At 68.6% G+C, this 110,193-nt stretch carries 117 protein-coding genes and 1 tRNA gene (2 of these 118 running past the window's edge); 79 read left to right on the top strand and 39 right to left on the bottom strand.

Annotated features, from left to right (window positions below):
• Positions 1-159, bottom strand: partial view of a KpsF/GutQ family sugar-phosphate isomerase gene (locus ISN75_RS17430; RefSeq protein ID WP_343820944.1) — the 5' end (the start) only. 855 nt of this gene lie to the left of the window's left edge; the window shows 159 of its 1,014 coding nt (coding positions 1-159); it begins with the start codon at positions 157-159; its stop codon lies off the left edge, out of view.
• Positions 160-407: 248 nt separating this feature from the next.
• Here ISN75_RS17430 and ISN75_RS17425 point away from each other — a divergent pair, with 248 nt between their 5' ends.
• Both ISN75_RS17425 and murA read left to right on the top strand, forming a co-directional pair.
• Positions 408-647, top strand: a complete 240-nt coding sequence (locus ISN75_RS17425; RefSeq protein WP_026636810.1) for a BolA family protein — start codon at positions 408-410, stop codon at positions 645-647.
• 40 nt (positions 648-687) lie between these two features.
• On the top strand, positions 688-1,947 hold the full coding sequence (gene murA, locus ISN75_RS17420; RefSeq protein ID WP_167256634.1) for a UDP-N-acetylglucosamine 1-carboxyvinyltransferase: 1,260 nt from the start codon (positions 688-690) through the stop codon (positions 1,945-1,947).
• Between the two features lie 82 nt (positions 1,948-2,029).
• Here the strand turns inward: murA and ISN75_RS17415 are convergent, their stop codons facing one another.
• The 3 genes from ISN75_RS17415 to purM all read right to left on the bottom strand — a co-directional run bounded on the left by ISN75_RS17415 (position 2,030) and on the right by purM (position 4,571).
• Positions 2,030-2,743, bottom strand: coding sequence for a DUF3108 domain-containing protein (locus tag ISN75_RS17415; protein ID WP_167256635.1), 714 nt, complete (start codon positions 2,741-2,743; stop codon positions 2,030-2,032).
• 58 nt (positions 2,744-2,801) lie between these two features.
• Positions 2,802-3,467, bottom strand: a complete 666-nt coding sequence (gene purN / locus ISN75_RS17410; RefSeq protein WP_167256637.1) for a phosphoribosylglycinamide formyltransferase — start codon at positions 3,465-3,467, stop codon at positions 2,802-2,804.
• A 75-nt stretch (positions 3,468-3,542) separates the two neighbouring features.
• Positions 3,543-4,571 carry a phosphoribosylformylglycinamidine cyclo-ligase gene (purM, locus tag ISN75_RS17405; protein WP_343820951.1) on the bottom strand — a complete coding sequence of 343 codons (1,029 nt, stop codon included), beginning with the start codon at positions 4,569-4,571 and terminating at the stop codon, positions 3,543-3,545.
• Between the two features lie 94 nt (positions 4,572-4,665).
• On the opposite strand from purM, the gene ISN75_RS17400 reads away from it, so the two are divergent.
• The 4 genes from ISN75_RS17400 to hda all read left to right on the top strand — a co-directional run bounded on the left by ISN75_RS17400 (position 4,666) and on the right by hda (position 8,185).
• Positions 4,666-5,643: a DUF2066 domain-containing protein gene (locus tag ISN75_RS17400; protein WP_343820954.1), complete on the top strand. Its 978-nt coding sequence runs from the start codon at positions 4,666-4,668 to the stop codon at positions 5,641-5,643.
• Positions 5,644-5,668: 25 nt separating this feature from the next.
• Entirely contained in the window at positions 5,669-6,229 is a 561-nt protein-coding gene (locus ISN75_RS17395; protein ID WP_343820957.1) for a CDP-alcohol phosphatidyltransferase family protein, read from the top strand.
• Positions 6,230-6,317: 88 nt separating this feature from the next.
• Positions 6,318-7,493: an AI-2E family transporter gene (locus ISN75_RS17390; RefSeq protein WP_167256645.1), complete on the top strand. Its 1,176-nt coding sequence runs from the start codon at positions 6,318-6,320 to the stop codon at positions 7,491-7,493.
• On the top strand, positions 7,490-8,185 hold the full coding sequence (gene hda, locus ISN75_RS17385; protein ID WP_167256646.1) for a DnaA regulatory inactivator Hda: 696 nt from the start codon (positions 7,490-7,492) through the stop codon (positions 8,183-8,185). The genes ISN75_RS17390 and hda overlap by 4 nt, the downstream gene beginning before the upstream one ends.
• A gap of 122 nt (positions 8,186-8,307) precedes the next feature.
• Here the strand turns inward: hda and ISN75_RS17380 are convergent, their stop codons facing one another.
• Positions 8,308-9,111 (bottom strand): inositol monophosphatase family protein, encoded by an 804-nt coding sequence (locus tag ISN75_RS17380; protein WP_167256648.1) that lies wholly within the window; start codon positions 9,109-9,111, stop codon positions 8,308-8,310.
• A 248-nt stretch (positions 9,112-9,359) separates the two neighbouring features.
• Here ISN75_RS17380 and ISN75_RS17375 point away from each other — a divergent pair, with 248 nt between their 5' ends.
• Positions 9,360-10,148, top strand: coding sequence for an RNA methyltransferase (locus tag ISN75_RS17375; RefSeq protein ID WP_168647896.1), 789 nt, complete (start codon positions 9,360-9,362; stop codon positions 10,146-10,148).
• Between the two features lie 92 nt (positions 10,149-10,240).
• Here the strand turns inward: ISN75_RS17375 and ISN75_RS17370 are convergent, their stop codons facing one another.
• Positions 10,241-11,563, bottom strand: a complete 1,323-nt coding sequence (locus ISN75_RS17370) for a hemolysin family protein (protein ID WP_168647897.1) — start codon at positions 11,561-11,563, stop codon at positions 10,241-10,243.
• Between the two features lie 154 nt (positions 11,564-11,717).
• Between ISN75_RS17370 and ISN75_RS17365 the strand changes: the two genes are divergently transcribed.
• Together ISN75_RS17365 and ISN75_RS17360 are read left to right on the top strand one after the other, a co-directional pair.
• The gene (locus ISN75_RS17365) at positions 11,718-12,347 is read left to right on the top strand and encodes a DUF47 domain-containing protein (protein ID WP_167256653.1); all 630 of its coding nucleotides are present in this window, start codon (positions 11,718-11,720) and stop codon (positions 12,345-12,347) included.
• 10 nt (positions 12,348-12,357) lie between these two features.
• Positions 12,358-13,476 (top strand): inorganic phosphate transporter, encoded by a 1,119-nt coding sequence (locus ISN75_RS17360; RefSeq protein ID WP_167256654.1) that lies wholly within the window; start codon positions 12,358-12,360, stop codon positions 13,474-13,476.
• A gap of 4 nt (positions 13,477-13,480) precedes the next feature.
• Here ISN75_RS17360 and ISN75_RS17355 read toward each other — a convergent pair whose 3' ends face one another.
• Positions 13,481-13,885, bottom strand: a complete 405-nt coding sequence (locus ISN75_RS17355) for a hypothetical protein (RefSeq protein ID WP_167256655.1) — start codon at positions 13,883-13,885, stop codon at positions 13,481-13,483.
• A gap of 111 nt (positions 13,886-13,996) precedes the next feature.
• Between ISN75_RS17355 and ISN75_RS17350 the strand changes: the two genes are divergently transcribed.
• The 3 genes from ISN75_RS17350 to ybaL all read left to right on the top strand — a co-directional run bounded on the left by ISN75_RS17350 (position 13,997) and on the right by ybaL (position 18,227).
• Entirely contained in the window at positions 13,997-14,338 is a 342-nt protein-coding gene (locus ISN75_RS17350; protein ID WP_167256656.1) for an MGMT family protein, read from the top strand.
• 95 nt (positions 14,339-14,433) lie between these two features.
• Positions 14,434-16,245, top strand: coding sequence for a DNA helicase RecQ (gene recQ / locus ISN75_RS17345; RefSeq protein WP_343820965.1), 1,812 nt, complete (start codon positions 14,434-14,436; stop codon positions 16,243-16,245).
• Positions 16,246-16,568: 323 nt separating this feature from the next.
• Entirely contained in the window at positions 16,569-18,227 is a 1,659-nt protein-coding gene (gene ybaL / locus ISN75_RS17340; protein WP_343820967.1) for a YbaL family putative K(+) efflux transporter, read from the top strand.
• A gap of 165 nt (positions 18,228-18,392) precedes the next feature.
• Here the strand turns inward: ybaL and ISN75_RS17335 are convergent, their stop codons facing one another.
• From ISN75_RS17335 to ftsY, 12 genes are all read right to left on the bottom strand, one after another.
• Complete coding sequence (locus ISN75_RS17335) at positions 18,393-18,656, bottom strand: hypothetical protein (RefSeq protein ID WP_168647899.1); 264 nt, start codon at positions 18,654-18,656, stop codon at positions 18,393-18,395.
• A 173-nt stretch (positions 18,657-18,829) separates the two neighbouring features.
• Complete coding sequence (locus ISN75_RS17330; RefSeq protein ID WP_343820970.1) at positions 18,830-20,482, bottom strand: M28 family metallopeptidase; 1,653 nt, start codon at positions 20,480-20,482, stop codon at positions 18,830-18,832.
• A gap of 376 nt (positions 20,483-20,858) precedes the next feature.
• The gene (locus ISN75_RS17325) at positions 20,859-21,287 is read right to left on the bottom strand and encodes a PepSY domain-containing protein (RefSeq protein WP_167256661.1); all 429 of its coding nucleotides are present in this window, start codon (positions 21,285-21,287) and stop codon (positions 20,859-20,861) included.
• A 353-nt stretch (positions 21,288-21,640) separates the two neighbouring features.
• Positions 21,641-22,015, bottom strand: a complete 375-nt coding sequence (locus ISN75_RS17320) for a DUF4180 domain-containing protein (RefSeq protein WP_167256662.1) — start codon at positions 22,013-22,015, stop codon at positions 21,641-21,643.
• A gap of 34 nt (positions 22,016-22,049) precedes the next feature.
• On the bottom strand, positions 22,050-22,295 hold the full coding sequence (locus ISN75_RS17315; RefSeq protein ID WP_167256663.1) for a 2-hydroxyacyl-CoA dehydratase: 246 nt from the start codon (positions 22,293-22,295) through the stop codon (positions 22,050-22,052).
• Between the two features lie 55 nt (positions 22,296-22,350).
• The gene (locus ISN75_RS17310; protein ID WP_167256664.1) at positions 22,351-22,779 is read right to left on the bottom strand and encodes a type II toxin-antitoxin system HicB family antitoxin; all 429 of its coding nucleotides are present in this window, start codon (positions 22,777-22,779) and stop codon (positions 22,351-22,353) included.
• Positions 22,780-22,797: 18 nt separating this feature from the next.
• Positions 22,798-22,974, bottom strand: coding sequence for a type II toxin-antitoxin system HicA family toxin (locus ISN75_RS17305; protein ID WP_167256665.1), 177 nt, complete (start codon positions 22,972-22,974; stop codon positions 22,798-22,800).
• A gap of 281 nt (positions 22,975-23,255) precedes the next feature.
• Positions 23,256-23,331: transfer RNA gene (locus tag ISN75_RS17300), tRNA-Phe, on the bottom strand.
• 73 nt (positions 23,332-23,404) lie between these two features.
• Positions 23,405-23,683, bottom strand: a complete 279-nt coding sequence (locus ISN75_RS17295; protein ID WP_167256666.1) for an oxidative damage protection protein — start codon at positions 23,681-23,683, stop codon at positions 23,405-23,407.
• 12 nt (positions 23,684-23,695) lie between these two features.
• Positions 23,696-24,727 (bottom strand): A/G-specific adenine glycosylase, encoded by a 1,032-nt coding sequence (gene mutY, locus ISN75_RS17290; protein ID WP_343821079.1) that lies wholly within the window; start codon positions 24,725-24,727, stop codon positions 23,696-23,698.
• 11 nt (positions 24,728-24,738) lie between these two features.
• Positions 24,739-25,824, bottom strand: a complete 1,086-nt coding sequence (locus ISN75_RS17285) for an AsmA family protein (protein WP_343820976.1) — start codon at positions 25,822-25,824, stop codon at positions 24,739-24,741.
• A gap of 15 nt (positions 25,825-25,839) precedes the next feature.
• A complete protein-coding gene (gene ftsY, locus ISN75_RS17280; RefSeq protein WP_343820978.1) occupies positions 25,840-26,985 on the bottom strand; it encodes a signal recognition particle-docking protein FtsY in 1,146 nt (381 codons plus the stop codon).
• Between the two features lie 104 nt (positions 26,986-27,089).
• On the opposite strand from ftsY, the gene rsmD reads away from it, so the two are divergent.
• From rsmD to glpK, 10 genes are all read left to right on the top strand, one after another.
• A complete protein-coding gene (gene rsmD / locus ISN75_RS17275) occupies positions 27,090-27,650 on the top strand; it encodes a 16S rRNA (guanine(966)-N(2))-methyltransferase RsmD (protein ID WP_343820980.1) in 561 nt (186 codons plus the stop codon).
• Positions 27,651-27,703: 53 nt separating this feature from the next.
• Complete coding sequence (coaD, locus tag ISN75_RS17270) at positions 27,704-28,207, top strand: pantetheine-phosphate adenylyltransferase (protein ID WP_026636784.1); 504 nt, start codon at positions 27,704-27,706, stop codon at positions 28,205-28,207.
• A 331-nt stretch (positions 28,208-28,538) separates the two neighbouring features.
• Entirely contained in the window at positions 28,539-29,042 is a 504-nt protein-coding gene (locus ISN75_RS17265) for a hypothetical protein (protein ID WP_167256669.1), read from the top strand.
• Positions 29,043-29,173: 131 nt separating this feature from the next.
• A complete protein-coding gene (locus tag ISN75_RS17260; RefSeq protein WP_167256670.1) occupies positions 29,174-29,431 on the top strand; it encodes a YfhL family 4Fe-4S dicluster ferredoxin in 258 nt (85 codons plus the stop codon).
• A complete protein-coding gene (gene ggt / locus ISN75_RS17255) occupies positions 29,428-31,164 on the top strand; it encodes a gamma-glutamyltransferase (protein WP_343820983.1) in 1,737 nt (578 codons plus the stop codon). Before ISN75_RS17260 ends, ggt begins: the two co-directional genes overlap by 4 nt.
• Positions 31,165-31,236: 72 nt before the next feature.
• Positions 31,237-32,091 carry an MBL fold metallo-hydrolase gene (locus tag ISN75_RS17250; protein WP_343820985.1) on the top strand — a complete coding sequence of 285 codons (855 nt, stop codon included), beginning with the start codon at positions 31,237-31,239 and terminating at the stop codon, positions 32,089-32,091.
• Entirely contained in the window at positions 32,088-33,113 is a 1,026-nt protein-coding gene (locus ISN75_RS17245; RefSeq protein WP_167256673.1) for a TMEM43 family protein, read from the top strand. Before ISN75_RS17250 ends, ISN75_RS17245 begins: the two co-directional genes overlap by 4 nt.
• An 82-nt stretch (positions 33,114-33,195) precedes the next feature.
• Complete coding sequence (glpD, locus tag ISN75_RS17240) at positions 33,196-34,683, top strand: glycerol-3-phosphate dehydrogenase (protein WP_167256674.1); 1,488 nt, start codon at positions 33,196-33,198, stop codon at positions 34,681-34,683.
• A 58-nt stretch (positions 34,684-34,741) separates the two neighbouring features.
• A complete protein-coding gene (locus ISN75_RS17235) occupies positions 34,742-35,590 on the top strand; it encodes an MIP/aquaporin family protein (RefSeq protein ID WP_343820990.1) in 849 nt (282 codons plus the stop codon).
• Positions 35,591-35,602: 12 nt separating this feature from the next.
• Positions 35,603-37,102 (top strand): glycerol kinase GlpK, encoded by a 1,500-nt coding sequence (gene glpK / locus ISN75_RS17230; protein WP_343820992.1) that lies wholly within the window; start codon positions 35,603-35,605, stop codon positions 37,100-37,102.
• Positions 37,103-37,207: 105 nt separating this feature from the next.
• Here glpK and ISN75_RS17225 read toward each other — a convergent pair whose 3' ends face one another.
• From ISN75_RS17225 to ISN75_RS17195, 7 genes are all read right to left on the bottom strand, one after another.
• Positions 37,208-38,473, bottom strand: coding sequence for an EAL and HDOD domain-containing protein (locus ISN75_RS17225; RefSeq protein WP_243868122.1), 1,266 nt, complete (start codon positions 38,471-38,473; stop codon positions 37,208-37,210).
• A gap of 94 nt (positions 38,474-38,567) precedes the next feature.
• Entirely contained in the window at positions 38,568-39,011 is a 444-nt protein-coding gene (locus tag ISN75_RS17220; RefSeq protein ID WP_343820995.1) for a flagellar protein FlgN, read from the bottom strand.
• Complete coding sequence (gene flgM, locus ISN75_RS17215; protein ID WP_167256678.1) at positions 39,008-39,316, bottom strand: flagellar biosynthesis anti-sigma factor FlgM; 309 nt, start codon at positions 39,314-39,316, stop codon at positions 39,008-39,010. Before flgM ends, ISN75_RS17220 begins: the two co-directional genes overlap by 4 nt.
• An 85-nt stretch (positions 39,317-39,401) precedes the next feature.
• Positions 39,402-40,088, bottom strand: coding sequence for a flagellar basal body P-ring formation chaperone FlgA (gene flgA / locus ISN75_RS17210; RefSeq protein WP_167256679.1), 687 nt, complete (start codon positions 40,086-40,088; stop codon positions 39,402-39,404).
• On the bottom strand, positions 40,085-41,395 hold the full coding sequence (locus ISN75_RS17205; RefSeq protein ID WP_168647910.1) for a methyl-accepting chemotaxis protein: 1,311 nt from the start codon (positions 41,393-41,395) through the stop codon (positions 40,085-40,087). Before ISN75_RS17205 ends, flgA begins: the two co-directional genes overlap by 4 nt.
• A 208-nt stretch (positions 41,396-41,603) precedes the next feature.
• Positions 41,604-43,373, bottom strand: coding sequence for a filamentous hemagglutinin N-terminal domain-containing protein (locus ISN75_RS17200; RefSeq protein ID WP_343820999.1), 1,770 nt, complete (start codon positions 43,371-43,373; stop codon positions 41,604-41,606).
• Between the two features lie 102 nt (positions 43,374-43,475).
• On the bottom strand, positions 43,476-45,221 hold the full coding sequence (locus ISN75_RS17195; protein ID WP_343821001.1) for a ShlB/FhaC/HecB family hemolysin secretion/activation protein: 1,746 nt from the start codon (positions 45,219-45,221) through the stop codon (positions 43,476-43,478).
• A gap of 238 nt (positions 45,222-45,459) precedes the next feature.
• Between ISN75_RS17195 and flgB the strand changes: the two genes are divergently transcribed.
• From flgB to ISN75_RS17065, 26 genes are all read left to right on the top strand, one after another.
• Entirely contained in the window at positions 45,460-45,858 is a 399-nt protein-coding gene (gene flgB, locus ISN75_RS17190) for a flagellar basal body rod protein FlgB (RefSeq protein WP_167256683.1), read from the top strand.
• Entirely contained in the window at positions 45,858-46,277 is a 420-nt protein-coding gene (flgC, locus tag ISN75_RS17185) for a flagellar basal body rod protein FlgC (protein ID WP_167256684.1), read from the top strand. Before flgB ends, flgC begins: the two co-directional genes overlap by 1 nt.
• A 13-nt stretch (positions 46,278-46,290) precedes the next feature.
• Positions 46,291-46,944 carry a flagellar hook assembly protein FlgD gene (locus tag ISN75_RS17180; protein ID WP_167256685.1) on the top strand — a complete coding sequence of 218 codons (654 nt, stop codon included), beginning with the start codon at positions 46,291-46,293 and terminating at the stop codon, positions 46,942-46,944.
• 64 nt (positions 46,945-47,008) lie between these two features.
• Positions 47,009-48,229: a flagellar hook protein FlgE gene (gene flgE, locus ISN75_RS17175; RefSeq protein ID WP_167256686.1), complete on the top strand. Its 1,221-nt coding sequence runs from the start codon at positions 47,009-47,011 to the stop codon at positions 48,227-48,229.
• A gap of 113 nt (positions 48,230-48,342) precedes the next feature.
• The gene (flgF, locus tag ISN75_RS17170) at positions 48,343-49,083 is read left to right on the top strand and encodes a flagellar basal-body rod protein FlgF (RefSeq protein WP_343821005.1); all 741 of its coding nucleotides are present in this window, start codon (positions 48,343-48,345) and stop codon (positions 49,081-49,083) included.
• Positions 49,084-49,126: 43 nt separating this feature from the next.
• Entirely contained in the window at positions 49,127-49,912 is a 786-nt protein-coding gene (gene flgG, locus ISN75_RS17165) for a flagellar basal-body rod protein FlgG (protein WP_167256688.1), read from the top strand.
• A gap of 9 nt (positions 49,913-49,921) precedes the next feature.
• On the top strand, positions 49,922-50,608 hold the full coding sequence (flgH, locus tag ISN75_RS17160) for a flagellar basal body L-ring protein FlgH (protein ID WP_167256689.1): 687 nt from the start codon (positions 49,922-49,924) through the stop codon (positions 50,606-50,608).
• 206 nt (positions 50,609-50,814) lie between these two features.
• Positions 50,815-51,918, top strand: coding sequence for a flagellar basal body P-ring protein FlgI (locus tag ISN75_RS17155; RefSeq protein WP_168647915.1), 1,104 nt, complete (start codon positions 50,815-50,817; stop codon positions 51,916-51,918).
• A gap of 1 nt (position 51,919) precedes the next feature.
• The gene (flgJ, locus tag ISN75_RS17150; protein ID WP_343821008.1) at positions 51,920-52,897 is read left to right on the top strand and encodes a flagellar assembly peptidoglycan hydrolase FlgJ; all 978 of its coding nucleotides are present in this window, start codon (positions 51,920-51,922) and stop codon (positions 52,895-52,897) included.
• Positions 52,898-52,945: 48 nt separating this feature from the next.
• Entirely contained in the window at positions 52,946-54,823 is a 1,878-nt protein-coding gene (gene flgK, locus ISN75_RS17145) for a flagellar hook-associated protein FlgK (RefSeq protein WP_168647917.1), read from the top strand.
• A gap of 11 nt (positions 54,824-54,834) precedes the next feature.
• A complete protein-coding gene (gene flgL, locus ISN75_RS17140) occupies positions 54,835-56,025 on the top strand; it encodes a flagellar hook-associated protein FlgL (RefSeq protein WP_343821011.1) in 1,191 nt (396 codons plus the stop codon).
• A 247-nt stretch (positions 56,026-56,272) separates the two neighbouring features.
• Complete coding sequence (locus ISN75_RS17135; RefSeq protein ID WP_167256694.1) at positions 56,273-57,415, top strand: flagellin; 1,143 nt, start codon at positions 56,273-56,275, stop codon at positions 57,413-57,415.
• 61 nt (positions 57,416-57,476) lie between these two features.
• A complete protein-coding gene (locus ISN75_RS17130) occupies positions 57,477-57,704 on the top strand; it encodes a hypothetical protein (protein WP_343821013.1) in 228 nt (75 codons plus the stop codon).
• The gene (locus ISN75_RS17125) at positions 57,695-58,831 is read left to right on the top strand and encodes a flagellin (RefSeq protein WP_167256696.1); all 1,137 of its coding nucleotides are present in this window, start codon (positions 57,695-57,697) and stop codon (positions 58,829-58,831) included. Before ISN75_RS17130 ends, ISN75_RS17125 begins: the two co-directional genes overlap by 10 nt.
• Positions 58,832-58,894: 63 nt before the next feature.
• Positions 58,895-60,286: a flagellar filament capping protein FliD gene (gene fliD / locus ISN75_RS17120; protein ID WP_167256697.1), complete on the top strand. Its 1,392-nt coding sequence runs from the start codon at positions 58,895-58,897 to the stop codon at positions 60,284-60,286.
• A 15-nt stretch (positions 60,287-60,301) separates the two neighbouring features.
• Complete coding sequence (gene fliS / locus ISN75_RS17115) at positions 60,302-60,721, top strand: flagellar export chaperone FliS (protein WP_167256698.1); 420 nt, start codon at positions 60,302-60,304, stop codon at positions 60,719-60,721.
• Entirely contained in the window at positions 60,718-60,996 is a 279-nt protein-coding gene (locus ISN75_RS17110; protein ID WP_167256699.1) for a flagellar protein FliT, read from the top strand. Before fliS ends, ISN75_RS17110 begins: the two co-directional genes overlap by 4 nt.
• A 220-nt stretch (positions 60,997-61,216) precedes the next feature.
• The gene (locus ISN75_RS17105; protein ID WP_168647923.1) at positions 61,217-61,780 is read left to right on the top strand and encodes a PilZ domain-containing protein; all 564 of its coding nucleotides are present in this window, start codon (positions 61,217-61,219) and stop codon (positions 61,778-61,780) included.
• Positions 61,781-62,149: 369 nt separating this feature from the next.
• Positions 62,150-63,631, top strand: coding sequence for a sigma-54 dependent transcriptional regulator (locus ISN75_RS17100; protein WP_343203605.1), 1,482 nt, complete (start codon positions 62,150-62,152; stop codon positions 63,629-63,631).
• A 560-nt stretch (positions 63,632-64,191) separates the two neighbouring features.
• Positions 64,192-64,518, top strand: coding sequence for a flagellar hook-basal body complex protein FliE (gene fliE, locus ISN75_RS17095; protein WP_343821018.1), 327 nt, complete (start codon positions 64,192-64,194; stop codon positions 64,516-64,518).
• 52 nt (positions 64,519-64,570) lie between these two features.
• Positions 64,571-66,271: a flagellar basal-body MS-ring/collar protein FliF gene (gene fliF, locus ISN75_RS17090; RefSeq protein WP_167256702.1), complete on the top strand. Its 1,701-nt coding sequence runs from the start codon at positions 64,571-64,573 to the stop codon at positions 66,269-66,271.
• A 7-nt stretch (positions 66,272-66,278) separates the two neighbouring features.
• Positions 66,279-67,268: a flagellar motor switch protein FliG gene (gene fliG / locus ISN75_RS17085; RefSeq protein WP_343203607.1), complete on the top strand. Its 990-nt coding sequence runs from the start codon at positions 66,279-66,281 to the stop codon at positions 67,266-67,268.
• The gene (locus ISN75_RS17080) at positions 67,268-67,909 is read left to right on the top strand and encodes a FliH/SctL family protein (protein ID WP_343821020.1); all 642 of its coding nucleotides are present in this window, start codon (positions 67,268-67,270) and stop codon (positions 67,907-67,909) included. Before fliG ends, ISN75_RS17080 begins: the two co-directional genes overlap by 1 nt.
• Complete coding sequence (gene fliI, locus ISN75_RS17075) at positions 67,906-69,264, top strand: flagellar protein export ATPase FliI (RefSeq protein ID WP_168647927.1); 1,359 nt, start codon at positions 67,906-67,908, stop codon at positions 69,262-69,264. Before ISN75_RS17080 ends, fliI begins: the two co-directional genes overlap by 4 nt.
• The gene (gene fliJ / locus ISN75_RS17070) at positions 69,261-69,695 is read left to right on the top strand and encodes a flagellar export protein FliJ (RefSeq protein ID WP_167256706.1); all 435 of its coding nucleotides are present in this window, start codon (positions 69,261-69,263) and stop codon (positions 69,693-69,695) included. The genes fliI and fliJ overlap by 4 nt, the downstream gene beginning before the upstream one ends.
• Before the next feature lie 31 nt (positions 69,696-69,726).
• Positions 69,727-70,749: a flagellar hook-length control protein FliK gene (locus ISN75_RS17065; protein ID WP_343821022.1), complete on the top strand. Its 1,023-nt coding sequence runs from the start codon at positions 69,727-69,729 to the stop codon at positions 70,747-70,749.
• 9 nt (positions 70,750-70,758) lie between these two features.
• Here ISN75_RS17065 and ISN75_RS17060 read toward each other — a convergent pair whose 3' ends face one another.
• Both ISN75_RS17060 and ISN75_RS17055 read right to left on the bottom strand, forming a co-directional pair.
• The gene (locus ISN75_RS17060) at positions 70,759-71,100 is read right to left on the bottom strand and encodes a type II toxin-antitoxin system HicB family antitoxin (protein WP_343821024.1); all 342 of its coding nucleotides are present in this window, start codon (positions 71,098-71,100) and stop codon (positions 70,759-70,761) included.
• Complete coding sequence (locus ISN75_RS17055; RefSeq protein WP_167256709.1) at positions 71,097-71,351, bottom strand: type II toxin-antitoxin system HicA family toxin; 255 nt, start codon at positions 71,349-71,351, stop codon at positions 71,097-71,099. The genes ISN75_RS17060 and ISN75_RS17055 overlap by 4 nt, the downstream gene beginning before the upstream one ends.
• A 255-nt stretch (positions 71,352-71,606) precedes the next feature.
• On the opposite strand from ISN75_RS17055, the gene ISN75_RS17050 reads away from it, so the two are divergent.
• The 18 genes from ISN75_RS17050 (at position 71,607) to ISN75_RS16965 (ending at position 87,711) form a co-directional block, all read left to right on the top strand.
• Positions 71,607-72,122, top strand: a complete 516-nt coding sequence (locus tag ISN75_RS17050; protein WP_343821026.1) for a flagellar basal body-associated FliL family protein — start codon at positions 71,607-71,609, stop codon at positions 72,120-72,122.
• A 7-nt stretch (positions 72,123-72,129) separates the two neighbouring features.
• A complete protein-coding gene (fliM, locus tag ISN75_RS17045) occupies positions 72,130-73,146 on the top strand; it encodes a flagellar motor switch protein FliM (protein ID WP_167256711.1) in 1,017 nt (338 codons plus the stop codon).
• Positions 73,147-73,205: 59 nt separating this feature from the next.
• Positions 73,206-73,493 (top strand): flagellar motor switch protein FliN, encoded by a 288-nt coding sequence (gene fliN / locus ISN75_RS17040; protein ID WP_231504260.1) that lies wholly within the window; start codon positions 73,206-73,208, stop codon positions 73,491-73,493.
• On the top strand, positions 73,493-73,864 hold the full coding sequence (gene fliO / locus ISN75_RS17035) for a flagellar biosynthetic protein FliO (protein WP_246866694.1): 372 nt from the start codon (positions 73,493-73,495) through the stop codon (positions 73,862-73,864). The genes fliN and fliO overlap by 1 nt, the downstream gene beginning before the upstream one ends.
• Entirely contained in the window at positions 73,864-74,604 is a 741-nt protein-coding gene (fliP, locus tag ISN75_RS17030) for a flagellar type III secretion system pore protein FliP (protein ID WP_168647930.1), read from the top strand. Before fliO ends, fliP begins: the two co-directional genes overlap by 1 nt.
• A 184-nt stretch (positions 74,605-74,788) precedes the next feature.
• Positions 74,789-75,058: a flagellar biosynthesis protein FliQ gene (gene fliQ / locus ISN75_RS17025; RefSeq protein WP_167256713.1), complete on the top strand. Its 270-nt coding sequence runs from the start codon at positions 74,789-74,791 to the stop codon at positions 75,056-75,058.
• Positions 75,055-75,825 carry a flagellar biosynthetic protein FliR gene (gene fliR / locus ISN75_RS17020; RefSeq protein ID WP_343821030.1) on the top strand — a complete coding sequence of 257 codons (771 nt, stop codon included), beginning with the start codon at positions 75,055-75,057 and terminating at the stop codon, positions 75,823-75,825. The genes fliQ and fliR overlap by 4 nt, the downstream gene beginning before the upstream one ends.
• A gap of 15 nt (positions 75,826-75,840) precedes the next feature.
• Positions 75,841-76,974 carry a flagellar biosynthesis protein FlhB gene (flhB, locus tag ISN75_RS17015; protein WP_343821032.1) on the top strand — a complete coding sequence of 378 codons (1,134 nt, stop codon included), beginning with the start codon at positions 75,841-75,843 and terminating at the stop codon, positions 76,972-76,974.
• Positions 76,975-76,995: 21 nt separating this feature from the next.
• Complete coding sequence (flhA, locus tag ISN75_RS17010) at positions 76,996-79,095, top strand: flagellar biosynthesis protein FlhA (protein WP_167256716.1); 2,100 nt, start codon at positions 76,996-76,998, stop codon at positions 79,093-79,095.
• 173 nt (positions 79,096-79,268) lie between these two features.
• On the top strand, positions 79,269-80,618 hold the full coding sequence (gene flhF / locus ISN75_RS17005) for a flagellar biosynthesis protein FlhF (RefSeq protein WP_343821035.1): 1,350 nt from the start codon (positions 79,269-79,271) through the stop codon (positions 80,616-80,618).
• Positions 80,615-81,577: a MinD/ParA family protein gene (locus ISN75_RS17000; protein ID WP_243868124.1), complete on the top strand. Its 963-nt coding sequence runs from the start codon at positions 80,615-80,617 to the stop codon at positions 81,575-81,577. Before flhF ends, ISN75_RS17000 begins: the two co-directional genes overlap by 4 nt.
• On the top strand, positions 81,574-82,371 hold the full coding sequence (locus ISN75_RS16995) for an RNA polymerase sigma factor FliA (RefSeq protein WP_167256718.1): 798 nt from the start codon (positions 81,574-81,576) through the stop codon (positions 82,369-82,371). The genes ISN75_RS17000 and ISN75_RS16995 overlap by 4 nt, the downstream gene beginning before the upstream one ends.
• A gap of 48 nt (positions 82,372-82,419) precedes the next feature.
• Positions 82,420-82,827: a chemotaxis response regulator CheY gene (gene cheY / locus ISN75_RS16990; protein WP_167256719.1), complete on the top strand. Its 408-nt coding sequence runs from the start codon at positions 82,420-82,422 to the stop codon at positions 82,825-82,827.
• On the top strand, positions 82,824-83,456 hold the full coding sequence (locus tag ISN75_RS16985) for a protein phosphatase CheZ (protein ID WP_167256720.1): 633 nt from the start codon (positions 82,824-82,826) through the stop codon (positions 83,454-83,456). Before cheY ends, ISN75_RS16985 begins: the two co-directional genes overlap by 4 nt.
• A 13-nt stretch (positions 83,457-83,469) precedes the next feature.
• Positions 83,470-85,422, top strand: a complete 1,953-nt coding sequence (locus ISN75_RS16980) for a chemotaxis protein CheA (RefSeq protein WP_343821039.1) — start codon at positions 83,470-83,472, stop codon at positions 85,420-85,422.
• A 1-nt stretch (position 85,423) separates the two neighbouring features.
• The gene (locus ISN75_RS16975) at positions 85,424-86,164 is read left to right on the top strand and encodes a flagellar motor protein (protein WP_168647936.1); all 741 of its coding nucleotides are present in this window, start codon (positions 85,424-85,426) and stop codon (positions 86,162-86,164) included.
• Positions 86,161-87,201, top strand: a complete 1,041-nt coding sequence (motD, locus tag ISN75_RS16970) for a flagellar motor protein MotD (RefSeq protein WP_167256723.1) — start codon at positions 86,161-86,163, stop codon at positions 87,199-87,201. Before ISN75_RS16975 ends, motD begins: the two co-directional genes overlap by 4 nt.
• A 36-nt stretch (positions 87,202-87,237) precedes the next feature.
• The gene (locus ISN75_RS16965) at positions 87,238-87,711 is read left to right on the top strand and encodes a chemotaxis protein CheW (RefSeq protein WP_343821041.1); all 474 of its coding nucleotides are present in this window, start codon (positions 87,238-87,240) and stop codon (positions 87,709-87,711) included.
• Between the two features lie 960 nt (positions 87,712-88,671).
• Here the strand turns inward: ISN75_RS16965 and ISN75_RS16960 are convergent.
• Both ISN75_RS16960 and ISN75_RS16955 read right to left on the bottom strand, forming a co-directional pair.
• Entirely contained in the window at positions 88,672-88,932 is a 261-nt protein-coding gene (locus ISN75_RS16960; RefSeq protein WP_167256727.1) for a flagellar biosynthesis protein, read from the bottom strand.
• Positions 88,929-90,068, bottom strand: a complete 1,140-nt coding sequence (locus ISN75_RS16955; protein WP_167256728.1) for a flagellar hook-length control protein FliK — start codon at positions 90,066-90,068, stop codon at positions 88,929-88,931. Before ISN75_RS16955 ends, ISN75_RS16960 begins: the two co-directional genes overlap by 4 nt.
• Positions 90,069-90,306: 238 nt before the next feature.
• On the opposite strand from ISN75_RS16955, the gene ISN75_RS16950 reads away from it, so the two are divergent.
• From ISN75_RS16950 to ISN75_RS16905, 10 genes are all read left to right on the top strand, one after another.
• Complete coding sequence (locus tag ISN75_RS16950) at positions 90,307-90,615, top strand: STAS domain-containing protein (RefSeq protein WP_343821043.1); 309 nt, start codon at positions 90,307-90,309, stop codon at positions 90,613-90,615.
• Positions 90,616-90,626: 11 nt separating this feature from the next.
• Positions 90,627-90,989 (top strand): response regulator, encoded by a 363-nt coding sequence (locus tag ISN75_RS16945; RefSeq protein ID WP_167256730.1) that lies wholly within the window; start codon positions 90,627-90,629, stop codon positions 90,987-90,989.
• A gap of 10 nt (positions 90,990-90,999) precedes the next feature.
• Positions 91,000-92,982, top strand: coding sequence for a chemotaxis protein CheA (locus tag ISN75_RS16940; protein ID WP_343821044.1), 1,983 nt, complete (start codon positions 91,000-91,002; stop codon positions 92,980-92,982).
• 587 nt (positions 92,983-93,569) lie between these two features.
• Positions 93,570-94,082 carry a chemotaxis protein CheW gene (locus ISN75_RS16935; RefSeq protein ID WP_167256732.1) on the top strand — a complete coding sequence of 171 codons (513 nt, stop codon included), beginning with the start codon at positions 93,570-93,572 and terminating at the stop codon, positions 94,080-94,082.
• Positions 94,083-94,091: 9 nt separating this feature from the next.
• Positions 94,092-95,807, top strand: a complete 1,716-nt coding sequence (locus ISN75_RS16930) for a methyl-accepting chemotaxis protein (RefSeq protein ID WP_168647943.1) — start codon at positions 94,092-94,094, stop codon at positions 95,805-95,807.
• 267 nt (positions 95,808-96,074) lie between these two features.
• Complete coding sequence (locus tag ISN75_RS16925; protein ID WP_167256734.1) at positions 96,075-96,950, top strand: CheR family methyltransferase; 876 nt, start codon at positions 96,075-96,077, stop codon at positions 96,948-96,950.
• Positions 96,947-97,585 carry a chemoreceptor glutamine deamidase CheD gene (cheD, locus tag ISN75_RS16920; protein WP_167256735.1) on the top strand — a complete coding sequence of 213 codons (639 nt, stop codon included), beginning with the start codon at positions 96,947-96,949 and terminating at the stop codon, positions 97,583-97,585. Before ISN75_RS16925 ends, cheD begins: the two co-directional genes overlap by 4 nt.
• Positions 97,586-97,757: 172 nt before the next feature.
• The gene (locus ISN75_RS16915; protein ID WP_167256736.1) at positions 97,758-98,858 is read left to right on the top strand and encodes a protein-glutamate methylesterase/protein-glutamine glutaminase; all 1,101 of its coding nucleotides are present in this window, start codon (positions 97,758-97,760) and stop codon (positions 98,856-98,858) included.
• Between the two features lie 13 nt (positions 98,859-98,871).
• Entirely contained in the window at positions 98,872-100,053 is a 1,182-nt protein-coding gene (locus ISN75_RS16910; RefSeq protein ID WP_343821049.1) for a methyl-accepting chemotaxis protein, read from the top strand.
• 127 nt (positions 100,054-100,180) lie between these two features.
• Entirely contained in the window at positions 100,181-100,483 is a 303-nt protein-coding gene (locus tag ISN75_RS16905) for an STAS domain-containing protein (protein WP_208399793.1), read from the top strand.
• A gap of 161 nt (positions 100,484-100,644) precedes the next feature.
• On the opposite strand, the gene ISN75_RS16900 is transcribed toward ISN75_RS16905, so the two are convergent.
• The 4 genes from ISN75_RS16900 to ISN75_RS16885 all read right to left on the bottom strand — a co-directional run bounded on the left by ISN75_RS16900 (position 100,645) and on the right by ISN75_RS16885 (position 103,710).
• Entirely contained in the window at positions 100,645-101,004 is a 360-nt protein-coding gene (locus ISN75_RS16900) for a hypothetical protein (RefSeq protein ID WP_167256738.1), read from the bottom strand.
• Between the two features lie 244 nt (positions 101,005-101,248).
• On the bottom strand, positions 101,249-101,815 hold the full coding sequence (locus ISN75_RS16895) for an NUDIX hydrolase (protein ID WP_343821052.1): 567 nt from the start codon (positions 101,813-101,815) through the stop codon (positions 101,249-101,251).
• Between the two features lie 52 nt (positions 101,816-101,867).
• Entirely contained in the window at positions 101,868-102,839 is a 972-nt protein-coding gene (locus ISN75_RS16890) for a DMT family transporter (RefSeq protein WP_343821054.1), read from the bottom strand.
• Between the two features lie 46 nt (positions 102,840-102,885).
• Positions 102,886-103,710 carry an AraC family transcriptional regulator gene (locus ISN75_RS16885; protein WP_343821055.1) on the bottom strand — a complete coding sequence of 275 codons (825 nt, stop codon included), beginning with the start codon at positions 103,708-103,710 and terminating at the stop codon, positions 102,886-102,888.
• A gap of 179 nt (positions 103,711-103,889) precedes the next feature.
• Between ISN75_RS16885 and ISN75_RS16880 the strand changes: the two genes are divergently transcribed.
• Both ISN75_RS16880 and ISN75_RS16875 read left to right on the top strand, forming a co-directional pair.
• A complete protein-coding gene (locus ISN75_RS16880) occupies positions 103,890-105,398 on the top strand; it encodes a catalase (RefSeq protein ID WP_423385176.1) in 1,509 nt (502 codons plus the stop codon).
• A gap of 120 nt (positions 105,399-105,518) precedes the next feature.
• Positions 105,519-106,118: an ankyrin repeat domain-containing protein gene (locus ISN75_RS16875; protein ID WP_343821059.1), complete on the top strand. Its 600-nt coding sequence runs from the start codon at positions 105,519-105,521 to the stop codon at positions 106,116-106,118.
• An 87-nt stretch (positions 106,119-106,205) separates the two neighbouring features.
• On the opposite strand, the gene ISN75_RS16870 is transcribed toward ISN75_RS16875, so the two are convergent.
• The 3 genes from ISN75_RS16870 to cdd form a co-directional block, all read right to left on the bottom strand.
• Positions 106,206-107,093, bottom strand: coding sequence for a 5'-3' exonuclease (locus ISN75_RS16870; protein ID WP_167256744.1), 888 nt, complete (start codon positions 107,091-107,093; stop codon positions 106,206-106,208).
• Positions 107,090-107,659: a nitroreductase family protein gene (locus ISN75_RS16865; protein WP_167256745.1), complete on the bottom strand. Its 570-nt coding sequence runs from the start codon at positions 107,657-107,659 to the stop codon at positions 107,090-107,092. Before ISN75_RS16865 ends, ISN75_RS16870 begins: the two co-directional genes overlap by 4 nt.
• Positions 107,660-107,726: 67 nt before the next feature.
• On the bottom strand, positions 107,727-108,140 hold the full coding sequence (cdd, locus tag ISN75_RS16860) for a cytidine deaminase (protein WP_167256746.1): 414 nt from the start codon (positions 108,138-108,140) through the stop codon (positions 107,727-107,729).
• A 181-nt stretch (positions 108,141-108,321) separates the two neighbouring features.
• Here cdd and ISN75_RS16855 point away from each other — a divergent pair, with 181 nt between their 5' ends.
• On the top strand, positions 108,322-109,422 hold the full coding sequence (locus tag ISN75_RS16855) for an NAD(P) transhydrogenase subunit alpha (protein WP_167256747.1): 1,101 nt from the start codon (positions 108,322-108,324) through the stop codon (positions 109,420-109,422).
• A gap of 81 nt (positions 109,423-109,503) precedes the next feature.
• Here the strand turns inward: ISN75_RS16855 and ISN75_RS16850 are convergent, their stop codons facing one another.
• Positions 109,504-110,034, bottom strand: coding sequence for a DUF3106 domain-containing protein (locus ISN75_RS16850; protein WP_167256748.1), 531 nt, complete (start codon positions 110,032-110,034; stop codon positions 109,504-109,506).
• A gap of 3 nt (positions 110,035-110,037) precedes the next feature.
• Positions 110,038-110,193: the final stretch of a hypothetical protein gene (locus ISN75_RS16845; RefSeq protein WP_167256749.1), read on the bottom strand. 219 nt of this gene lie beyond the right edge of the window; only the last 156 of its 375 coding nucleotides appear in the window; its start codon lies beyond the right edge, outside the window; its stop codon occupies positions 110,038-110,040.

Here is a 110,193-nt window from a genome sequence, read left to right as displayed (position 1 = left end):
CAGGATCATGCGGCAGGCCTCCACGAAGGAGGGGCCGATGCGCGGTTCCAGCGCGCGGATCGAAGCCGCCTCGGTGGCGATCACCGTGCGGGCGCTGCGCACCAGGGTATCGGCGTCGAGCAGGGCGGGCTTGGCGGGCGGGGCGACGTGGGCGTTCATGCGTTCTCGGGTGGCGGGCCGTGCGGCGGTGGTGCCGGTGACGGCGGGCGACGGTCAGCCAAGGCTTCCCGTGTGATTCAAAGGCTTGGCTGGGACGAAACCGGGCCGAAGGGCCGCGCATCGTTTCTGTGACAGCGGATTTCCATTACCATGGCATATTCGCATTTTATCGTCACGGTCGGCGCCGATGTGGTCCTGATGAGGGATTCCGCAAGCCCAGGCGCCGGTGACCCACGACTGGATTCCCGATGGACGCTGCCACCATACAGGCAATGATCGAACAAGGCCTGCCCGGTGCGCAGGCGCAGGTTTCCGGCGACGACGGCGTGCATTTCGAGGCGGAAGTGGTGGCGGCGCAGTTTGCCGGCAAGCTCCCCCTGGCGCGCCATCGCCTGGTCTACGGCACGCTGGGCGAGCTGATGGGCGGTGCGATCCACGCCCTGGCGCTGAAGACCCTGACCCCCGAGGAAGCCGCGGCGCGCCGCTGACGGCCGTCGCCCGGTTCCAAGAACACCCCCAAGGACAAGAATGGCCAAGATCCTGATCAGCGGCGGCGTGCCGCTCAATGGCGAGGTCGGTATTTCCGGCGCCAAGAACGCGGTGCTGCCGATCCTCGCCTCCTGCCTGCTCGCCGACGAGCCGGTGACCATCAGCAACGTGCCGCACCTGCACGACGTCACCACCTTCATCGAGCTGCTCGGCCAGATGGGCGTGCAGCTGGTGCTGGACGACCGCATGAAGATGCACGTCGACCCGCGCTCCACCGATCGCCACGTGGCGCCGTACGACCTGGTGCGCACCATGCGCGCCTCGATCCTGGTGCTGGGCCCGCTGGTGGCACGCTTCGGCCAGGCCGAGGTCTCGCTGCCCGGCGGCTGCGCGATCGGTTCGCGCCCGGTGGACCAGCACATCCGCGGCCTGCAGGCGCTGGGCGCCGAGGTGAGCGTGGAAAACGGCTTCATCAAGGCCAAGGCCAGCCGCCTGAAGGGCGCCCGCATCGTGATGGACATGGTCACCGTCACCGGCACCGAGAACATCATGATGGCCGCGGCGCTCGCGCAGGGCACCAGCATCATCGAGAACGCGGCGCAGGAACCGGAAGTGGTGGACCTGGCCAACTGCCTGATCGCCATGGGCGCGCAGATCGAGGGCGCCGGCAGCTCCACCCTCACCATCCACGGCGTCGAGCGCCTGCACGGCGCGCAATACGAAGTGCTGCCGGACCGCATCGAGACCGGCACCTTCCTGGTCGGCGCGGCGATGACCGGCGGCAAGGTGCGCGCCCGCAACGCGCGCGCCAACACGCTGGACTCGGTGCTGGCCAAGCTGGAAGAAGCCGGCGCGCACATCAACACCGGCCCGGACTGGATCGAGCTGGACATGCAGGGCCGCCGCCCGAAGGCGGTGAACATCACCACCGCGCCGTACCCGGCGTTTCCCACCGACATGCAGGCGCAGTTCACCGCGCTCAACTGCGTGGCCGAGGGCGTGGGCGTCATCACCGAGACGGTGTTCGAGAACCGCTTCATGCACGCGCACGAGCTGCAGCGCCTGGGCGCGGACATCCGCCTGGAAGGCAACACCGCGATCATCAAGGGCGTGGACAAGATGAGCGGCGCGCCGATCATGGCCACCGACCTGCGCGCCTCCGCCTGCCTGGTGCTGGCCGGCCTGGTCGCGGACGGCGACACCACGGTGGACCGCGTGTACCACATCGACCGCGGCTACGAGAACATCGAGGAAAAGCTCGGCGTGCTCGGCGCGAAGATCCGCCGCCTGCCGTCCTGAGGCGACAAAAAGCCGGCATCGCTGCCGGCTTTTTTGATGAAGGGAGTGCGCTGTCCGCGCGCTCCCTTTTTTATCGCCTGCTTTATCGGCCGGCCTGGTAGCTCACCAGCTGCAGGGTGAGATTGCCGCCGTCGCTCTGGGTCAGCTTCACCGGCACCAGGTATTTCTGCGGCACGTACCAGGCGCTGAAGCTCTGGTCCTTGTCGGTGCGCTCCACGCGCTGCGCCTTGAAGCTGCCGGCCGGCACTTTCACGTCGTCGTTGCCGGCGACCTTGAACTGCTGGTTCTCGACGTTGCGCTTCACCGCCACCGGCAGGGTCACCGCCTGCTTGCCGTCGTGCAGCGCCAGGCCGATGGCGTAGGGCGCGGTGTTGCGGTCGACCATGCCCGGCGCGGCGGCATAGGTTTCCGCGCCCTTGCCGTCGTCGACGCTCACCTGCTTGCTGTTCCAGTCCACGCGCGTGGTGCGCTGCTTGCTCTTGATCGACGCGTTCATGCGGTAGTCGTAGGCCACGGTTTCCGGCGCGTTGTTGTTCCAGCGAAAGCGTGTGATCTCGCTGGAGCTGGCGCCCAGCGCCGCGGCCAGGCCGCCGGTGCCGCGCGTCTGGTTGCTGTATTCCCAGCCGAGCGCGGTGGACTTGAGGCTGATGGTGGCTTCGCCGATCACCTGGTCGCCCTGCAGCACCTGGTAGGTGGCGGTGAACGGCGTGGGCGTGGTGGCGGCGAACGCGGCGGAAGCGGAGAGGGCCAGCGCGAGACCGGCCAGGAACTTGCGGGGAGAGGTGAGGGTAGCCATGGCGGGGCAGTCTACGCGCGCCGGCTGAATGACTCGTTGGGCGTCGATGAAGACCGCGTCAGCGGACCAGCTCGTCCCCGCGCAGTTCCAGCGGCGAGGACAAGCGCTCGCCATCCAGCGCCACGCCATCCGGCGCCGCATAAGCCAGCCGCCCGGCGGCAATCATCCGCACCACCGCCGGCAGCAACCGGTGCTCATAGGCGAGCAGCCGCTGCGCCAGCAGGTCTTCGTGATCGCCGGCCTCGATGCCGATGCGCGCCTGCGCGATCACCGGCCCGCCATCCAGCTCCGCGGTCACGTAATGCACGCTGGCGCCGTGTTCCGGATCGCCGGCTTCCAGCGCGCGGCGATGCGTATGCAGGCCGCGGTACTTCGGCAGCAGCGAGGGGTGGATATTGATCATCCGCCCCACCCACGGGTGCAGCGCCTCGCCGTCGAGAATGCGCATGTAGCCGGCCAGCACCAGCAGGTCGGCGCCCGTGGCTTCGATGCGCGAGAACAAATCCAGATCGAACGCGCGGCGCGACGGATACGCCTTCGGATTCAGTACCAGCCGCGGAATGCCCGCCGCCTCGGCCAGCTCCAGCGCGCCGGCCTGCGCCTTGTCGCTGCCGACCAGCACGAACTCCACCGGCAGCTTGCCGGCGTCGCGCGCGGCGATCAGGGCCTGCAGGTTGCTGCCGCGTCCGGAAGCGAGGACGGCGATGCGGAGAGGAGAGGACATGCGCGGGGCCGGGTATTCAGGCCGCGCGATCGCAGGGGATCGCGCGGCGATGGAAGAGAAAAAGAGCGGACCGGCTCAGCCGATGTGCACGCGCTCGTCGCCCTGCGCCGGCACCACTTCGCCGATCACCGAGCTGGCCACGCCATGCTTGTGCAGCAGCGCGGCGGCGGCGGCCACGGCGTCGCGCGGCAGGATCACGGTAAAGCCCACGCCGCAGTTGAAGGTGCGCCACATTTCCTCGCGCGCCACCTTGCCTTCGCGCATCAGCCAGTCGAACACCGGCGGCAGCACGATGGCGGCGGCGTCCAGCGCCAGGCCCAGGCCGTCGGGTACCACGCGGATGATGTTTTCCTTCAGCCCGCCACCCGTGATGTGGGCCATGCCATGCACCGGCGCGGATTTGAGCAGTTCCAGCATCGGCTTGACGTAGATGGTGGTCGGCGCCATCAGCGCGTCGGCCAGCGTGACGCCGCCCAGGTCCAGCTCCAGCGGGCTGCCGGCTCGCTCGACGATCTTGCGGATCAGCGAATAGCCGTTGGAATGCGGGCCGGAGGAGGCCACGCCCAGGATCACGTCGCCGGCCACGATGGCCTCGCCGCTCAGCAGGGCGGATTTCTCCACCGCGCCGACGGTGAAGCCGGCCAGGTCGTATTCGCCCGGCGGGTACATGTCGGGCATTTCGGCGGTTTCGCCGCCGATCAGCGCGCAGCCGGCCAGTTCGCAGCCCTTGGCGATGCCGCCGACCACGGCCACCGTGGTGTCGACATCGAGCTTGCCGGTGGCGAAGTAGTCCAGGAAGAACAGCGGCTCCGCACCCTGCACCAGCACGTCGTTGACACACATGCCGACCAGGTCGATGCCGATGGTGTCGTGGCGGCCCAGCTGCTGGGCGAGCTTGAGCTTGGTGCCGACGCCGTCGGTGCCGGACACCAGCACCGGCTCCTTGTAGCGCCCGGCCAGGTCGAACAGGCCGCCGAAGCCGCCCAGGCCGCCCATCACTTCGGGGCGGAAGGTGCGCTTGACCAGGGGCTTGATGCGTTCGACCACGGCATTGCCCGCGTCGATATCGACACCGGCGGCGCGGTAGGTGAGTGCGTCGGACATGGCAGGAACCGGCGTGGAGAAACGCCCAATGATAGACGCTGGGGGCCGGATTGGGCAGACTGCGGAGCGTTTTCCCCGCCGGCCTTCCGAGCTTATGCGCCTGTCACGCCTGCTGTTCGTCGGCCTTCTGCTGGCCTTCCTGCTTCCTGCGGCATACGCCCAGGGCCAGGTCTCGCCCTATACCGTCACCGTGCCGGTCGCCGACACCAGCGAGGCCAAGCGCGACGAGGCTTTCGGCGTGGCGCTCAGCCAGGTGCTGGCGCGCACCGCCGGCGGCCAGGACCTGCGCGGCAAGCCCGGCTACGACGACACCCTGAAATCGGCCTCCGGCATCGTGCAGCAGTACCAGTACCAGCGCGCCGCCGGCGGGCTGGCGCTGCAGGTCAGCTTCGACTCCGGCGCGGTGCAGCGGGCGGTCTCGCAGATGGGCGTGGCCGGCACCACCGGCAAGCCGCCGGTGCTGCTGCTGGTGCGCGACGCCAGCGGCAACGTGATGGACAAGGACGCCCTGGCGCCGCTGTCCCAGGCCGTGGCCCAGCGCGGCTACAACGTGGTGCTGGCCGACCCCGGCAAGAGCGCGGACGCTCCCTCGGTGGCCAGCGCGGAGCCCGACCAGATCTTCGGCCTGGCCCGCCAGTACAAGACCGGCCTGGTCCTGCTCGGCCAGCTGCGCGCCGACGGCGCGGACTGGAACCTGGTTTCCGGCGGCCCGCAGCAGAAGTGGAACAGCACCGGCGCACCCACCCAGCAGACCCTGGTCGACGCCGGCAACGCGCTGTCCGACCGCCTGGGCAAGCAGCTCAACGTGATCGGCTCCGGCAATGTCGCGGGCAAGCTGTGGGTGAGCGGCGTGGCTTCCGCGCTGGACTACGCCAACCTGCTGGCGACGCTGCGCGCCGACCCGATGGTGCGCGAGGTGGTGACGCTGAGCGCGCAGAACGACGGCATCCTGTTCGCCGTGAAGACCGGCCTGCCGCTCAACGTGATGGCCGGCAGCCTGACCGCCGGCGGCCGCCTGCTCGAAGCGGACGCCCACAGCGGCGCCGACGCCAGCCTGCGCTGGGTGCACTGAGTCTTCGGCGGCAGGGAGCGCGGCGATGCCTGGCGGGCCGCTCTCACCCTGGCGCCACCTGCCCAACGCGATCACGCTGCTGCGCATCCTGCTGGTCCCGCCGATCGGCTGGGCCATCCTGGCGCGCGAGCCGCGCCTGGCCCTGGGCCTGGTCGCGCTGGCCGGCTTCACCGACGGCCTGGACGGTTTCCTGGCGCGGCGCTGCGGCTGGCAGAGCCGGCTCGGCGGCATCCTCGATGCGGCGGCGGACAAGCTGCTGCTGGTCACCTGTTTCGTACTGCTGGCGCTGACCGGCCTCGCGCCGTGGTGGCTGGCGGCCCTGGTATGCGGGCGCGACGCGGTGATCGCCACCGGCGCGCTGGCCTGGCGGCTGCTGATCGGCCCGCTGCAGCCGGAGCCCAGCCTGGTCTCCAAGGCCTGCACCCTGCTGCAGATCGTCTACCTGCTGGGCATCCTGGCCGGGAGCGCCGGCTGGCGGCTGGCGGCGATGAGCCCGCTGGCCTGGCTGGTCGCCGCGCTGTGCCTGGCCAGCGGCGCGGACTACGTCTGGCGCTGGTCGCTCCGGGCCCGCGCGGCACTGCGCTGACAGCGCCTCGCGCATCAGTCACACTTGCGCGTGAGGCCATGCCGCCTGGCAAGCCGCCCTCGCCACCTCCCACGACGAGCCGCGACGAATGACCCAAGACATTTCCCGCCGCTGGCAGATGCTGGCGATCACCGCAGTGATCCTCTACCTGCTCTGGCTGCTGGCGCCGGTGCTGATGCCGTTCGCCGTGGCCGGCATGTTCGCCTATCTCGGCGACCCGCTGGCCGACCGCCTGGAGCGGCTGGGCATGGGCCGCACGGTGGCGGTGAGCGTGGTGTTCTTCGTGCTGCTGCTGGTGACGGTGGGCGCGCTGCTGCTGCTGATTCCGCTGATCTCGCGCCAGGTCGAGAACCTGGTGCAGAGCCTGCCGCATTACGTGGACTGGGTGCGCACCACCGCGCTGCCCTGGCTGCAGGCCAAGCTGCGGCTGGACCCGAACGCCTTCGACACCGACCGCCTGATCGCCGAGCTCAAGGACCACCTGGGCTCGCTCGGCGGCGTCGTATCCACCGTGCTGGGCAAGGTCACCCGCTCGGGCCTGGGCGTGATCGCCTGGATGACCAACCTGGTGCTGATCCCGGTGGTGGCGTTCTACCTGCTCCGCGACTGGGACCGCCTGGTGGCGTGGGTCGACGACATGCTGCCGCGCTCGATCGAGCCGACCATCGCCCACCTGGCGCGCGAATCGGACCTGGTGCTGGGCGCCTTCGTGCGCGGCCAGCTGCTGGTGATGCTGGCGCTGGGCATCTTCTACGGCGCGGGCCTGTCACTGCTCGGCTTGTCGGTGGGGCCGCTGATCGGCATGGTCGCCGGCCTGCTCAGCTTCGTGCCCTACCTGGGTTTCATCGTCGGCTTCGGCTCGGCGCTGATCGCGGTGCTGGTGCAGTACGGCGACTGGACCCACGTGTCGCTGGTGGTGGTGGTGTTCGTGATCGGCCAGCTGCTGGAAGGCTATGTGCTGGTGCCGCGCCTGGTCGGCGAGAAGATCGGCCTGCATCCGGTGGCGGTGATCTTCGCGGTGCTGGCCGGCGGCTATCTGTTCGGCTTCCTCGGCATCCTGCTGGCGCTGCCGGCGGCGTCCGTGATCCTGGTGGTGCTGCGCTATCTCAGCCAGCGATACCGGCATAGCGGACTGTATACGGAGGAAGGGCGGCAGGACCCGGTGATCGCGGAGATGGAAGTGGCGGTAGAGCAGAGCGAGGACGGCATCGAGGTGGATGTGAAAGAACACACCCGGAAGGATCGGGACGACCCGCAAGCATGATCCCGCAGCTGCCTCTTGCGCTGCGCTGGCCGCGGCGCCAGCGCTTCGAGCATTTCCATGACGGTTCCAACGCAGCCACCGTTGCTGCCGTGCGCGAACTGGCGATGACGCCGCGCACACCCTGGCTCTACCTCAGCGGCTCCGCCGGCAGCGGCAAGAGCCACCTGCTGATGGCCGCCTGCCAGGCGGCGAGCGAAGCCGGCCGCACCGTGCAGTACCTGCCCTTGGCCACGATCGGCCAGCGCGCCGCGGCGATCCGCGGCGTAGCGGGCAGCGAGCTGCTGGCGCTGGACGACCTGGGTGCCATCGCCGGCGACCGCGAGGCCGAGCACGCGCTGTTCGACGTCTACAACCAGGCTCGCGCCGAAGGCCTGGCCATGCTGTTCGCCGCCGAAGCGATTCCCGCCCAGCTCGGCCTGGGCCTGCCGGACCTGCGCTCGCGCCTGGGCGCCTGCCAGCAGGCGGTGCTGAAGCCGTTGGATGACGCCGAGCGCCGCGCCGTGCTGAAAGGCCAGGCCGCCGGCCGCGGCATCGAGCTGGACGACACCGTGCTGGACTGGCTGTTCGCCCGCTACGCGCGCGACCTGGGCGCGCTGCTGGACCTGCTCGACAAGCTCGACAAGGCCTCGCTCGCCGCGCAGCGGCGCATCACCGTGCCGTTCCTGCGCGGCTTCCTCAAGGATCAGGGCTGATCCGTACCGATCGCGTAAACCCATCGGCGTAGGTTGGGGTGAGCCGCAGGCGAACCCCAACATTGCGGTGCGTTTGGACGTGACGATGTTGGGGTTCGCCTTCGGCTCACCCCAACCTACGCCTACGCTTTCAGCAGGCCAGGCGTCGACTGCGCGCCGATGATCTCGGTCATCGCCTGCACCACGTGCAGGTTGCCGGCGATGATGTTGCCGCTGGCCGGGATGCCGTCGCGGCCGGCGAAATCGCCGTAGCGGCCGCCCGCCTCGCGCACCAGCAGCACGCCGGCGGCCATGTCCCACGGCTTCAGGCCGATCTCGAAATAGCCGTCGTAGCGGCCGGCGGCCACGTAGGCCAGGTCCAGCGCGGCCGAGCCGGAGCGGCGGATGTCCTCGGCCTGGCCCAGCAGCACGCGCGTCATGTTGAGCTGCGCTTCCAGATGCTGGCGCTGGCGGTAGGGGTAGCCGGTGGCGATCATCGCGCCGCCCAGGTCCTCGCGGCGGCTGACGCGGATGCGGCGGTCGTTGAGGTAGGCGCCGTCGCCCTTGCTGGCGGTGAACAGCTCGCCGCGCAGCGGATCGAACACCACGCCGTAGACCGGCTCGCCCTTTTCCAGCAGGGCGATGGACACGGAGAAATGCGGGATGCCGCGCAGATAGTTGTGGGTGCCGTCGAGCGGGTCGATCACCCAGGTCAGCGGACCCTTGCCCATCTGGCCGCTTTCCTCGGCGAGGATGGCGTGGCTCGGGTAGGCGCGGCGCAGTTCCTTGACGATCTCGGCTTCGGCCAGGCGGTCGACTTCCGAGGCGAAGTCCATGCGTTGTTTTTCCACGATATTGAGACCGTCGATGCGGTTCATATAGCGCAGGATCACGTTTCCAGCGGCGCGAGCGGCGCGCACCGCGACGTTGACGGCGGGTCTGGGCATGGCTTCGGCTTTTCGAAAGAACGGGGAGCGGCCGCGGAGTTTAGCAGGGAGGGGGAACGGGGAATAGGCAGCAGGGAACGGGGAGCGGGGAACTTGAGAGTCTGGCAAATCGCCCTGAATGCAACGCTCTGACCGCATGCCACGAAGCAAGACACATCCATGGCTGCCGCTCTACATATTCCCCGTTCCCCGTTCCCCGTTCCCCGTTCCCGCTATCCTTGCGCCCCTTCTCCGTCCACCGCCCTCCCATGCCGCCTACCGACCTCGCCTCCCTCGTCCGCTTCGTCCTGGTGCGCACCTCGCACCCGGGGAACATCGGCAGCTCGGCGCGGGCCATGCGCACCATGGGCTTCGGCCGCATGACCCTGGTCGCCCCGCACCGCTTTCCCCATGCCGAGGCCTCGGCCCTGGCCGCCGGCGCGGACGAGGTGCTGGCCGAAGCCGGCGTGCACGAGGGCCTGGTCGATGGCCTGGCCGGCTGCAGCCTGGCCCTGGGCCTGTCGGCGCGCCGGCGCGGCGTGGACCTGGAAGAACTCTCCCCGCGCGAAGCCGCCACGCGCGTGCTGGCCGCCGCCAGCCGCGGCGAGCAGGTGGCGCTGGTGTTCGGCAACGAGCGCACCGGCCTGGAGAACGAGGAGCTGGCGCGCTGCCACGCGATGGTGCGCATTCCCAGCGTGGACGATTTCAGCTCCTTGAATCTGTCGCAGGCGGTGCAGGTGATGGCCTACGAACTGCGCGTGGCCCTGCTCGGCGGCGAGGTGCCGGCGGCGCCGGTGCGCGACGACGCCGAGCCGCCGGCCGATGCGGCGCGCATGGAGCGCTTCTACGAGCACCTCGCCGAGACGCTGGACGACATCGACTTCCACAAGGGCCGCGCGCCGACCACGATCATGCTGAGGCTGCGCAAGCTGTTCCAGCGCGCGCAGATGGACGAGCGCGAGCTGCGCATCCTGCACGGCATCTTCGCCGACGCGCAGCGGATGGCTGGGCTTGCGAAGCAAGCCGGGGAACAGGGAAAAGGGAACGGGGAGCATTGACCTCGATACAAGCCAGATCTTGCGTCACCTAGGCATTCACAAGAACAAAACGCCGCAAAGTTGCGGGACCTCGCAAGTTCCCCGCCCCTGAGCTACTGCTCGTCTTCGGCCATTTCGATCGGCCGCGCCGGCGTGATCAGCAGCTTGTCGATGCGCGCCCCGTCCAGGTCCACCACTTCGAAGCGGATGCCCTGCCAGGCGAACACTTCGCCGGTCTGCGGGATATGGCCGAGCACGGCCATCACCATGCCGGCGGCGGTGCGGTATTCGTGTTCCTGCTCGCCGGGCAGGTGGTCCACGTGCAGCAGTTCGCGCAGGTCGTCGGTGGAGATCGAGCCGTCGACCAGCCAGCTGCCGTCCTCGCGCGGCACGATCGGCGCGGTTTCCTCGCCGCCTTGGCTGCCGCGCTGGCTGGCGCCGACCACGGCCGAGAGCAGGTCGTTGAGGGTGACCAGGCCTTCGATGTCGCCGTATTCGTCCACCACCAGGGCCAGCTGGGTCTCGGCGTCGCGGAATTCTTCCAGCAGGTCCAGCGCGCGCGCCGTGGCCGGCACGAACAGCGGCTTGGCCATGCGGCCGAATAGGTCCGGCGAGCCGTGGCGGAAATTGCGCAGCAGGTGCTTCACCTCGACCACGCCGACCACGTCGCTTTCGTCGGCGCGGTAGACCGGATAGCGCGAATACGGCGTGTCGCGCAGCACTTCGTCGTTCTCTTCCGGCGTGGCGGCCACGTCCAGCCAGGCGATGCGGGTGCGCGGGGTCATCACGCTGTCCACCGTGCGGTCGCCCAGGCGCAGCACGCGGTTGACCATGTTGTGCTCGTCGGCGTCCAGCACGCCTTGCTCGGCGCTTTCGGCCACCAGCAGGCGGATTTCCTCTTCCGTCACCGCATCGCTGCCGCGCTTGGCCACGCGCAGCAGGCGCAGCAGCTGGCTGCTGGAGAAATTCAGCAGCCACACGAACGGCGCGGCGATGCGCGACAGCACCAGCATCGGCATGGCGACGAAGCCGGAGACTTTCTCCGGCGCCGACAGCGCCAGGCGCTTGGGCACCAGTTCGCCGATCACGATCTGGATGAAGGAGATCAGGGCGAAGCCCAGCACCAGGCCGATCACCTTGGCGTACGGCTCCAGCCAGGCCGCCCGGCCACCGTGGATGGCCTCGGCGATGTGGTCACCCAGGGCGTCGCCGGCGATGGCGCCGGTGACCAGGATCACCAGGGTCATGCCCACCTGCACGGTGGACAGGAAATGCTCGGGCGCCTCGGCATGGCGCAGCGCGACGCGGGCGCGCCGGCTGGTCTTGGCCATCTGCTTGAGGCGGCTCTTGCGGGAGGCGACCAGGGCCATTTCCGAGAGGGCGAAGAAGCCGTTGGCCAGCGCGAGCACGAAGACGGTCGCGATCTCGGTCAGCATCGGGGGGAAGCGGTAGCAGGTCGGGGCATGGCCGGGAGTGTAAGGCCTGCGGGGGCGGGGCCGGCAGCGGGGGCTTGCTGCCGGGGCTTAAGCCTGTCCTGTAACATATCCGTCAATTTTCCTTTCTTCCCATCGGCTTCCAGGCATTCCGCGCATGTTTTCACTGCAGACGATCTTCGGCAAAGGCGACAAGTTCTACGGCCTGCTCGAGCAAAGCGCGGAGGCGGTGCGGGAAAGCGCCCGCGCCCTGCACGAGCTGGTGACCCATAGCGACCGCGCCCCGGTGATGGCCGCCTTCGCCTCGGCCCGGGCCCGGGAGAAAGCACTGGCCGCGCAGATCAGCGAGGAACTGGTCAACACCTTCGTCACCGCGCTGGACCGCGAGGACATCGAGGCGCTGAACTCGGCGCTGTACAAGATCCCCAAGACGGTGGAGAAGTTCGCCGAGCGCTACGAGATCGTCGCCGCGCGCCTGTCCGACGTGGACTTCGCCCAGCGCGCCCAGGTGCTGGAGCAGGCCAGCGCGGTGGTGTCGGAAATGATCGGCGAGCTGCGCCGCGGCCTGCGCATCGACCCGGTGAAGAAGCTGCAGGACCGCCTGCAGACGCTGGAATCCGAAGGCGACCGCATGCTGCTGGCGCCGTACCGCACGCTGTACGTGGAAGGCAGCGACGCCATGCGCGCCATGCTGGCCAAGGACCTGTTCGAGCTGATCGAGAAAGCCATCGACAAGTGCCGCGACGTCGGCAACATCGTGTATTCCATCGTGCTCAAGAACTCCTGAGGCGCCCGCGATGAGCATGGTCTTCGCGGTGGTGCTGATCGCACTGGTCTTCACTTACATCAACGGTTTTCACGACACCGCCAACTCCATCGCCACGGTGGTGGCGACCAAGGTGCTGACGCCGGGCCAGGCGGTGATCCTGGCCGCCATCACCAACCTGATCGGCGCGCTGTGGGGCACCGCGGTGGCCAAGACGATCGCCGCGGGCCTGATCGACACCCACGTGGTGGCGGCCGGTTCCCAGCTGCTGATCTGCGCGCTGGGCGCGGCCACGGTGTGGAACCTGCTGACCTGGTGGCTGGGCCTGCCGTCCAGTTCCAGCCATGCCCTGGTCGGCGCCCTGGTGGGCGCGGCGATCGCGGCCTCGGGCGACAACTTCGCCGCCATCATCTGGTCGCAGGGCGGCGATCACTGGTGGCAGGGCAAGGGCGTGATCCCCAAGGTGGTGGTGCCGATGGTGGTGTCGCCGCTGCTGGGTTTCGTCATGGGCTTCCTGCTGATGGGCGCGCTGTATGCGCTGCTCGGCTGGTTCTCCAGCCAGAGCGGCCCGCTGCGCCGGCTCGGCCGCACGCCCTTCGTCAACAGCTTCTTCGGCAAGGCGCAGATCGTCTCAGCCAGCGCCATGGGCCTGGCCCACGGCATGAACGACGCGCAGAAGAGCATGGGCATCATCGCCCTGGCCCTGGCCGGCGCCACCGCCGCGGGCCAGTTCGACAGCCTGCCGTCGTGGCTGGGTTTCCTGCGCATCCATGGCTCGGCCGACGGCGGCTTCGACGTGCCGGCGTGGGTGGCGGTGGTGTGCGCGCTGACCATGGCCGGCGGCACCGCCGGCGGCGGCTGGCGCATCATCAAGACGCTGGGCCACAAGATGGTGAAGCTGCATCCCATCAATGGCTTCGCCGCCGAAGGCAGCTCGGCCGCGGTGATCCTCACCGCCTCGGCGCTGGGCGTGCCGGTGTCGACCACGCACAACGTGTCGGCTTCGATCATGGGCGTGGGCGCTGCCAAGCGCTGGAATGCGATCCGCTGGTCGGTGGTGGAGCGGATGGTGTGGGCGTGGATCCTCACCCTGCCGGTCACGGCGCTGCTGGCCTACGGCGCGGTGCGGCTGGCGCAGGCGCTGTCTTGAGAGCTCAGAAGTCGTCGCCGCCGTCGGCGACGACTTGTTCCAGCTCGTCGCCCAGTTCGCCCAGCTCGTGGATCACCCGCTGCAGTTCTTCGATCGAGAGCAGCTCGTAGGGGCGGTTCTCGCACAGGTGCAGGAAGGGCGAGCCGTCCAGGTCGGCCACGGCGAGGAAACCCACGCGCTGCTCCCAGTTGAAGCGCAGGCAGCGGCGCGCGTCGGCGCCGGCCAGCGGGCCGATCGGGGTGGAGACGCGCAGGAAGCGGCGGCCGGCTTCGTCTTCCAGCTCGGCCAGGTAGATGCCCTGGTGCCGCCCGCGCGGCAGCGGCAGGTCGAAGCTGATCAGGTAGGGCCCGTTGTGGCGCAGCTCGTGCTTTGCGCCGATATGGGAACGCACGGCTTCGAAGTGATGCATGAGGCGGCTCCCGGCAGCAGAACGGGTTCCGCTACTCTGCCACGACTTTATGACGGCGCGCGCTAAGACTTACCGCTATAGGCCTTCATGCCGTCTCACCCCGGACACGCCATGAACGAACAGCACGCCCGCATTTTCGCCGCCATCGCCGCCATTCCCCCGGGCCGCGTCGCCAGCTACGGCGCCATCGCCGCCCGCGCCGGCCTGCCCGGGCGCGCCCGCCTGGTCGGGCGTGTGCTGGGCGAGGTGCCCGATGGCATGGAACTGCCGTGGTTCCGCGTGTTGCGTTCCAGCGGGCAGATTGCGTTTCCGCCGGGCAGCCGCGGGTTTCGCGAGCAGTCCAGGCGCCTGCGCGCCGAGGGCGTGGAAGTGAAGAACGGCAAGGTGCCGCTGTCGCGCTTCGGGCTGGATGCGGATATTGACCGCGCGCTGTGGGGCATGCCGGGCGATTGACGCTCGCCGCGCCGACCGCGAAATCGGAGCTTGCCTACACGATGAAGCGCCGCACGCCCGGGGCGCCGCGGGCCGCATTTGCTAGCATTCGGGGAATGTCTTCCTCTCCCCTCGACATTCTTCACAGCGTCTTCGGCTACACCAGCTTCCGCGGCCAGCAGCAAGCCATCGTCGAGCAGGTGGCGGAGGGCGGCGACGCCCTGGTGCTGATGCCGACCGGCGGCGGCAAGTCGCTGTGCTACCAGATTCCCGCCCTGCTGCGGCAGGGCACGGGCATCGTGGTGTCGCCGCTGATCGCGCTGATGCAGGACCAGGTCGACGCGTTGCGCGAGGCCGGCGTCGCCGCTGCCTATCTCAACTCCAGCCTGTCCGCCGAGGACCAGCGCGAAGTGGAGCGGCAGCTGCTGGCCGGCGAGCTGAATCTGCTCTACGTGGCGCCGGAGCGCCTGCTCACGCCGCGCTTCCTCGGTCTGCTGGAACGCACCGAAGTGGCGCTGTTCGCCATCGACGAAGCGCACTGCGTATCGCAGTGGGGCCACGATTTCCGTCCCGAGTACCGCGAGCTGGCGGTGCTGCACCAGCGCTTCGCGCAGGTGCCTCGCATCGCGCTCACCGCCACCGCCGACCCGCGCACGCGCGAGGAGATCGTCGAGCGCCTGGCGCTGCAGGACGCGCGCCAGTTCCTGTCCAGCTTCGACCGCCCCAACATCCGCTACCGCGTGGCCCTGCGCCACAACGCGAAGCGCCAGCTCACGGATTTTCTCGAGGGCCATCGCGGCGAAGCCGGCATCGTGTATTGCCTCAGCCGCCGCAAGGTCGACGAAACCGCGCAGTGGTTGGCCGAGGCCGGCATTGCCGCGCTGCCTTACCACGCCGGGCTGGATGCGGCCACGCGCGCGGCGAACCAGCAGCGCTTCCTGCGCGAGGACGGCGTGGTGATGGTGGCCACGGTGGCCTTCGGCATGGGCATCGACAAGCCGGACGTGCGCTTCGTCGCGCACCTGGACCTGCCGCGCAGCATGGAAGGCTATTACCAGGAGACCGGTCGCGCGGGACGTGACAGCCTGCCGGCCGAGGCCTGGATGATCTACGGCCTGTCCGACGTGGTGACGATGAGCCAGATGATCGCCCAGTCCGAATCCGCCGACGAGCGCAAGCGCGTGGAGCGGCAGAAGCTGGAATCGCTGCTCGCCTATGCCGAAGCCACCGAATGCCGCCGCGTGCGCCTGCTCGGCGCGTTCGGCGAGACCTATGCGGGCCCCTGCGGCAACTGCGACAACTGCCTGGAGCCGCCGAAAACCTGGGACGCCACCGTACCCGCGCAGAAGGCGCTGTCGGCGGTGTACCGCAGCGGACAGCGCTTCGGCTCCGGCCACGTGATCGACATCCTGCGCGGTGTGGACAGCGAGCGCATGAGCCAGCTGCGCCACGACCATTTGAGCACCTTCGGCATCGGCGCCGACATGGACGAAAAACAGTGGCGTTCGGTGTTCCGCCAGCTGCTCGCCGCGGGACTGCTGGAAGCGGAAGGCGAGTACGGCACGCTGCGCCTCACCCGCAGCAGCCGCGAGGTGCTGACCGGCAACCGCGAAGTGCTGCTGCGCGAGGACACGCGGCCGGAACGCCGCTCGCGCCGCCGCCGCGACAGCCAGCTGGTCACCGGCAGCAGCCTGGGCATCGAAGCCTACGAGCAGCCGATGTGGGATGCGCTGCGCGCCTTGCGCGCGAAACTCGCGAAGCAGCATGGCGTGCCGGCTTACGTGATCTTCCACGACGCCACCTTGCTCGCGATGCTGCGCGAGCTGCCGGCGAACGAGGCGGAGATGGGCTCGATCAGCGGCGTGGGAAAAGCCAAGCTGGAGCGCTATGGGCAGGATTTCCTGGCGGTGATCAATGCGCAGGAGTGATGTCGACGTGCGGCTCTTGATCGTCATCCCGGCGTAGGCCGGGATCCAGTGGCGACAGCGCTCATGGAACGCGGGAAGCCAGCCGGCATCACCAGCGGAGCCTGCGGCGACCATCGAGTGATATCGCCACTGGATCCCGGCCTGCGCCGGGATGACGAGAGTGGAGGTTGAGGCAAGGCCGAAAATGCGCCTTCGCGCTTGTGCCGCACGCCCCAAGCCCTTACAACACCTAGACGCGCCACGACGAGCCCGCTTGTCCACCACGGCGCCCCCGCGCTCCCTCAGCGCCCGGGTACCCGCTCATCACCGGAAGGACCGCCGCCATGCATGACGCCCCTCTTATCGGCACCATCGTCGGCGGCATCGTGCTCGCCTTCTTCTTCGCCGCCATCGCGCACCGCCTGCGCCTGCCGCCGCTGGCCGGCTATCTGCTCGCCGGCGTGGTGTGCGGCCCGTTCACACCGGGCTTCGTGGCCGACGGCCATCTCGCGCACCAGCTGGCGGAGATCGGCGTGGTGCTGCTGATGTTCGGCGTCGGCCTGCACTTCTCGCTGAAGGATCTGCTCTCGGTCAAATCCATCGCCATCCCCGGCGCGCTCGGGCAGATGGCGGTGGCCACGGTGCTGGGCATGCTGCTGGGCTGGGCGCTGGGCTGGCCGATGGTGCAGAGCTTCGTGTTCGGCCTGGCGCTGTCGGTGGCCAGCACCGTGGTGCTGCTGCGCGCGATGGAAGAGCGCCGGCTGATGGAGACCGAGCGCGGGCGCATCGCGGTGGGCTGGCTGATCGTCGAGGACCTCGCCATGGTGCTGGCGCTGGTGCTGCTGCCGGCGATCGGCGCGTCGCTGAATGCCGGGCAGTCGATGTCCTTCGGCGAGATCGCCATGACCGTCGGCATCACCATCGGCAAGGTGGTGGCCTTCGTGGCGGTGATGCTGATCGTGGGCAAGCGGCTGATCCCCTGGCTGCTGCAGGTGATCGCGCAGACCGGTTCGCGCGAACTGTTCCGCCTGGCCGTGCTGGCGATCGCGCTGGGCGTGGCCTTCGGCGCCGCGGGGCTGTTCGGCGTGTCGTTCGAGCTGGGCGCGTTCTTCGCCGGCATGATGATGGGCGAATCGAAACTCGCGCACGACGCCGCCGAGGAAACCCTGCCGCTGCGCGATGCGTTCGCCGTGCTGTTCTTCGTTTCCATCGGCATGCTGTTCAATTACCAGGTGCTGCTGTCCGAGCCGCTGGTGGTGCTGGCCGCGCTGGCGATCATCGTGATCGGCAAGTCGGTAGCGGCGCTGGGCATCGTGCTGGCCTTCCGCAAGCCGATGACCACCGCGCTCACCATCGCCACCAGCCTGGCGCAGATCGGCGAGTTCTCCTTCATCCTGATCGGCGTGGGCGTGGCGCAGAACCTGGTGACCAAGGAAGCGCAGGACGTGCTGCTGGCCGCGGCGATCCTGTCCATCCTGATCAATCCGCTGCTGTTCAAGCTGCTCGACCGCGCCAAGGCGCGGATGGATGCGCGCGCGGCCGCCGCCGAGGCGGAGCAGGGCGGCACCGCCGCCGTGCCGCTGCAGCCGACGGAGCTGAGCGGGCACGTGGTGGTGGCCGGCTACGGCAAGCTCGGCCAGCTGCTGGGCGAAGCGGTGCATGCCACCGGCCTGCCGCTGCTGGTGCTGGAAGAGGAAAAAGACCACGTCGATACCTTGCAGCAGCAGGGCATCGAGACCCTGGTGGGCAATGCCTCCAGCGACGAAGTGCTGGGCGCCGCCAACCTGCCGGAAGCGAAGGCGCTGCTGGTGACCTTGCCGCAGGCGTTCGAGAGCGGCGAGGTGGTGCGTGCGGCGCGGCAGTTGAATCCAAGGCTGCGCATCATTGCGCGGGCGGATTCGGAGGAGTGCCGCGAGCATCTGCAGAAGCAGGGTGCGGATATGGTGGTGATGGGGGAGCGTGAGCTGGCGCGGGCGATGACCGAAGGATTGGCGCCTGTATAGAGAACTCTTCTCCCCGCCGGGGAGAAGATGCCGGCAGGCAGATGAGGGGCGGGTGCTCGCGGAAGAGGATCGACAAGGCGTGGCTCGCTTTCCGCTCCAGCTTCTACGCTCCGCTCGACCCCTCACCCCCAACCCTCTCCCCGGAGGGGAGAGGGGGCAGAAGCTTTAGCCCGTCATGCGCCAGCGCTCTCCCGGCTCATCCGGATCGCGCCCATGCGTCATCGCCGCGGCCTGGCGCAGATAACGCCACTCTTCCAGCGATGCCGGCAGCCGCGCCTGCGGCCACGCCTCGCGCAGCGCGGCCAGTGCCTGCTCGGCGCTGTCGTAGCGTCCGGTCTCTTGCATGTCGAACATGCTGCGCCAGCGGCGTCCGTGGCGGACGATGCGGAACAGCCCTGCCTTGGCGGGGAATACGTATTGGGCCAGCATGAAGCGGTTCTTGCCGTGGGGGACGGTGTCCGCATAGCGTGCGCGCGGCCTATGACCGGATCGTGATTCGGCGAAGACGGCTTTGTGGCTCTTCGTGAAATCTCCGTTCATCCGCTGATGGAAAACAAACGGCCCGCCGAAGCGGGCCGTTCGCGTGCTGCGGTGAGCGCCGCTTACTTGCGGTCGGCGGCGGTCTTGTCGCGGGCGGCGCGGAACTCGGAGTCCTTGCTCCAGTCCGGCCACTGGTTCGAATTGGCCAGCTCGCTGCCTAGCGTGTAGAGGATCTGCAGGTCGCGCGCCATGCCGGTGAACGACCAGCCGGCCTCCCACTCGTCCGAGGGCTGGTGGTAGTGCTTGTCGGTGTATTCGTCCTCGGCCTGCTTGCCCGCGGCCAGGCCGCCGTCGACCCAGTCGTTGCCCGAGCCGAACGAGATCGCCGGCACGCCGCGCTTGGCGAAGGAGAAATGATCGGAGCGGAAGAAGTGGCCCGCTTCCGGCTTCGGGTCCGGCGAGTAGCTGAGGTTCCAGCGCTTGGCGGTGGCGATCAGGTCGTCCAGCAGATCCAGCCTGGCGCTGCCGGAAATGGTGAAGTTGCGCGCCGGACCGTGCGGGTCGAGCGCGTCGAGATTGATCACGCCCACCGTCTTGCCCAGCGGGTAAAGCGGATTGGCCGCGTAGTACTCGGAGCCGAGCAGGCCTTTCTCTTCCGCGGTGACGTTGAGGAACACGATGGAGCGCTCCGGCTTGGGTGCGCTCTTGAACGCGCGCGCCAGCTCGATCAGCGCCGCCGTACCGGTGCCGTTGTCCACTGCGCCGTTGTAGATCTTGTCGCCCTTGGCATCGGGTGCGCCGACGCCCAGATGATCCCAGTGCGCGCTGTAGATCACGGTCTCGTCCGGATGCTTGGCGCCGTCGATGCGGCCCACCACGTTGTGCGAAGTGATGACCTTGCTGTCCACCTTGTAGCTGGCGGAGAAGCTCTCGCCCTTCAGCGTCACCGGCTTGAACTCGCGCGTCTGCGCCTGCTTCTTCAGCGCATCGAAGTCGAGGCCGGCGCGCTTGAACAGATCCACGGCGAAATCGCGCTGGATCCATGCTTCCACCTGCGGATGCGTCTCGGCCGGCTTGTCGCGCACGATGTCGAACATCGCATTGGTGTTGGAGTTCTTCACCGTGTTCCAGCCGTAGGACGCCGGCTCCGTCTCGTGCACGATCAGCACGCCGGCCGCGCCCTGGCGTGCGGCTTCTTCGTACTTGTAGGTCCAGCGGCCGTAGTAGGTCATGGCCTTGCCGCCGAAATCGCCCTGGCCGGTCTCGAAATCCGGATCGTTGATCAGCACCACGGCGATCTTGCCGTGCAGGTCCACGCCCTTGAAGTCGTCCCAGTGGCGTTCCGGCGCCTTCACGCCGTAGCCGACGAAGACCAGTGGCGCGTCCTTGATCGCCACCTGTTTGGAACCGTCCATCGCGGCGCGCACGGCGATCTGCTCGCCCTGGGTCAGCGCCTGCGGCTTGCCGTCGACCGATACCGACAGCGCCGGCGTGCCGGCGATCTCCGCGCGCAGCAGCGGCACGGCCTGGGTCCAGGCGCGCTTGCCGTTCTTCAGGTCGCCGCCCGGCTGCAGGCCGGCGGCCTTGTACTGGGCGATCAGGTAATCGACGGTCTTGGTCTCGCCGGCGGTGGCGGGGCCGCGGCCTTCGAACGCATCGGAAGAAAGCGTCTTCACGTCGGCCGAGAGGCGATGCGGATCGAAGCTCGGCGCTTCGGCCGCCAGCACGGCGCTGGAAATGGACAGGGCGAGTAGCGAAAGGGCGAGTCGTTTCACGGGCGTTACCTGTGGGGAAAACGGACTCAATCATAGAGCGTGGTACGCGCGCCGGTCCCGTTTCTTTTTGGATCGAGATAATGTCAAAGAGTCCTAGAGACAGTTCCTGCCGTATGGAACTGCATCACAGAACGCCTGCGCACAGGCTCCCTACCATGCGCGCCGGGGAGCTAAGTGTTCGACTTCCCGCGGCGTGTCGACAGGGGGCTAGGGATAGCAGGCTCGACGTAATCCACATGGCCGTGAACGCCGCCTATTTATTTCGCCGTCCGGCGCATCGCGCGAACGGCTTTCGGGGATGGATATCCAGATATGCAAAGCGCCGGGGCGTGAGCCACCGGCGCTTTGCATATGCGGGAGGTTGATTCGCGCGGGATCAGTCGGTACCGATCACCTTGCCCGTATGCGGATCGATCTGCAGCTTCACGTCGGCGCCGGCGGGGTTCTCCGCCTTGGCGCGCCACAGGCCATCCTTGAAATCCACGTCGTGCACGTGGGTGTAACCGGCGGTGGAGAGCGAGGCACGCACGTCTGTTTCGCTGAGGCGCGAGACTTGTTCGTCGGGATACGCCTCGCCGGTGCGCGGATCGATCTTGACGGTGACGCTGCGACCATCCGCGCTTTTTGCGCGGGCCCGCCACATGCCGTCGCGGAATTTCAGATCGTGGATCTTCTTGTAGCCCTGCTGCTCGAGCTGGTTGTGCACCTGCCGTTCGGTCAGCGCGTCCTGCGCCATCGCGAGCGGAGCGGCCAGCGCTACGGCGAGCGCCAGTGCGGTGGCCAATGAAGAAGGATGAAGCTTCATCGACGTCTCCTCTTTGCGGTGGGGAATGGAGCCCGTCGAGTCTTCCTTCGGCGGACGCAACCTCGGGTGAACGAGGACGCCGCGTACACGAAGCGAAAGATGCGCTGAATAGCGCGCTGCTTGGATAGCTAGGAAAAAATCCCGGCGGCGAGTCGCTCCGACGACCTCGCCGCCGCTGGCGTGCTCGCCAGTACCGGCCATCCCCGGCAGTAGGAAGGTGGCCCGCGGCGAGGGTCGGGCTGGCAAGGGGGCACGTGCAACTGACCTCGCCGCGGGCACGTGAGCATCGTGCCGATGAGGCTCGACGCCCGGAATCAGATAAGTCCTATTAGGCGAGCCGGGTGCCGCGCGGTTCAGGCCGGGAAGTTCTGCAGCTTGTGCTCGAACGCAGCCATATCGCCGACGAACCAGAACATCGCTCCGCGATTGGTCTCATGCGCGAAATCGCGCAGCGCCTTGCTGCGTTCCAGCCACGCATCGATGTTGCCGATCACCGCGACACGCACGCCGTAGTTGACGAACTTCTGCAGCATCGCGCCGGCCAGGCGGGTGTCGAGGCGGAAGAAGTCTTCGTGCAGACGTTCGGCGGGCAAGGCGACCCACGTGGCCTCGTGCACGCCGGCCTCGGCGATCAGATCGTTCGCGTCGCGCTCCTGCGCCAGCAGCGGACCTTGCGCGGCATAGACCAGCACACGGGTGCCGGCGAGCGTGGAGATGCCTTCGAGCATGTTCCTGATCCTTCCGTGGGGCGTGGCGCGCGGCTCAGTTCATCAGCTGCTGCAGATAAGTCACTACTTCCTCTTCCGGGAGGAAGGTGAGCACGTCGTCCACTTTCAAGCCGTACTTGCGCTTGATGTCCATGAACTCGGTCCTGGCCAGCGCCAGGCGCTGCTCCGGATTGAGGCGGGCCAGTTCGTCGCGCGACAGCGGCGCGGAAGGTTTGCGATCGACAGCTGCGAGTTCTTCCTGGAACTGACGCCAGATATCGTCAGAAATGCGAGTAGGCATTGCTGCGGGGATTCTTGTCGGGAGGAGGGGAATGTAGCAGCCGCATCGCCGGATGCTAGCGGTTGATGATGGCCTGGGCGCCGCGCACCAGGATGCCGCTGCGCGATTCGCCGGGATGTTCGGCGACATAGCGGTCGATCATCTTGAGCAGCGGCTCCGGCACGGTGATGTTCACGCGGATGGCCTTGGCGGTGAGCCTGGAGGTGTCGACGTCGATGACGTGCCAGGCCCACCGGGTGGCCGGGAAATGCCTTGGGCCGCCCCTGGGGTCCTTGCCCGAGATCAGGTCGGCGAGATTCGACGCGGCGGGAAAGTCCTTGCCTTCGCTCACCACGTCTTCGAGCGCGAACAGGATGGCTTCTTCGGCCTGGGCCAGGGCCTCGTCCAGTGTGTCGCCGGCGCTGAATACACCGGGGAAGTCGGGGACGATGACACCGAAGGCGGTTTTATCGTTGCCGGTTTCGATGACGACGGGGTAACGCATAGGCACCTCGGGCAAGGCTCAAAGGCCAGCCTGCTTGAGTATGGCGGCGACCAGTCCCTTGCCCAGGTCCTTCTTGGGATGAGGAATGATCACCGTGATCCGGGCCGCGTTGCGCAGCTTGTGGTGGCTGCCGCGGACGCCGACCAGAAAGAAGCCTTTGGATCGGAGGAGCTTGAGAAGGTCGGCGCTGTTCATGGCTTTTATACACACATAGTGTGTATCGGTCAATGGGCGGGGGGTGAACAGCGACAGGCTAGAGGCCGGCGCGGGCCGATCGGCGTAACCAGGCCTGCTTTTGGGCTTGCGCTTACGCTGCACCGGGCAGGACGCGAACTATCCGATGCGCATGCGCTTCGTTCGACGGTATGCGCGACGACGCGAGCGCGACGCACCGCTCGTCGAACGAACGATCCGATATTGAGCAAGCCTGGGATTTTTGCGGCTGCTTCAGCGCAACGCTGGAAAACCGCTTGAGATGGTGGCCGAGGACGGAATCGAACCGCCGACACGGGGATTTTCAATCCCCTGCTCTACCAACTGAGCTACTCGGCCAGAAGTGCTGACGACCAGGAAGGTCATCGGTACTGCGTGGAGCCGCGCATTAAACCGAAGTTCGCCGCGGCCGTCAAGAATCCGCGTCGGGCGCCACATAGCCTTCCGGCTGTGCGACGTCGCCGCCGAACAGGAATTTTTCCATTTCCTCGCCCAGGAACTTGCGCGCCTTCGGGTCCAGCGGGTTGAGGCGGTATTCGTTGATCAGCATGGTCTGGTGCGCCAGCCATTCCTGCCACGCGGGCTTGGAGATTTCCGCGTAGATGCGCTGGCCGAGCGGGCCGGGCCAGGGGGCGAAGTCCAGGCCTTCGGCTTCGATGCCGAGCTTGGCGCAGCGGATGGTACGGCTCATCGCGGAGTTTCCTTAGAGACTTTGCAGCAGGGTGCGCACGGGAGCGGGCAGGCCGAGCGCGGCGAGGTCGCCGGTGTCGCACCAGCGCAGCGCGGGATTATCGGCGATGGCGCGATGCGCTGTCGCGCCGTCGAACAGCAGCGGCTCCACCTGCAGGCGGTAATGGCTGAAGACGTGCACGAAGGGCGCGAGCGCCTGGGCGTCGTCGATACGCGCCAGCTGCTGCGCCTTGCGCCAGGCCTCTTCGGTGCCCTCCGCTTCCGGCAGGCTCCACAGGCCGGCCCATACGCCCTGCGGGCCGCGGCGTTCCAGCAGCACGCGGCGGCGTTCGTCGCGCAGCAGCAGCATTACGGTGGAGCGCGTGGGCACGGCCTTGCCGGGCTTGGCGCTGGGCAGTTGCGCGGTGAGCTGGTCGCGTTTCGCCACGCAGTCGGCGGCGACGGGGCAGTCCTCGCACTTCGGCTTCGAGCGCACGCAGACGGTGGCGCCCAGATCCATGATCGCCTGCGTGTAGTGGGCGACGCGCGCGGCCGGCGTGTACGCCTGCGCATGCCGCCACAGTTCTTTTTCCACCGCGCTCTGGCCGGGATGCCCGTGGATGCCGAGATGGCGTGTCAGCACGCGCTTGACGTTGCCGTCGAGGATGGCGAAGCGCAGCCCGTGCGCCTGCGCCAGGATGGCACCGGCGGTGGAGCGGCCGATGCCGGGCAGGGCAGCGAGCGCATCGAAATCGCGCGGCAGTTCGCCGCCGTGCTGTTCCACGCACAGCTGCGCGGCGCGATGCAGAAAGCGGGCGCGGCGGTAGTAGCCCAGGCCCGACCACAGCGCGAGCACCGTGTCCTCATCCGCCGCGGCCAGGTCGCGCAGCGTCGGCAGCGCGCCGACGAAGCGCTGGAAGTAGGGAATCACCGTGCCGACCTGGGTCTGCTGCAGCATCACCTCCGACAGCCATACGCGGTAGGCATCGCGCGGATGCTGCCAGGGCAGGTCGTGGCGGCCATGGCGGTCGAACCACGCCAGCAGCCGGGTGGCGAAATCGGGCATCGCGAGCTTGCTCATTTCGGTGCGCGCGGCGCGGCGGGCTTGCTGTCGGCGGGCGCGGCCGCGGAAGCCGCGGACACCGGGGCGACGCCGGTCTTGATGCTCAGGCCTTCGATGCTCACGCCGCCGCTTTCCAGCTTGGCGATCTCGGCGGTGCCGCTGCCGGGCGGCACGCTCAGGCGCGGACCCTGCGGATGGTTGAGCTGCGCCCACCAGTCGGCCAGCGCCAGTGGCGGCAGGCGCAGGTCGGCGTGGTTGCCGGGGCCGTCGAGCTTGACCGCCAGCAGCAGCGGGTCGACCTGGTTGGCGGGAGTCAGCACCAGCGAGGTGTCGTAGACGCCGGCCTCGGCGTGATCGAGCTTGCCGCGCAGGCGCAGCGAGGCATCGGCGGCGCCGTGCCAGTGTGCGTCGCCGGACAGTTGCAAGGTGAGCGTGCTGCCTTGGGAGAAGTGCACGCCCAGCGCATCCAGTTGCAGCGTGTCGCCCTTCAGGCGCGGCGTCGCCGACAGATCCAGCTGCAGCGGTTCGCCCGCTGCATCCTTGGCGGAAATCGACAGCGGAAACGGCTGGCCGGAGATCAGGCTGCCGGTATCCAGCGACACGTCGCCCAGCAGCAATTCATTGCCGCGCACCAGGCTGCCGCGCGTCACGCGCACGCCGGCGTCGATGCGCGGAATCTGCGGCGGCTCGCCGGCCGAACGCGGCGGCAGGCTGGCGGCCCAGGCTTCCAGTGCGTCCAGGTCCACGCGCGGAGAATCGATCTCCAGCCGCGAAATCACCGTCTCCTTGCCCAGCAGCGCGCGCCACGGCAGCTGCAGGCGGCCGCGCGCGGCGAGCAGGATCGGCATGCTGGCGTCTTTCGCGCTCAGCGTGAGCCCCTGCAGTTCCAGCGCGGGGCGCGGAAACAAGGTGGGGCTGGCGGGGCTGGCGAGATTGAGCACCAGGCCGGCGTTGCTGGCTTCGCGCTGCAGCAGCGCGGTGAAGCGGCTCGGCTGCAGCAGCAGGTACAGCGAGATCACCGCGGTCAGCAGCCCGACCAGCGCCAGGCCGCCGACGCTCCACAGCGCGATGCGCAGCCAGCGCGGCAGGGTCACTCGCATGGCTGGCGCATACCGTCAGGCACCGATGCTGGCCGGCAGCAGGCCGTCCACGTAATCCTGGGCGTCGAACACGCGCAGGTCCGTGGCGCTTTCGCCCAGGCCGACATAGCGGATCGGCAGCCCGAACTCGCGGGCCAGCGCGAACACCACGCCGCCCTTGGCGGTGCCGTCCAGCTTGGTCACCACCAGGCCGGTCACGCCGACGATCTGGCGGAACTGGCGCACCTGGCTCACCGCGTTCTGGCCGGTGGTGCCGTCGATCACCATCAGCACCTCGTGCGGCGCGTCGGCGTCGAGCTTCTTCAGCACGCGGGCGATCTTGCCCAGCTCGTCCATCAGGCCGCCCTGGGTATGCAGGCGGCCGGCGGTGTCGGCGATCAGCACGTCGGCGCCGCGCGAGCGCGCGGCCTGCAGCGCATCGAAGATCACGCTGGCCGAATCGGCGTCCTGGCCCTGCGCGATCACCGGCACGCTGTTGCGCGCGCCCCAGGTCTTGAGCTGTTCCACCGCGGCGGCGCGGAAGGTATCGCCGGCGGCGAGCAGCACCGCGCGGTTCTCGTCGCGGTAGCGGCGCGCCAGCTTGCCGATGGTGGTGGTCTTGCCGACGCCGTTGATGCCCACGGTGAGCACCACGAAGGGCTTGCGTCCGCTGACGTCGAGCGGCTGCTGCACCGGCGCCAGCAGGGTCACCAGTTCCTTGCGCAGCGCGGCCAGCAGGGCGGCGGCGTCGCCGAACTCACGCTTGTGCATGCGCTTGCGCAGGTCTTCCACCAGCGAGGTGCTGGCCTCGATGCCGACGTCGGCGGTGATCAGGGTGGTTTCCAGCTCGTCGAGCAAAGCGTCGTCGAGCTTGGGGTTGCGGCTGAACAGCGAACTCAGGCCGCGCGCGAAGGAGCTGCCGGACAGGCGTTCGCGCCAGCTGCGCTTGGCCGGAGCGGCTTCGGCGGCGGGGACTTCGAAGGGGTGTTCCTCGGTGTCGGGTTCGGCCGGCGGGGCGGCTTCCGACAGTGCCTCGCCGAGCGCGGGGTTATCCAGCGAGCCGGTATCCGCGTCGTGCGGAATGGCCGCGACCGGAGCGCCGGCGGCCTGCTCGTCTGCAGCCTGCTCGGCCGGCGGCGGCGTGGGCGTCTCGGCGGGTTTCTTCTTCCAGAACTTGAGCATTGCGGCGGGGATTCGAAGACAATGCCGCCCATGCTACCACCCCCGACTTTTCCTCCCCGACTCCCAGCCGGCACCCCGCGCATCGCAGCGCGGCCGCGGTTCACATGAGCGGCGCGGCCGGGCGCATCCGCATCATCGGCGGCACGCTGCGCAATTCCCGTCTGGACGTACCCGGACTGCCGGGCCTGCGCCCCACCGCCGAGCGGGTGCGCGAAACGCTGTTCAACTGGCTGGCGCCGGTGATCGCCGGTGCGGAATGCCTGGATCTGTGCGCAGGGACCGGGGCGCTGGGCATCGAGGCGCTGTCGCGCGGCGCGGCGCGCACGCAGTTCGTGGAGCGCGATCCGCGCGCGGCGCAGGCCCTGCGCGGCAACCTTGTCCGCTTGAAGGCGGCCGGCGGCGAGGTGGCGGCGGCGGATGCCGGGGCTTACCTGCAAGGCCCGGCGCGGCCGTATGGCGTGGTCTTCCTCGACCCGCCCTTCGCGCTGGAGCTGTGGGAGCCGCTGTCCAGGCGGCTGGAAAGCGGCGGCTGGCTGTCGCCTTCGGCGTGGATCTACGTCGAATCGCCGCGCGGCAAGACGCTGGGCCTGCCGCCTGCGTGGCAGCTGCATCGCGAGGGCCATGCCGGCGAGGTGCGCTACGCACTCTATCGGCGGGTTGCCTGAGCCAGCCCAGGCGCTAAGCTACCGGTCCTTTTCGCCGCAGCGTCGAAGCCCACGTGAATCCGCCGGTCAATACGCGTCTCGCCGTCTATCCGGGCACCTTCGATCCGATCACCAACGGACACGCCGACCTGGTCGCGCGCGCCGCGCCGCTGTTCGAGCGGGTGGTGGTGGCCGTGGCCGAAAGCCAGAACAAGGGCGGCAAGGGCCCGGGCTTCAGCCTCAACGAGCGCATCGCGCTGGCGCGTCTGGCCCTGGCCGACCTGCGCAACGTGGAAGTGCGCGGCTTCGACTGCCTGCTGGCGGACTTCGTGCGCGAAATCCACGCCGGCGTGATCATCCGCGGCCTGCGCGCGGTGTCGGACTTCGAATACGAATTCCAGCTGGCCAGCATGAACCGCCATCTGATTCCCGGTGTGGAAACGCTGTTCCTCACCCCGGCCGAGCAGTACAGCTTCATCTCGTCTTCGCTGGTGCGCGAGATCGGCCGCCTCGGCGGCGACATCTCCGGTTTCGTGCACCCGGCCGTGCAGCAGGCGATGCGCCAGCGCCGTATCTAGGGAACCTCTGATCTATTCCTACGTACCCGGCATGACGTCCAGAAGGCCCGCAGGCGTGGCCGCGCGGCGCCGGGAAGACTGGCCGTCTTGCCAAGTCGCGCGGCCACGCCTGCGGGCCTTCTGGACGTCACCCCATCTTTAAATCTAACTCGTTGCGGTGACGGGCACGTAGGAATAGATCAGAGGTTCCCTAAGCGTGGTTTGCATCGGGGGCGCTCGTGTATGCTCCCGGCCATCCTGCGGACAGGGGCAGCGTTCCCGTCAGCGGCACCGGAGGGTCCTGTCTTCCGGGATCCACCTCCAGACTTCCAAGAACTCCAGGGTGACCACCATGTACAAGTACGCACTCCTTGCCGCCATCGCGCTCGGCTCGCTGGCCCTCGCCGGCTGCAACAAGGGCGAGGACGAGAACGCCAGCCAGGCCACCACGCAGACCGCGCAGGTTTCCAAGCCGACCGACCCGAACGACGCCAAGGCCTGGAACGCGTACCTCGGCCAGATCGTGCAGAAGAACATGCAGGGCATGACCGCCGATCGCCCGTACCCCTACCTGGTGAACGCCGGCGACAGCGACGACGACAAGGCCAAGCGCGACCGCCAGCTGTCGAACGTGCAGGACACCGTGGCCCGCGGCGTGCTGCCGGGCAATATGCTGGTGTTCGCCGGTCCGGAATCGGCCAAGACCGCCGACCTGATCATCGAAGCCTTCAAGGATGCCAAGCCGGGTTCCTTCAAGGACGTGATCATCCTGTTCATCGGCGACCAGGCCGACGAGGCGCGCGTCACCACCGCGCTGCAGCCGACCGGCGCCAAGCTGCGCTTCGTGGCGATGTAAGCCAGGGCTGCGGCCTTCGCGGCAAGAACCCGCGGCGTGCAGACGCCGCGGGTTTTTTTATTGGGCGAAATCCCGGGCCCCGGGCCGATTGCTGCGCCGCGGCATCCGGCGCTACCGTGTACACTCGCGCGATGTCCCTGAAAATCCTCGATACCTGCGTCAACTGCGACGTATGCGAACCGGTCTGTCCGAACAAGGCTATCTCGCTGGGCGAGGAGTACTACGTGATCGACCCGGCGCTGTGCACCGAGTGCGTGGGGCATCATGACGAACCGCAATGCATCGAGGTCTGCCCGGTCGAATGCATCCTGGTCGACCCCGAGCACACCGAGACGCAGGAACAGCTTCAACTCAAGTACCGCCAGTTGATGAACGAGGGGCAGGCATGAGGTTTTCCGTGAAGTGGCCGGCGCTGCGCGCCCGCGCCGTGCTGTTGGGCCTGCTGCTGGTCAGTGGCGCCGCCTGTGCGGATGGTCCGCATAACGTTCCCGCCGCGGCGAAGACGCCAACCGCGCTGAAGGGCCCGGGCAAGGCCGCCATCGCCAGCGCCAACTTCCACGCCACCGAGGCCGGCCTCGAAGTGATCGCCAAGGGCGGCAACGCCTTCGACGCGGCGATCGCGGTGGCCTCCGCGCTGTCGGTGGTGGAACCGGAAAGCTCCGGCATCGGCGGCGGTTTCATGGCGGTGCTGCACCGCGCTGCCGACGGCAAGGACATCTTCATCGATGCGCGCGAGACCGCGCCGGCTTCGGTGAACGCCAAGGACTACCTCAGCGCCGACGGCTCGCCCAACCGCGACGCCGCGCTCAACGGCCCGCTCTCCGCCGGCATTCCCGGCGAACCGGCCGGCCTGGCCTGGCTGGCCAGGCACTACGGCAAGCTGCCGCTGAAGGAGTCGCTGGCCCCGGCGGTGCGCCTGGCCCGCGACGGTTTCGAGCCGGACAGCCGCCTGCTCAACGCCATCGAGGAACGCCAGAAGGACATCCGGCGCTGGCCCGCTTCCGCCGCCAAGTTCCTGCCGGGCGGCAAGGTGCCGGGCAAGGGCGAAACCTGGCGCGATCCCGGCCAGGCCCGCACGCTGGAACGGCTGGGAGAGCAGGGCCACGACGGTTTCTATCGCGGCGACGTGGCGCAGAAGCTGGTCGCCGCGGTGAACGCGGCCGGCGGCCACTGGAGCGCCAAGGACCTGGAGAGCTACCAGGTGAAGGAGCGCGCGCCGATCGTGGTCGACTACCGCGGCTACCGCATCGTCACCGCGCCGCCGCCTTCCTCGGGCGGCGTGGCGGTGGCCGAGATCCTCAATATTCTTTCCGGCTTCGACCTGGCCAAGCTGGACGACGCGCACCGCACGCATCTGGTGATCGAGGCGATGCGCCGCGCCTTCCGCGACCACAACGATTACCTGGGCGACCCGGACTTCGTGAAGATGCCGCTGGACATGCTGCTGTCGCCTTACTACGCGGCCGGCCTGCGCCAGACCATCCTGCCGGACAAGGCCACGCCTTCCGCGATGCTGCCGGCGAGCACCGGCGTCGATCCGGGCATGCACACCACGCATTTCTCGGTGATCGACCGCGAGGGCAATATCGCCTCGATCACGCTCACGGTTAACTACACCCTGGGTTCCACCTTCGTCGCCGACGGCACCGGCGTGCTGCTCAACGACGAGATGGACGACTTCGCCCTGGTGCCGAACATGCCTAACGTCTACGGCCTGCTCGGCAGCGCCGCCAACGCGCCGGCACCGGGCAAGCGCATGCTGTCGTCGATGACGCCGAGCATCGTGTTCGGTACCGACCGCGTCGGCGTGATCGGCTCGCCGGGCGGCTCCACCATCATCACCCAGGTGCTGGAAGGCATCATGGCGTTCATCGACGGCAAGGACGCGCTCGGCATCGCCGGGCAGAAGCGCTTCCATCACCAGTACATGCCGGACCGCGTGGACGTGGAGGAGGGCGTGTTCGACGCCGCCACCGCCGACGCGCTGACCCGCATGGGCCATACGCTGAAATCCCGCTCGCCGTGGGGCTATATGAACGTGGTCACCTGGGATCTCAAGAGCGGCAAGCTCGACGCGGCCAGCGATCCGCGCCGGCCGTCGGGCCTGGGCAAGGTGCAGTAAGAGGAACGCCGGCGCGCTGCTAAGGGGGCGCGCGCCGGTGCCATGAGACAAGTGGTAGGGCAGGGGATTTCCATGCAGTTGTGGTCGCTCACCGGTAACTCCCAGCAGCTCGACGGCGGTGCCATGTTCGGTAACGCGCCGAAGGCATTGTGGTCGCGCTGGATCGCGCCCGATGCGCAGAACCGCATCCCGCTGGCCTGCCGCTGCCTGCTCGCCAGGGGTCTGGACGGCCGCAACGTGCTGTTCGAAACCGGCATCGGCGCCTTCTTCGAGCCCGCGCTGCGCGAACGCTACGGCGTGGTGGAAGAACGCCACGTGCTGCTCGACTCGCTGGCCCAGGCCGGTTTGTCGCACCAGGACATCGACGTGGTGGTGCTGTCGCACCTGCACTTCGACCATGCCGGCGGCCTGCTCGCCGCGTGGGAAGAAGGCGAGCCGCCCAGCCTGCTGTTCCCCAAGGCCACCTACGTGGTGGGCGCCGAACACTGGCGCCGCGCGCAGCAGCCGCATCCGCGCGACCGCGCCTCGTTCATTCCCGAACTGCAGGCGCTGCTGGAAGACAGCGGGCGGCTGGAGCTGGTCGAAGGCGAGCATTCCGCGACGCTGGGCGCGTCGGTGCGCTTCAGCTATTCGGACGGCCATACGCCCGGGCTGATGCTGGCCGAAGTGGGCGGCGTGGTGTTCTGCGCCGACCTCATCCCCGGCCGCTTCTGGGTGCACCTGCCGATCACCATGGGCTACGACCGCTACCCCGAAGAGATCATCGACGAGAAGCGCGCCTTCCTCGAAGACAAGCTCGCGCGCGGCATCGAACTGTTCTTCACCCACGACCACGACTGCGCCATCGCGCGTGTGGTGCGCGACGAGCGCGGCCGCTACGGCACCGCCGACGAACGGCGCGAGCTCGCCGGGCTGGTGCGCGCATGAGCGCGCGGCAATGGCTGGCGGGGCTTGCCGGCGCGGTGCTGGTGCTGGCGGGGCTCGGGCTGGTGGCGATGACCGAGCAGGCGGCGATCGAGCATCGCGTCGCGTCCGAGCGCCACGGCGGCCAGGTGCTGGACGTGCAGGGCGATGCGCGCCCCGATGTCGGCAAGGACCGCTATATGGTCCGCGTCAGCGGCCGCCTCAACGTGGTGGATGCGCCGCTCGATCCCGAATTCAACCAGCGCGTGGCCACGCCGGTGCTGGTGCGCCACGTGGAGATGTTCCAGTGGCGCGAAGTGCGCGTCGGCAGCGACGTGCACTACGAGCAGGACTGGGTCGACCGCCCGCTCGACGCCAGCCGTTTCGAAAAGCCCGCCGGCCACGCCAACCCGGGCGCCTTTCCCATCCAGGGCAAGCAGTTCGATGCCGGCCTGGTGAAGATCGGCGGCTATGCGCTCGCTCCCGCCTTGCTGCATGCCTTGCCGGGCGGCGACCTGATCGGTCCCGATCTGAAGACGCTGCCGGCCAATCTCGCCGCGAGTTTTTCCAGCTACGGCGATTACCTGGTGACCAGCGCCAGCCCCGAGCATCCGCGGCTGGGCGACCTGCGCGTGAGCTGGGAAGCCATCCCGGTGCAGGTGCTCACCGTCTTCGCCCGTCCGCAGGGCGACCTGCTGGTGCCGGCCAGCGACGCCGCCGACGGCAAGGGCTATGACGTGCAGGTCGGCGAACGCCGCCTGGTCGACGTGCTGCCGGACGTGCCGGAGCCGCCGGTCTTCGCCGTGGCGCGGCGCGTGCTGGCGGTGCTGCTGGTCAGCCTGGGCATCTTCCTGCTGCTGCGCAGCCGGATGTCCGACCATCACGCGCCGCTGATCGCGCTGGGCGCGGGCGTGCTGCTCGCCGGCGCCGTGGCGGGGGTCATGTGGCTGGGCAAGGACCTGCAGGCCAGCGCGTACTGGTTCGTGCTCGCGGTGGCGGGGCTCGCCGTGGTGGTGTGGCGGCTGCATGCACGGGCGGCTCACTGAATGCCGCTCAATCTCGTCATTCCGGTGAAAGCCGGAATGACGGATCTTGGACGTTGACCCCACCGCACACACGGGACGAGGCATGGCGGAGCAAGTCGATGTTCTGGTGGTGGGCGGCGGCATCAACGGCGCCGGCATCGCGCGCGATGCGGTAGGCCGCGGCTTGAGCGTCTGGCTGTGCGAGCAGGACGACCTGGCCGCGCACACCTCCAGCGCCAGCACCAAGTTGATCCATGGCGGCCTGCGCTATCTGGAGCAGTTCGAATTCGCCCTGGTGGGCAAGGCGCTGGCCGAGCGCGAGGTGCTGCTGCGCGTGGCGCCGCACATCATCTGGCCGCTGCGCTTCGTGCTGCCGCACCAGTCGCATCTGCGCCCGGCGTGGATGATCCGCCTGGGCCTGTTCCTCTACGACCATCTGCAGCGCGGCCGCCGCAGCCTGCCCGGCTCGCGCCGGGTGCGCCTGTCCCGGCATGCGGTGGGCCAGCCGCTGCGCGAGGAATTCCTCACCGGCTTCGTCTACTCCGACGCCTGGGTGCAGGACGCCCGCCTGGTGGTGCTCAACGCGATGGACGCCGTGCAGCGCGGCGCGCGCGTGATGACGCACACGCGCTGCGTCAGCGCGCGGCGCAGCGGCGACCGCTGGCTGGCGCGCCTGCAGGGCGCGGACGGCAGGATCACCGAAGTGGCGGCGCGCGCGCTGGTCAATGCCACCGGTCCGTGGGCCGTCGATTTCCTCGACGACGTCGCCGCCGAAGGCCACGACCGCAGCCTGCGCCTGGTCAAGGGCAGCCATATCGTGGTGCCCCGGCTGTACGAGCATCGCTACGCGTACATCTTCCAGCAACCTGACCGGCGCATCGTGTTCGCCATTCCCTACGAGCGCGAGTTCACCCTGATCGGCACCACCGACGTCGAATACCGCGCCGACCCGGCGCATCCGCGCATCGATGCGGAGGAAATCTCGTACCTGTGCGACGCGGTCAACCGCTACTTCAAGCGCAGCATCGCGCCGGCCGACGTAGTGTGGAACTACAGCGGCGTGCGTCCGCTGCTCGACGACGAAAGCGGCAAGGCCTCGGAAGTGACGCGCGATTACCTGCTGGAGATCGAGCCGGCCAGGGGCGCGCCCCTGCTCAACGTGTTCGGCGGCAAGCTCACCACCTTCCGCAAGCTGGCCGAGGAAGCGGTGGACAAGCTCGCGCCCCTGCTCGGCAACAAGGAACCCGCCTGGACCGGCAAGGGCCACCCGCTGCCCGGCGGCGATATCCAGGACGTCGACGGCCTGGCGCAGCAGCTGCGCGCCACGCGTCCCTGGCTGGGCGAGGCGATGGCCTGGCGCCTCGCGCATACCTACGGCAGCCAGTCGGTGCGCGTGATCGGTAATGCCGCTTCGCTGGCGGAACTCGGCGAGCATTTCGGCGCCGATCTCTACGCCAGCGAAGTGGACTACCTGCGCCGCTACGAATGGGCGAGCTGCGCCGAGGACGTGCTGTGGCGGCGCACCAAGCTGGGCCTGCACGTGGGTGCGGAAGGCGCGGCGCGGCTCGACGCGTATTTCGCCAAGAACTGAGATTCCGATTCACACGCCGGGCGCGGACGGCCCGGCGCATCCTGAGGAGAGCGGTGGAATGCGGCAGACGATCGGTGAATTGATTTCGGAAGCGCTGGCGATGTTCATCATCATCGGCCTGGGCGACTCGGTGGCGTGCATGTACGTGCTGTACGACCCCAGCCCGTACCAGAATGCCTACTGGGGCGTGTGCATCGCCTGGGGCCTGGCGGTGACCATCGCCATCTACGCCACCGCGTCGGTGTCCGGCACGCATGCCAACCCGGCGGTGACCTTGGCGCTGGCGCTGTTCCGCGGCTTTCCCTGGAAGAAGGTGCTGCCGTACACGGTAGCGCAGGTGATCGGCGCGTTTCTCGGCGCGGCCATCGTCTACGTGCTGTTCGGGCCGGTGATCGATCATTACAACCAGACGCACGGGCTTACCCGCGAAGCCGGCGGAGCGGCCGGCGTGTTCTTCACCCATCCGGGGCTGGCGATCACGCCGATGCATGCGCTGCTGGACCAGGTGATCCTTACTGCCTTCCTGCTGTTCGGCATCTTCGCCATCACCGAGCGCTTCAACGAGATGGCGCCCGGCGCCAATTCCGGCGCGCTGATGATCGGCCTGCTGGTGGCGACCATCGGCGCCTCGATGGGCTATCTCGAAGCCTGGGCGATCAACCCCGCGCGCGATTTCGGCCCGCGCGTGTTCGCCTTCTTCGCCGGCTGGGGCAGTTCGGCCTTGCCCAGTCCGGACAACTACTGGTGGGTGCCGATCGCCGGTCCGCTGATCGGCGGCGTGGTCGGTGCCGGCGCGTACCAGCTGCTGGTGCATCCGTTCCTGCCGGCGCGCGTGCGCGAGCTGGAAGCGGCGCGCGCGGCCGCCGCGCAGGGCAAGCCGGTTTCCTCTTCCAGCACGTCGGCCTGAGCGAGGCGTTCCATGGACAAGACCTACATCCTGGCGATCGACCAGGGCACCACCAGCTCGCGCGCCATTCTGTTCGACCACGACGGCCACATCGTGGGCACCGCGCAGCGCGAATTCCCGCAGGTGTTCCCGCAGCCCGGCTGGGTGGAGCACAACCCGCGCGAGATCATGACCAGCGTGCTGGTGACCATGACCGAGGTGATCAACCAGGCCGGCGTGGACCCGGCGCGCATCGCCGGCATCGGCATCACCAACCAGCGCGAGACCACGGTGGTGTGGGACAAGAGCAGCGGCCAGCCGATCCACAACGCCATCGTGTGGCAGTCCCGCCAGACCGCCGCGATCTGCGAGCGGCTGAAGCAGGAAGGCTACGACGAGCTGGTGCGCGGCAAGACCGGCCTGCTGATCGACGCGTACTTCGCCGGAACCAAGGTGCGCTGGATCCTCGACCACGTCGACGGCGCGCAGGAGCGCGCGGAACGCGGCGAGCTGCTGTTCGGCACCATCGACACCTGGCTGATCTGGAACCTCACCGGCGGCAAGGTCCACGTCACCGACTACACCAATGCCTCGCGCACGCTGATCTACGACATCTACCGGCGCCAGTGGGACGATGAGCTGCTGCGGATGCTGAACATTCCGCGCGCGATGCTGCCTGAGGTGAAGTCCTCCAGCGAGATCTACGGCCAGACCTTGCCCAAGCATTTCTTCGGCCGCGAAGTGCCGATCGCCGGTATCGCCGGCGACCAGCAGGCCGCGCTGTTCGGCCAGGCCTGCTTCGAGCCGGGCCTGGCCAAGAACACCTACGGCACCGGCTGCTTCATGCTGATGAACACCGGCGAGAAAGCGGTGGCGTCGAAGAACGGCCTGCTCACCACCATCGCCTGGGGTGTCGACGGCAAGGTCGAATACGCGCTGGAAGGCAGCATCTTCGTCGCCGGCTCGGTGATCCAATGGCTGCGCGACGGCCTGCGCATGCTGGGCAAGGCCAGCGATTCGCAGGACTACGCCGAGCGCGCGCGCGACAGCGAGGGCGTGTACTTCGTGCCGGCCTTCGTCGGCCTGGGTGCGCCGTACTGGCGCAGCGACGTGCGCGGCGCGGTGTTCGGCTTGTCGCGCGGCACCACCAAAGAGCAGTTCATCCGCGCGGCGCTGGAATCGATGGCGTACCAGACCCGCGACGTGCTCGAAGCGATGCAGAGCGATTCGGGCATCGAGCTGAAGGAGCTGCGCGCGGACGGCGGCGCCATCGCCAACGATTTCATGGCGCAGTTCCAGGCGGACATTCTCGACGTCACCCTGCTGCGGCCGAAGGTGCAGGAGACCACCGCACAGGGTGCTGCGTATCTGGCCGGGCTCGCGGTGGGCTTCTGGCAGAGCCGCGAGGAGATCGCGCGGCGCTGGGCGGTGGACCGGGAGTTCAAGCCGTCGATGGCGCAGGAGAAGCGCGAGAAGCTTTATGGCGGCTGGAAGAAGGCGGTGCGGGCGACGATGGAGTTCACGCCGGACTGATCGTCACGCCCGCGTAGGTTGGGGTGAGCCGAAGGCGAACCCCAACAGGGGCGCATGCGTAGCGGAGACGTTGGGGTTCGCTGCGCTCACCCCAACCTACGCTGTTCAATGCGGCTTCTGCTCCGCAAACGAATGCACATGGTCCGCCCAGCGGATCGCTTCCAGATACGCCGCCGCCATGCGCCGGATATGCTGCGGCGAGGCTTCGCCGCCGCGCAGCTCGCCGGCTTCCCAGCGCTGCACCTGTTCCAGCAGCGGCGCGAACGGCCCCTGCTGTTCCAGCAGGGCGGCGCGGATGTCCGGGGCCAGCGGCAGATGCTGCAGCAGCAGTTCCATCGGCGCGCACATCAGGCTTTCCAGCAGCGAGAACAGGCCGGTGGTGAAGGCCATCTCGCGCTGCTCGCGCGACAGGTTCTGCGCCAGCTGCTCGCACATGTGGGCGCGGATCAGCGCGGCGCGCAGCAGTTCCGGCGGACGGTCGTCCATGCCGCTCAGCGCCATGGTGCTGATCCAGTTGCGCATGCGGGTCAGGCCGAAAAAGATCGCCGCCTGCTCCACCGACTTCAGCTGGCGCGGCAGCGCGAAATAAGCGGAGTTCACGCAGCCCAGCAGCTTGTAGCTGAGGATCACGTCGTTGCGGATGATCTGGCCCAGCTCCACCGGGCCGTTGCCGTCCTCGTCCAGCGCGCGCAGCAGGCGCAGCACGCTCAGGCGGTTGGCGGTGAGCACCGGCATGTCCACTTTCTCGGGACGCAGCAGGTACGGCCCCTGGATGCCGGCGAACGGCAGCGCCATGCAGCGGTTGCAGGTGTCGTGGTCGTTCACGTGGCCGGCCACCACGTGCAGGCCGCGCGCGTGCAGCGCTTCGCAGCGCTCGCGCAAGGTGGCTTCTTCGAGCCGGCTGGCATCCAGCCGCACGTAGCGCGACAGATCCAGCAGCACGCGCAGTTCGTCCAGGTCGCCGGCTTCGCCGTCCAGGTCCAGCAGCAGCGCGCAGCCGCGCGCCGACAGCTGGCGCAGGCGCTCCAGCAGCAGCACGTCGTGGATGGCCTGCGGCGAAACGACCAGGCCGATGCGCGGGTGGCGCAGCACCTGGTCGGCCTGTTCCAGCACCAGCTCGCGCGGCAGGCGCACGAACACGCGGTTGCCGCGGGCCCACTGGGTGACCGAGCCGTCGATGATGGTGGAGAGCAGGCGGTGGCCGAGCGCGGCCTCGTCCTCGCCGTCTTCCTGCAGCAGCAGCTCGTACGCCATCAGCTGGCGGTCGCGGTCGAGCATCGGGATGCGCACTACCGGCAGCGGCGAGCTGGCGGCGGTGCCGGCCAGGGCGGCGGCGTGGGCTTGGGCGGCTTCTACAGCGGTATCGGTCATGGAGAGGTCGGCCAGCGATGGTCCTGCGCCGGGGCAGGGCCGTGGGGGTTCGCCCGCCGCGTGCGGCAGGTCCTTCAGGTGGGGCGTTTCAAGGTCAGGCTTCCGCCAGCGAGAGCGAGCGGTGATCGATGCGCAAGGTGCCGCCGGGGCCATACACCCCCGACTCGGCGCCGCCGGTCAGCACCGCCAGGGCCTGGCGCACCTGGCGCAGGCGCTGTCCGACGATCTGGCCATTGTTCCGGTTGGCGCGCTGGCAGTCGGCGAGCGCGGCCATCACGCCGTTCCAGGCCGCGCTTTGCGCGGGCGTGGCGGCGGCGATGGCGCGCGCCAGCTGCTGGCGCTCGGCATCCAGTTGTTCCAGGCGATCCAGTTGGGCCTGCTTGTCCTGCCCGGCGAGATGCAGCGCGTCGGCGTCGGCGCGCTCCAGCGCATCGCGTTCGGCGGCCAGTGCTGCGGTCAGCCGGGATGCGCTGTGGCGCATCTCGCCGAGCACGGCGTCAAAGGCGTCGCTCATCTCGTGGTGCAGGCCGGCGCTCATGGCTTGCCGCTGAGCTGGCCTTCCATGGAGATCAGGCCGTCGGCGATCTTGCCGGCGTCGACGCGGTAGCTGCCGTCGGCGATCGCCGCGCGAATCTGCTCCACGCGCTTGGTGTCGATGGCCGGGGCCTTGTCTCCCTGCGCGGCGGTGAGCGCGCGTGCCGACTCGGTGAGCTTCACGCTGTCGTCCGCCTTGGCCGCGGGAGCGGCCTCGGTCGCCGGCGGGCTGGCCTGGGCCTGGGCATTCTGGTTGCCCTTGGCCTGGGGAAGTACCGGCAATCCATTGGAGGTGATGGTGGTGTTCATGAGACGTGTCCTTGAGGGCTTGTCGACCCTTCAAACCGGTTATCGGCGGCGGGCGGGTGAACTTTAGCGGGGTCGGAAGGCGGGGTCATGGCAGGGCTTCCACCACCCCGGGGTCGCGCACCATGGCGTCCACGGTGCGGCCGGAGCTGTCGTTGCGCACACGCAGGCGGGCGCCGGTGTCGCCGCCGCCCAGGGCCACCCCGGAGGCGCGCACCTCGATGCCGTCCAGGCGGGCGATCAGCTGCACGCGGTCGCCCGCGCGCACGGTCTGGCGGCCGCCGAACGCGGCCGGCGCCAGCACCGCGCCGGCGCCCAGCGGGCGCGACAGCAGGCGGCCGGCGACCTGGTCCAGGCCGTCGATATAGCCGTAGCCCAGGCGGGTGACGTCGCGCTCCTCGCCGCGCACGTCGGCGGCGGTGACGCCGTCGCCGCGCTGCAGCGGCTTGTTCGCCACCAGCACCGTGCGGAACAGCTGCAGCTTCACCGGCACCTGCATGCGCCAGCCGGTGCTCGGACAGCGCACTTCCACGCTCATGCGCGGCGCGGCGCGCGCGCCATCGGGCAGGGCGGCCTGCCAGGGCTGGGCGCAGGACGGCGGCTGCAGGCGCGTATCCGCCGGCTCCGCCGCGGCCACCACGCGGTTGCCCGGCTGCTCGAAATGCTGGCGCAGCCATTGCTCGGCCACCCGCCGCGGTTCGTCCGCGGCGGCATGCGCCGGGCCCGCCGCCAGCAGCGGCAGGAGCAGCAGCAAGGGCGGCGCGCGGTGCTTCATGCCTCGGCTTGCGCCAGCAGCTGGCTGAGCTGCTGATGGATGGATTCGCGCTCGCGCTCGACCTGGTCGGACAACTGCGCGGCCTGGGCGGTCTGGCCCTCGCCGAGCAGGCGCACGAAGTTGCCGGCGTGGCCGGACAGGCGCTGTCCGGCTTCGAGCAGGGTGGCGGCGGCCGGATGTTCGGCGCGCTGCGCGCCCAGGCGGGCCAGGGCGCGGTCGAAGGTGGCGGTGTCGAACCAGCGCCGGTCCAGCGCGGCCGGTTCGTGCAGGGCCAGCTCCATCGCCTGGCGCAGGCCCTGGATGGACTCGCGCAGGCTCAGGCTCAGGCTGGCCACCGACGCGGTGTCGGCGTGGTCCAGCCAGCCCAGGCACAGCCGGTGCGACAGCACGGCGGCGCGGTCCAGCGACTCGGCCTGGCGGATCGCCTCCATGCTGCGCCGCTGCAGCGCGCCCAGCGTGGCCTGGGCCGCGGCGATGCGCGCGTTCTGCGCATCGCAGCCCTGCTGCGAGCCCTGCACGCGCGCGGCGATGGCGCGCAGCGCCTCGCCCTCGCGCTCCAGGGTGCCGGCGGTATGCCCGGCGCGGTCCTGCGCGCGCTCCAGGCGCTGCACGCCCTGGCGCACGTCGCCGTCGAGCTGCTGCGAGAACGCGCCGATGGACGCGGTCACCGCTTCGATCTGGTCAGTGGCCTGGGTGGTCTTTTCCGCCAGCTGCTTCACTTCGTCGGCGACGATGGCGAAGCCGCGGCCGGCCTCGCCCGCGCGCGCCGCCTCGATGGCGGCGTTGAGCGCGACCAGGTTGGTCTGATGCGCGACCTCCTGCACGGTGGAGGTGAGCTTGCGGATCTGCGCGACCTGCTCGGCCAGCTTGCTCTGGTTGCGGTTCATTGCCGACAGCGCGCTGCGCAGCAGGCGCAGCTGGCCATCGAGTTCGGTGACGGTCTCGGCGCCCTGGCGGTTGTGCGCGGTGGCCTGCGCCAGCTCGCCGGCGGCCTGCTGCAGGGATGTCGAGATCCCGGCGCCTTGCTCCGTCAAGCGGCCGACGCTGTCGCGCGCCTCGCCGGTGGCCTGGTGCAGGGATTCCTGCGCGCGCAGCACGGTCTGCGCGGTGCCCATCACCAGGCTTTGCTGTTCCACCGCCTGCAGCGCGATGGCGGCCGGTTCGCGCGGCGCGAGGCGCGCCAGCAGCGGGGCCAGCGCCTCGGCCAGGCGCGGGTGGCGGCGCGCGAGCTGCTCGGCCTTCGAGGTGTCGCCGCTGGCGGCGGCCTGGGCAAGGTCGGCGATGGCTTTGGCCGGGATAAGGCTCATGGATAAGGTGTTCCTTGGGTCTACGCGTCTGCGTAGAGATCGTCCGGAGATGGCGGAACTTGAGGAAGCAAGGGGTGTGCCACGGGTCGAAGCGCAGCTTGCAGGATGTCCCGCGCGTAAAAAAACGGCCGGAGTCTGCACTCCGGCCGTTCTTCGTCGTTCCGGCGCCGATCCGCGCTATCCGGATCAGTTGCCGTTGCTCAGCGCTTTAACGCCAGTGCGGGCGGCCATAGCCATAGGCCATCGGGCGCCACGGCGAGAACACCGGGCGCGGACGGAAGACCTGCGGCATCCACGGCGAATAGCCGTAGGACGGCTGGCTCCACGGCGCGAAGCCGATGGCCGGGAAGGCCCACGGCGCGTACCCGTACGACGGACGGCCGTAGAGCATGTCCAGCAGCTGGCCCAGGATGATCTGTTCGATCGTGGGCTGCTGAGCCACCGGCTTGTGGGCCGGCGGCTGTTCGACTGGCGGCTGCTGAACCGGCGGCTGTTCGGCGGGCGGCTGCTGAACCGGCGGCTGCTCGGCGGGCGGCTGCTGAACCGGCGGCTGTTCGGCGGGCGGCTGCTGAACCGGCGGCTGTTCGGCGGGCGGCTGCTGAACCGGCGGCTGCTCGGCGGGCGGCTGCTGAACCGGCGGCTGCTCGGCGGGCGGCTGCTGAACCGGCGGCTGTTCGGCGGGCGGCTGCTGAACCGGCGGCTGTTCGGCGGGCGGCTGCTGAACCGGCGGCTGTTCGACGGGCGGCTGCTGAACCGGCGGCTGCTCGGCGGGCGGCTGCTGAACCGGCGGCTGCTCGACGGGCGGCTGCTGAACCGGCGGCTGCTCGGCGGGCGGCTGCTGAACCGGTGGCTGCTCGACGGGCGGCTGCTGTACCGGCGGCTGTTCGGCGGGCGGCTCCACCCACGAGTTGCGACCCGGCACATCGTCGGGCCGCACACCGTTATTGCCCTCGTTGGAGGACGAACTGAACCGCCTGTTGACATTGCGCCCCGCCGCGAACCAGGCCTTGCCGGTGGACAGGAAGCTCTGACCCTCGGCATGGATATCGCGCTTGGCGGCGATGATGCCGTCGTTGGTCAGCGAGGTAGCCACGGCCAGATGAATGTCGTGATCCGACATCACTTTGCCGCCCTCCAGGACATGCATGTTGCCGCCGCTGGTCAGGTTGACCGAGTCGATGGCTTTGACCTTGCCGGCGATATTCACGCCTACACCGGTTTCCGTGCCCTGCATGCGAATCGCATTGGCGTACATGCTGCCCATCGAGCCCACGTCCAGGGCCACGGTCGGAGCCGTTCCCGTGCCAGCGATATCAGCGGTGACGATCGAGTTGCCATTGCTGCCATAACTCACGCGGTTGTGGCCGGTGACCACGCGCAGCTGCTTGGCCTGCAATTCGGCATTCAGCGCGATGCTGCGCGCCATCAGGTCCGCCATCTCGACGCCACGGGCATCGATGCCCGTGCCGGCGACGTTGATGACGCCCTTGGCCACATCGATCGAAGCCACTTGGCCCTGAGCGTTGAGCTGCGGCGTGCCGGTGGTGAGCGTGACGCGCGAAGCGTTGATGAAGCTGGCGCCGTTGGCATTGATGCCATTGGGATTGGCGACGATCAGGGCAGCCTTCTGGCCGCCGATTTCCAGTGCACCGTTGAGCTGCGATGCGGCACTGCCGGTGACCTCGGCGATGATCACCGAGGCGGCGCCATTGGTCAGATTCGCGTTGCCGGCGATAGTGCCGGCCAGCTCGGTGTGCGCGCCATTCTGGCTGTTGTTGAGCACCTTGCCCTGGGTGCCGACATCGAACTGGGCGAACTGGTTATGCGATACGCCCGCGCTGTTCGGCGCGGCGATATCGACCACCGGGGCCTGGGTGCCGGCCGGCACCGTCGCCATTGCGCCACCCATCGGCAGCACCAGCGCGATCGCCGCGTACAGCTCGGGGCGACCCGGTTTCTTCTTGCTTGATTTGGACATTGCAATGCCTTGTGTTTGAAGAGCCCCTGTACCGGCAACCTTTCCCTGGCGCACCGGAATACCGCGCCGGCCACTGCGGCCGGCGACGAACAGATCCGGCGCTCAGAAGCGCGCGGTCATGCGCAGCGACACGTTGAAGCCGCCGTCGGGCACTGCCTTCGGTTTGCTTAGCACGCGTCCCACCGACACGTCGTAGCCGAAGCGCGCGACCTGTCCGCGCAGGCCCAGGCTCACGCTGCTGAAACGCTGGGTGCCCTGTGCGGCGAGTGAAGGTCCGCTGAGTCGCGCGGCATCGACGCCGAGATAGGGATTCCCCAGCTTGGCGCCGCTGTTCCACACCACGTTGTTGTGCGAAACCCAGCCGTTCTCGCCGGTGAACACATAGCGGCCATCGAAGCCGCGCACCGAATAGCGGCTGTTGATCGACAGGTATTCGGTCCCCGGCAGCGGGGTGAAGGCATGCTGGCCGGAGAGGTTGCCTTCGTAGGTGAAGCGTTCGCCGCCGATGGCGAACGGCGCGTTCACGTCGAGGCTGGCCGTGCCCAGGCGGTAGCTGCCATTCCAATCCTTGTGGCCGACCACGTAGCCGGGACGCGCGGACAGGCCCGGCAGGCTGCCGCGCAGGCCGATGTTGGCTTGCAGCGAAGTCTGGCCGATGAAACGCAGGTATTCGTAGCCGATGCCGTAGCCGGTGATGTCGCGCCGCTGCACCGCCACCTGTTCGCCGGCGACGCTGCTGGAATCCGTCCGGCGGCTGAGCTGCAGCTTGACCGTGCCGCGGCTGTTGGAGTTGCGGTTCACCACCCGATCCACGCCCAGCTGCATCGAATTGGTCTTGCTGGTGTAGGGGAACTTGCCGTACTCCTGGGCGTCGAGCGTCTGCTTCGAATACGAAGTATTGGCGCCGAGCGAAACGTTCCAATAGCCGACCGGCATCGACCAGCTGAGGCCGAGGCCGCGCGATTTCTGCTCGTCGTTGCGGATATTCATGTTGTTGCTGTAGGTCAGCAGCAACAGATCGTCGCGGTCCAGCGGCGCGTCCACAATTCCGATCAGGCCGAGCTGGTTCTGGCCGGTGGCGTCCTGGCCGCCATTGTCGGCGGTGAGCACGGCATGCCAGCGATCCTTGCTGCGGTTGCGGTCGACGGTGATGTCGCTGGTGCCGAGCTCGTCGCCGGGCGTCAGCGTAAGCGTCGCGCCGGCCTGGCCGGGTGTGCGGCGCAGGTTCTCCAGCGCCTGGTCGAGGTCGCGCAGGTTGAGCACATCGCCTTCGCGCATCGGGAAGGAGTTGCGTGCCTGCAGCGGCTGGCCGGTGGCCTTGTCGAGCAGCTTGCCGACGCGGCCGGGAATCACGCGGATATCGAGCCGGCCTTCGGCCAGGCCCTGCTCCGGAATCTGCACCGTGCTGGTCACGTAGCCGCGCTCGATCAGCTGGCCGGTGAGATAGCGCTGCAGGGCTTTGAGGCCTTCCGGACCCAGGCACATGCCGCGCGGTGCGACGGCGCCCGGCAGCCACGGGAACGGCAGGACGCCGCTCCAGCCCACGTCGGTCACAGCGACGCAGCCGGCTTCCTGCGGCGGCGCGAAGGGGGCGTGCTTGCGTGCCTTGCTGCCGTTGAGCGCACGGCTGTTCTGTTCGACTTCGTCCTGCGTGCGTTCCAGTTCGCGGCGCAGGCGGCGCTCGGTTTCCTGGCCGTCCTGCGCCGGTTGCGCGGTCTGCGCGAGCGCCGTGCCGGTATGCGCGAGGCCGCAGGCCAGGGCCAGCGCGAGGGGGGAATAGCGCGACAGCAGACGATGACGGCCATCCGCGTTGGGTACTGGATGATGGGAGGTTCGTGATGCCGACACGCCGTTCGATCCTGAATGAAATCAATGAGCGGCGCAGTGTGCGGAATTGCTCGCGGCCGTTCGGCAGGATTTTTCCAATAGTCGGAATGCTCCCAAGGCGGTGTCGGAATTCCGACGGGCGCTCCATCGAAGTTCGCGCCGATCCCCCGCAAACCCAGGCCCCATAAGGCTTCGCGAGCCCATGGCACGCGTCTTGCTCAAGTCCCTCCGCGGAGTTTCCGCCTGGAGTCTCAAGGCCATGAGCCAGATCAACGACAAGCTGTTCGGCATCCATACGCAGGCGCTCGGCCTGTGGCAGAAGCGTGCGGAAGTGCTGGCGGGGAACCTGGCGAACGCGGACACGCCGGACTACAAGGCACGCGACGTGGATTTCCGCCAGGCGCTGATGAGCGCGGGCGGCGACGGCAAGCTGCCGCTGGCCGCGACGGAATCCGGACACATCGATCCGGCCAGCCAGGCGAATGAGCAGCTCGCTTATCGCGTGCCGCTGCAGCCCACGATGGACGGCAACACCGTCGACACGCAGGTGGAGCAGGCGAACTTCGCCGCCAACAGCGTGCACTACCAGGCCAGCCTGTCCTTCATCACCGCGCAGATCCACATGCTGCGCACGGCCATCACCGGAGGGCAGAGCTGATGTCCCTGTTCAAGATCTTCGACGTGGCCGGCTCCGGCATGGCCGCGCAGTCGCTGCGGCTCAATACCGTGGCCAGCAATATCGCCAACGCCGACAGCGTCGCCGGTTCGCCGGAAGCGGCATACCGCGCCAAGGAACCGTTGTTCGCCACCGTGCAGCGCAATCTCGCCGCGAAGGAGCAGGAAGGCGCGCAGGGCGTGCAGGTTCTCGGCGTCACCGAAAGCCAGGCCGCGGTGGAAAGCCGCTACGAGCCGGGCAATCCACTCGCCGACGGCGACGGCTACGTCTACGCCAGCAACGTCAATCCGGTGGACGAGCTGGTCAACATGATTTCCGCCTCGCGTTCGTACCAGAACAACGTCGAGGTGATGAACAGCACGCGTCAGCTCATGCAGAAGACGCTGGACCTGGGCAAGTAAGCGGAACCCCGACATGGCCGATATCGCGATCAATACCACTACCGGCTCTTCCGCCTCGCAGGCGGTCAAGAAGAGCAATGGCAGCACCTTGAGCCAGGCCGATTTCCTCAGCCTGCTCACCCAGCAGATGCGCAACCAGGACCCGACCCAGCCGATGGACTCCTCGCAGATGGTCAGCCAGCTGGCGCAGATCGCGCAGGTGTCGGCCACGCAGTCGCTGCAGACCTCGTTCGACACGCTGAGCACCGCGCTCCAGGGCAACCAGCTGCTGCAGGCCAGCGACCTGGTGGGGCGCACCGTCACGGTGCCGTCCAACGCCGCCAAGCTCGAGGGCACGGCGGGCGTCGACGGCGCGATCAATGTCGGCGATGCGGGCCAGACCGCCTCGGTGCAGATCGTCGATGCCGCCGGCAACGTGGTGCGCACCATCGACCTGGGCAAGCCCGACGTGGGCCTGGCGGATTTCCACTGGGACGGCAAGGACGAGAACGGCCAGCCGCTGCCGAACGGCACCTACGGCATCAAGGCGCAGGTGGGCACCACCGCGGTGCAGGCCTACGTGAGCGGCAAGGTCGACAGCGTCGGCATGGCCGGCGAGCAGGGGGCGTATCTGCAGGTCGCCGGTTTCGGCGGCGTGCTGCTGGGCCAGGTCGCGCGCATCGATTGACATCGATTGACATATCGGGGGGCCGGGCGGCCCCGCACACACAGTCTCCACAGGGGAGCACAGCATGGCATTCAACATCGCACTGAGCGGCTTGAAGGCGGCCTCGTCGGATCTCGAAGTCACCGCCAACAATATCGCCAACACCTCCACCACCGGCTTCAAGGGTTCGCGCGCGGAATTCGCCGAGCTCTACAGCGTGGCCGGCAAGAACCTGAGCGCCACCCAGGTCGGCAGCGGCGTGCGCCTGACCAACGTGGCGCAGCAGTTCACCGCGGGCAACGTGGAGAACACCAACAACGCGCTGGATTTCGCCATCAGCGGCGACGGCTTCTTCACCCTGAAGGACGGCAAGGGCCTCTCTTACACGCGCGCCGGCGCGTTCCGCCAGGACGCCAACGGCTATGTGGTGAACAGCGCCGGGCAGAACCTGCAGGTGTTTCCGGCCAACAATGCCGGCGGCTTCGACACCAGCACCATGACCGACCTGCGCCTGATCACCTCGCAGAACGCGGCCAAGGCCACCGGCAGCGTGCAGCTGGCGCTGAACCTGCCGTCGGATGCCACGCCGCCGGCCAATGCCTTCGACCCGAAGGACGCCACCAGCTACAACCAGGCCACGCCGTTCACCGCCTACGATTCGCTCGGCGCCACGCATAACGGCACCGTGTACTTCGTGCGCAACGCCACCGCCAACACCTGGGATGCGCACTTGTTCATCGACGGCAAGGACACCGGCGCCACCCAGCAGCTGAGCTTCACCAGCACCGGTGCGCTGGCCACGCCGGCCGGCGGCAAGCTGACCTTCCCGGCGATCAGCGCCAGCCCGGGCTCCGACCCGATGGCGATCACCCTGGACGTGACCAAGGCCACCCAGTTCGGCAACAACTATGCGGTGACCTCGATCAGCCAGGACGGTTATCCCACCGGCACGCTGTCGAGCATCGACGTGTCCAGCGACGGCGTGGTGCAGGCCAAGTTCTCCAACGGCCAGTCGCAGTCGCTCGGCCAGTTGGCGCTGGCGAACTTCGCCAACCCGCAGGGCCTGCGCCAGATGGACAACACCAACTGGGCCGCCTCGTACGACTCCGGCACGCCGGTGATGGGCGCGGCCGGCAGCGGCAACTTCGGCAACGTGCAGTCCGGCGCGCTGGAAGCGTCCAACACCGCCGACCTCACCGCGCAGCTGGTGAACATGATCAAGGCGCAGCGCAACTACCAGGCGAATGCGCAGGTGATCTCCACCGACGACAAGCTGACCCAGACCATCATCAACATCCGCAACTGACGCGCATAGCGCGTCACCCCGGCGAAGGCCGGGGTCCAGTGAAAAGTGCCGTGTCGTTGCGGCGTCAGCCGCAACGACACGCAAAGCCCACGCATCGAATCGCGAGAACCACCATGGACCGTTCCGTCTATGTAGCCATGACCGGCGCCACGCAGATGATGCGTGCGCAGACCGAGGTGGCGCACAACCTGGCCAATGCCGACACCGTCGGTTTCAAGGCGCAGATGTCGGCGTTCAAGCCGCTGCCCGTGCAGGGCCAGGGCATGAACTCGCGCATCAACGGCGTGGCGCAGGGCATCGGCCTGGACATGCATGCCGGCGCGCAGATGGATACCGGCCGCCCGCTCGACGTGGCGGTGCAGGGCGACGGCTGGATGGCGGTGCAGGGCGCCGACGGCGGCGAAGGCTATACGCGCGCCGGCCAGCTGCAGCTCACCGCCGACGGCCTGCTCACCGACGCGCGCGGCAATCCAGTAATGGGCGACGGCGGCCCCATAACGGTGCCGGACGCCACCCAGGTCAGCATCGGCGCCGACGGCACCATCTCGGTGGTGCCGAAGGGGCAGGGGCCGGATACGTCCTCGGTGATCGGCAAGCTGAAGCTGGTCAATCCCGCGGCCGATCAATTGCAGCAGGGCGACGACGGCCTGATGCACCTGGCCAACGGCGGCACCGCGCAGGCCGACCCGGCGGTGACGGTGAAGGCCGGCGCACTGGAATCGAGCAATGTGAATCCGTCGCAGACGCTGGTGCAGATGATCCAGCTGTCGCGCCAGTACGAACTGCAGGTGCGTTCGATCCGCACCGCCGACGACAACGCGCAGTCGGCCACGCGCCTGCTGCAAGTGGGCTGATTTTTTTCCTGCAAGCGGCACGCGCCGCGCGGAGAGCGAAGCAATGTTTTCTTCCCTGTGGGTCGCCAAGACCGGTCTCGATGCGCAGCAGACGCGCATGGACGTGATCTCCAACAACCTGGCCAATGCCAATACCACCGGCTTCAAGAGCTCGCGCGCCTCGTTCCAGGACCTGATGTACCAGAACGTGCGCCAGCCCGGCGGCCAGACCACCGAGCAGACGCAGTCGCCGTCCGGCCTGATGCTGGGCACCGGCGTGCGCGTGGTCGGCAGCGAGAAGCTGTTCACCCAGGGCAATCCGCAGCAGACCGGCAACGCGCTGGACCTGGCCATCCAGGGCCGCGGCTTCCTGCAGGTGACCCAGCCCGACGGCACCGTGGCGTACACGCGCGACGGCTCGCTGCACCTGGACCAGAACGGCCAGCTGGTCACCGCGTCGGGCTACCAGCTCGATCCGGCCATCGTGGTTCCGCAGAACGCGCAGAGCGTGACCATCGGCACCGACGGCACGGTCAGCGCCACCCTGCCGGGCCAGGCCGCGCCGCAGACCATCGGTACGGTGCAGCTGGCCGACTTCATCAATCCCGCCGGCCTGCAGCCGAGCGGCGACAACCTTTACCTGGAAACCGCCTCCAGCGGCGCGCCGCAGATCGGCCAGCCCGGCCTCAATGGCCTGGGCACGGTCACGCAAGGTTCGCTGGAAAGCTCGAACGTCAACGTGGTCGAGCAGATGGTGGACATGATCGAAACGCAGCGCACCTACGAGATGAATTCCAAGGCGATCTCCGCCGCGGATTCGATGCTGCAGTTCCTCACCAACAAGACCTGAGCCAAGGCCATGTCGAACTTCCGTCGCCTGCGCCTGTGCGGCGCGCTCATCGCCCTGGCCCAGCTCGCCGGCTGCGCCATGCCCGCGCCGCGCGGCGACGATGCCGCCTGGGCCGCCACGCCGCCGCAGGAACCGGTGGCGCCGCCGGCCGCGGATGGCTCGATCTATCACGAAGCGCAGAACATGGAGCTGTTCAACGACCCGCGCGCGCACCGCGTGGGCGACATCCTCACCATCTCGCTGGTGGAGAGCACGCAGGCCAGCAAGAAGGCCTCGACCAGCACCAGCAAGAAGGACAAGAGCAACCTGGCCGCGCCCACCTTCCTGGGCCGCCCGGTCAGCATCGGCGGCAAGGACGTCAGCTTCGGCACCGACGGCGACCGCAGCTTCGACGGCAGCGGCAACAGCAGCCAGAGCAATCAGCTTACGGGCTCGATCACGGTGACCGTGGCGCAGCGGCTGTCCAATGGCAATCTGCTGGTGCGCGGTGAGAAGTGGTTGACGATCAACCAGGGGCAGGAGCTGGTGCGTATTTCCGGCATCGTGCGGCCGCAGGATATCGGGCAGGACAACAGCGTGCCGTCGACGCGCGTGGCGGATGCGCGCATTGGCTATACGGGACGCGGCACGCTGGCGGATGCGAATACGCAGGGCTGGCTGTCGCGATTCTTCAGCTCCAAGTGGATGCCGTTCTGATGAATACGACAGCGCGCTTTTCCCCCTCTCCCCTCCGGGGAGAGGGCCGGGGTGAGGGGCGGGTGCTCGCGACTGCATTGATCGGTGCCAGGCGTTCGCGTAAGGGGCTTGAGCAAGCCTTCGACGCTTCGCTCCGCCCGGCCCCTCACCCCAACCCTCTCCCCGGAGGGGAGAGGGGGCTGGTCTCTAGGCCTTGGTTGGGTCGTATGCGCTCACGCGTCATTCTTTTCCTTGTACTGCTGCTGTGCGTCGCTTCCGCGCACGCCGACAAGATCCGCGACCTCGCCCAAGTGGCCGGCGTGCGCAGCAACCAGCTGATCGGCTACGGCCTGGTCGTCGGCCTCGATGGCAGCGGCGACCAGACCACCCAGGCGCCGTTCACCACGCAGAGCCTGGAAAACATGCTGCAGCAGTTCGGCATCACGGTGCCGGCGAATGTGCGGCCGCAGCTGAAGAATGCGGCGGCGGTGACGGTGACGGCGCAGTTGCCGCCGTTCGCCAAGCCGGGGCAGGCGATCGACGTGACGGTGGCTTCGATCGGCAATGCCAAGAGCATCCGCGGCGGCGAGCTGCTGATGACGCCGCTGCGCGGCGCCGACGGCAATGTGTATGCGATGGCGCAGGGCAGCGTGGTGGTCGGCGGCATCAGCGCGCAGGGCAAGAGCGGTTCCAGTGTGCAGGTGAATATCTCGGCCAGCGGCCGCGTGCCGAACGGCGCGACGGTGGAGCGCAGCGTGGCGTCCTCGTTCGGGCAGGGCGGCGACCTGGTGCTCAATCTCAATACGCCGGACTTCACCACCGCCGCGCGCGTTGCCGAAGCGGTGAATCGCGCCTATGGCGCCGGCACCGCCCAGGCGGTGGACGGCGGCTCGGTGGCGGTGCGCGGGCCGGCCGATCCGGCGCAGCGCGTGTCCTGGCTGGGCATGATCCAGGCGCTGGAGGTGCAGCCCGGCGACGCGCCGGCGCGCGTGGTGGTCAATTCGCGCACCGGCACCGTGGTGATCGGTTCGGACGTCAAGGTCAGCGCCGCCGCGGTGGCGCACGGTTCCATCCAGGTCACCATCAGCGAGCAGCCGCAGGTCAGCCAGCCGGCGCCGTTCAGCCGCGGCGGCCAGACCGTGGTGGTGCCCAGCAGCAGCGTGCAGGTCAGCGAGGACGGCGGGCATATGTTCAAGTTCGGTCCCGGCGCCAGCCTGGACACGATCGTGCGCGCGGTGAACCAGGTGGGCGCTTCGCCGACCGACCTGATCTCGATCCTGCAGGCGCTCAAGCAGGCCGGCGCGCTGCGCGCCGAACTGGTGGTGATCTGAGATGGCCGTCGGCGACGGCGGCATCATCGGCGCGGCCAACGGCGCGCTCAATACCTGGACGGAGCTGTCGGGCTTCCAGCAGCTGCGCGCGCAGGCGGCTGGCGACGGCAAGTCGGCATTGCCGCAGGTCGCCAGGCAGTTCGAAGCGATCTTTACCCAGATGATGCTGAAGTCGATGCGCGAAGCCAGCCCCGGCGGCGGCATCGGCGACAGCGAGCAGGGCAATGCCTACCGCGATCTGTTCGATCATCAGTTGTCATTGAGCCTGTCCAACGGCGGCCATGGCCTGGGGATCGCGCAGATGCTGATGCGCCAGCTCGGCGGCAAAGATGGCGGCAAGGACAGCGGCAGCGCCGATGCCTCCGCCGATGCCGCGTCGAGCTGGCAAAGCACGCTGGACCAGCTCGCGCACGGTGCCGGCAAGGTCGCCGGCAAGGTCGCCGAGTGGATGCCGGGCACCGGCGACGCGGTGAACTTCGTGCAGGCGCTGGCGCCGCATGCGGAAGCCGCAGCGAAGAAGCTCGGCGTGTCGGTGCGCGCGCTGCTGGCCCAGGCGGCGCTGGAAACCGGCTGGGGCAAGCATCTGCCCGCGCACCACGACGGCAGCAGCAGCAACAACCTGTTCGGCATGAAGGCCGGGCGCAGCTGGGACGGCGACAAGGTCAGCGTGCCCACGCTGGAATACGAAGGCGGCGTGGCGGTGCGCAAGCGCGACCAGTTCCGCGCCTACGGCAACCCGGGCGATTCGTTCTCCGACTACGCCGAGGTGCTGGCCAACAACCCGCGCTACGCCAATGCCATCGGCAAGGGCGAGGACATCAAGGGTTTCGCCAGGGCGCTGGCGCACGGCGGCTATGCCACCGACCCGGCCTACGCGGCCAAGCTCGAGGCGATCGCCAACAGCCCGGAAATGCGCAAGGGGCTGGATGCGCTGGCCGCGCTCAAGTCGGGCGACGGTTTGCCGTCACAGTCGCCATGACGTGCTCCCCATTCCCTATGACACGTACCGCTACAAGGACCGCCCACCATGGCTGACCTGCTCTCCACCGGCGTCTCGGGCCTGCTGGCCTCGCAGATCGGCCTCAGCACCGTCAGCCACAACGTGGCCAACGTCAACACCGACGGCTACAGCCGCCAGACCGTGCAGTTCAATGCGCGGCAGGCGCAGCAGCTGGGCAATTTCTACGTCGGCACCGGCGTCAATACGGTGGCGGTGCAGCGCGCCTACAGCCAGTACCTCAATACCGCGCTGTGGACCGCCTCGTCGGACCAGAGCCGCGCGGCCACGTACCAGAGCCTGACCGGGCAGATCAACAACCAGCTGTCCGGCAGCACCAACCTGCAGACCTCGCTGGATGCGTTCTACGGCGCGCTGGGCGACGTCTCCAACGCGCCGGCCGACTCGGCCGCGCGCGGCGTGCTGCTGGCCCGCGCCAATGCGCTGGGCAGCACCTTCCAGGCGTTGTCCGGCCAGTTCAACCAGCTCAACACCCAGGTGCAGCGCCAGATCAGCGACACGGTCGACTCGATCAACAGCGACAGCGCTTCCATCGCCAAGCTCAACGAACAGATCCGCACCGCCTATGCCGGCGGCAAGGGCGAGCCGTCGGACCTGCTCGACCAGCGCGATGCGCTGATCAAGAAAGTCTCCGGCGAAGTGGGCGTCAGCGTGGTGCAGCAGGACGACCACACGGTGAGCCTGTTCGTCGGCAACGGCCAGGCGCTGGTCAACGGCTCCAATGCCTACGCGCTGGCCACCGCGCCGAATCAATACGATCCGACACGGCTGGAGATCGTCGGCAAGGACAGCGGCAGCGTGATCACCGGCCAGGTCGGCGGCGGCTCGCTCGGCGCGCTGCTGGATTTCCGCAGCCAGGTGCTGGACCCCGCGCAGAACCAGCTCGGCCGCGCCGCGGTGGCGATGGCCAGCGCCTTCAATGCCCAGCATGCGCAGGGCATGGACCTCAACGGCACTATGGGCGGCGCCTTCTTCAACGTCGGCGCGCCGCAGGTGCAGATCAGCTCGGCCAACCAGGGCACGGGCACGGTCGGCGCGAGCATCTCCGACGTCGGCGCGCTGACCACCAAGGACTACGTGCTGCGCTACGACGGCAGCGCCTGGAGCCTGCGCGACACGGCGGGCAACGCGGTGGCGATGACCGGCACCGGCACCGCCGCCGATCCGTTCAAGGCCGATGGCCTGAGCCTGGTGGTGGGCGGCGCTCCGAGCGCCGGCGACAGCTTCCAGGTGCGCCCCACCGCCGCGGCCGCGGCGGGTTTCGGCGCGGCCATCACCGACCCGAACAAGATCGCCGCCGCGGCGCCGCTGGCCGGCTCGGCCGGCGCGGCCAACACGGGCAGCGGCAGCATCGGCGGCATCGCGGTCACCGATCCGTCCAATGCGGGCCTGCTCGGCACGGCGAATATCGTGTTCACCTCGCCGACCAGCTACACCATCAATGGCGGCGCGGCGCAGACGTATACGCCCGGCCAGCCGATCAACGCCAACGGCTGGAGCCTCACCCTCAACGGCACGCCCGCGGCGAACGACACGTTCACCCTCAAGGCCAATAGCAATGCGCGCGGCGACAACGGCAACGCGCTGGCACTGGGCAAGGTGGCGAACCTGGGCGTGCTCGACAACGGCGCCACCAGCGTGGGCCGCGCCTACGGGCAGCTGACCAGCCAGGTGGGCAGCGCCGGTTCCCTGGCCAAGGACGCGCTGACCACGCAGAACGCGGTGTACCAGCAGGCGCTGCAATCGCAGCAGGGCGTGTCCGGCGTGAACATCGACGAGGAAGCCGCCAGCCTGGTGCGCTACCAGCAGGCCTACCAGGCCTCGGCGCAGGTGATCTCCACCGCCAGCCAGATCTTCGACGCGCTGCTCAGCGCCGTGCGCAACTGAAGGAGCATCCGATGAGAGTCTCCACCAGCTGGATGGCCCAGCAGTCGGTCAGCAGCATGCTCGACGGGCAGGCCAGCCTGTCCGACCTGCAGAACCGCATCAGCAGCGGCAAGCGCATCAACCAGCCTTCGGACGATCCGGTGGGCGCGGCGCGCGCGCTGGAACTGGGCCATATGGACGCGGACGTGGCGCAGTACCAGCGCAACATCACCTCGGCCAAGGCGCGCCTGGGCCTGGAAGACCAGGCGCTGTCGACCACTTCGGACGCGCTGACCCGCGTGCGCACCCTGGTCCTGCAAGGCATCAACGGCACGCAGACCGACCAGACCCGCGCCGACATCGCCGCGGAGCTGAGCCAGATCCGCACCCAGCTGATGGGCCTGGCCAACGGCAAGGATGGCAACGGCGACTATCTGTTCGCCGGCAACCGCACCGGCGGGCAGCCGTTCTCGGCCCAGGGCGGCGCGGTGGTCTACAACGGCGACGAAGGCCAGCGCATGGTCGCCGCCGGCCCCGGCATGCAGGTCGCCACCGGCGACCCCGGCTCGGCGGTGTTCATGAATGTCCCCACCGGCAACGGCACTTTTCAGGTGTCTTCCGGCGCCGCCAATACCGGCACCGCGGTGGCCGGCACCATCAGCGTGGCCGACCGCACGCAGTGGGACAACGGCAACTACACCATCGCGTTCACCTCGGCCACGGCCTACGAGGTGCGCGACGCCTCCAACAACGTGATCGGCAGCGGCACCTATGCCGACGACGGCAACGCGGTGGTGGCCTTCCGCGGCGTGCAGGTGGGCATCAGCGGCACGCCGGCGGCGGGCGACAATTTCAGCGTGGGGCCTTCGGGCAAGCAGGACATCTTCAGCACGCTGGACAACATCATCGGCGCGCTGAAGACCACCGGCGGCGGGCCGGCGATGAAGAACGCGCTCAATGCGCAGTTCTCCAACCTCGACCAGGCCATCGACACCGTCACCCAGACGCGCGCCGCCATCGGCGGACGCATGAATGCGCTGGACCAGCAGCAGTCGCTCAACGGCGACCTGTCGCTGCAGTACCAGGGGGCGCTGAGCGACGTGCAGGACCTGGACTACTACGACGCCATCAGCAAGCTCAATCTGCAGAACACCGCGCTGCAGGCCGCGCAGATGACCTACACCAAGGTGCAGTCATCCACGCTGTTCGATTATCTGAAGTGATGCGGACGCAGGGATGAGCAGCGAACGCGCACGAGCGGAAACGAAGGTTGGCGGCGCCGTGCGCCGCGCCGCCGTATCCGATCGTCCGCCGCTGGTATCCGTGCGTGGCGCTTTGCCCTCGATCCGCTGCAGCTCCATGCCGCTGCCGCCGACGCCCTCCTTGAGGCGGCGGCGTTCCTGCTGGCATTCCCATGGGAATCCGAACCGCCGTCCTCGACGGTTCCGAATCCATTGGAGTGCAAGCACCATGAGCCTGAGCGTCACCACCAACATCAGCTCGCTGAATGCCCAGAACAACCTGGCCAGGACGCAGAGCAAGCTGAGCACCGCCATCGAGCGCCTTTCTTCCGGCATGCGCATCAACAGCGCCAAGGACGATGCGGCGGGCCTGGCCATCTCCACCCGCTTCACCACCCAGATCAATGGCCTGAACCAGGCCGTGCGCAATGCCAACGACGGCATCTCGATGGCGCAGACCACCGAGTCGGCGCTGGACGAAGTGACCAACAACCTGCAGCGCATGCGCTTGCTGGCGGTGCAGTCGGCGTCGGGGTCCAATTCGTCCACCGATCGCGCCGCGCTGGACAAGGAAGTGCAGCAGCGCCTGGCCGAAGTGACCCGTATCGCGCAGCAGACCAATTTCAATGGCACCAAGGTGCTGGATGGCAGCGCCGGTACGGTGGCGTTCCAGGTCGGCGCCAATGTGGGCGAGACCATCAGCGTCAATTTCGGCGTCGGCATGAAGGCCAGTCAGATCGGCCAGATCGAAACGGCTTCCGTGACGGCGAGCGGCACGGAGCCGAAATTCCCGTTGACGCTCTCTGCGGATCAGACGGTGAAGTTCGACGGTGCGAACGTCACGCTCAAGAAAGGCACCGTGTTCAAGTTCGGCAACGAGATCGTCGCCGCGCTGAAGGCCGGCTTCGAAAGCGCGGGCGTGGATGCGCAGGTCTCGGTCGACATCAAGGGCAAGTTCACCATCGCCACGAGCAAGCTGGACGCCGTCATCGACACCTCGGCAGCCACCGAACTCGGTTTTGCGGCGGCCGACAAAGTGGTGGTCGGCAAGGACAGCAAGCACCTGTCGGACATCTCGATCGCCACCACCGAGGGGGCGAACGACGCGATCCGCCGCGTCGACGCCGCCCTGCAATCGGTGAGCGACCTGCGCTCGAACCTGGGCGCGGTGCAGAACCGCTTCCATTCCACCATCACCAACCTGCAGACGATTTCGCAGAACCTCGATTCGTCGCGCAGCCAGATCAAGGACGCGGACTTCGCGGCGGAGACCGCGAACATGTCCAGCGCGAACATCCTGCAGCAGGCCGGCGTGTCGGTGCTGGCGCAGGCCAATACCAGCCAGCAGAGCGTGCTGAAACTGCTGCAGTAAGCGATCAGCGATGGCCGCGCATGGGGCGCGGCCATCCACCACTCAAGGAAACCACACGGCCATGACGATCACGCTCTCCACCACCACCACCTTTCTGTGCGGCCTCGCCGCCGGGGCGGCGCGTGGCCGGGCGTGGCCGTCCCTAGCCCAAATCGCCAGCCTGCTCAAGTTCCATGGGAACCGGTCGAAACAGTACCTGAGGCGGACGTTCCAGCAGGAATTCCCGCTGAACCAACCGCCGGCCTCTTTCCGGCTTCGACCCCAACGGAGTGAATTCCCATGGTCATGAGCGTTACCACCAACATCAGCTCGCTGAATGCCCAGAACAACCTGGCCAAGACGCAGAGCAAGCTGAGCACCGCCATCGAGCGCCTGTCCTCGGGTATGCGCATCAACAGCGCCAAGGACGATGCGGCGGGCCTGGCCATCTCCACCCGCTTCACCACCCAGATCAATGGCCTGAACCAGGCCGTGCGCAACGCCAACGACGGTATCTCGATGGCGCAGACCACCGAGTCGGCGCTGGACGAAGTGACCAACAACCTGCAGCGCATCCGCGAGCTGGCCGTGCAGTCGGCCACCGGCTCCAACTCGACCACCGACCGCGCCGCGCTCGACAAGGAAGTGCAGCAGCGTCTGGCCGAAGTGACCCGTATCGCGCAGCAGACCAACTTCAACGGCACCAAGGTGCTGGACGGCAGCGCCGGCACGGTGGCGTTCCAGGTCGGCGCCAACGTCGGCGAGACCATCAGCGTCAACTTCAGCGTCGGCATGAAGACCAACCAGGTCGGCCAGGTCGACACCGCCGCGGTGACCGCCAGCGGCACGGCCCCGACCTATCCGCTGACCCTTGCCGCCGACCAGACGGTGAAGATCGGCACCACCAGCGTCACGCTCAAGAGCGGCACGGTGTTCAACACCGCGCAGGACGCCACCGACGCGCTGAATGCGGGCTTCAAGGACGCCGGCGTGGACGCGCAGGCTTCGGCCGACGCCACCGGCAAGATCTCGGTCGCCGCCTTCGGCGCCGACGTCGACGCTTCCGGCGCCACCGCCCTGGGCTTCGCCGCCGCCGACAAGGCCACGCACGCGCTGGACAGCAAGCACCTGTCCGACGCTTCGATCAGCACGGTGTCCGGCGCCAACGACGCCATCCGCCGCGTCGACGCCGCCCTGCAGTCGGTGAGCAACCTGCGTTCGGACCTGGGCGCCGTGCAGAACCGTTTCCAGTCCACCATCTCCAACCTGCAGACCATTTCGCAGAACCTCGACTCGTCGCGCAGCCAGATCCAGGACGCCGACTTCGCCGCGGAGACCGCGAACATGTCCAGCGCGAACATCCTGCAGCAGGCCGGCGTGTCGGTGCTGGCCCAGGCCAACTCCAGCCAGCAGAGCGTGCTGAAGCTCCTGCAGTAACTCCCGGTGGACGGCCGCGCATAAAACGCGGCCGTCCCTTTTCATAAGGAAATCCTTCCGACCATGGCTATCACCACCTCTTCCACTTCTTCCTCCACCGGCCCGCTCACCGCCGCCGGCGTGGGTTCGGGACTGGACGTGAACGGCCTGGTCAGCCAGCTGGTGGCGGCCAAGAAAAAGCCGCTGCAGGACCAGATCGATTCCCAGACCAGCACGGCGAAGACGCAGATCTCCGCGCTGGGCCAGGTCAGCTCGGCGCTCGCCGCCCTGCAGACCGCATTGAAGGGCCTGAGCGACGGCACCTCGTTCCAGACCCGCAAGGCCGCGACCAGCGACGCCAGCGTGTTCAGCGTGAGCTCCACCACCGGCGCGATGAACGGCAGCTACAACCTCAACGTGAGCCAGCTCGCCACCGCGCTGAAAGTGCAGTCGGCCGGCGTGGCCAGCAGCGATGCCAAGGTCGGCACCGGCACGCTCACCATCGGCGTCGGCAGCAAGTCGATGAGCATCGACATCGGCAGCGACGGTTCCTCGCTGTCGCAGATCCGCGACGCGATCAACAAGAGCAGCGGCAACCCCGGCGTCACCGCCACCATCGTCACCGGCTCGGACGGCGCGCACCTGGTGCTGAGCAGCACCGCCACCGGCCAGGCCAATGCCTTCACGGTGAGCAGCAGCGGCGGCGACGGCGGCCTGGCGGCGCTCAACTACGACCCGGCGTCCAGCAGCAACGGCATGTCCGTGCTGACCGCGGCGCAGGACGCGAAATTCACCATCGACGGCCTGGCCGCCACCAGCGCCAGCAATACGGTGACCGGCGCCATCGACGGCATCACCCTGAGCTTGTGGAAGCCGGGCACGGCCACGCTGTCGGTCAGCACCGACAGTTCGGCGGCGTCCACCGCGGTGGGCAACTTCGTCACCGCGTACAACAACTTCGTGGGCATGTACCAATCGCTCACCGCGTACGACCCGAGCGGCGCCAATACCGGCGCGCTGATCGGCGACGCCACGCTCAACAGCATCAAGAGCACGCTTTCCAACATCGTCAGCGGGCCGGGCGGCAACGGCGCCATGCTCAATTCGATCGGCATCACCCTGCAGATCGACGGCACGCTGAAGCTGGACAGCGGCGCCTTGTCCACCGCGCTGAGCGACGGCGGCACCAAGGTGAGCGGCCTGTTCTCCGGCACCAGCGGCATGGCCACCCAGCTCAACAGCCCGCTGACCGACTGGACCGCCAGCACCGGCGTGCTGACCACGCGCACCAACAATCTCAACAAGCAGTTGAAGGACCTGGGCACGCGCCAGGACAACCTCAACTCCGACATGGACGCGCTGACCACCCAGTACACCAAGCGCTTCACCGCGCTGGACACCCTGCTGACCAAGCTCAACAGCACCAGCAGCTACCTGACGCAGCAGTTCGACGCGCTCACCAAGAGCAGCAAGTAAGCGAGGAGCCAGACCATGGGATTCGGATACGGCGCCGGCGCCTACCAGCAGGTGCGTTCGCACGGGACGGTGGAAACCGCCGACCCGCACGGCCTCATCACCATGCTGATGGACGGCGCGATCGAACGCCTGACCAAGGCGCGCGGCCATATGCTGCACGGCGAGGTGGCCGCCAAGGGCGAGCTGATCTCGCGCTGCCTGGACATCATCAGCGAGCTGCGCGGCAGCCTGGATCCGGCGGTGGAAACGCCGCTGGTCGGCCAGCTCGGCGCGCTGTACGACTACATGGGCCGTCGGCTGCTGCACGCCAACCTGCACGACGACCCGCGCGCGCTGGACGAGGTCTCCGACCTGATGCAGAAGCTGCGCCGCGCCTGGAACGGCATTCCGATGGACGCGCGCAGCCCGCAGCGTCCCGCGCAGGCCGCGCTGTGAACGGCCTGGAACAGGTGATGGCGCTGAGCCGCGGCATGCTGGAAATGGCCGAGCAGGGCGACTGGGAACGCTTCGCCGCGATCCAGGACGAACGCGAGCGCGTGCTCGAACAGGTGCTGCCGGCCAGCCGCGGCGACGCGACCGCCCTGCGCGCCCTGATCGACTACAACCGACGCCTGTGCGAGGTGGTGGAGCGCGAGCGCGATAAAGTGGCGCAGGAATGGCAGGCGGCGCATGGCCGCTCGCAGGCCATCGCCGCCTACACCAGCAACTGACGTCGCGGAATCATCCGTGTAGGTTGGGCTGAGCCGCAGGCGAACCCCGACACCGGCAACTTCATGCGCCTCGCCACGTTGGGGTTACGGGCTGCATCAGCAACCCGCCCTTCGGGCCATCCGCTATGCGGATGTTCGCTACGGCATCCTGCCTTCGCAGTCGCCTGCGGCTCACCCCAACCTACGCCCGATCGGGCGGCATCGCCGGAGAACGCCACACATGAATGCCAGCGCCTGGGACGAATTCCAGCAACTGCTCGCCTGCGAGGGCGACTGGCTGGCCGAGCTGGAGCCGCTCTCGCTGCCGCTGGACGAGCGCATGGCCGCCGGCTATGCCGAACGCAACCTGGCCGCGCTGGGCATGCTGGACGTATTGGACGAGCGCACCGCCGAGGTTTCCGACGAGGACAGCCCGCTGGTGCAGGATCTTGCGCGGATGGACGCCAAGCTCACCGCGCTGATCCACATCATCAACCGCGTATTGATTCCCGATGCGCTGACCCGGCCCCGCCACACCCTGCGCTTCAACGCCGTGGGCGCCCTGGTGCCGCCGGCGCTGGCGCCGGCCGGCGAGGGCGCGCTGCTGCGCATCCGCCTCGATGCTTGCCCGAGTTTTCCGTTGGAACTGCCGGTGCGCGTGGAACGCCGTTTCCCCGACGGCCGCGTGTTCCTGACGTTTGAGAATCATTCCGACGCGCTGGGCGAAGGGCTGGAACGGATGGTTTTTCGCCATCACCGACGCAGAGTGGCAGTCACCCGGCAAGGGCATGGGCCAGCGGCCTGAAGCGGTTCGTGAAGGCAATGTGATCGATATCACAAAACCGAGGCCCCAAAAGTTCAGTTTTTTGACGTGTCTGACACTTGGCATGTGAGGTGTGCCCAGGCCTGCGGCGTCAGCATCCATTCATTTAGCGCCGGTCACTCAACGGTTTAAGACGATTCGCAGGCCTCACGAATACGTTTTCAGTACTAGGGAGTAGTCGGAAAACCGACCCCATCCAGCCCCCCCGTCATAGACCCGCCACCTCGTTGGCCCCGATTTTGCGTATAGCCCAACGGCGTCGACGTCGGAGCGTTGACGCTATGGGTCAGCAGAAAAAACGAGTGACAGGGCATAGGAACGCCGGTCACCACCATGGGCAGGGGGTTTAGCGTGCAAAACGAAGTCCAAGACATCGACGTACTGGTCATCGAAGCGGATGCCGTCCGGGCGGATACCATCGGATCGGCGCTGCAATTCCTGGGGTATCGCCCGCGTTTCGCCGGTAACGATACCGCCGAAAGCGGCAAGGGCGATTGGTGCGCGATCTATATCGGCGACGTGGTGGACCTCGACGATTTCCAGCGCCAGCTCGACACCTTGGGCGACCTGGCGCTGCATCTGCCGCTGCTGGTGGCGAACGATTCCCCGCTCGCCGCGCAGCTGCCCGGCGCCCTGCCGGGTTCGCGTTCGCGCTCGGTGGAGCTGCTCTCGTTCCCGCTGCGCTACGAACCGCTGCTCGACGCGCTGCGCCGCTGCTCGGCGCCATCGCGGCTGAGCTTCAAGGGCGGCCAGTCCGCTTGCGCCACGGGACAGTCGGGCATGCATCGCATCGTCGGCGGTTCCAATGCGCTGGGCCGCGTGAATGCGCTGGTGCGCCAGGTCGCGCCGTTCGATTCCACCGTGCTGGTGCTGGGCGAATCGGGTACCGGCAAGGAAATGGTGGCGCGCGCCATCCATGAATCCTCGCAGCGCCGCGACAAGCCGTTCATCGCGATCAACTGCGGCGCGATTCCGGCGGAACTTCTGGAAAGCGAACTGTTCGGCCACGAGAAGGGCGCCTTCACCGGTGCGATCAGCGCACGCAAGGGCCGTTTCGAACTGGCCGAGGGCGGCACGCTGTTCCTCGACGAGATCGGCGACATGAGCCTGCCGATGCAGGTGAAGCTGCTGCGCGTGCTGCAGGAGCGCGTGTTCGAACGCGTCGGCGGCAACCGCACCCAGCGCTGCGACGTGCGCATCATCGCCGCCACGCACCGCAACCTGGAGCAGGCCATCGCCGACGGCCGCTTCCGCGAAGACCTGTATTACCGCCTGAGCGTGTTCCCGCTGGAGATGCCGCCGCTGCGCGAGCATCTGGAAGACCTGCCGGAACTGATCACCGAGTTCAACCAGCGCCTGCTGCGCCGCGGCCTGGGCGGCGTGCGCTTCAGCGCCAGCGCGATGAACGCCCTGCGCAGCCACACCTGGCCCGGCAACGTGCGCGAGCTGTGCAACCTGGTCGAGCGCATGGCCATCCTCTATCCGTCCTGTGAAGTACGCGCCGGCGACCTGCCCGAGAAATACCGCGGCGTTCCCGTCGGCGAAGAAGTCACCGGCGCCGCCTTGCTGGCGGTCATGGAAGGCCGCGCTCCCGTGATCGCCACCCCGATCGCCGCCTCGGTTGCCCACGAGCCTTCGGCGGCGATCCTCCCGGAAGGCGGCCTGGATCTGAAGGATCACCTCTCGGATATCGAAGTAGGCCTGATCCGCCAGGCGCTCGACGCCACCGGCGGCGTCGTCGCCCACGCAGCCAAGCTGCTGCGCATGCAGCGCACTACGCTGGTGGAGAAGCTGCGGAAATACGGTCTGCAGGCGGGTTTGCAGGTGCCTTGATCAATCAAATCCGGCGCGCCCAGTGCGCGCCGGATTTGGATCGTTCTATCAGAGCGCAAAAAACTCCATCTCCTCGCTCCGCCCGGCCCCTCACCCCGACCCTCTCCCCGGAGGGGAGAGGGAGAAGTGTGGTGGTGTCGCTTACAGGAGCAAAACCCACAAGCTGGCCTCGATTCTTGAACATCCTCTCGGCCACGGCACGTTGAAGAAGCCGTTACGTAAACGCACTGATGTTTCGTGTAGACCCAGGTTAATCAAGTTACCGCAGCCGCCCACTGCTCCTTCTAGTCGCGTCGCGAGCCTTGGCTCTGAAGGCCATTCTCTCTTTGGTTACTTTCTCTTTGGGCCAGCAAAGAGAAAGTAACTCGGGCGCCGGCAGGCGTCCGAAATGCCCGCTGCATAAGCGGCCAAATCGCGTCAGCGCGAAAACCAAGCGATACAGAAACTGGATCCCGGCCTACGCCGGGATGACGAGCAACGCACGCGCAACCCATTTTTTGGTGATGGCACACCTTGTGCATCCATCCCCTAGTCATCAAAGGACGCGCTGGAATTCCGTCATGCCCACAATCGACGTCAACAGCCTGCTATCCCAAATGCGGCAAATGTCCGCCACCATGCCGACACCCGAAACCGCATCGCGCAGCGTAATCCCAGCCCAAACCAGCGATTTCGGCGCCTTGCTCAAACAATCGATCGCCACCGTCGGCCAATCCCAAATGGAAGCCGGAAAATTGGCGGCCTCCTTCGAACGCGGCGACGCCGGCGCCGACCTCGGCCGCACCATGGTCGCCGTGCAGAAGGCCGACCTCTCCCTGCGCGCCATGACCGAAGTGCGCAACAAACTCGTCGATGCCTACAAAGACATCATGAACATGCCGGTGTAACGGACCGCAGCGTCCGCCCGCCATCCCACTCCACCGATAACGAGCAGTTTTCATGGCCGAAAACGCCATCGCGCAGACCGACCCGAACGGCAAGCGCCTGGACCCGCTGAAGCAACTCGCGCAGAGCCCGGCGACGCGGCAGCTGCTGCTGCTGGTTGCCGTGGCCGCGGCCGTGGCGTTCGGCGTCGCGGTGGTGCTGTGGTCGCGCGGGCCCAACTTCGCGCTGCTGTATGCGGGCCTGGATTCCAAGGATGCTTCCGCCATTACCCAGGCGTTGCAGACGTCCAATACGCCCTATCAGCTGGGGCCGGATGGCGCATCGATCTCGGTGCCGGCGGCGGATCTTGCCGCCGTGCGCCTGCGCCTCGCCGCGCAAGGCCTGCCGCAAGGCAGCGCGGGCACCAGCGCCACCGTGCCCGGCGCGGATTCGCCGTTCGGCATGAGCGACCTGGCCGAACGCACGCGTTATCAGCAGATGCTGGAAACGGACCTGGGCAACACCATCGCCGGCCTGCAGTCGGTGCGCGCGGCGCGCGTGCATCTGGCGCTGCCGAAACCGTCGGCCTTTATTCGCGACAACAAGCAGGCCAGCGCCTCGGTGCTGGTGACGCTGTTCCCGGGCCGCCAGCTCGATGCCTCGCAGGTGGCGGCGATCGTGCACCTGGTGGCGTCGAGCGTGCCGGAACTGGATCCACGCCAGGTTTCCGTGGTCGACCAGCAGGGCCAGCTGCTCACCGTCACCGATCCGGACAGCGCCGGCGCGGTCGGCGACAGCCGCCTGCGCCTGGCTACGCGGATGGAGAACACCTACGCGCAGCGCATCGAGGAACTGCTCACGCCGCTGGTCGGCCCGGGCAAGGTGCGCGCGCAGGTCTATGCGGACCTGGATTTCAGCCAGACCGAGAAGGCCACCGAAACCTACAATCACGACAACCCCGCATTGCGCAGCGAACAAGTCAGCAGCGAGCAGCGCCGCGACGGCTCCAGCAACGGCGGCGTGCCGGGCGCGCTGAGCAACCAGCCGCCGACCACGGTGGCGCAGCCGACCGCGGCCAAGCCCAATGCCGGCGCGGGCAATGCCAACGCCACGGCGGCCACGGCGAATACCAATGCGGGCGGCGAGAGTTCCAGCAGCGCCACGCGCAACTACGAACTCGATCGCACCGTCAGCCACGTCAGCGATCCGGCCGGACGCCTCGCGCGCCTCACGGTGGCGGTGGCGGTGGACAACAAGGCCACCACCGACGACAAGGGCAACAGCAAGAGCGTGCCGTTCACCGCGCAGGAGCTGGAACACCTGACCGACCTGGCCAAGAACGCGGTCGGCTTCAACCAGCAGCGCGGCGACAGCGTCAGCGTGATCAACCAGCCCTTTCACAAGGCGCCGGGCAACGAACCCCTGCCGGAGACGCCGTTCTGGCAGCGCCCCGGCGTGATGGACCTGATCAAGCAGGGCGGCGGCGTGCTGGTCGCGCTGATCATCGCCTTCGGCCTGCTGCGCCCGCTGCTGCGCGGCGTGTTCAAGGGCGCGCCGGGCACCGCGCTGCAGGCGCTGCCTGCCGGCGCCGGCGGCGTGCCGACGGTATCGGTGCGCATCGACGATATGGACGACGACGTGGCGCCGGGGCGTTTGGGCCCGCCGCCGGGCATGAACTACGAAGCGCGCGTGGCGATGGCCAAGCGCATGGTCACCGAGAACCCCAAGCAGGTGGCGCAGGTGGTCAGGAGCTGGGTGGGCGAAGATGGCGGCTAATATCGAAATCACTGGCGCCCAGCGCGCGGCAATCCTGTTGCTCACCCTGGGCGAGCAGGACGCGGCCGAAGTGCTGAAGCATCTCAATGCCCGCGACGTGCAGGCCGTCGGCCAGGCCATGGCGGGCCTGAGCAATGTCTCGCGCGAGCAGGTCGAGCACGTGCTCGGCCGCCTTACCGAGGACATGGGCCGGCACACCTCGCTGGGCGTGGGCACCGAGGAATACATCCGCAAGATCCTGGTCAACGCGCTGGGCGAGAGCAAGGCGGGCGGCCTGATCGACCGCATCCTGCTCGGCCGCAGCAGCAAGGGCCTGGAATCGCTGAAGTGGATGGAGAGCCGCGCGATCGCCGAGATGATCGGGCAGGAGCATCCGCAGATCATCGCCCTGGTGCTGGCGCACCTGGAGCCGGACCAGGCCGCCGAAGTGATCGGCTACCTGCCGCCGCGCGTGCGCAGCGATTCGGTGATGCGCATCGCCACGCTCGACGGCGTGCAGCCGCATGCGCTGAACGAACTGGACGAGATCATGGAGCGCCAGTTCTCCGGCAATACCAACAAGCTGAAGTCCGCCACCGTCGGCGGCCTGAAGGCGGCGGCGGACATCCTCAATGCGATGGAGACCAGCCGCGAGACCGAGCTGATGAGCGCGATCCGCGGCCACGATGCGGCGCTTGGCGGCCGCATCGAAGAACTGATGTTCGTGTTCGAGGACCTGGCGGAGCTGGACGACCGCAGCATGCAGATGCTGCTGCGCGAAGTGCCGTCGGCGCGCCTGGTCACCGCCTTGAAGGGGGCCGAGCCCGGCGTGCGCGAACGCATCTTCTCGAACATGTCCAAGCGCGCCTCCGACATGCTGCGCGACGACCTGGAAGTGAAGGGCCCCGTGCGCCTGAGCGAGGTCGACGCCGCGCAGAAGGAAGTGCTGCAGATCGCCCGCCGGCTGGCCGACACCGGGCAGATCAGCCTCACCGGCGGCGGTGACGACTTCGTCTGATGGCCGCTTCCTTTCTCTCGCGCGAACAGCTGAAGGATTTCCGCCGCTGGGAGCTGCCCGAGGTGGGCGAGCCCAAGCCGGCGGAGGCGGCGGAAGCCCAGGCGGCGCTGCCGACCGTGGCCGATCTGGAAGGCCTGGAGCGCGAAGCGCGCGACGCGGGCTACGCGGCAGGCCTGGCCGAAGGGCGCGCCGCCGCGGACGCGGAGCTGCGCGAAAAGCTCGCCTTGCTCGACGGCATCCTGCACGCCGCCGCGCGGCCGCTGGAAGCGCTGGACGACGCGACCGAACAGGAACTGGCGCGGCTGGCGCTGGTGATTGCCCGCCGTGTGGTGGGGCATGAATTGAAAACCTCGCCCGCGCTGATCGTGCGCACGGTGCGCGAAGCCGCGCTGGCCCTGCCGGCGGCGACGCGCAACCTGCGCGTGTATCTGCATCCGGACGATCTGGCCCTGCTGCGCGCGCTGGAGGCGGCGGAGCCGCACTGGCAGCTGCTGCCCGACCCGGACATGCAGCGCGGCGATTGCCTGCTGGAAAGCGAAAGCTCGCGCCTGGACGCCAAGGTGGAAACGCGGCTCGCCGCCATCGCCGACGCGGTGTTCGGCGACGAAGCCAGCGAAGATCCCGAGACCGAAATGGCATGAGCAGCGGCTCCGCCACCACCGAACGCTGGCGCCAGCGCCTGGCCCGCCGCGCACGCCGCGCCGAGGCGGCTGCGCCGCTGGTGGTGGAGGGGCGCTTGCGCCGCGTGGTCGGGCTGACGCTGGAAGCCGAAGGCTGCGAAGCGCCGCTCGGCGCGCGCTGCCTGGTGGCCGCCGCGGGCGGCGTGCAGCTGGATACCGAAGTGGTCGGCTTCGCCGACGACCGCCTGCTGCTGATGCCGGTGACCGAGATGCACGGCGTGCTGCCGAATGCGCGCGTGCGCCCGTGCTCGCATACCGGCGGCCTGCCGGTGGGCGCCGCGCTGCTGGGCCGCGTGATCGGCGCGGACGGCGTGCCGCTGGATGGCGCCGGCCCCCTCGACGTGGACGAGCACGCCTCGCTCAAGCGCGAACCGATCAACCCGATGGCGCGCAAGCCGATCGACGCGCCGCTGGATACGGGCGTACGCGCGATCAATGCGCTGCTCACCGTGGGCCGCGGCCAGCGCCTGGGGCTGTTCGCCGGCTCCGGCGTCGGCAAATCGACCCTGCTCGGCATGATGACGCGCTACACCGACGCCGACGTGGTGGTGGTGGGCCTGATCGGCGAGCGCGGCCGCGAGGTGAAGGAATTCGTCGAGCACACGCTGGGCGAGGAAGGCCGCGCCCGCGCGGTGATCGTCGCCGCGCCGGCCGATGCGCCGCCGCTGAAGCGCCTGCGCGGCGCGCAGTACGCCACCGCGATTGCCGAATGGTTCCGCGACCGCGGCCAGCGCGTGCTGCTGCTGATGGATTCGATCACCCGCTACGCGCAGGCGCAGCGCGAGATCGCGCTGGCCATCGGCGAGCCGCCGGCGACCAAGGGCTATCCGCCGTCGGTGTTCGCCCTGCTGCCGGCCCTGGTCGAGCGCGCCGGCAACGATGCCGAGGGGCGCGGTTCGATCACCGCGTTCTATACGGTGCTGACCGAGGGCGACGACTACCGCCACGATCCGATCGCCGATGCGGCGCGCGCGATCCTGGACGGCCATATCGTGCTGTCGCGCGACCTGGCCGAAGCCGGCCACTATCCGGCCATCGATATCGAAGCCTCGATCAGCCGCGTGATGCCGGCGGTGGTGGAGCGCACGCACCTGCGCGCGGCGCAGCAGTTCCGGCAGGTCTATTCGGCGTATCGCCAGCAGCGCGACCTGATCGCGGTGGGCGCTTACCAGAAGGGTTCCGATCCGCAGGTGGACAAGGCCATTGCAATGTGGCCGCAGCTGCGCGGTTTCCTGCAGCAGGAAGTGGACGATCCGATGCCGCTGGCGCAGGCGATCGAGGCGCTGCAGGACCTCGCCGCCGAGGCCGCCGCATGAAGCCGCGTTCCGCCCGCCTGGCGCCGGCCGCCGATCACGCCAAGGAAAAGCGCGAAACCGCTGCGCTGCGCCTGGCCGAGCAGCAGGAGCGCCTGCGCGCGGCCGAGCACCAGCTTTCCGAATTGCGCCGCTACCGCGCGGAGTACGCGCTGGACGGCGCGGCCGCGGTTTCGGTGGCGGCGCTGCTCAACCGGCAGCAGTTCGTGGAGCGCATCGACCGCGCCATCAATCAGCAGTTGTTCGAGGTGGAGCGCCAGCGCCGCCTGCTCGACCAGGCCGGCGCCGCCTGGCGTGCCGCGCATGCGCGCGAGCGTGCGCTGGAGAGCGTGATCGGCCAGGCGCGCGAGCAGGAACGCAAGAGCGAAGAGCGCCGCGAACAGAACGACATCGACGAACGCATGCAGCACCGCAACCCGCGGCGCCGCAGCTAGCAGGCTTCCTTCCATGACTCCGAACGTATCCATGCCTACTTCCACGCCCAAGCCCGTCGCCTCCGGCGCGCCTGCCGCCGCCGGCAAGGGTGCGCAGACCGGCGCGGCCGATGCCGCCTCCGGCCAGGAAGGTTTCGAGCGCCAGTTCAACCAGGTGATGCGCCAGCAGGCGGGCGCCGCCTTGCCGGCAGCCATCGCGCCACCGGTGCTGCCGGCGAAGGTGGCGCTGGCCCCCGTGGAGGCCGGCGGTCCGCTCGCCGGCAAGGACGAAGCGACCACCGATCCGGCCGAGCGCGATGGCAATGCGCTGGCGGCGGCGGTGCTCGCGATGCTGGGGCAGGGCGTGGCGGCGCAGGTGAAGATCGCCGGTGCGGGCCAGGGCCAGGCGGTATCGGCCGATGCGGGCAAGGGCGGCGCGCCGCGTGGATTGCCTGGATTGGTGACGGATGCCGCGAAGGATGCAGGCGCCGCGGCGCCCGTGCCGTCCACCGGTGTCGACGCCAGCGCACTGCTTGCGGCGGCGAGTGCGTCGCCTGCGCCGGAAACGCACAAGTCCGCCGAACCGGGCAACGTCGAAGCGCTCGCCGCTCCGATGACGTTGCATGCACCTGCGCCGAACGCCGCACCTGCCGCGCACAGCCTGAAGATGGATGCGCCCGCCGGCGGCCCGGGCTTTGCGCAGGAACTCGGCCAGCAGGTCGCCTGGCTGGGCGGCCAGGAGATCAAGCAGGCGCGCATCCGCCTGCGCCCGGAGGAACTGGGCCAGCTCGACGTGAAAGTGAGCGTGGCCGAACACGGCCGCGTCGACGTCAGCTTTACCGCGCAGCATCCGGCGGCCGTCACCGCCGTGCAGCAGACGCTGGGTCAGCTCGACCTGATGCTGGCGGGGCATGGCCTGTCGCTGGGACAGGCGCAGGTGGGGCAGCAAAGTGCGGGAGAGCGCGGCGCCGGCCACGCGGGCGAGCCGCAGGATGCGCTGGCCGCGGAAGCGGATCCGGTGGAAGGCGTCGGCGCCCGCACGGTCGCCGTCGGCCTGCTGGATACGTTCGCCTGAGCTCCAGCTTCAGGCCGGGCTGAGCACTTCGTGCTCCAACGCGATCTGCAGCAGCTGGTTGAGGCTGACGCCGCGCGCCGCCGCCGCCGTGACGGCGCGCTCGTGCAGCTTGGGCGGGATGCGCGCCTGGAACTTGCCGGAGAAGTTCTTGTACGGCTCGACGCCGTTGGCGCGGCAGGTCTCGAAGAACACGCGCAGCGAGGTGCTGCCCTCGCGCGCCAGGCCGGCCACGTCGGTGGCGTAGAAATCGGCACCGCCGTTGAGGCTGATGAACTCGCCGCGGAACATCTCGAGCTCCGGGTCGTACTCGATCACGGCCTTGTGGCCGTCGATGGTCATGACATTGATCATGGCTTCACTCCAAGAGACTCCAACCATTTGCGGACGCCGGCCACCGCGCCCTTGTCCATGTCCGGCCGCGGGTGAGGGCGGTGGAACACGTGGACCTCGCCGGCCAGCACGACCGCCACGCGGGAGCCTTCCGCCTGGCTGATCCTCGCGCCCAGCTCCCTGAAAAGAGCCTCCACCTCCGCCCACTTCACGTTGCCGGAAGCGGGGCGGTTGAAGATCAGGCTCAGCGTCCTTGCATGTTTGTTTTTCATGCAGGGATGGTACCGAAATATGGTATCACACAAATCCGAAAATACGTCGCGCGAATCCGAAAATGCGCCGCCATGGCGGCGTCGCGACGTCCCCCCGCCGCGCGTCAATAAAACGCCGCAATCCCGGCCCATGGGCGCCGCAAACCGCGCCACCAAGCCATTTCTTCCGATGGCATGCCGATTGCTACAAGACCTCCGCCAGGCATCGCCCCCGGGGCGCTGCCGACAAGGAACCGTGTCCACCCGAGGTCTTGCATGTCGAACGCCGAGCCCACTCCCGCCGCCGCCGCCCCCGCCCCCAAGGCGGGCCATGGGCGGGGCACCGTCCTGATTCTTGCCGCGGCCCTGGTGCTGGTGTCGGCGGTGTGCGGCTACGCGCTGTACACGCTGCGCGGGCACGCCGCGCAAGGCGCCGCGGGCAGCGAAGCGAAGGTCGAGAAGAAGAAGGAAGGGCCGGAGGTGTTCATGCCGATGGACCCGGCCTTCGTGGTCAATTTCCAGAAGGCCGACGGGCTCAGCTACCTGCAGGTCGGCGTCACCCTGATGTCGCACGACCCGGCCGCGCTGCAGGCCGCCAAGGAAGCGGATCCGGTGATCCGCAATGCGCTGGTGATGCTGTTCTCCGCGCAGGACTACACCGCGCTGTCCGACACCGCCGGCAAGCAGAAGCTGCAGGCCAAGGCGCTGGCGGCGGTGCAGAAGATCGTCGAGGACCGCACCGGCCGCCCCGGCGTGGAAGCGCTGTATTTCACCAGCTTCGTGATGCAGTGAGGCAGCCGTGAGCGATCTGCTCTCCCAGGAAGAAATCGACGCCCTGCTCAACGGCGTCAACGGCGGCGACGTGCCGACCGGCGGCGACGAGCCGCCGCCGAAGGATGCCGTGCTGTCGTACGACTTCACCCAGCAGGACCGCATCGTGCGCGGCCGCCTGCCCACGCTGGAGATGGTCAACGACCGCTTCGCGCGCTACTTCCGCACCGGCATCTTCGGCGTGCTGCGCAAGACCTGCGAGGTCTCGGTGCTGGGCGTGAAGATGTCCAAGTTCGTCGAATACGTGCACGGCCTGGCCGTGCCGACCAATCTCAACCTGGTGCGGGTGAAGCCGCTGCGCGGCACCGCGCTGATCGTGATGGAGCCGCGCCTGGTCTTCAGCGTGATCGACAATTTCTTCGGCGGCGACGGCCGCTACCACGCGCGCATCGAAGGCCGCGACTTCACGCCGACCGAGACGCGGGTGATCCAGATCGTGCTGGCGGAAATCTTCACCGCCATGGTCGAGGCCTGGTCGCCGGTGCTGCCGCTGAATTTCGAATTCCTGAATTCGGAGATCAACCCGCAGTTCGCCAACATCGTCAGCCCCACCGAAACCGTGGTGGTGTCGCGCTTCCACGTGGAAGTGGACGGCGGCGGCGGCGAGATCCACCTCACCCTGCCGTACTCCATGGTCGAGCCGATCCGCGTGCTGCTGGACGCCGGCGTGCAGAGCGACCGCGTCGAGCGCGACGAGCGCTGGCTGCAGAGCCTGCACCAGGAAGTGCTGGACGCCGAAGTGGAGTTGAGCTCGCTGCTGCTCGAAGCCGACATGCAGATCGGCGACTTTCTCAAGCTGCGTCCCGGCGACGTGATCCCGGTGAACCTGCCGGAGCTGTGCACGGTATTCGCCGAGGACGTACCGATCTTCCGCGGCCAGCTCGGCCGCGCCAGCGGCCACAAGGCCGTCCGCTTCCAGACCCCCGCCGGCCGCCGCGAAACGCGCACGTCCGCCGAGTTCTCCACCGGGAATCCCAACGCATGAGCACCACTAACGACTCCGCCACCCTGCTCGATCCGGCCGGCCGTCCGGAATACGAAACCATGCTGGGCGTGGCCGGCGAGAACGGCGACGTCAACCTGGACCTGATCCTGGACGTGCCGGTCACGCTGGCGATGGAAGTGGGCCGCACGCGCATCAGCATCCGCAATCTGCTGCAGCTCAACCAGGGCTCGGTGGTGGAACTGGACCGCGCCGCGGGCGAACCGCTGGACGTGTTCGTCAACGGCACCCTGGTGGCGCACGGCGAAGTGGTGGTGATCAACGAGAAGTTCGGCATCCGCCTCACCGACGTGATCAGCCCCGCCGAGCGCGTGCGGAAGCTGCGCTGATGATGCTCCTGCTTGCCGTGGCCGCCGCGCCCGCGGCCGAACCCAGCGTGGGCGGGGAACTGCTGCGCGTGTGCCTGAGCCTGATCGGCATCATCGCGCTGATCTTCGCCGCCGGCTGGCTGGGCCGCCGCGCGCAGGGGCGCGCGCAATCCGGCGGCCGGCGCATCCGCTGCGTCGAATCCTTCGCGCTGGGCACGCGCGAGCGCGTGCTGCTGCTGGAGGCGGATGGCAAGCGCCTGCTGGTCGGCGTGGGGCAGGGCGGCATGCGCACGCTGCACGTCTACGAAGGCGACGCGCCCGCCGCCGAGACTCCGCCATCGCCGCCGATGCCCGCCTTCGCGGACCTGCTCGGCTTCTGGAAGCGCAAGTGATGAAATATTTCCTGTTCGCCCTGCTGCTGCTGGCGCCGCTGCCGCTGCTGGCCGATCCGGTCGCTGGCATCCCGGTGCTGAACGTGCAGAACGCCGCCGGCGGCGGCCAGAGCTGGACGCTGTCGCTGCAGATGCTGGCGCTGATGACGGTGCTGACCCTGCTGCCGGCGATCCTGCTGATGATGAGCTCGTTCACGCGCATCATCATCGTGCTTGGCTTTCTGCGGCAGGCGCTGGGCACGCAGTCCACGCCGCCGAACCAGGTGCTGCTGGGCCTGGCGCTGTTCATCAGCCTGTTCGTGATGTCGCCGGTGCTGGAGCGTGCCTACGCCGACGGCGTGAAGCCCTATATGGACGGCCAGCTCGCCGCCGAGCAGGCGCTGCCCGCCGCCGCCGCGCCGTTCAAGCGCTTCATGCTGGACCAGACGCGCGACGCCGACCTGCAGCTGTTCACCCGCCTGGCGAAAGAGCAGCCCTATGCCGGCAAGGACGAGGTGCCGTTCCGCGTAGCCATGCCGGCCTTCGTCACCAGCGAGCTGAAGACCGCCTTCCAGATGGGCTTCCTGCTGTTCATCCCGTTCCTGATCATCGACCTGGTGGTGGCCAGCGTGCTGATGTCGATGGGCATGATGATGGTGTCGCCGATGATCATCTCGCTGCCGTTCAAGATCATGTTGTTCGTGCTCGTTGACGGCTGGTCGCTGTTGCTGGGCACGCTGGCAGGGAGCTTCTTCTCATGAGTGCGACGCGATCTTCTCCCTCTCCCCTCCGGGGAGAGGGCCGGGGTGAGGGGGCGGGGCTCGCCACAGGGCTGGTACGTGCGAGCTGCAGTCCGCGGCAGGCCCTCAACATCTCGCTCCGCCCGGCCCCTCACCCCAACCCTCTCCCCGGAGGGGAGAGGGGGCAGAAGCGGGGGACCAGCGCATGACCCCCGAGTCCGTCATCGAATTCGGCCAGCACGCACTCTACGTCGCGATGCTCGTCGCCGCCCCTTTGCTGCTCACCGCGCTGGCGGTCGGTGTGCTGGTCGGCGTGATCCAGGCGGCGACGCAGATCAACGAAATGACCTTGAGCTTCATCCCGAAGCTGATCGCGATGGCGCTGGTCGCGCTGATCACGGGGCCGTGGATGCTGCGCACCCTGGTGCAGTTCACCCGGCACCTGATCGAAGGATTGCCCGGAGCGGTGCGGTGACCACGCTGGATCTCGCCCAGCTGCCGATCCTGCTCGGCAGCGTGCTGTGGGCGATGGGCCGCGTGGCCGGCCTGTTCCTGGTGGCGCCGGTGTTCGGCGCCACGGTATTGCCGGCGCGCATCCGCGTCGGCCTGATCATGCTGCTGACCATGGTGCTGGCGCCGCTGGCGCCGGCGCGGATCGACCCGATGAGCGCCGGCGGCATCGCCACCATGGCGGGGCAGCTGCTGATCGGCGCGTCGGTGGGTTTCGTGCTGCGGCTGACCTTCGAGGCGGTGGCGTTCGGCGGGCAGCTGGTGGCGCAGAGCATGAGCTTAGGCTTCGCCGAAGTGGTGAACCCGCAGGGCGGCGGCAGCTCGCCGGTGCTCAACCAGTTCTATCTGCTGCTGGTGACCTTGCTGTTCCTGGCGATGGACGGCCATTTGCGCCTGATCGCATTGCTGGCCGAAAGCTTCCGCACGCTGCCACCGGGCACCGGGGCGATCTCGCCGGACGGGCTGCATGCGGTGGCGGTGTTCGGTGGCCAGTTGTTTTCCGGCGCCGTGCGCGTCGCCCTGCCGGCGATGACGGCGCTGCTGGTGGTGAACATGGGCTTCGGCGCGATCAGCCGCGCGGCGCCGTCGATGAATCTGTTCGCGGTGGGTTTTCCGATCACCTTGTGCCTGGGCTTTATCGCCTTGTGGTTGTCGTTGCGCGCGTTGCCAGGGGCGTTCGGCTCGCTGGAGGAAAGCGCGTGGTCTGTGATGCGCGAGCTGCTGGGTCAATAAGGATGGGAGCCTGACGTGTCCGAGAGCGACGACCAGGAACGCACCGAAAAACCATCGGAAAAACGCCTGCGCGAAGCGCGGGAGAAGGGCGACGTTCCGCGTTCGCGCGATCTGTCGGGCGCCCTGGTGGTGCTGGCGGGCGTCGCCGCGCTGATGAGCGGCGGCGAGCGCGCGTTCGTGCACGCCAAGCGTGTCTACGAACTGGGCTTCGGCTACAGCCGCGAAGCGCTGTTCTCCGGCGAGCTGCCGGCGCGCGTGCTCGCTGCCGCGCTGCGCGAAGCGATGGCCCTGATCACGCCGGTCGCGGTGGCGACGATGTTGGCCACGTTCGCCGCCCCTTTGCTGCTGGGCGGCCTCGGTTTCAGTGCGCAGGCGCTGGAGCCGAAATTCGACCGGCTCGATCCCATCGCCGGCCTCGGTCGTCTTGTATCGATGCGCGGCGCGGTGGAACTGGCGAAATCGCTGCTCAAGCTGGTGTTTATCGGCGCCTCGCTGGCCTGGTTCCTGTGGCACCGGCAGGACGCCATGCAGGCCACCGGGCGCGGCACGGTCGGCGCAGGCATCGCGCTGTCGCTGTCGCAGCTGGGTCATGCCGCGCTGCTGTTCGGCACCATGCTGGCGCTGATCGGCGGCATCGATGCGGCCTACCAGCGCTACGACCACGGCCGCCGCCTGCGCATGACCAAGCAGGAGCTGCGCGACGAGAACAAGGAAAGCGAAGGCAATCCGGAACTGAAGGGCCGCATCCGCCAGGTGCAGCACCAGCTGGCGCGCCGCCGCATGATGCAGGAACTGCCCAAGGCCGACGTGGTGGTGACCAACCCCACCCACTTCGCCGTGGCGCTGAAATACGACGAGAGCCGCATGCGCGCGCCGCGCGTGGTCGCCAAGGGCGCCGACGTGCTGGCCATGCAGATCCGCCAGGTCGCCGCCGGGCACCGCATCCCGATGGTGGAAGCGCCGCCGCTGGCGCGTGCTCTCTACGCCACCACGGAACTCGGCCGCGAGATTCCCGCCGCGCTCTACGTCGCCGTGGCGCAGGTGCTGGCCTATGTGTTCCAGCTGCGCCAGGCCGTCGCGCATGGCGACGCGCCGCCCGTACCTCCTTCGCCGCAGGTCGATCCGGGCCTGCTCGGCCCTTACCGCTGATTCTTTCCAGGACACCGCTCCATGGCTGCCGCAAGCGCAAGCGCGTTCGACACCTTCAAGCAGATCACCCGCCGCGGGGCCGGTGCGCCCATCGTGATGCTGGCCGCGCTGGCGATGGTGATGCTGCCGATGCCGCCGTTCCTGCTGGACATGCTGTTCAGCTTCAACATCGCACTGTCGCTGGTGATCCTGCTGGCGGTGATCTACGTGATGCGGCCGCTGGAATTCGCCGCGTTTCCGACCGTGGTGCTGATGGCCACCCTGCTGCGCCTGGCGCTGAACATCGCCTCCACCCGCGTGGTGCTGCTGCACGGGCATAACGGCCCGGGCGCGGCGGGCAAGGTGATCGAGGCCTTCGGCGAGTTCGTCATCGGCGGCAATTTCGCGGTGGGCCTGGTGGTGTTCGCCATCCTCACCATCATCAACTTCGTGGTGGTGACCAAGGGCGCCACGCGCGTGTCCGAAGTGACCGCGCGCTTCACCCTGGATGCCATGCCCGGCAAGCAGATGGCGATCGACGCCGACCTCAACGCCGGCCTGCTCACCCAGGAACAGGCGCGCGAGCGCCGCCAGGAAGTGCGCGAGGAAGCGGACTTCTACGGCTCGATGGACGGCGCCTCCAAGTTCGTGCGCGGCGACGCCACGGCGGGCATCCTGATCCTGGTGATCAATATCGTCGGCGGCTTCTTCGTCGGTGTGATGCAGCACGGCCTCAGCGCCGGCGACGCGGCCAAGACCTACACCTTGCTCACCATCGGCGACGGCCTGGTCGCGCAGGTGCCGGCGCTGATGCTGTCGATCGCCACCGCGGTGATCGTCACCCGCGTCTCGCGCGCCCAGGACATGGGCAAGCAGGTGCTCGGCCAGGTGTTCGGCCAGCCGCGCGCGCTGGCGGTGGCTGGCGTGGTGCTGGGCGTGATGGGCCTGGTGCCCGGCATGCCGAACATCGCCTTCCTGCTGCTGGGCGCGATCTGCGGCGGCTCCGCGTGGATGATGCTCAAGCGCGAGCGCGAGACGCGCGCCAGGCTGGCCGAGGAAGCCATCGCCGAAGCCGCGCCCGCCGCGGCGCCGGCCGAGCGCCTGGAGCTGGGCTGGGAAGATGTCGCCGGCGTCGATCCGGTAGGCCTGGAAGTGGGTTATCGCCTGATCCCGCTGGTGGACAAGAACCAGGGCGGCGAGCTGATGGGGCGGATCAAGTCGGTGCGCCGCAAGCTGTCGCAGGAGCTGGGCTTCCTGGTCCCGCCGGTGCACATCCGCGACAACCTCGACCTGGGCCCCAACACCTATCGCATCACCCTGATGGGCGTGCCGATGGGCGAGGCCGAGGTGCACAACGAACGCCTGCTGGCGATCAATCCCGGCCGCGTGCACGGCAGCTTGCAAGGCATCGCCACGCGCGATCCGGCCTTCGGCCTGGAAGCGGTGTGGATCGAATCCGGCCAGCGCGACAACGCGCAGGCGCTGGGCTACACCGTGGTCGACCCCGCCACCGTGGTGGCCACGCATCTGTCGCACATCCTGCAGGGCCACGCGCACGAACTGCTCAGCCACCAGGACGTGCAGCAGTTGCTGGACCGCCTCGCCGCCGCCGCGCCGAAGCTGGTGGAAGACCTGGTGCCCAAGCGCATGTCGCTGGGCGTGGTGGTGAAGGTGCTGCAGAACCTGCTGGCCGAGCGGGTGCCGATCCGCAACATGCGTTCCATCGTCGAATCCTTGGCGGAACACGCGGGCCAGAGTCAGGATCCCGGCGCGCTCACCGCCGCCGTGCGCGTGGCGCTGGGCCGCCAGATCGTGCAGGAGATCGCCGGCCTGGGCACCGAGATCCCGGTCATCACGCTGGCGCCGGAACTGGAGCAGATCCTGCTCGGTTCGCTGGCCAATGGCGGCGTGGCGGGCGCCGCGGTGGAACCGGGCCTGGCCGACCGCCTGCAGAGCGGCGTCGCCGACGCCGCGCGCCGCCAGGAAATGGGCGGCGAACCGGCCGTGCTGCTGGTCGCGCCGCAGCTGCGGCCGTGGCTCGCGCGCTTCACCCGCCACGTGGCACAGAACCTGCACGTACTGGCTTACAACGAGGTGCCCGACAACCGTCGGGTGCGTTTGGTGCAGGCGCTGGGACGTTGAGTGGGGGAATAGGGAATGGGGAATAGAGAATCGGAAAAGCAAGGCTGCCGCGACTTGTGCGTGTTGCGCCCGCAGGTAGTGAAAAACTCATGGTCGACTTGCCGGCAAACAGCGCGGCTTGCCTATTCCCTATTCCCTATTCCCTATTCCCCGGGCGCAAGGAAAACCTTTTCATGAAAATAAAGCGTTTCGTAGCGCCCGACATGCGCCAGGCCATGCGCGAAGTGCGCGAGGAACAAGGCCCCGACGCGGTCATTCTTTCCACGCGCCGTCTCGACGAGGGCGTGGAGATCATTGCCGCCGTCGACTATGACGAGTCCCTGGTGCGCGAGGCCGCGCGCTCGGGCGAACCGTTGCCGACCGAAGTGCGCATCGTGCGCGAGCGCGCGGCGGAACCGCCGGTGCTGCCGCCCAAGCCGCGGCGTGCGCCGGCGCCCGCGCCGGTGGCTCCCGTTGCCGCGCCCGCGCAGCGTGCACCGGTAGCGCCGGTTGCCGCGCCCGTCGCCGCCGCACCGGTCGCCGCGGCAAAACCCGAACCCGCCGCCGCACCCGCCGAACCGGCCCCGCTGCATCCGATGGTGGAGCAGGCCGCGCTCGACACCGCGCGCATGCGCGCCGAGCTGGGCAGCCTGCGCGAACTGCTGGAATCTCAGATGGCTTCGCTCGCATGGAACGACCTGCAGCGCCGCCATCCGCTGCGCGGCCGCGTGCTGCGCGACATGACGCGCATCGGCATCGAGCCGGACGTGGCGCGCCGCCTCGCCGACGAACTGCCCGACCGCCTCAGCGCCGACCAGGCGCGCTATCTGCCGCTGGGCGTGCTCAGCCGCAGCCTCGCCGTCACCGGCTACGACGTCGCCGCCAGCGGCGGCGTGGTGGCCCTGGTCGGACCGACCGGCGTGGGCAAGACCACCACCATCGCCAAGCTCGCCGCGCGCGCCGTGCTGCGCCATGGCGCTTCGCAGGTGGCCCTGGTCAGCACCGACAACTACCGCATCGGCGCCGCCGCGCAGCTGGAGCACTACGGCCGCCTGCTCGGCACCCGCGTGTTTCCCGCGCACGATGCCGAAAGCCTGCGCGAAGTGCTCGACGTGCTGCGCGGCCGCCGCGTGGTGCTGGTCGACACCGCCGGCGTGGCCGGCAGCGATCCGCGCCTGGAGCAGCAGATGCAACTGCTGCGCGCCGCCGGCGAACTGCGCACCTGCCTGGTGCTGGCCGCCAATGCGCAGGCGCAGGCGATCGACGACATGGTGCGCGCCTTCCTGCCGCAGCAGCCGCAGGCGTGCATCCTCACCAAGCTCGACGAAGCGCCCAGCCTGGGCGGCGCGCTGTCCGCGCTGATCCGCCACCGGCTGCCGCTGGACTACACCACCGACGGCCAGCGCGTGCCCGAAGACCTCGCCACCGCCGATGCGCGCGTGCTGGTCTGCCGCGCCGCGCAGGTGCTCAGGGGCAATGCGCCGGCGGTGGACGAAGGCTATATGGCCGAGCGCTTCGGCCTGGCCGTGGCGGGTGCACGATGACCACGCTGGCGATGGACCAGGCCTGGGGCCTGAGCAATCTGTTCTCGGCTTTTCATTCTTCCGGCAACGATGACGTGCGCCCGCTCTCCGCAGGCGCGGGCCATTCGCTGCCCGCCGCGCCGCCGCGCCGCTGCCGCGCGATCGCCGTGGCCGGCGGCAAGGGCGGCGTGGGCAAGTCCACCGTGGCGGTGAACCTCGGCATGTCGCTGGCCATGGCCGGGCGCGAGGTGGCGCTGCTGGATGCGGACCTGGGCCTGGCCAACCTGGACGTGCTGCTCGGCCTACAGCCGTCGCGGCATATCGGCCACCTGCTGGACGGCAGCTGCTCGCTCGGCGAATTGATGCTGCCGGCGCCGCACGGGCTGAAGGTGATCCCGGCCGGCTCCGGCGCGCGCCGCCTGGCCCAGCTGGATACGCGCGAGCACGCCGCGGTGATCCGCGCCTTCGACGAACTGCCCGATCCGCCGGAATTCCTGATCGTGGACACCGCCGCCGGCGTGGCCGACAACGTGGTGATGTTCGCCGCGGCGGCCGACGACGTGGTGCTGGTGGTCTGCGACGAGCCGGCCTCGCTCACCGACGCCTACGCGCTGACCAAGGTGCTCAGCCGCGACTTCTGCGTACGGCGCTTCCACGTGGTGGCCAACATGGTGCGCCACGCCGGCGAGGCGCGGCAGCTGTACGAGAAGCTGGCCCGCGTGTGCGACCGGTTTCTGGATGTGGCGCTGGATTTCATGGGCGCGGTTCCTTACGACGAACACCTGCGCCAGGCCATCCGCCGCCAGGGCGCGGTGGTGGATCTGTGGCCGGCCAGCCGGTCCGCACGGGGATTCAAGCAAATGGCGGGTGCGGTCGATACATGGGGAGAACCCCTGCGCACGGGTCGCGACCGCATCGCCTTTTTTGGAGGGCAGGTCGCCATGGCGCCGGACCCGGTACGCGAGGGGGGTGTGAGATGAGCGTGGCTTCCGAATATCTGCAACTGCAACGCGAAAGCACGGAGGAGATGGTGCGCCGGCACGCTCCGCTGGTGCGCCGTATCGCCTATCACCTGATGGGCCGGCTGCCGCCCAGCGTGGACGTGGACGACCTGGTGCAGGCCGGCATGATCGGCCTGCTGGAAGCGGCGCGGAACTATGCGACCGACCGCATGGCCAGCTTCGAGACCTATGCGGGCATCCGCATCCGCGGCGCCATGCTGGACGAGCTGCGCAAGACCGATTGGACGCCGCGCTCGGTGCACCGCAAGTTGCGCGAAGTGTCGGAGGTGGTGCGCCAGATCGAGAACGAAACGGGCGCCGACGCCACCGACGCCGAGGTCATCCGGCGGCTGGGCATCGACGCGCAGGAGTACCACCAGATCCTGGCCGACGCGGCCAGCGCGCGCCTGCTCAGCCTCTCCGCGCCGGAGGACGACGAGGACGGCGCAGCGCTCGACGTGGCCGACCAGGAAGGCCTGGGGCCGCAGGACCGCTTCGAGCAGGAAGGCATGCGCGGGGCGCTGGTGGAGGCGATCGGCGGGTTGCCGGAGCGCGAGCAGCTGGTGATGTCGCTGTACTACGAGCAGGAACTGAATTTGAAGGAGATCGGCGCCGTGCTCGGCGTGACGGAATCGCGGGTGTGCCAGATCCATGGGCAGGCGCTGATCCGGTTGCGTGCACGGATGACCGGTTGGCGCGAAGCCGAAGACGCCAAGGGCGCCGGCGGCGGGCGCCGCGGCGGCACGAAGTCCGCGGCCGCGGCGACGCGCTGAGCTCCGAACCACACCCCTCAAACCCCACTAGGACCCCTGGAGCCGACGTTGGACAAGAACATGAAAATCCTCGTGGTGGACGACTTCTCCACCATGCGGCGCATCGTGCGCAACCTGCTGGTGGAGCTGGGCTTCACCAATGCGCTGATCCAGGAAGCCGACGACGGCGTCAATGCCATGGCGGTGCTCAAGCAGCAGTCGTTCGACATGGTGGTGACCGACTGGAACATGCCGAACATGACCGGCATCGACCTGCTGCGCGCGATCCGCGCCGAGCCCGCGCTGAAAGGCCTGCCGGTGCTGATGGTCACCGCCGAGAACAACCGCGACCAGATCATCGCCGCCGCCCAGGCCGGCGTGAACGGTTACATCGTCAAGCCCTTCACCGCGGTCACGCTGAAGGAAAAGCTGGACAAGATCTTCGAGCGGCTCGCCGCGCAAGGAGCAAGCGCATGAGCGCCGTGATGATTACCCCCATGAGCGCGGCGTTGCCGCAGGAAGTGCAGGAGCTGCTGGCCAGCCCCGACGGCGCCGCCTTCGAGATGGCGCTGGACACCATGGTGCGCCAGCGCGAGCAGCACCTGTTCCGCGCGCTGGGCCTCTTGGCCCGCGACCTGCACGAAGCCGTGCGCCGCCTCGGCGGCGAGCTGGCCCAGGAAGGCGTGCCCGGTAGCGTGGCCGACGCGCGCCAGCATCTGCACGACGTGCTGGAGATGAGCGCCAAGGCCGCCCATCGCAGCATCGATTTCGCCGAGCGCATGCGCCCGCAGGCCAGCGCGCTGGAAAGCAGCGCTGATGCCGTGCTGGCCGGCGGCGGCGAAGCGGCGGAGCTGGCGACACAGGCGCGGCAGTTTGCCGGGCAGTGCCGCGAAGGGCTGTCGGACATGGTGATGGCGCAGTCGTGGCAGGACCTGTCCGGCCAGCGCATCAAGAAAGTGTCCACCTTTATCGGCAGCGTGGAGTCCTCGCTGCTGGAACTGGTGCGCCTCACCGGCGCGCTGGCCGGCGGCGAAGCGCCGGTGGCCGCGGCCAAGGTGAACAGCCAGGACGAGGCGGACCGCCTGCTCAGCGAATTCGGTTTCTGAGCGCGGGGTTCCGATGGATCCGTCACTCGACAGCGAGCTGCGCGACGATTTCCTGGTCGAGGCCGGGGAACTGGTGCAGCGCCTGGGCGAACAGCTGGTGGCGCTGGAGGAAGCGCCGCGCGACGCCGAACTGCTCAATGCGGTGTTCCGCGCCTTCCACACGGTGAAGGGCGGCGCGGGCTTCCTCGGCATCGACCCGATGGTGCAGCTGTGCCATCACGCCGAGGACCTGCTCAACGAAGCGCGCGCCGGCCACGTGCTGATCGATGCGGCGCGGATGGACGCATTGCTGGAAGCGCTGGACCTGGTCAACGCGATGATGGCCGCGCTCGCCGCGTCCGGCGACATGCCGGTGGCGCCCGCGGCGCTGCTGGTGCGGCTGCAGCCGCATGCGGCACGAGCGCCGGCTCCGGCGCCCGCCCCCGTGCCGGCACCCGCGCCGGCGACGGAGGAGAGTGGCACCATCGACGACAGTGAATTCGAGGCGCTGCTCGACAGTCTCTACGGCATGGGCGGCGCGCCGGGCGCACCGGTGCAGCCGCCGGCGTCCGAGACGATCGACGACGCCGAGTTCGAAAACCTGCTGGACAACCTGCACGGCAAGGGCAAGGCGCCCGGCGCGCCGGTGCAGCCGTCGGCCGGCACCATCGACGACAGCGAATTCGAAGCGCTGCTTGACAGCCTGCATGGCAAGGGCGCCGCACCCGGCGCCGCGGCGAAGGCTGCCGCAGCGCCCGCGCCGGCCAAAGCCGCGGCAAAGGCCGCGCCGCCGCCGGAAGCCACCGTGCGCGTGGACACCGGCCGCCTCGATGCGCTGGTCAACCGTGCCGGCGAACTGGTGCTGGTGCGCAATCGATTGCTGAGCCTCGCCGCCAGCAGCGGCGATGAACCGTTCAACACCGCGGCCGGCGAACTCGATCGCGTGGCCGACGAACTGCAGGGCGCCGTGCTCGGCATGCGCATGCAGCCGGTGGGCCGCTTGTTCCAGCGCTTCCCGCGCATCGTGCGCGATCTCGCCCGCCAGCTCGGCAAGGAGATCGAGCTGGTGCTGGAAGGCGAGGACACCGACCTGGACCGCAGCCTGGTCGAGGCGCTGGCCGATCCGCTGATTCACCTGCTGCGCAACGCGGTCGACCACGGCCTGGAAACGCCGGACGTGCGCGAAAGCGCCGGCAAGCCGCGCAAGGGCCGCGTGCGCCTCGCGGCCAGCCAGCGCGGCGAGCGCATCGTGATCGTGGTGGCCGACGACGGCCGCGGCATGGATCCGGACATCCTGCGCCGCAAGGCGGTGGAGAAAGGCGTGATCGACGCGGCGCAGGCCGCGCGCCTGTCCGAGACCGAATGCCTGGAATTGATTTTCCGCCCAGGCTTCAGCACTGCCGCGCAGGTGTCCGACATCTCCGGCCGCGGCGTCGGCATGGACGTGGTCAAGACGCGCGTGGCGGAACTCGGCGGCACCTTGCAGGTGCGCTCGAAGCTGGGGCAGGGCAGCGAGCTTGAGCTGACCGTGCCGCTGACGCTGGCGATCGTGCGCGTGCTGATGGTGCGCGTCGGCGCGCGCCTGTTCGCGATGCCGCTGAGCAACGTGGACGAAGTGTTCGAACTCTCCGCCGGGCAGGACCGCCTGCTCGACGGCAGCCTGATTGCCGCGCACCGCGACCGCGCGCTGCCGCTGGGCGACCTGGCCGCATGGTCGGCGGCCGCGCCGACGGCTGGCCGCCACGTGGTGGTGCTGCATATCGGCCACCAGCGCCTGGGCTGCCTGGTGCACGACGTGCTCGGCCGCGAGGACGTGATGGTCAAGCCGCTGGGGCGGCTGTTCGCCGGCACCGCCGGCGTGGCCGGCGCGACCATCACCGGCGACGGGCGCCTGGCCCTGGTGCTGGACCTGGCGGGCCTGGCCGGCGAAGGCGGTCCGTGGCAGCTGGCGCCGCGGCTATCCCCAACCTTAGAAGCGGTGGTCTGACATGGATCTGGTTAGCATCATCGGCACGATCCTGGCCTTCGTGGTCGTGATCCTCGGCACCATCCTCAAGGGTTCCAGCGTGGAAGCGCTGTGGAACCCCGCGGCCTTCGTGATCGTCTTCGCCGGCACCATCGCCGCCCTGCTGGTGCAGACCCAGGGCAAGGTGCTCAAGCATGCGATGGGCATGCTGCCGATGATCTACAAGCCGCCCAGGCACGTGCCCAACGATCTGATCAGCCGCGTGATCGGCTGGAGCGAGATCTCGCGCCGCCAGGGCCTGCTCGGCCTGGAGCCGCAGATCGAGTCCGAGCAGGATCCGTTCGTGCGCAAGGGCCTGCAGCTGCTGGTCGACGGCAGCGAGCCGGAAGCGATCCGCGGCGTGCTGGAAGTGGAGCAGGACACGCGCGAGCACGAGGACCTGGCCGGCGCGAAAGTGTTCGAGCAGGCCGGCATCTACTCGCCGACCATGGGCATCATCGGCGCCGTGATGGGCCTGATGGCCGTGATGCAGAACCTGGCCGACCCCAGCAAGCTGGGCCACGGCATCGCCGCGGCTTTCGTCGCCACCATCTACGGCGTGGCGCTGGCCAACCTGCTGATGCTGCCGATGTCCTCGCGCCTGAAGGGCATGATCCACAAGCAGGGCAAGATGCGCGAGATCATCATCGAAGGCCTGGTCTCGATCGCCCGCGGCGACAACCCGCGCCAGATCGAAAGCCGCCTGCAGGGCTACCTCACATGAGGAAGAAGAAGCACGAGGACCACGTCAATCACGAGGCCTGGGCGATCCCCTACGCCGACCTGATGACGCTGCTGCTCGCGTTCTTCGTGGTGATGTACGCGGTGTCGGTGGTGAACGAGGGCAAGTACCGCGTGATGTCCGAGTCGATCATCGAAGCCTTCAACGGCAACAACAAGCAGATCCAGCCGGTACAGACCAACAGCGCGACCGCGCCCGCGCCGGTGCCGGCCAAGCGCTCCACCAGCACCACGCCGCCGTCGCTGCGCCCGCGCCTGGCCGTGGCGCTGCCGAGCCAGTCGCTGCCGCCGCAGATGACCCAGGGCGCGCTGACCACGCGCGAGAATGCGCAGGAAAACCTGCAGAAGATCCAGGACGAAGTGCAGCACGCGCTGCAGCCGCTGATCGACCGGAGCCTGGTGGTGGTGCGCCGCACGCAGAGCTGGCTGGAGATCGAGATCCGCACCGACATCCTGTTCCCCAGCGGCGTGGCGCGGCTGTCGCCCGAGGCGGACACCACGCTGCGCAGCGTGGCCGGCATTCTGTCGCCGTTCCCCAATCCGCTGCGGGTGGAAGGCTATACCGACGACAAGCCGATCAATACCTCGGTCTTTCCGTCGAACTGGGAGCTGTCCGCCGCGCGTGCGGCGAGCGTGGCGCGGCTGTTCGCCGACAATGGCGTGGATCCGAACCGCATCGGCATCATGGGCTGGGGGCAGTACCGCCCCGCCGCGGACAATGCGAACGAAGAAGGCCGCAACCGCAACCGCCGCGTGCTGGTGGTGGTGCTGGGCGACCAGCAGGGCCCGGCGCGCTTCTACAGCGATGCCGATCGCGCGGAGCCGGCGGTGGCGCAGGCCGCGCCGGCGAGCGCGCCGGATGCGCCGGCGCCGGTCATGCACGTTGTTGCGCCACCGGCGGAACATGCCGTGTTGCCGGAAGCGATGCCCGCGGTCGCCGTGCCCGCGGTGCCGACCGGCAGTTTGCCGGTGGCTGCTAAGTTGCGCGCCGTGCAGATTGCGCCCGCCGAGAACGGCTGAGTTGGGCGCCGCCATGACTTATCGAGAGAGTTACGCATGAACGAGGACCGCGCTTCCGCGCCGCCCGCCGAACGCGGCTGGCTGATCTTTCATCTGGCCGGGCAGCCGTATGCGGCGCCGCTGACGCAGGTGAGCGAGGTGGTGCGCGATGGGGATATCACGCCGGTGCCCGGGGCGGCGGCGGATCTGCTTGGCATTCGCCAGTTGCGCGGGCGCATTGTGCCGGTGCTGGATGGGTGCCGGCGGCTGGGCTTGCCGGTTGATGCTGGCGAGAGTGCGCGGAGGCGGATTGTGGTGTTGTCGCACCAGGGGCACCTTGTCGGGTTGCGTGTGGATGCCGTTGGCGATCTGCTCGATGTGAGTGGGGAGGTGGTGGCGGCGCCGCCGGGGAGGGTGGTTCGTGAGGACGATCCGGTGGAGGGGGTGGCGCCTTGCGCGGGTGGGTTTGTTGCGTTGTTGGATGTGAGGCGGCTTTGCCGCTTGCAGGAGGGGTTGGAGGCTGTCGCCTGATCTGAGGCGCTTCCTACTCGTCATCCCGGCGTAGGCCGGGATCCAGTAGCGGTATCGCTCGGTTGTCGCTGGCCGCTAACTGGCCGCTTATGCAGCGGGCATTCCGGACGCCTGCCGGCGCCCGGGTCACTTTCTCTTTGCTGGCCCAAAGAGAAAGTAACCAAAGAGAGAATGGCCTTAGAGCAAAGGCTCGCGACGCGACTAGAAGGAGCGGTGGGCGGCTGCGGTAACTTGATTAACCTGGGTCTACACGAAACGGCAGTGCGTTTACGTAACGCGTACTTCAACGTGCCGTGGCCGAGAGGATGTTCAGTGACCGAGGCCAGCTTCTGTTCTTCGTTCCTGCCTACCTCACCACTACACCCCTCTCCCCTCCGGGGAGAGGGCAGGGTGAGGGGCCGGGCGAAGCGCAAGGCCAAATCTTGCCGGCGTAGGTTGGGGTGAGCCGCAGGCGAACCCCAACACCCGCACCTTCCCGCGCCTCGCCACGTTGGGGTTCGCCTGCGGCTCACCCCAACCTACGCCGGTGTGGCGGGGTGTAACGCCGCGCTCCGCCCGAACCCTCATCTGGCTGCCGCCACCTTCTCCCGGAGGGAGAAGGATTCGACCTGAGAAGCTGAGGCAGAGCGCACCGCTCAAGCGGGCCTCAGTTCTTGAACGTCCTCTCCGCCACGGCACGTTGAAGCAGCCGCTACGTAAACGCACCGTCGTTTCGTGTAGACCCAGGTTAATCAAGTTACCGCAGCCGCCCACCGCTCCTTCTAGTCGCGTCGCGAGCCTTTGCTCTAAGGCCATTCTCTCTTTGGTTACTTTCTCTTTGGGCCAGCAAAGAGAAAGTGACCCGGGCGCCGGCAGGCGCACGGAATGCCCGCTGCATAAGCGGCCAAGTCGCGACAACCACACCTAGTCGCCACTGGATCCCGGCCTACGCCGGGATGACGAGCAAAGCGAGGCGCAGCCTCACCCCTCCTCAGACGCGCGATAAACGCTGCTCAAGACAGCCGCGGCAGCCGCATACAACTCCACCGGAATATCGGCGCGCAACTTAAGCGCAGCAAGCAACGCCCCTACCTGCGCATCATGATGCAACGCAATCCCCAACCCCCGCGCCCGCGCCAACAACTGCTCCAACGCCTCCGGCGGCAACGCAGGCGACGCAGCCCCACCCGCGGCCACGCGCAAACTCACCTTGCGGCTCGGCGGAGGCAAGGCCTGCGTCATGCGGTCGCCTTCAGCAGCACCGCGCTGCGCGAACCCGGCGGCTGCGGCATGCCGGTCTGGCAGGTGAGCTGATCCAGCAGCAGGCCATTGGCCGTGAGCTGATGGCTGAGATCGCCGAACAGCCGCTCCAGACGTATCGTCGTCTCGGCCCGCTGCGCCCACAGCCGCACCGAAAGACGCAGGCCGCGCAACTGCAGCTCGCCCTGCACCGGCCCCAGCCGCGGCAGGTCGATGGCGAAGCCCAGCACCCACGAGGTGGGCTGTTCCGGATCGTCCTCATGCGGCGTCATCTGCAACTGCAGGATGTCCTGACCGCCTTCACCCTGCAGCGGAATCTCGATCATCCACGCGCCGCTGGCCTGGGTCTCCAGCTGCGCCACTTCCAGCCGCGCCAGCGCGGCATGCACTTCGCCGTGCAGGCGCACCAGCAGGCTGTCGACTTCGCCGGGCTGGGCGGATTCGGGCATCGGCGCGCGTGGCTGCGCCACCAGGCCGCGCTGCGCCAGCGGCGGAGCGGTTTCGGCGTGGTCGCTGTTCGGTTGCGGCGGGCTGCCGCGATCCAGCGTGGCGGCCAGGCGGAGCAGGGCGGCTTTCCAATCGTCCTCGCCCAGTTCGCCCAGGTCGGTCTGCGGATGGGCGAGCTGGGATTCCAGGAACAGGCCGCTGCGCTTCACCGCTTCTTTCAGGCCGGCGGCATGCGCGATCTCCACCGGCGTGCGGATGCTGTGTTCCAGCAAGGCCAGCGCCGCGCGCAGCGGCGGCGGCAGCTGGCGCAGCAGCGGACGCTGGGCCAGCGCGCCCAGCGTGGCCAGCAGCGGGGCGTAGCCGTTCTGCTGCGGCAGGCGTTCGCGCAGGGCGCGGCTGACGGCCTGGTCCAGCGGCGGGCCGCCGAGAATTTCCAGCTTCGGTTCCGCGCCCAGGCTCAGCACGCGCACCTGGAACTGCGAGGGCAATTGAGTGCCCGGCGGTTCGGCCTCGACCGTGAGCGAACCGATCTGCAGCACCAGCTTGGCCTGTTCGCTGTAGCCCAGGGTGCGCGCGGCCAGCACGGCGCCGACGCGCCAGCTGTCCGCGCTGGCGCCGGAAGCGGCGCCGGCCCAGGTCAATGCGGCAAGGCTGGTTGGCTGGATGATCACTTCGGCTCCTGGGCTATGAGCGTCACCGGTTTGACGCCTTTGCCATCGCTACACGCATGTCTTCGGCCGGACGCGCAGGAACTTGAGCGGCGATTTTCCGACGCCGCGCCAGGCCATCCGGAAGGTGGGAGCACGTTCCGTGCCGGCCGCGAAAAAAAGCCGCGCACCCGGCCTAAAGACGCCCGCGTCCCCGCCGATAACCGCCCTGTAAGCCATCACACAGGCAGGACGGCGGGACATGGGCAAGGCGAAGACGGACAAGGCGGACGGGCGCGTGGCGCTGCCGGCGGACTGCCGCATCGCGGACCTGGCGGCGGTGAAGGCCGCGCTGGAAGCGGCCCTGTCCGCACCCGCCACGGAGCTGGACGGCGCCGCGGTGGAACGCGTGGACACGGCCGCACTGCAGCTGCTGGCGGTATTCCGCCGCGAGGCGGCGGCGCGCGGCATGGCGGTGCGGTGGGCGGGCGCCAGCGACGTGCTGCGCGACGGGGCGGCCCGGCTGGGCCTGGCACAGACATTGGAACTGCCGGCAGCGATGCCGGCCTGACGAGGTAGACGATGGCAAAGATCCTGGCGGTAGACGATTCGGCTTCCATGCGCGGCATGGTCGCCTTCACCCTGCGCGGCGCGGGCCACGATGTGAGCGAGGCGGAGAACGGCCAGCTGGCGGTGGACGCCGCCAAGGGCGCGCGTTTCGACCTGGTGCTGGCCGACGTGAACATGCCGGTGATGGACGGCATCAGCATGGTGCGTGAGCTGCGCACCATGCCCGAGTACAAGGGCGTGCCGATCCTGATGCTGACCACCGAGTCGCACACGGACAAGAAGATGGAAGGCAAGGCGGCCGGCGCCACCGGCTGGCTGGTCAAGCCGTTCGATCCGGAGCAGCTGCTGGCCACGGTCAAGCGCGTGCTCGGCTAAGGGCATTCTTATGAGCACGGTGAGCCTGGCGCATTTTCATCAGACCTTCTTCGACGAGAGCCACGAAGGCCTCGACGCCATGGAGACGGCGCTGCTTGCGCTGGACGGCGGCGGCGACAAGGAACTGGTCCACGGCATCTTCCGTGCGGCCCATTCGATCAAGGGCGGTGCCGCCACGTTCGGTTTCCCGGACATGGCGGCCTTCACCCACGAAGCCGAATCGCTGCTCGACGAGCTGCGCGACGGCCGCCGCGCGGTCGACGCCGGCATCGTGGAGGTGCTGCTGCGCTCGGTGGACTGCCTGCGCGGCATGTTCGCCCGCGCGCAGTCCGGCCAGCCGCTGGCCGACGCCGACAGCGAGGCGCTGCGGCACGAACTGGCCGCGATGGTCGGCCGTACGCTCGCGCCGGCCGCCGCGCCCGCGCGGCGCAGCGACGATGCCGCCACCGGCTGGTCGATCGCGTTCCGCCCGCACCGGGGCATGCTGGCTGGCGGCAACGACGCGCTGCGCCTGCTGCGCGAACTCGGCGAGCTGGGCGAACTGAAAGCCGTGGCCGAGCTGGACCGGTTGCCCGGCCTGGCCGCGCTCGATCCGTCCGAATGCCATCTGGGCTGGCGCCTGGAACTGCGCGGCGACGTGACCCGCGCCGCGGTGCAGAGCGTGTTCGACTGGGTCGAGGACGAATGCGATCTCACTATCGAAGCGCTGCCCGGTGCGCAGGTGCATCACGCGCCCGTCGCCGCCGAAGCAGCGGCTGCCGTACCCGCTTCCGCGGCCGCGGCACCCAAGGCCGCCGTGCGCGAAGCCGCCGCCACCGAATCCTCGGTGCGCGTGGGGATCGACAAGATCGACAGCCTGATCAACCTGGTGGGCGAGCTGGTGATCACCCAGTCCATGCTCGACACCTTCCGCGAGGACTTCGACGCCTCGCGCCTGGAGATGCTGCAGCAGGGACTGGCCCAGCTGGCGCGCCACACGCGCACGCTGCAGGAAAGCGTGATGGGCATCCGCATGCTGCCGATCGGCTCGGTGTTCAACCGCTTTCCGCGCATGGTCCGCGACCTGAGCCAGAAACTCGGCAAGCAGGTGAAGCTGGACCTGGTCGGCGAACAGACCGAGCTGGACAAGACCGTGCTGGAGAAGATCGGCGACCCGCTGGTGCATCTGGTGCGCAACGCCATCGACCACGGCCTGGAAACCCCCGACCGCCGCCGCGCCGCCGGCAAGGGCGACACCGGCACGCTGCGCCTGGAAGCCTCCCACCGCAACGGCTCGATCGTGGTGGAAATCAGCGACGACGGCGCCGGCCTCAATCGCGAAGCCATCGTCGCCAAAGCCTTGCAGCGCGGCCTTATCGCCAGCGCCGAGGGCCTGACCGACGAAGCCGTCGCCGACCTGATCTTCCAGCCCGGCTTCTCCACCGCCGCCGTCACCACCGACCTGTCCGGCCGCGGCGTCGGCATGGACGTGGTCCGCCGCAACGTGGTGGATCTGGGCGGCAGCATCCAGATCCGCAGCATGGCCGGAAAGGGTTCGGTGTTCACCATCACCTTGCCGCTGACCCTGGCCATCATCGACGGCCTCACCGCCCTGGTCGGCGGCGAGCACTACATCGTGCCGCTGGCCTCGATCATCGAAACCGTACAGCTGCGCAGCGAACATCTGCGCACCGTCACCGGCGGCGGCGAACTGTTCCACTTCCGCGACGGCTGGCTCCCCGTCCTGCGCCTGCAGGATGCCTTCGCCTGCCACGGCACCCGCCGCCCGATCGAACAAGGCCTGGTCGTCGTCGTCGAAGGCGACGGCTCCCGCCTCGGCCTGTTCGTCGACGAACTGATCGGCCAGCAGCAAGCGGTGGTGAAGTCCCTGGAAGCCAACTACCGCCGCGTCTCCGGCATCTCCGGCGCAACGATCCTGGCGGACGGTTCCGTCGCCCTGATCGTCGACGTGGCCGGCTTGTCACGCCAACTGTCCCGCCGCCGCGCGGCCTGACGAGCAAAAGAATGAGGTACGCCGCACGGTACGCTCCGCCCGGCCCCTCACCCTGCCCTCTCCCCGGAGGGGAGAGGGGGGGGTCGTGAGGCAGGCAGGAACGAAGAACAAAAGCTGGCCTCGGTTCTTGAACATCCTCTTCGCCACGGCACGTTGAAGCACCCGCTACGTAAACGCACCGTCGTTTCGTGTAGACCCAGGTTAATCAGGCTACCGCAGCCGCTCACTGCTCCTTCTAGTCGCGTCGCGAGCCTTTGACTTGAGGCTATTTCTCTTTGGTTACTTTCTCTTTGAGCCAGCAAAGAGAAAGTGACCCGGGCGCCGGCAGGCGTCCGGAATGCCCGCTGCATAAGCGGCCAAGTCGCGACAACCGCACCTAGTCGCTACTGGATGATTCGCTTCGCTCACCCCTTCGGGGCCGCCCTACGGGCGTTCTTCGCGCTACGCGCTCGTCCGGCCTACGCCGGGATGACGAGTAGGACGAGAGCCCAATCCCCCAGCAAATCCCCCAGGAAAACTCTCAAGCCAACCGTTCACCTGCCGATAACGGCAATACAGGCGCGGTCACCCGCGCAAACGAGACCCCCATGAGCCAGCCATCGCCCGGCGCCGCCGAAGCGGCCCCCACCCAATACCTCATCGTCGGCCTCGGCCCCGAGGAATACGGCCTGGACATCCTGGCCGTCCGCGAAATCCGCGGCTGGACCCCGGTCACCCGCATCCCGCAGGCCCCGCACTACGTGCTGGGCGTGCTCAACCTGCGCGGCGCCATTGTGCCCGTGCTGGACCTGCGCCTGCGCTTCGGCCTGCCGAGCGAGGCATACACCCAGACCACCGTCACCGTGATCGTCACCGTCGCCGGCCGCCTGTTCGGCGTGGTGGTCGACAGCGTGTCGGACGTGCTCGACGTCAACGCCGGCGCGGTGCGCCCGGTGCCGGACATGGGCACCTCCGTGGATACCGAATACCTCAAGGGACTCACCTCCGTGGCAGAGCGCATGGTGCTGCTGCTGGACGTGGACAAACTGCTGCAACCGCAGGACGCGCAGATGCTGGAGGCCGCCTTGCCCGCGGCTATCGACGAGAAGGCCGTGGCCTAAGGAATTCCGATGAAGATCCCCGCAATCAAGTTCAAGCTTCCCGCCATGACCGTCCGCAACCGCCTGCGCGGCGTGCTCGGCCTGCTCGGTCTCATGCTGATCGGCGGCGCCGCCGTCGGCCTCGGCGCCATGCACCTGCAGAACGAGGGCATGCGCCAGATGTACGACGACGAGATGGTGCCGTCGGAAATCGTCAGCCGCATCAACACGCGTTCGCTGATGTCCTTCATCGTGCTGGGCGAATCCAGCAACCTGCTGGACAAGCCCGACGCGCTCAAGCAGAAGCTCGGTGAGTTCCAGAAGTACCAGGACGAGATGGCCCTGCTGAAGAAGCAGTACGCCGCCATGTCGCGCTCGCCGGAGCTGGATGAGCTGTACAAGAAGTGGCGTTCCACCGACGAGGACTACGCCCAGGCCAAGAAGGACATGCTCGACGCGCTGAACCAGAAGGACCCGGCCGCGTCGGACGTGCTCGAGATGCAGGTGCGCCCGCTCCTGATGGAGCGCCAGGATGCGCTGGCCAAGCTGACCGAAGCGCAGCGCATCGAAGCCAAGCACATCTACGACGCCCAGCTCGCCCGCTTCGGCTGGATCCGCGCGGCCAGCCTGATCGCGCTGATCGCCGGCCTGCTGATCGCCATCGTCGCTGCGGTGATGCTGATCCGCTCGATCATCGGCACGCTGAACCGCGCCGTGCGCATCGCCAACGAGATCGCCGAAGGCAAGCTCGGCCACGACATCGAGGCCGGCCGCAACGATGAGCTCGGCCAGCTGCTCAACGCCTTCCGCAGCATGGACCAGCGCCTCGCCGCCATCGTCGGCGAAGTGCGCCACGGTTCCGGCGCGGTCAGCACCGCCGCGCAGCAGATCGCCCGCGGCAACGACGACCTGAGCCAGCGCACGCAGGAGCAGGCGTCGAGCCTGGAGGAAACGGCTTCTTCGATGGAGGAAATGACCTCGACCGTGAAGCAGAACGCCGAGAACGCCAGCCACGCCAATCAGCTGGCCCGCGGTGCCCGCGAGCAGGCCGAGCGCGGCGGCGAGGTGGTGACCCAGGCGGTCGGCGCGATGCGCGAGATCAACGACTCCAGCCGCAAGATTTCCGACATCGTCAGCCTGATCGACGAGATCGCCTTCCAGACCAACCTGCTGGCGCTCAATGCCGCGGTGGAAGCGGCGCGCGCCGGCGAACAGGGCCGCGGCTTCGCGGTGGTGGCCACCGAAGTGCGCAACCTGGCGCAGCGCAGCGCGGGTGCGGCGAAGGAGATCAAGGGCCTGATCGCCGACAGCGCGGAGAAGGTGCGTACCGGCACCGCGCTGGTGGACCAGTCGGGCAAGGCGCTGGCCGAGATCGTGGACAGCGTGAAGAAGGTGACCGACATCGTGGCGGAGATCGCCGCGGCCAGCCAGGAACAGTCGGCCGGCATCGACCAGGTCAACAACGCCGTGACCCAGATGGACGAGATGACCCAGCAGAACGCCGCGCTGGTGGAAGAAGCGGCGGCCGCCGCCCGCGCCATGCAGGAACAGGCCGGCGAGCTGTCGCGCCAGGTGGGCTTCTTCCGCCTGGGCGACGAAGCGGCGGTGGCGGCTCCGGCGCGCAAGGCGGCAGCCACGGCCAGCGCGGAAGCGGAGGCGGTGTTCGCGGCGGTGCGCAGTTCCGCGCCGGTGCGTGCGCAGCGCGCGGTGGAGACGGCCGACGCTGGGGTGTGGAAAGAGTTCTGAGGAGGCGGGATTTAAAGCCCCTCTCCCCGTTTACCAATTTGTGCACGGGGAGAGGGGTTGGGGTGAGGGTACGGGCGGAGCGCAAGGATGATGTACACCGCTCCGCCCGAACCCTCATCCGGCTGCCGCCACCTTCTCCCGGAGGGAGAAGGATTCCAGTTTGGGGACTGGGGAAGTAAGGGAAGTCAGCAGCAAGACAACGATAAGAGGTGTGTCGTGAGTGTTCGCAGGGGGAGTGTTTCCAACGGCGGGAAGGGGGGCTGAAACATGGCCGCGAACCTTTCCCAGGAAGCCGCTGCGCCAGGCGTGGGCGGCCCGTTGCTCGGCAACCGCGATTTCGATTTCCTGCGCGAATTCGTGCTCACGCACTGCGGCATCGCGCTCAGCGAACAGAAACGCCAGCTGGTGCAGGGCCGCCTGCTGCGCCGCCTGCGCGCGCTGGGCCTGAAGGAGTTCGGCGAATACTGCGAGCTGCTGCGCCGCGATCCGGATGCCGAGATGGGCGACCTGGCCAGCGCGATCAGCACCAATGTCACCTCGTTCTTCCGCGAGTCGCACCACTACGACCTGCTGGAGCAGACCCTGCTGCCGCAGTGGCTGGCCGAGAAGCGCCGCAGCGGCGAACGCCTGCGCATCTGGTCGGCCGGCTGCTCCACCGGCGAGGAACCCTACGCGCTGGCGATGGTGCTGGCGGAGGCGCTGGAGAAGCACGGTTCCAGCGTGGACGCGAAGATCCTCGCCACCGACCTGTCGCCGCAGGCGCTGGCCGGCGCGCGCGAAGGCGTCTACGCGCTGGACAAGCTCGGCGGCGTCAGCGCCGAGCGGCGCCGGCGCTGGTTCCTGCGCGGCGAAGGCAGCTATGCGGGCCTGGCCTGCGTGCATCCGCGCCTGCGCGAGCTGGTGGCGATCCAGCCTCTGAACCTGCTGCACGAATGGCCGATGAGCGGTGTGTTCGATGCGATCTTCTGCCGCAACGTGGTGATCTATTTCGACAAGCCGACCAAGGAGCGCCTGTTCCGGCGCTACGCCGGCAAGCTGGTGGCCGAGGGCTATCTGTTCCTGGGCCACTCCGAATCCATGCACGGACTGAACGACGACTTCGCCCTGGTCGGCCGCACCGTCTACCGGAAGAAGCCCGCATGAACGCCCAGACGCGCCCCGCGCCCACCGGCGAAGTGCTGCCCGGCTTCGAGCACGTGCGCCGCTACTGGGACCCGGCCCAGGCCAGCATGACCGCCAAGGTGCTGCCCGGCGAGTACTACGTCAGCCGGCAGGAGGAACTGATCGCCACCGTGCTCGGCTCCTGCGTGTCGGCCTGCATCCGCGACCGCCGCCGCGGCATCGGCGGCATGAACCATTTCATGCTGCCCGAGCCGATGGGCGAGCGCGACGCCTGGTCGTCCACCGTGGGCCGCGCCGCGCGCTACGGCAACGACGCCATGGAGCAGCTGATCAACGCCATCCTCAAGGCCGGCGGCCGGCGCGAAGACCTGGAGGTGAAGATCTTCGGCGGCGGCCGCGTGCTGACCCAGATGACCGACATCGGCGAACGCAATATCGCCTTCGTGCGCCGCTACCTGGCCGCTGAGCGGCTGGAGCTGGTGGCCGAGGACGTGGGCGACGTCTACCCGCGCCAGGTGCAGTTCTTCCCGTGCAGCGGCAAGGCCCGCGTGCGCCAGTTGCGCGGCCACCACGCCAGCGTGCTGGTGGACGGCGAGCGGAAGTACCTCAAGCGTTTGGCCAACGATCCGATAAAGGGAGAGGTGGAATTGTTCTGACCGGTTCGCAGGGACGAGCAGTGAGGGCGTGCGACCGGCGCCCGCGCGGCAGCAGATGCAAGCCGGAGACGGCCAGGAACAGGGGGCTGCCGCGCGAGCCGGCGTGGCGCCCTCACTGCTCATCCCTCAGCACGACGACCTTCCACCCTCGCATCACTGAAGAGAAGCCTGCATGTCCCGAGTCCGAGTCCTGGTGATCGACGATTCCGCCCTGGTGCGGAAGCTGCTGACGACCATGCTCTCCTGCGATCCGATGATCGAAGTGGTGGGCACCGCGGCCGATCCCTTCATCGCGCGCGAAAAGATCAAGCAGCTGGAGCCGGACGTGCTCACGCTGGACGTGGAAATGCCGCGCATGGACGGCCTCACGTTTCTCGAGAACCTGATGCGCCTGCGGCCGATGCCGGTGGTGATGGTGTCCTCGCTGACCCAGCAGGGCGCGGAAGTGACCCTGCGCGCGCTGGAACTGGGCGCGGTGGATTTCTTCACCAAGCCCAGCAGCGACCTGGCCAGCACCTTCGCCGAGGGTGCGCAGGACATCTGCGCCAAGGTGAAGCTGGCCGCGCTGGCGCGCCCGCGCGTGCGCACCGCGGTGCGCAAGCTGGAAGTGGCGCCGCGGCTTTCCGCCGATGCGGTGCTGCCGCGCGCGCAGACGGCGGACAGCCGCGGCGGCAGCCCGATCATCGCCATCGGCGCCTCCACCGGCGGCACGGAGGCGATCCGCGTGGTGCTGGAATCGATGCCGCCGGACGCGCCGCCGATCGTGATCACCCAGCACATCCCGGCCGCCTTCAGCGGCCCGTTCGCCACGCGCATGGACAACTGCTCGGCGATGCGCGTGTGCGAAGCGCGCGACGGCCAGCCGATCCAGCCCGGCCATGCGTACATTGCGCCGGGCAGCCAGCACCTGCTGGTGATGTGGGACGGCGCGCGCCACGTCTGCCGCCTGCACGACGGCCCGCCGGTGAACCGCCACAAGCCGAGCGTGGACGTGCTGTTCCGCTCGATGGCCGCCACCGTCGGCCGCACCACCATCGCCGCCCTGCTCACCGGCATGGGCGACGACGGCGCGCGCGGCCTGCTGGAACTGAAGGAAGCCGGCGCCGCCACCGTGGTGCAGGACGAAGCCAGCTCGGTGGTGTGGGGCATGCCCGGCGCCGCCTGGAAGCTGGGCGCGGCGGCCGAGATGCAACCGCTGGAACATATCGCCGCGCGCCTGCTGGAACTGGCGCGCCAACCTGTGGCGAACGCGCTGCGCGCCGCCACCCGCTGACCTGGACGCTGTCATGTCTGCCATTCCCGCCCCGTCCTTTCCCCGCCTGCCGCTCGGCCTGAGCGTCAGCGCCGCGGCGCTGCTGCTGTGCCTGCTGTGGCAGCCTGCCTGGCTGGCGCCGCTGGCGATCCTCGCCACCGCCGCGGCCTGGATCGTCGAGCAGCGCCGCACGCCGGCGCGCGTGGTGACGATCGCCGCGCCGCAGCCCAACAACGCTCCCGTGCGCGAAGCGCTGGAAGACGTGCGCGAGGCGCTGGTCGAGGAACTCGGCCACGCCACCCGCGAACTGCACCAGGCGCTGGATCTGCTGCGCGACGCGGTGTCCGAGCTGGGCGGCGGCTTCGACGGCCTGTCGCACAAGACCGGGCAGCAGCAGTCGCTGCTCAAGCAGATCATCGACGGGCAGAAGGACGGCGTGTCGGTGCAGGACTTCGCCGCGCGCACCAGCGACCTGCTGGAGCATTTCGTCGGCCTGATCGTGCAGCTGTCGCGCGACAGCCTGCGCATCGTCTACCGCATCGACGGCATGGCCAAGGAAATGGACGCGGTGTTCGGCCTGCTGAAGAACGTGAACACCATCGCCGAGGAAACCAACCTGCTGGCGCTGAACGCCTCGATCGAGGCGGCACGCGCGGGCGAGGCCGGCCGCGGCTTCGCGGTGGTGGCCGGCGAGATCCGCAATCTGGCCAGTAATTCCAACCAGTTCAACGAGCAGATCGGCAGCCACGTGGAGCGCGCGCGCACCGCGATGGAGCAGCTGCGCGGCCTGGTCGGCGCGATGGCCTCGCAGGACCTCAACATGGCGCTGTCGACCAAGGGCGGCATCGACGCCATGCTGGCGCATGTGACCGAGAGCGACGCGCGCACCAGCCAGGTCGCCGACCAGGTGGTGGAGATCAACCGCGGCCTGGGCAGCGATGTGTCCACCACCATCCGCTCGCTGCAGTTCGAGGACATCCTCAGCCAGCTGATCAACCAGACCCGTACGCGCCTGGTGGAGCTGCAGGACGTGACCGCCGAATGCACGCGCGACATCGAGGAGCTGGCCTGCGCCGACATGGAGGCCGCCGCGTTGGCCGAGCACGCGCAGCGCGTGCGCGCCCGCCTTGCCATGCAACGCGAGAAGGCCCGCCTGCGTTCGCGCGGCCCGGCCCTGCAGAACTCGATGGACGCCGGCGAGATCGAGCTGTTTTGAGTGGAGCGGGGAACGGGGAATAGGGAACGGGGAACATGCGGGTTGCGGATACCCGTGACGTTCGGGCTTGTTCCTACCTTCATGTTCCCCATTCCCCGTTCCCCGTTCCCGATTCAAGGACCAAGCCATGAGCCTGACCATCCATCACGACACCGAGCAAGACTGCCTCACCCTGCAGCTGGGCGAGCGTTTCGACTTCACCGTGCACCGCGACTTCCACGATGCCTGCCTGGGCGGCCGCGCCGCGCGCAGCTATGTGATCGACCTGGGCGAGGTGAGCCGCATGGACAGCTCCGCGCTGGGCATGCTGCTGCTGCTGCGCGAGCACGCCGGCGGCGAGCGCTCGGAGATCCGCATCGTCAATGCCGGCAGCGAGCTGCGCGGCACGCTGCGGGTGGCGGGCTTCGACAAGCTGTTCGTGCTGCACTGAACGGGTAAGCGGACGGTTGGGTGAGCGGGGCGGTCTCTGCCGGGGACCGCCTCTTTTTTTGCCTGGATTCTCCCGGCGCCTGGTTTCTCCGGGCGCAAAAGAAAGGCCCCTCGCGGGGCCTCAAAGAAAAGCAATGGTTCCGGTGGGCTTGCGGTGCCGTATTACCAGGTCTTCACTTCGGAAACGCTGACGGTGTAGTCCTGCATGTCCGACTCGTAGCGGAACAGGCGGCCGAGGTCGAAGCTGACCGACTGGCCCGGGCCGATATTGGCGGTGCCGGCTGGCCAGCCCTGCTTGCTCTGCAGCACCTTGCCGCCGGCATCCTTGGCTTCGATGCGGATCTGCGCGGCGGCGGCCGAGCCGCAATGATTGGTGAGCTGGCCGGCGAGGCTCAGGCGCATGCCGGTGCCCGAACCGGAGGACTTCATCTTGAAGTCGGAAATGGCGAAATCGGTGGCGGCGCAGGCCGCGTGCGAAGCGACGGGGGCCAGCAGCAGGGCGACGACGAGGAGAGTTTTCATGGGCGGGTCCGATCGATGGGAAATCGTTGATAAGGAACGACGTCCTACAGATCGGCCGGTTTGGTAGAAACTTTAGCTATTGGGCCCTTCTCCCCTCCGGGGAGAAGGTGGCGGCAGCCGGATGAGGGGCCGGGGCTCGCCAAGAGGGCTCTACGAAGCGTCGCCTGCTTGCTGCTCCTGCTTCTACGCTTCGCCCGCCCCCTCACCCCAGCCCTCTCCCCGCAGGGGGAGAGGGGGTAAAGACTCAGGCTTCGGGGCGGCCGTGTTCGATAAACCACAGGCCGGCAAACAGCTTCGGGTCGATCGAATACCCCTGTGCCGCCCGCGCGAACAGCCAGGCGCCGGCCTCGCGGCGGGGTACTTCGTGCACCACGATGTTCTCGCTCTCATCGCCGCCGCCCGGGCCCACCTTCACCAGGTCCCAGGCGCGCACGAAGGCGATCATCTCGGTGCTCATGCCGGAGGAGGACGGGCCTTCGTGGACGAATTCCACGCGGGCGCAGCGGTAGCCGGTTTCTTCCTCCAGCTCGCGCTGCGCGGCGATCAGCGCGCTCTCGCCGTGGTGGCCGGCTTCGTCGCCGATCAGGCCGGCGGGCATCTCGATGGTGTGCTTGAGGATGGCCACGCGGTACTGCTCGACGAACAGCACCTTGTCGTCCGGCGTCACCGCCAGGATGATCACCGCGCCCGCGGGGTTGTTGCGCTCGGCGTATTCCCAGCGGCCGCGCTTGCGCAGGCTGAGCCAGCGGCCTTCGTAGAGCGTTTCCACCGGGGCCTGGGCGTCTTTGGGGATGCGGTCGTTCGAGTGCATGGGCAGCCAGTGCTGGAAGGAAGCCCCGCATGGTGCCGTCCCCGCATGACGGCTACAACCGCTCGGCTTCGGGATGTTCCACCGGCACCGGCTTCACCCGCGTCGCCCACGCCACGCCCGCCACCAGCAGGCCGATGCCCAGCAGCGTCCGCGCACCCGGCGGCGTGCCGCGCAGCGCGAATGCATAGCTCAGCGCCGCCAGCGTCTCGAACACGATCAGCTGTCCGGCCAGCGCGGTGGGCAGGCGCTGGCTGGCTTCGTTCCAGCACAGCGTGCCGAGCCAGGAGGCGAACAGGCCGATCGCCGCCATCAGCGCGATGAAGAACAGCGGACGCGGGCCGAACGGCATCGGGAACGGGTTGCCGCCGGCGCCCATCAGCAGCCACAGCAGCGCATAGCCGGCCAGCGCCAGCGGCAGCGTGGCCACGCCCTGCGCGGTGGCCCAGGTGCGCGGGCTGCGGCCGGGGTGGTGGCGCAGCCAGTCGGCGTTGCGCAGCGGGTACCAGGTCCAGCAGGCCACGGCGCCGAAGGCGAGCAGGGCGCCGGTGGCGTAGCGGCTCAGGTCCGCGCCGGACTGCGCCCGCAGCGCGGCCAGCTCGGCCTGGTTGACGCAGGCGATGCCGGTGCCGATCAGCAGCAGCGAAGGCGCCAGCCGCGCCCACGGCAGGCGGCCGTCGCGGCGCGCATTGCGCAGGTTGGCGCTGACCGCGATCACCACCGGCAGGGTGCCGATGATCATGGTCGGCAGCGGGCCGCCCGCGCGCTGGATCGCACTGGCCAGGCAGAGGTAATAGAGCAGGTTGCCGACCGCGGCGAGCTTCAGCGCCTCGATCCAGTCGGTGCGCGCGAGCTGGCGCAGCGCGGCGCGGTCCAGCCAGGCCAGCGGCAGCGCGATCAGGCCGAAGGCCAGATAGCGGCCGACCGACTGCAGCGCGGCCGGGTATTCCGGCACCAGCAGCGGGCCGACGAAGACCAGGCCCCACATCAGGCCGGCGACGAGTGCATAGAGCGTTCCAGTCCACATCCGGCCAGCTTGCAGGTGCGGCGCGCGGTGGTCTTGTACGAGATTGCTATCGCTGCAGCTGGCGCTGGTAGCGCGCGGGCGTGACGCCGTAGCGGCGCGCGAAGGCGCGCGTGAGATGCGCCTGGTCGGCCAGCCCGGTGGCGGCGGCGACCTGGGCCGGTGCTTCGCCGGAAGTAAGGCGGCGCTTGGCTTCGGACAGCCGGAACGCCATCAGCATCTGCTGCGGCGTGGCGTGGTGGCGCGCCTGGAACTGGCGCAGGAAATGGAAGGGGCTGAGGCCGGCGACGGCGGCCAGCTCGTCCAGGGTGAGGCGTTCGGCCAGATGCTCGCGCAGGTAGTCGATCACCGGCTCGAAGCGCGACAGCGCCTCCGTCCGCAGCGGCTGCGGCGTGCGCGCGTGGCGGCGGAATTCCTGCAGCAGCTGCAGCATCAGTCCGTCGAAGGCCAGCGGTTCGCGCGCCTGCCACAGCGCATCGAGCAGCACGGTGATGCGCCGCGCGCCGGCCGCATCCGCACGCACCGCGTCGCCGAACCACCAGCCCGCTTCGCCGGTGATCGCGTCCACCGCGGACTGCTCGACGTAGACCATGCGGTAGTGCCAGCCGCCTTCGGTCTCGGCGCGGCCGGTGTGCAGCTCGTCGGGATTCATCATCACCAGCGAGTCGGGCGGCGCCAGGTGCTCGGCGCCGCGGTAGCGGAAGCGTTCCACGCCGGATTCGATCGCGCCCAGGCCGAAGCCGTCATGCACGTGCGGCTCGAACGCGTGCCGCACGATATGCGCGCGATAGAGCTCGATGCCCTCGCGGTGGGAGGGCAGGCGGAACTCCGCGGAATCGCGGAGATGCTCGAATGCGTGAGGGACGCCTTGCACGTGGGTCGGGGGCTCTGCCGGGAAGATTTGGATATATACGCTCTATCGATTCGTTAGGAAATATCGAATGGGCATATCGATGCGGCTTGCGTAGTCTCGGGCAGGAGAGCTGGCGGTGGGAGAGCGCTGCCAAACCCTAAGGATAAGAACCCATGCCATTCCACCGCTACGTACGTGCCCTGGGCGCGTCGCTGCTAGGCCTTGCCCTGCTCGTGGCCCACGCTCATGCGCAGAACACGCTGACCCGCGCCAACGGCGCCCCGGTCGGCGACAACCAGAACTCGCAGACCGCCGGCCCGGCCGGTCCGGCCCTGCTGCAGGACGCGCAATTGGTGGAAAAGCTGCAGCACTTCGGCCGCGAACGCATCCCTGAGCGCGTGGTGCATGCGCGCGGCACCGGCGTGCACGGCAGCTTCGTCTCCGCCGGCGATTTCAGCGAACTGACCGCGGCGTCGCTGTTCGCCGCCGCCGGCAAGACCACGCCGGTCTTCGTGCGCTTCTCCACGGTGATCCATCCTTCGGGCTCGCCGGAAACGCTGCGCGACCCGCGCGGCTTCGCCACCAAGTTCTATACCGACCAGGGCAACTGGGATCTGGTGGGCAACAACCTGCCAGTGTTCTTTATCCGCGATGCGATCAAGTTCCCGGACATGGTGCATGCGCTCAAGCCCTCGCCGGTGACCAACCGGCAGGACCCGAACCGCTATTTCGATTTCTTCTCGCACGTGCCCGAAGCCACCCACATGCTCACCTGGGTGTACACCGACAACGGCACGCCAGCCTCGTACCGCACCATGGACGGCTTCGGCGTGCACGCCTTCAAGTTCGTCAACGCCAAGGGCGAGGTGCATTACGTGAAGTTCCACTGGAAGAGCCACCAGGGCATCAGGAACCTCAGCGGCAAAGAAGCCGAGGCGATGCAGGGCAAGGACTTCAACAACCTCACGCACGACCTGTACGACGCCATCGCGGCGAAGAACTATCCGCAGTGGGATCTGTACGTGCAGGTGCTGAAGCCCGAGCAGCTGGCCGGCTTCGCCTTCGATCCGCAGGACGCCACCAAGGTCTGGCCGAACGTGCCGGAGACGAAGCTGGGCACCATGACGCTCGACCGCGTTCCCGCCAACTTCTTCCAGGAAACCGAGCAGGCCGCGTTCGCGCCGGTGCGCATGGTGCCGGGCATCGAAGCCTCGGAGGACCGCCTGCTGCAAGGCCGCCTGTTCTCGTATGCCGACACGCAGACCTATCGCCTGGGTGTGAACAACCAGCAGTTGCCGATCAACCGGCCGCTGGTTCCGGTGCGTGCGTATCACCAGGACGGCGCGATGAATGCCGGCGCGACCGACTCCGACGTCAACTACCAGCCGAGTGAAATCGCCGGTGCCTATGCCGACGATGCGCGCTACAAGGCCAGCCAGCTGCCCTTGAGCGGCACCACGCAGCAGCAGCGCATCGCTCGCAGCATGAACTTCGAGCAGGCCGGCGAGCTGTACCGCAGCCTGTCGCCGCAGCAGAAGAGCAACCTGATCGCCAACCTCGCCGGTGATCTCGGGCAGGTGAAGGACGCCCGCGTGCGCGACACCATGCTCAGTTATTTCTACAAGGCCGACGCGGACTACGGCACGCGTATCGCCAAGGCCGTCGGCGCCCAGCCGGCACAGATCGAACGCCTCGCGCGAGCACTGTAAGCACTCTCGCTTGCAGTGGCCGCCGGCCCGGGAGTCACGCTCTCAGCTCCCGGGCCGTGCGGCACCTTTCATCACTTCAGGTTTCATCACTTCAGGTTTCATTACTTCAGGAGACGCGCGATGAAGCGCTTGATGCTGGCTTCGTGCCTGCTGCTTGCCGCCTGCGGCTCGCCGCCGCCGCCCGCGGCCACGGCCGCCGCTGCTACGCCGGAAGCCGCGCGCCGCGCGGAAGCCGAGGCGGAACTGAAAACCTATTTCTTCGAAGCGGCGCGCCAGGGCGACGTGGTGCTGCTGCGCGAGTATGTGAAGTCCGGCTTTCCGGTCGACGTGCGCACACCGCAGGGCTACACCGCGCTGATTCTCGCCGCGTACCACGGGCAGGAGGCGGCCGTGCGCGAACTGATCGCACTCGGCGCCGACGCCTGCGCGCGCGACCACCGCGGCAGCACGGCGATCATGGGCGCCGCGTTCAAGGGCGAGCTGTCGGTGGCGAAGCTGCTGCTGGATCAGCCCTGCGCGAAGGCGGACGACCGCAACCGCGATGGGCAGACGGCGGCGATGTATGCGGCGCTGTCGGGCAATGCGCGGCTGCTGGATCTTCTACGCAAGCGCGGCGCGAACTTCGCCATGAAGGATGCGCAAGGGCGCACCGCCGCTTCCATTGCGCACGAGCAGGGCGCCGACGAGGTCGCGCGTTCGATCGAGCGCGCCGCACATTGACGTAGGTTGGGGTGAGCCATAGGCGAACCCCAACATCGAACGCCACGCATCGTTGGGTTTCGCCTATGGCTCACCCCAACCTACGCCCTACGCCAGCGCTTTCAGGCGCTGGCGCGTCAGCGGGCCGAAACGCAGGCGTTCGCTCAGGTCGTCCAGCGCCGCCGCGTTCGCGCCGTTCCAGGCCAGTGCGTCAGCGGCCATCGACACCGGCGCATCCAGTGCGATGCGCGTAAGGCGGCGGTACAGCAGCGCGGCGTCCTTGTGCTCGCGCAGCTTCTGCGCGCAGCTGGCGGCGCCGCGGATGCGCAGGAACGGCACTTCGTCCACGCGCTCCAGCAGCGCGTCGAGGCTGCCGAAATGCGCGAGCAGGGCGGCCGCGGTCTTGGCGCCGATGCCGGGTACGCCGGGGATGTTGTCGACCGCGTCGCCGCACAGCGCGAGATAGTCGGCCACCTGGTGCGGATGCACGCCCAGGCGCTCGTGCACGCCGGCCGGGCCCCAGCGCAGGTTGCGCGCGTAATCCCATTGCTCGTCGTGCTCGCCGAGCAGCTGGCCGAAGTCCTTGTCGGCCGACACGATCACGCTGCGGAAGCCGTGCCCGCGCAGGCTCCACAGCGAGCTGCCGATCAGGTCGTCGGCTTCGTAGCTGTGGTCGATCAGGGTGACCAGGCCCAGCGCCGCGGTGATTTCGCGGCACAGCACGAACTGGTGTTCCAGATCCGGCGGCGGCAATTCGCGGTTGGCCTTGTAGGCCGGGTAGATGGCGTTGCGGAACGAAGTGGTGAGCGAGGCGTCGAACGCCACCGCGATGTGTTCGGGCTTGGTGCGTTCGAGCAGTTCGCACAGGAAGCGGGTGAAGCCGTGCACCGCGTTGACCGGGTGGCCTTCCGTGTCGGTGAACTCGTCCGGCATGGAATGCCAGGCGCGGAACACGTACAGGCTTCCGTCGACCAGATGGGCCGCCAGCGTGCTCATGCCCGCCACGTGCTGAGCAGGTCGTCGAGCGCGGGGCGGTCGCGGTCCGGCACGTCCAGCTGCAGCGTGCCCAGGTGCACGAAGCCGGTGATGTGTTCGTGCGCGGCCAGGCCGAGCATGCCGGCGACTTGTTCGTCGTAGGCGGCCCAGCCGGTCAGCCACTGCGCGCCCAGGCCCAGCTGCGAGGCGCCCAGCAGCAGGTTGTAGGCGACGCAGCCGGCGCTGAGGCGCTGCTCGATCTCGGGCACCTTGCTGCCGGCATCGATGCGCGCGACGACAACGATGACCAGCGGTGCATAGGTGTAGCGGCGGCGTTCTTTCTCGCGCTTGGAATCGGGCAGGTCCGGATCGCGCGTTTCGGCCAGTGCGGCCAGGCGCTCGCCGAAGCGCAGCTTGTCTTCGCCGCGCAGCAGGATCAGGCGGAACGGCACCAGCTTGCCGTGGTCCGGCACGCGGATGGCTGCCTCCAGCAGGGCGCGCAGCGTGGCCGCGTCGGGCGCCGGTTCGCCCAGCTGGGCGGTGGGCGCGGAGTGGCGTTGCAGCAGCGGCTGGAGCGGGGAGGACATGCGGGATTCCTGCAAAAGCAAAGCGTCCATGCTAACCGCCTGTGACCGGGGAGGCGACTCGCGTTCGCTACGCGGTGAGCGGCAGGCGGAACGAGCCGGGCAGCAGCTCCTTCACCGTGGTTTCCTGCAGCTTGCCGTGCAGGTTGGCCAGCAGCACGGGCATCGACTGGTCGCACAGCTCGTCCATCACCTGGCGGCAGGCGCCGCAGGGGCTGATCGGGCCTTCGGTGTCGCCGATCACGGCGAGGCGGACGAAATCGCCCGGCTTGCAGCCGGCGGCGATGGCGGTGAACAGCGCGGTGCGCTCGGCGCAGTTGCACAGGCCGTAGGAGGCGTTTTCCACATTGCAGCCGAGGAAATGGCGGCCGTCGCGGGTGAGCAGCGCGGCGCCGACCAGGAAGCGGGAATACGGGGCATAGGCGCGCTCGCGGGCTTCGCGGGCGAGTTCGACCAGGGGATCGGTCACGGGTTGCACAGGCATCGGGATCTCCGGATGGGACCCCCGCGGCAGGCCGGCGCACGGGCGCCGGGTGAACGGCGGTGGGCCAGTCTAGCTCTGGAGCGGGGAACGGGGAACAGGGAGCGGGCACCGGGTGAAGCGCGCGCTGCTTCGTTCCCCGATCACGTAAGATCGCCCCATCTTCCGCCCGAGGACCCGCACGATGCCGATCACCGTGGCCGCATTGCGAGAGACCGCCGCCGGCGAACGCCGCGTGGCGATCACGCCCGAAGTGGCGAAGAAGCTGCGCGGCAAGGGCCTGCGCGTCCTGCTGGAGCGGGATGCCGGCGCGGCGGCCGGGTTTCCCGATGCGAGTTATGCGGACGTCGATTTCGCCGACGCCGCCACCGTGCTGGCCCAGGCCGACCTGCTGGCCTGCGTGCTGCCGCCGGACGACGCGGTGTGGAGCGGCCTGCGCGAAGGCAGCCTGGTGGTCGGCCAGCTGCGGCCCTACGGCGCGGCCTCGCGCGTCGCCGCGCTTGGTGCGCGCAAGCTGACTTCGTTCGCGCTGGAACTGCTGCCGCGCACCACGCGCGCGCAGGCGATGGACGTGCTCAGCTCGCAGGCGGCGGTGGCCGGTTATCGCGCCATGCTGATCGCGGCGGAAGCGGCGCCGAAATTCTTTCCCATGCTTACCACCGCGGCCGGCACCATCCGGCCCTCGCGCGTGCTGGTGATCGGCGCCGGCGTGGCCGGCCTGCAGGCGATCGCCACGGCGCGCCGGCTGGGTGCGCAGATCGAGGGCTACGACGTGCGCCCGGAAACGCGCGAGCAGGTGGAATCGCTGGGTGCGAAGTTTCTCGATCTCGGTGTGAGCGCGGCCGGCAGCGGCGGCTATGCGCGCGAGCTGTCGGCGGAAGAGCGCGCCGCGCAGCAGCAGGCGCTGGCCGAGCATCTGAAGTCGGTGGACGTGATCGTCACCACCGCCGCCGTGCCCGGACGTCCCGCGCCGAAGATTCTTTCCGCCGCGATGGTGCAGGGCATGAAGCCGGGCGCGCTGATCGTGGACCTCGCCGCGGAAGGCGGCGGCAACTGCGAGCTCACCCGGCCGGGCGAACGGGTGGAGCAGGGCGGCGTGGTGGTGCTCGGTCCGCTCAACCTGCCGGCCGGCGCGCCGCTGCATGCGTCGGAGATGTATGCGCGCAACGTCTACAACTTCGTCGAGCTGCTGGTGAAGGACGGCGCGCTGGCGCCGGACTTCGGCGACGAGCTGGTGGCGAAGAGCTGCGTGACGCAGGCTGGCGAGGTGCGTTTCAACGCCTGACGCGGGTTGGGGGTGACAACCCTAGCATCGCCTCGCTCGGCCTGCCGCGTTGGGGTTGTCACCCCAACCTACCTGGTTTGGTCAGTGCTTGGGCCCGTGCGGCGGCGATCCGAAGCCGCCCATCGGCCGCGGCATGCCCGGCGGTGGGGGGCGGTGCGGCGGGATGCCGTGTTCCTGGCGGAACTGGTGCATCAGCTGCTGGCGCTGTTCCGGCGGCAGCTGCTGGTAGCGCTTGAAGGCGTCGTGCAGCTGGGCGCGCTGGTCGGGGCTGAGCTGCTGGAACTTGCGCATGTTCTCGCGCGCCTGATCGCGCTGCTCCGGCGTCATCTGCTGCCATTGCTCGATGCGCTGGCGGATTTCCTGGCGCTTGTCCGGCGGCAGGGTGCTCCACTGGTGCACGCGGTCGAGCATGCGCGCCTGGCGCTCCGGCGGCGTGCTGTTCCATTCGTTGCGCAGCGGGGCCAGCATCTCGCGCTCGGAAGGCGAGAGGCTGTCCCACGAACGCGGCGCGCCGGGCGGCGGACCCTGCTGCGCCCAGGCGGGCGCGGCGAGACCGCCGGACAACAACAGTGCGGCAAGCAACAGAAAGCGGGCGATACGGCCTGGATGCATGGATCAGCGGCTCGCCTGGCTGGCGTCGTTGGTGGCCAGCCAATCGTAGAAGTCCAGGTTTTGCATCAGCGACGGATCGGTATTGCTCAGGTCCGGCGGCAGGTCGCCGTCGGCTTCCAGCGTCTGCGCGGCGCCGGCGGGCGGCAGCGGCACGCTGTC

The organism is Dyella marensis (genome assembly GCF_049532885.1).
Classification (GTDB): domain Bacteria; phylum Pseudomonadota; class Gammaproteobacteria; order Xanthomonadales; family Rhodanobacteraceae; genus Dyella_D; species Dyella_D marensis.
This window is presented reverse-complemented; position numbering and strand designations above follow the sequence as displayed.

Excerpts from the sequence above, each read along its gene's own strand:
- fliI (WP_168647927.1), top strand. The coding sequence starts at position 67,906 with ATGAGCAGCGGCTCCGCCACCACCGAACGCTGGCGCCAGCGCCTGGCC.
- ISN75_RS16910 (WP_343821049.1), top strand. The coding sequence starts at position 98,872 with ATGTCTGCCATTCCCGCCCCGTCCTTTCCCCGCCTGCCGCTCGGCCTG.
- mutY (WP_343821079.1), bottom strand. The coding sequence starts at position 24,727 with ATGCCCGATTTCGCCACCCGGCTGCTGGCGTGGTTCGACCGCCATGGC.
- ISN75_RS17235 (WP_343820990.1), top strand. The coding sequence starts at position 34,742 with ATGCGGCAGACGATCGGTGAATTGATTTCGGAAGCGCTGGCGATGTTC.
- ISN75_RS17295 (WP_167256666.1), bottom strand. The coding sequence starts at position 23,683 with ATGAGCCGTACCATCCGCTGCGCCAAGCTCGGCATCGAAGCCGAAGGC.
- ISN75_RS17310 (WP_167256664.1), bottom strand. The coding sequence starts at position 22,779 with ATGCGTTACCCCGTCGTCATCGAAACCGGCAACGATAAAACCGCCTTC.
- ISN75_RS17325 (WP_167256661.1), bottom strand. The coding sequence starts at position 21,287 with ATGAAGCTTCATCCTTCTTCATTGGCCACCGCACTGGCGCTCGCCGTA.
- cheD (WP_167256735.1), top strand. The coding sequence starts at position 96,947 with ATGAACGCCCAGACGCGCCCCGCGCCCACCGGCGAAGTGCTGCCCGGC.
- ISN75_RS17065 (WP_343821022.1), top strand. The coding sequence starts at position 69,727 with ATGCCTACTTCCACGCCCAAGCCCGTCGCCTCCGGCGCGCCTGCCGCC.
- flgJ (WP_343821008.1), top strand. The coding sequence starts at position 51,920 with ATGGCCGTCGGCGACGGCGGCATCATCGGCGCGGCCAACGGCGCGCTC.
- ybaL (WP_343820967.1), top strand. The coding sequence starts at position 16,569 with ATGCATGACGCCCCTCTTATCGGCACCATCGTCGGCGGCATCGTGCTC.
- ftsY (WP_343820978.1), bottom strand. The coding sequence starts at position 26,985 with ATGCTCAAGTTCTGGAAGAAGAAACCCGCCGAGACGCCCACGCCGCCG.
- fliN (WP_231504260.1), top strand. The coding sequence starts at position 73,206 with ATGCTGGGCGTGGCCGGCGAGAACGGCGACGTCAACCTGGACCTGATC.
- ISN75_RS17055 (WP_167256709.1), bottom strand. The coding sequence starts at position 71,351 with ATGAAAAACAAACATGCAAGGACGCTGAGCCTGATCTTCAACCGCCCC.
- ISN75_RS17315 (WP_167256663.1), bottom strand. The coding sequence starts at position 22,295 with ATGCCTACTCGCATTTCTGACGATATCTGGCGTCAGTTCCAGGAAGAA.
- ISN75_RS17125 (WP_167256696.1), top strand. The coding sequence starts at position 57,695 with ATGGTCATGAGCGTTACCACCAACATCAGCTCGCTGAATGCCCAGAAC.
- ISN75_RS17335 (WP_168647899.1), bottom strand. The coding sequence starts at position 18,656 with ATGCTGGCCCAATACGTATTCCCCGCCAAGGCAGGGCTGTTCCGCATC.
- flhA (WP_167256716.1), top strand. The coding sequence starts at position 76,996 with ATGGCTGCCGCAAGCGCAAGCGCGTTCGACACCTTCAAGCAGATCACC.
- ISN75_RS17205 (WP_168647910.1), bottom strand. The coding sequence starts at position 41,395 with ATGAGCCTTATCCCGGCCAAAGCCATCGCCGACCTTGCCCAGGCCGCC.
- ISN75_RS17350 (WP_167256656.1), top strand. The coding sequence starts at position 13,997 with ATGAACGAACAGCACGCCCGCATTTTCGCCGCCATCGCCGCCATTCCC.
- ISN75_RS16915 (WP_167256736.1), top strand. The coding sequence starts at position 97,758 with ATGTCCCGAGTCCGAGTCCTGGTGATCGACGATTCCGCCCTGGTGCGG.
- purM (WP_343820951.1), bottom strand. The coding sequence starts at position 4,571 with ATGTCCGACGCACTCACCTACCGCGCCGCCGGTGTCGATATCGACGCG.
- ISN75_RS16895 (WP_343821052.1), bottom strand. The coding sequence starts at position 101,815 with ATGCACTCGAACGACCGCATCCCCAAAGACGCCCAGGCCCCGGTGGAA.
- ISN75_RS17105 (WP_168647923.1), top strand. The coding sequence starts at position 61,217 with ATGAATGCCAGCGCCTGGGACGAATTCCAGCAACTGCTCGCCTGCGAG.
- ISN75_RS17370 (WP_168647897.1), bottom strand. The coding sequence starts at position 11,563 with ATGCTGACCGAGATCGCGACCGTCTTCGTGCTCGCGCTGGCCAACGGC.
- fliQ (WP_167256713.1), top strand. The coding sequence starts at position 74,789 with ATGACCCCCGAGTCCGTCATCGAATTCGGCCAGCACGCACTCTACGTC.
- ISN75_RS17380 (WP_167256648.1), bottom strand. The coding sequence starts at position 9,111 with ATGCCCAGACCCGCCGTCAACGTCGCGGTGCGCGCCGCTCGCGCCGCT.
- flgF (WP_343821005.1), top strand. The coding sequence starts at position 48,343 with ATGGACCGTTCCGTCTATGTAGCCATGACCGGCGCCACGCAGATGATG.
- glpK (WP_343820992.1), top strand. The coding sequence starts at position 35,603 with ATGGACAAGACCTACATCCTGGCGATCGACCAGGGCACCACCAGCTCG.
- ISN75_RS17080 (WP_343821020.1), top strand. The coding sequence starts at position 67,268 with ATGGCCGCTTCCTTTCTCTCGCGCGAACAGCTGAAGGATTTCCGCCGC.
- ISN75_RS17155 (WP_168647915.1), top strand. The coding sequence starts at position 50,815 with ATGCGCTCACGCGTCATTCTTTTCCTTGTACTGCTGCTGTGCGTCGCT.
- ISN75_RS16935 (WP_167256732.1), top strand. The coding sequence starts at position 93,570 with ATGAGCCAGCCATCGCCCGGCGCCGCCGAAGCGGCCCCCACCCAATAC.
- ISN75_RS17395 (WP_343820957.1), top strand. The coding sequence starts at position 5,669 with ATGCCTGGCGGGCCGCTCTCACCCTGGCGCCACCTGCCCAACGCGATC.
- ISN75_RS16925 (WP_167256734.1), top strand. The coding sequence starts at position 96,075 with ATGGCCGCGAACCTTTCCCAGGAAGCCGCTGCGCCAGGCGTGGGCGGC.
- ISN75_RS17415 (WP_167256635.1), bottom strand. The coding sequence starts at position 2,743 with ATGGCTACCCTCACCTCTCCCCGCAAGTTCCTGGCCGGTCTCGCGCTG.
- ISN75_RS17390 (WP_167256645.1), top strand. The coding sequence starts at position 6,318 with ATGACCCAAGACATTTCCCGCCGCTGGCAGATGCTGGCGATCACCGCA.
- flhF (WP_343821035.1), top strand. The coding sequence starts at position 79,269 with ATGAAAATAAAGCGTTTCGTAGCGCCCGACATGCGCCAGGCCATGCGC.
- fliJ (WP_167256706.1), top strand. The coding sequence starts at position 69,261 with ATGAAGCCGCGTTCCGCCCGCCTGGCGCCGGCCGCCGATCACGCCAAG.
- ISN75_RS17265 (WP_167256669.1), top strand. The coding sequence starts at position 28,539 with ATGTACAAGTACGCACTCCTTGCCGCCATCGCGCTCGGCTCGCTGGCC.
- ISN75_RS17180 (WP_167256685.1), top strand. The coding sequence starts at position 46,291 with ATGGCCGATATCGCGATCAATACCACTACCGGCTCTTCCGCCTCGCAG.
- ISN75_RS16940 (WP_343821044.1), top strand. The coding sequence starts at position 91,000 with ATGAGCACGGTGAGCCTGGCGCATTTTCATCAGACCTTCTTCGACGAG.
- ISN75_RS17285 (WP_343820976.1), bottom strand. The coding sequence starts at position 25,824 with ATGCGAGTGACCCTGCCGCGCTGGCTGCGCATCGCGCTGTGGAGCGTC.
- flgA (WP_167256679.1), bottom strand. The coding sequence starts at position 40,088 with ATGAAGCACCGCGCGCCGCCCTTGCTGCTGCTCCTGCCGCTGCTGGCG.
- fliF (WP_167256702.1), top strand. The coding sequence starts at position 64,571 with ATGGCCGAAAACGCCATCGCGCAGACCGACCCGAACGGCAAGCGCCTG.
- ISN75_RS17135 (WP_167256694.1), top strand. The coding sequence starts at position 56,273 with ATGAGCCTGAGCGTCACCACCAACATCAGCTCGCTGAATGCCCAGAAC.
- ISN75_RS17200 (WP_343820999.1), bottom strand. The coding sequence starts at position 43,373 with ATGTCCAAATCAAGCAAGAAGAAACCGGGTCGCCCCGAGCTGTACGCG.
- ISN75_RS16995 (WP_167256718.1), top strand. The coding sequence starts at position 81,574 with ATGAGCGTGGCTTCCGAATATCTGCAACTGCAACGCGAAAGCACGGAG.
- ISN75_RS16980 (WP_343821039.1), top strand. The coding sequence starts at position 83,470 with ATGGATCCGTCACTCGACAGCGAGCTGCGCGACGATTTCCTGGTCGAG.
- ISN75_RS16900 (WP_167256738.1), bottom strand. The coding sequence starts at position 101,004 with ATGAAAACTCTCCTCGTCGTCGCCCTGCTGCTGGCCCCCGTCGCTTCG.
- flgH (WP_167256689.1), top strand. The coding sequence starts at position 49,922 with ATGTCGAACTTCCGTCGCCTGCGCCTGTGCGGCGCGCTCATCGCCCTG.
- rsmD (WP_343820980.1), top strand. The coding sequence starts at position 27,090 with ATGAGCGGCGCGGCCGGGCGCATCCGCATCATCGGCGGCACGCTGCGC.
- murA (WP_167256634.1), top strand. The coding sequence starts at position 688 with ATGGCCAAGATCCTGATCAGCGGCGGCGTGCCGCTCAATGGCGAGGTC.
- ISN75_RS17000 (WP_243868124.1), top strand. The coding sequence starts at position 80,615 with ATGACCACGCTGGCGATGGACCAGGCCTGGGGCCTGAGCAATCTGTTC.
- ISN75_RS16905 (WP_208399793.1), top strand. The coding sequence starts at position 100,181 with ATGAGCCTGACCATCCATCACGACACCGAGCAAGACTGCCTCACCCTG.
- flgK (WP_168647917.1), top strand. The coding sequence starts at position 52,946 with ATGGCTGACCTGCTCTCCACCGGCGTCTCGGGCCTGCTGGCCTCGCAG.
- ISN75_RS16930 (WP_168647943.1), top strand. The coding sequence starts at position 94,092 with ATGAAGATCCCCGCAATCAAGTTCAAGCTTCCCGCCATGACCGTCCGC.
- ISN75_RS17305 (WP_167256665.1), bottom strand. The coding sequence starts at position 22,974 with ATGAACAGCGCCGACCTTCTCAAGCTCCTCCGATCCAAAGGCTTCTTT.
- purN (WP_167256637.1), bottom strand. The coding sequence starts at position 3,467 with ATGTCCTCTCCTCTCCGCATCGCCGTCCTCGCTTCCGGACGCGGCAGC.
- fliD (WP_167256697.1), top strand. The coding sequence starts at position 58,895 with ATGGCTATCACCACCTCTTCCACTTCTTCCTCCACCGGCCCGCTCACC.
- ISN75_RS16875 (WP_343821059.1), top strand. The coding sequence starts at position 105,519 with ATGAAGCGCTTGATGCTGGCTTCGTGCCTGCTGCTTGCCGCCTGCGGC.
- ISN75_RS17060 (WP_343821024.1), bottom strand. The coding sequence starts at position 71,100 with ATGATCAATGTCATGACCATCGACGGCCACAAGGCCGTGATCGAGTAC.
- ISN75_RS16865 (WP_167256745.1), bottom strand. The coding sequence starts at position 107,659 with ATGTCCTCCCCGCTCCAGCCGCTGCTGCAACGCCACTCCGCGCCCACC.
- flgE (WP_167256686.1), top strand. The coding sequence starts at position 47,009 with ATGGCATTCAACATCGCACTGAGCGGCTTGAAGGCGGCCTCGTCGGAT.
- ISN75_RS16985 (WP_167256720.1), top strand. The coding sequence starts at position 82,824 with ATGAGCGCCGTGATGATTACCCCCATGAGCGCGGCGTTGCCGCAGGAA.
- ISN75_RS17130 (WP_343821013.1), top strand. The coding sequence starts at position 57,477 with ATGACGATCACGCTCTCCACCACCACCACCTTTCTGTGCGGCCTCGCC.
- flgC (WP_167256684.1), top strand. The coding sequence starts at position 45,858 with ATGTCCCTGTTCAAGATCTTCGACGTGGCCGGCTCCGGCATGGCCGCG.
- ISN75_RS17245 (WP_167256673.1), top strand. The coding sequence starts at position 32,088 with ATGAGCGCGCGGCAATGGCTGGCGGGGCTTGCCGGCGCGGTGCTGGTG.
- ISN75_RS17225 (WP_243868122.1), bottom strand. The coding sequence starts at position 38,473 with ATGACCGATACCGCTGTAGAAGCCGCCCAAGCCCACGCCGCCGCCCTG.
- fliE (WP_343821018.1), top strand. The coding sequence starts at position 64,192 with ATGCCCACAATCGACGTCAACAGCCTGCTATCCCAAATGCGGCAAATG.
- ISN75_RS17320 (WP_167256662.1), bottom strand. The coding sequence starts at position 22,015 with ATGCTCGAAGGCATCTCCACGCTCGCCGGCACCCGTGTGCTGGTCTAT.
- flgG (WP_167256688.1), top strand. The coding sequence starts at position 49,127 with ATGTTTTCTTCCCTGTGGGTCGCCAAGACCGGTCTCGATGCGCAGCAG.
- ISN75_RS17375 (WP_168647896.1), top strand. The coding sequence starts at position 9,360 with ATGCCGCCTACCGACCTCGCCTCCCTCGTCCGCTTCGTCCTGGTGCGC.
- ISN75_RS16850 (WP_167256748.1), bottom strand. The coding sequence starts at position 110,034 with ATGCATCCAGGCCGTATCGCCCGCTTTCTGTTGCTTGCCGCACTGTTG.
- ISN75_RS16855 (WP_167256747.1), top strand. The coding sequence starts at position 108,322 with ATGCCGATCACCGTGGCCGCATTGCGAGAGACCGCCGCCGGCGAACGC.
- fliP (WP_168647930.1), top strand. The coding sequence starts at position 73,864 with ATGAAATATTTCCTGTTCGCCCTGCTGCTGCTGGCGCCGCTGCCGCTG.
- recQ (WP_343820965.1), top strand. The coding sequence starts at position 14,434 with ATGTCTTCCTCTCCCCTCGACATTCTTCACAGCGTCTTCGGCTACACC.
- ISN75_RS16960 (WP_167256727.1), bottom strand. The coding sequence starts at position 88,932 with ATGACGCAGGCCTTGCCTCCGCCGAGCCGCAAGGTGAGTTTGCGCGTG.
- ISN75_RS17355 (WP_167256655.1), bottom strand. The coding sequence starts at position 13,885 with ATGCATCACTTCGAAGCCGTGCGTTCCCATATCGGCGCAAAGCACGAG.
- ISN75_RS17050 (WP_343821026.1), top strand. The coding sequence starts at position 71,607 with ATGTCGAACGCCGAGCCCACTCCCGCCGCCGCCGCCCCCGCCCCCAAG.
- ISN75_RS16870 (WP_167256744.1), bottom strand. The coding sequence starts at position 107,093 with ATGAGCACGCTGGCGGCCCATCTGGTCGACGGAAGCCTGTACGTGTTC.
- ISN75_RS17360 (WP_167256654.1), top strand. The coding sequence starts at position 12,358 with ATGAGCATGGTCTTCGCGGTGGTGCTGATCGCACTGGTCTTCACTTAC.
- ISN75_RS17425 (WP_026636810.1), top strand. The coding sequence starts at position 408 with ATGGACGCTGCCACCATACAGGCAATGATCGAACAAGGCCTGCCCGGT.
- ISN75_RS16945 (WP_167256730.1), top strand. The coding sequence starts at position 90,627 with ATGGCAAAGATCCTGGCGGTAGACGATTCGGCTTCCATGCGCGGCATG.
- ISN75_RS17400 (WP_343820954.1), top strand. The coding sequence starts at position 4,666 with ATGCGCCTGTCACGCCTGCTGTTCGTCGGCCTTCTGCTGGCCTTCCTG.
- flgB (WP_167256683.1), top strand. The coding sequence starts at position 45,460 with ATGAGCCAGATCAACGACAAGCTGTTCGGCATCCATACGCAGGCGCTC.
- ISN75_RS16965 (WP_343821041.1), top strand. The coding sequence starts at position 87,238 with ATGAACGAGGACCGCGCTTCCGCGCCGCCCGCCGAACGCGGCTGGCTG.
- fliO (WP_246866694.1), top strand. The coding sequence starts at position 73,493 with ATGATGCTCCTGCTTGCCGTGGCCGCCGCGCCCGCGGCCGAACCCAGC.
- flgM (WP_167256678.1), bottom strand. The coding sequence starts at position 39,316 with ATGAACACCACCATCACCTCCAATGGATTGCCGGTACTTCCCCAGGCC.
- ggt (WP_343820983.1), top strand. The coding sequence starts at position 29,428 with ATGAGGTTTTCCGTGAAGTGGCCGGCGCTGCGCGCCCGCGCCGTGCTG.
- hda (WP_167256646.1), top strand. The coding sequence starts at position 7,490 with ATGATCCCGCAGCTGCCTCTTGCGCTGCGCTGGCCGCGGCGCCAGCGC.
- glpD (WP_167256674.1), top strand. The coding sequence starts at position 33,196 with ATGGCGGAGCAAGTCGATGTTCTGGTGGTGGGCGGCGGCATCAACGGC.
- motD (WP_167256723.1), top strand. The coding sequence starts at position 86,161 with ATGAGGAAGAAGAAGCACGAGGACCACGTCAATCACGAGGCCTGGGCG.
- ISN75_RS17260 (WP_167256670.1), top strand. The coding sequence starts at position 29,174 with ATGTCCCTGAAAATCCTCGATACCTGCGTCAACTGCGACGTATGCGAA.
- fliS (WP_167256698.1), top strand. The coding sequence starts at position 60,302 with ATGGGATTCGGATACGGCGCCGGCGCCTACCAGCAGGTGCGTTCGCAC.
- cdd (WP_167256746.1), bottom strand. The coding sequence starts at position 108,140 with ATGCCTGTGCAACCCGTGACCGATCCCCTGGTCGAACTCGCCCGCGAA.
- flgL (WP_343821011.1), top strand. The coding sequence starts at position 54,835 with ATGAGAGTCTCCACCAGCTGGATGGCCCAGCAGTCGGTCAGCAGCATG.
- ISN75_RS17220 (WP_343820995.1), bottom strand. The coding sequence starts at position 39,011 with ATGAGCGCCGGCCTGCACCACGAGATGAGCGACGCCTTTGACGCCGTG.
- ISN75_RS16950 (WP_343821043.1), top strand. The coding sequence starts at position 90,307 with ATGGGCAAGGCGAAGACGGACAAGGCGGACGGGCGCGTGGCGCTGCCG.
- ISN75_RS17250 (WP_343820985.1), top strand. The coding sequence starts at position 31,237 with ATGCAGTTGTGGTCGCTCACCGGTAACTCCCAGCAGCTCGACGGCGGT.
- ISN75_RS16975 (WP_168647936.1), top strand. The coding sequence starts at position 85,424 with ATGGATCTGGTTAGCATCATCGGCACGATCCTGGCCTTCGTGGTCGTG.
- ISN75_RS17365 (WP_167256653.1), top strand. The coding sequence starts at position 11,718 with ATGTTTTCACTGCAGACGATCTTCGGCAAAGGCGACAAGTTCTACGGC.
- ISN75_RS16890 (WP_343821054.1), bottom strand. The coding sequence starts at position 102,839 with ATGTGGACTGGAACGCTCTATGCACTCGTCGCCGGCCTGATGTGGGGC.